This window comes from Candidatus Hydrogenedentota bacterium, assembly GCA_035450225.1.
In the GTDB taxonomy this organism is placed as follows: Bacteria; Hydrogenedentota; Hydrogenedentia; order Hydrogenedentales; family SLHB01; genus DSVR01.
In genome coordinates this window covers 185,484-300,826 of record DAOTMJ010000001.1, presented here as the reverse complement: position 1 = coordinate 300,826, position 115,343 = coordinate 185,484, and the positions used below count along the sequence as shown (strand labels likewise).

At 59.0% G+C, this 115,343-nt stretch carries 84 protein-coding genes (2 of these 84 cut by a window edge); 34 read left to right on the top strand and 50 right to left on the bottom strand.

The genetic code is table 11. The annotated features are described in order from the left end of the window. The 4 genes from thrC to lipA form a co-directional block, all read right to left on the bottom strand. Positions 1–869, bottom strand: the 5' portion of a protein-coding gene (gene thrC / locus P5540_01160) for a threonine synthase (GenBank protein HRT63408.1). The gene continues 235 nt to the left of window position 1, outside the view; the window shows 869 of its 1,104 coding nt (coding positions 1–869); it begins with the start codon at positions 867–869; the stop codon falls past the left edge of the window. 19 nt (positions 870–888) lie between these two features. After that, positions 889–2,166, bottom strand: coding sequence for a homoserine dehydrogenase (locus P5540_01155; protein ID HRT63407.1), 1,278 nt, complete (start codon positions 2,164–2,166; stop codon positions 889–891). A 93-nt stretch (positions 2,167–2,259) separates the two neighbouring features. Continuing rightward, positions 2,260–2,499 carry a hypothetical protein gene (locus P5540_01150; GenBank protein ID HRT63406.1) on the bottom strand — a complete coding sequence of 80 codons (240 nt, stop codon included), beginning with the start codon at positions 2,497–2,499 and terminating at the stop codon, positions 2,260–2,262. 4 nt (positions 2,500–2,503) lie between these two features. Next, on the bottom strand, positions 2,504–3,412 hold the full coding sequence (gene lipA / locus P5540_01145; GenBank protein ID HRT63405.1) for a lipoyl synthase: 909 nt from the start codon (positions 3,410–3,412) through the stop codon (positions 2,504–2,506). A gap of 573 nt (positions 3,413–3,985) precedes the next feature. Here lipA and P5540_01140 point away from each other — a divergent pair. Then, positions 3,986–5,524, top strand: a complete 1,539-nt coding sequence (locus P5540_01140) for an alginate export family protein (GenBank protein HRT63404.1) — start codon at positions 3,986–3,988, stop codon at positions 5,522–5,524. A gap of 62 nt (positions 5,525–5,586) precedes the next feature. Here the strand turns inward: P5540_01140 and P5540_01135 are convergent, their stop codons facing one another. After that, positions 5,587–7,104: a cellulase family glycosylhydrolase gene (locus tag P5540_01135; GenBank protein HRT63403.1), complete on the bottom strand. Its 1,518-nt coding sequence runs from the start codon at positions 7,102–7,104 to the stop codon at positions 5,587–5,589. Between the two features lie 135 nt (positions 7,105–7,239). Here P5540_01135 and trpS point away from each other — a divergent pair, with 135 nt between their 5' ends. Together trpS and P5540_01125 are read left to right on the top strand one after the other, a co-directional pair. Continuing rightward, a complete protein-coding gene (gene trpS, locus P5540_01130; GenBank protein HRT63402.1) occupies positions 7,240–8,298 on the top strand; it encodes a tryptophan--tRNA ligase in 1,059 nt (352 codons plus the stop codon). Between the two features lie 4 nt (positions 8,299–8,302). Continuing rightward, the gene (locus tag P5540_01125) at positions 8,303–9,142 is read left to right on the top strand and encodes an NAD(P)-dependent oxidoreductase (protein ID HRT63401.1); all 840 of its coding nucleotides are present in this window, start codon (positions 8,303–8,305) and stop codon (positions 9,140–9,142) included. A 24-nt stretch (positions 9,143–9,166) separates the two neighbouring features. Here P5540_01125 and purD read toward each other — a convergent pair whose 3' ends face one another. Both purD and P5540_01115 read right to left on the bottom strand, forming a co-directional pair. Next, positions 9,167–10,441, bottom strand: a complete 1,275-nt coding sequence (gene purD / locus P5540_01120) for a phosphoribosylamine--glycine ligase (GenBank protein ID HRT63400.1) — start codon at positions 10,439–10,441, stop codon at positions 9,167–9,169. Positions 10,442–10,530: 89 nt separating this feature from the next. Beyond that, the gene (locus tag P5540_01115) at positions 10,531–11,136 is read right to left on the bottom strand and encodes an IMP cyclohydrolase (GenBank protein HRT63399.1); all 606 of its coding nucleotides are present in this window, start codon (positions 11,134–11,136) and stop codon (positions 10,531–10,533) included. A gap of 129 nt (positions 11,137–11,265) precedes the next feature. Here P5540_01115 and P5540_01110 point away from each other — a divergent pair, with 129 nt between their 5' ends. The 3 genes from P5540_01110 (at position 11,266) to P5540_01100 (ending at position 18,509) form a co-directional block, all read left to right on the top strand. Then, positions 11,266–12,087 (top strand): hypothetical protein, encoded by an 822-nt coding sequence (locus P5540_01110; protein ID HRT63398.1) that lies wholly within the window; start codon positions 11,266–11,268, stop codon positions 12,085–12,087. A gap of 255 nt (positions 12,088–12,342) precedes the next feature. Beyond that, the gene (locus P5540_01105; protein ID HRT63397.1) at positions 12,343–17,052 is read left to right on the top strand and encodes a leucine-rich repeat domain-containing protein; all 4,710 of its coding nucleotides are present in this window, start codon (positions 12,343–12,345) and stop codon (positions 17,050–17,052) included. Positions 17,053–17,138: 86 nt separating this feature from the next. Further along, complete coding sequence (locus tag P5540_01100; protein ID HRT63396.1) at positions 17,139–18,509, top strand: NCS2 family permease; 1,371 nt, start codon at positions 17,139–17,141, stop codon at positions 18,507–18,509. Here P5540_01100 and P5540_01095 read toward each other — a convergent pair. Next, positions 18,491–20,479: a glycosyltransferase gene (locus tag P5540_01095; protein ID HRT63395.1), complete on the bottom strand. Its 1,989-nt coding sequence runs from the start codon at positions 20,477–20,479 to the stop codon at positions 18,491–18,493. The genes P5540_01100 and P5540_01095 overlap by 19 nt on opposite strands. A gap of 127 nt (positions 20,480–20,606) precedes the next feature. On the opposite strand from P5540_01095, the gene P5540_01090 reads away from it, so the two are divergent. The 4 genes from P5540_01090 to P5540_01075 all read left to right on the top strand — a co-directional run bounded on the left by P5540_01090 (position 20,607) and on the right by P5540_01075 (position 26,965). Next, a complete protein-coding gene (locus P5540_01090; protein HRT63394.1) occupies positions 20,607–21,020 on the top strand; it encodes a DUF2784 domain-containing protein in 414 nt (137 codons plus the stop codon). A gap of 47 nt (positions 21,021–21,067) precedes the next feature. Then, positions 21,068–22,339 carry a folylpolyglutamate synthase/dihydrofolate synthase family protein gene (locus P5540_01085; GenBank protein ID HRT63393.1) on the top strand — a complete coding sequence of 424 codons (1,272 nt, stop codon included), beginning with the start codon at positions 21,068–21,070 and terminating at the stop codon, positions 22,337–22,339. A gap of 75 nt (positions 22,340–22,414) precedes the next feature. Next, entirely contained in the window at positions 22,415–23,560 is a 1,146-nt protein-coding gene (locus P5540_01080; GenBank protein ID HRT63392.1) for a sugar phosphate nucleotidyltransferase, read from the top strand. Positions 23,561–23,593: 33 nt separating this feature from the next. Continuing rightward, positions 23,594–26,965, top strand: coding sequence for a PAS domain S-box protein (locus P5540_01075; protein HRT63391.1), 3,372 nt, complete (start codon positions 23,594–23,596; stop codon positions 26,963–26,965). A gap of 179 nt (positions 26,966–27,144) precedes the next feature. Here P5540_01075 and P5540_01070 read toward each other — a convergent pair whose 3' ends face one another. The 11 genes from P5540_01070 to P5540_01020 all read right to left on the bottom strand — a co-directional run bounded on the left by P5540_01070 (position 27,145) and on the right by P5540_01020 (position 38,150). After that, positions 27,145–28,512 (bottom strand): MBL fold metallo-hydrolase, encoded by a 1,368-nt coding sequence (locus P5540_01070; GenBank protein ID HRT63390.1) that lies wholly within the window; start codon positions 28,510–28,512, stop codon positions 27,145–27,147. Next, on the bottom strand, positions 28,512–29,099 hold the full coding sequence (locus P5540_01065; protein ID HRT63389.1) for a hypothetical protein: 588 nt from the start codon (positions 29,097–29,099) through the stop codon (positions 28,512–28,514). Before P5540_01065 ends, P5540_01070 begins: the two co-directional genes overlap by 1 nt. 2 nt (positions 29,100–29,101) lie before the next feature. Next, positions 29,102–30,784 (bottom strand): DNA repair protein RecN, encoded by a 1,683-nt coding sequence (gene recN, locus P5540_01060; protein ID HRT63388.1) that lies wholly within the window; start codon positions 30,782–30,784, stop codon positions 29,102–29,104. 11 nt (positions 30,785–30,795) lie between these two features. Next, positions 30,796–31,569: a TlyA family RNA methyltransferase gene (locus tag P5540_01055; protein ID HRT63387.1), complete on the bottom strand. Its 774-nt coding sequence runs from the start codon at positions 31,567–31,569 to the stop codon at positions 30,796–30,798. Beyond that, the gene (locus P5540_01050; protein ID HRT63386.1) at positions 31,566–34,142 is read right to left on the bottom strand and encodes a tetratricopeptide repeat protein; all 2,577 of its coding nucleotides are present in this window, start codon (positions 34,140–34,142) and stop codon (positions 31,566–31,568) included. Before P5540_01050 ends, P5540_01055 begins: the two co-directional genes overlap by 4 nt. A gap of 111 nt (positions 34,143–34,253) precedes the next feature. Further along, positions 34,254–34,727, bottom strand: a complete 474-nt coding sequence (gene ispF, locus P5540_01045) for a 2-C-methyl-D-erythritol 2,4-cyclodiphosphate synthase (GenBank protein ID HRT63385.1) — start codon at positions 34,725–34,727, stop codon at positions 34,254–34,256. Positions 34,728–34,737: 10 nt separating this feature from the next. Beyond that, a complete protein-coding gene (gene ispD, locus P5540_01040; GenBank protein ID HRT63384.1) occupies positions 34,738–35,424 on the bottom strand; it encodes a 2-C-methyl-D-erythritol 4-phosphate cytidylyltransferase in 687 nt (228 codons plus the stop codon). Further along, positions 35,421–36,413 carry a PIN domain-containing protein gene (locus P5540_01035; protein HRT63383.1) on the bottom strand — a complete coding sequence of 331 codons (993 nt, stop codon included), beginning with the start codon at positions 36,411–36,413 and terminating at the stop codon, positions 35,421–35,423. Before P5540_01035 ends, ispD begins: the two co-directional genes overlap by 4 nt. Before the next feature lie 202 nt (positions 36,414–36,615). Continuing rightward, positions 36,616–37,434, bottom strand: coding sequence for a purine-nucleoside phosphorylase (locus P5540_01030; GenBank protein HRT63382.1), 819 nt, complete (start codon positions 37,432–37,434; stop codon positions 36,616–36,618). A gap of 86 nt (positions 37,435–37,520) precedes the next feature. Then, positions 37,521–37,838, bottom strand: a complete 318-nt coding sequence (locus tag P5540_01025; protein HRT63381.1) for a DUF167 domain-containing protein — start codon at positions 37,836–37,838, stop codon at positions 37,521–37,523. A gap of 177 nt (positions 37,839–38,015) precedes the next feature. Next, positions 38,016–38,150 carry a hypothetical protein gene (locus P5540_01020; GenBank protein ID HRT63380.1) on the bottom strand — a complete coding sequence of 45 codons (135 nt, stop codon included), beginning with the start codon at positions 38,148–38,150 and terminating at the stop codon, positions 38,016–38,018. A gap of 247 nt (positions 38,151–38,397) precedes the next feature. On the opposite strand from P5540_01020, the gene P5540_01015 reads away from it, so the two are divergent. Genes P5540_01015 through P5540_01000 form a run of 4 tightly spaced genes read left to right on the top strand, consistent with a single transcriptional unit; the run spans position 38,398 to position 42,497 of the window. Next, entirely contained in the window at positions 38,398–39,096 is a 699-nt protein-coding gene (locus tag P5540_01015) for a class I SAM-dependent methyltransferase (GenBank protein HRT63379.1), read from the top strand. Beyond that, positions 39,093–40,739, top strand: coding sequence for a methyltransferase domain-containing protein (locus tag P5540_01010; protein ID HRT63378.1), 1,647 nt, complete (start codon positions 39,093–39,095; stop codon positions 40,737–40,739). The genes P5540_01015 and P5540_01010 overlap by 4 nt, the downstream gene beginning before the upstream one ends. A gap of 9 nt (positions 40,740–40,748) precedes the next feature. After that, complete coding sequence (locus P5540_01005) at positions 40,749–41,489, top strand: SDR family NAD(P)-dependent oxidoreductase (protein HRT63377.1); 741 nt, start codon at positions 40,749–40,751, stop codon at positions 41,487–41,489. A 12-nt stretch (positions 41,490–41,501) separates the two neighbouring features. Beyond that, positions 41,502–42,497 carry an aldo/keto reductase gene (locus P5540_01000; GenBank protein ID HRT63376.1) on the top strand — a complete coding sequence of 332 codons (996 nt, stop codon included), beginning with the start codon at positions 41,502–41,504 and terminating at the stop codon, positions 42,495–42,497. A gap of 13 nt (positions 42,498–42,510) precedes the next feature. Here the strand turns inward: P5540_01000 and P5540_00995 are convergent, their stop codons facing one another. The 3 genes from P5540_00995 to P5540_00985 form a co-directional block, all read right to left on the bottom strand. Then, a complete protein-coding gene (locus P5540_00995) occupies positions 42,511–44,013 on the bottom strand; it encodes a response regulator (protein ID HRT63375.1) in 1,503 nt (500 codons plus the stop codon). 6 nt (positions 44,014–44,019) lie between these two features. After that, entirely contained in the window at positions 44,020–45,444 is a 1,425-nt protein-coding gene (argH, locus tag P5540_00990; GenBank protein HRT63374.1) for an argininosuccinate lyase, read from the bottom strand. A gap of 107 nt (positions 45,445–45,551) precedes the next feature. Further along, positions 45,552–46,649 carry a mannose-6-phosphate isomerase gene (locus tag P5540_00985; protein ID HRT63373.1) on the bottom strand — a complete coding sequence of 366 codons (1,098 nt, stop codon included), beginning with the start codon at positions 46,647–46,649 and terminating at the stop codon, positions 45,552–45,554. 323 nt (positions 46,650–46,972) lie between these two features. Between P5540_00985 and P5540_00980 the strand changes: the two genes are divergently transcribed. The 8 genes from P5540_00980 to P5540_00945 all read left to right on the top strand — a co-directional run bounded on the left by P5540_00980 (position 46,973) and on the right by P5540_00945 (position 52,735). Continuing rightward, positions 46,973–47,713: a metallophosphoesterase family protein gene (locus tag P5540_00980; protein ID HRT63372.1), complete on the top strand. Its 741-nt coding sequence runs from the start codon at positions 46,973–46,975 to the stop codon at positions 47,711–47,713. Between the two features lie 43 nt (positions 47,714–47,756). Next, positions 47,757–48,371 (top strand): imidazoleglycerol-phosphate dehydratase HisB, encoded by a 615-nt coding sequence (gene hisB, locus P5540_00975; protein HRT63371.1) that lies wholly within the window; start codon positions 47,757–47,759, stop codon positions 48,369–48,371. Continuing rightward, on the top strand, positions 48,368–49,009 hold the full coding sequence (gene hisH, locus P5540_00970; GenBank protein ID HRT63370.1) for an imidazole glycerol phosphate synthase subunit HisH: 642 nt from the start codon (positions 48,368–48,370) through the stop codon (positions 49,007–49,009). Before hisB ends, hisH begins: the two co-directional genes overlap by 4 nt. Before the next feature lie 15 nt (positions 49,010–49,024). After that, entirely contained in the window at positions 49,025–49,855 is an 831-nt protein-coding gene (locus tag P5540_00965; GenBank protein HRT63369.1) for a universal stress protein, read from the top strand. A 12-nt stretch (positions 49,856–49,867) separates the two neighbouring features. Beyond that, positions 49,868–50,746: an HDOD domain-containing protein gene (locus P5540_00960; protein HRT63368.1), complete on the top strand. Its 879-nt coding sequence runs from the start codon at positions 49,868–49,870 to the stop codon at positions 50,744–50,746. Between the two features lie 5 nt (positions 50,747–50,751). Further along, complete coding sequence (locus P5540_00955) at positions 50,752–51,009, top strand: hypothetical protein (protein ID HRT63367.1); 258 nt, start codon at positions 50,752–50,754, stop codon at positions 51,007–51,009. A gap of 64 nt (positions 51,010–51,073) precedes the next feature. After that, positions 51,074–52,024, top strand: a complete 951-nt coding sequence (locus P5540_00950; GenBank protein ID HRT63366.1) for a hypothetical protein — start codon at positions 51,074–51,076, stop codon at positions 52,022–52,024. Positions 52,025–52,180: 156 nt separating this feature from the next. Then, positions 52,181–52,735, top strand: a complete 555-nt coding sequence (locus P5540_00945; protein HRT63365.1) for a hypothetical protein — start codon at positions 52,181–52,183, stop codon at positions 52,733–52,735. 146 nt (positions 52,736–52,881) lie between these two features. Here the strand turns inward: P5540_00945 and P5540_00940 are convergent, their stop codons facing one another. From P5540_00940 to recJ, 7 genes are all read right to left on the bottom strand, one after another. After that, the gene (locus P5540_00940) at positions 52,882–53,751 is read right to left on the bottom strand and encodes an HDOD domain-containing protein (GenBank protein HRT63364.1); all 870 of its coding nucleotides are present in this window, start codon (positions 53,749–53,751) and stop codon (positions 52,882–52,884) included. Positions 53,752–53,757: 6 nt separating this feature from the next. Beyond that, a complete protein-coding gene (locus tag P5540_00935; GenBank protein HRT63363.1) occupies positions 53,758–54,288 on the bottom strand; it encodes a hypothetical protein in 531 nt (176 codons plus the stop codon). Further along, a complete protein-coding gene (locus P5540_00930) occupies positions 54,285–55,910 on the bottom strand; it encodes a sensor domain-containing diguanylate cyclase (protein HRT63362.1) in 1,626 nt (541 codons plus the stop codon). Before P5540_00930 ends, P5540_00935 begins: the two co-directional genes overlap by 4 nt. A 31-nt stretch (positions 55,911–55,941) precedes the next feature. Continuing rightward, the gene (locus P5540_00925; protein HRT63361.1) at positions 55,942–57,198 is read right to left on the bottom strand and encodes a L,D-transpeptidase family protein; all 1,257 of its coding nucleotides are present in this window, start codon (positions 57,196–57,198) and stop codon (positions 55,942–55,944) included. A 28-nt stretch (positions 57,199–57,226) separates the two neighbouring features. Continuing rightward, positions 57,227–58,168 carry a serine/threonine-protein kinase gene (locus P5540_00920; GenBank protein HRT63360.1) on the bottom strand — a complete coding sequence of 314 codons (942 nt, stop codon included), beginning with the start codon at positions 58,166–58,168 and terminating at the stop codon, positions 57,227–57,229. 285 nt (positions 58,169–58,453) lie between these two features. Continuing rightward, positions 58,454–58,906, bottom strand: coding sequence for a hypothetical protein (locus P5540_00915; GenBank protein ID HRT63359.1), 453 nt, complete (start codon positions 58,904–58,906; stop codon positions 58,454–58,456). Then, entirely contained in the window at positions 58,903–61,347 is a 2,445-nt protein-coding gene (gene recJ / locus P5540_00910) for a single-stranded-DNA-specific exonuclease RecJ (GenBank protein HRT63358.1), read from the bottom strand. Before recJ ends, P5540_00915 begins: the two co-directional genes overlap by 4 nt. 304 nt (positions 61,348–61,651) lie before the next feature. On the opposite strand from recJ, the gene P5540_00905 reads away from it, so the two are divergent. The 5 genes from P5540_00905 (at position 61,652) to P5540_00885 (ending at position 74,262) form a co-directional block, all read left to right on the top strand. Continuing rightward, positions 61,652–68,698, top strand: coding sequence for an IPT/TIG domain-containing protein (locus tag P5540_00905; protein ID HRT63357.1), 7,047 nt, complete (start codon positions 61,652–61,654; stop codon positions 68,696–68,698). 82 nt (positions 68,699–68,780) lie between these two features. Next, on the top strand, positions 68,781–69,767 hold the full coding sequence (locus P5540_00900) for a substrate-binding domain-containing protein (GenBank protein HRT63356.1): 987 nt from the start codon (positions 68,781–68,783) through the stop codon (positions 69,765–69,767). A 37-nt stretch (positions 69,768–69,804) separates the two neighbouring features. Continuing rightward, positions 69,805–71,325 (top strand): hypothetical protein, encoded by a 1,521-nt coding sequence (locus tag P5540_00895; protein ID HRT63355.1) that lies wholly within the window; start codon positions 69,805–69,807, stop codon positions 71,323–71,325. Positions 71,326–71,578: 253 nt separating this feature from the next. Beyond that, positions 71,579–73,162, top strand: coding sequence for an alkaline phosphatase family protein (locus P5540_00890; GenBank protein ID HRT63354.1), 1,584 nt, complete (start codon positions 71,579–71,581; stop codon positions 73,160–73,162). Then, complete coding sequence (locus tag P5540_00885) at positions 73,159–74,262, top strand: glycosyltransferase family 4 protein (GenBank protein ID HRT63353.1); 1,104 nt, start codon at positions 73,159–73,161, stop codon at positions 74,260–74,262. Before P5540_00890 ends, P5540_00885 begins: the two co-directional genes overlap by 4 nt. A gap of 292 nt (positions 74,263–74,554) precedes the next feature. Here P5540_00885 and P5540_00880 read toward each other — a convergent pair whose 3' ends face one another. The 3 genes from P5540_00880 to P5540_00870 are packed head-to-tail and all read right to left on the bottom strand — an operon-like array spanning position 74,555 to position 76,965. Beyond that, positions 74,555–75,547, bottom strand: coding sequence for a carbohydrate ABC transporter permease (locus P5540_00880; protein HRT63352.1), 993 nt, complete (start codon positions 75,545–75,547; stop codon positions 74,555–74,557). An 8-nt stretch (positions 75,548–75,555) separates the two neighbouring features. Further along, a complete protein-coding gene (locus tag P5540_00875; protein HRT63351.1) occupies positions 75,556–76,248 on the bottom strand; it encodes a lipid-A-disaccharide synthase N-terminal domain-containing protein in 693 nt (230 codons plus the stop codon). After that, the gene (locus P5540_00870) at positions 76,249–76,965 is read right to left on the bottom strand and encodes a glycosyltransferase family 2 protein (GenBank protein ID HRT63350.1); all 717 of its coding nucleotides are present in this window, start codon (positions 76,963–76,965) and stop codon (positions 76,249–76,251) included. A 183-nt stretch (positions 76,966–77,148) separates the two neighbouring features. Between P5540_00870 and P5540_00865 the strand changes: the two genes are divergently transcribed. Next, on the top strand, positions 77,149–78,591 hold the full coding sequence (locus P5540_00865) for a radical SAM protein (GenBank protein HRT63349.1): 1,443 nt from the start codon (positions 77,149–77,151) through the stop codon (positions 78,589–78,591). 43 nt (positions 78,592–78,634) lie between these two features. Here P5540_00865 and P5540_00860 read toward each other — a convergent pair whose 3' ends face one another. From P5540_00860 to P5540_00840, 5 genes are all read right to left on the bottom strand, one after another. Then, positions 78,635–81,469, bottom strand: coding sequence for a hypothetical protein (locus P5540_00860; GenBank protein HRT63348.1), 2,835 nt, complete (start codon positions 81,467–81,469; stop codon positions 78,635–78,637). After that, positions 81,466–82,773, bottom strand: coding sequence for an MFS transporter (locus P5540_00855; GenBank protein HRT63347.1), 1,308 nt, complete (start codon positions 82,771–82,773; stop codon positions 81,466–81,468). The genes P5540_00860 and P5540_00855 overlap by 4 nt, the downstream gene beginning before the upstream one ends. Before the next feature lie 85 nt (positions 82,774–82,858). Then, positions 82,859–83,770, bottom strand: coding sequence for an SGNH/GDSL hydrolase family protein (locus P5540_00850; protein ID HRT63346.1), 912 nt, complete (start codon positions 83,768–83,770; stop codon positions 82,859–82,861). Positions 83,771–83,829: 59 nt separating this feature from the next. Further along, positions 83,830–84,705 carry a type 1 glutamine amidotransferase gene (locus P5540_00845; protein HRT63345.1) on the bottom strand — a complete coding sequence of 292 codons (876 nt, stop codon included), beginning with the start codon at positions 84,703–84,705 and terminating at the stop codon, positions 83,830–83,832. A gap of 26 nt (positions 84,706–84,731) precedes the next feature. Next, on the bottom strand, positions 84,732–85,493 hold the full coding sequence (locus P5540_00840) for an HAD family hydrolase (protein HRT63344.1): 762 nt from the start codon (positions 85,491–85,493) through the stop codon (positions 84,732–84,734). Between the two features lie 353 nt (positions 85,494–85,846). Here P5540_00840 and P5540_00835 point away from each other — a divergent pair, with 353 nt between their 5' ends. Then, positions 85,847–87,481 carry a hypothetical protein gene (locus P5540_00835; GenBank protein HRT63343.1) on the top strand — a complete coding sequence of 545 codons (1,635 nt, stop codon included), beginning with the start codon at positions 85,847–85,849 and terminating at the stop codon, positions 87,479–87,481. A gap of 15 nt (positions 87,482–87,496) precedes the next feature. After that, complete coding sequence (locus tag P5540_00830; GenBank protein HRT63342.1) at positions 87,497–88,285, top strand: nitroreductase family protein; 789 nt, start codon at positions 87,497–87,499, stop codon at positions 88,283–88,285. Positions 88,286–88,303: 18 nt separating this feature from the next. Here the strand turns inward: P5540_00830 and P5540_00825 are convergent, their stop codons facing one another. From P5540_00825 to gatA, 8 genes are all read right to left on the bottom strand, one after another. Further along, positions 88,304–90,145, bottom strand: coding sequence for a homoserine O-acetyltransferase (locus tag P5540_00825; protein HRT63341.1), 1,842 nt, complete (start codon positions 90,143–90,145; stop codon positions 88,304–88,306). A 113-nt stretch (positions 90,146–90,258) separates the two neighbouring features. Beyond that, positions 90,259–91,710 (bottom strand): PhoPQ-activated pathogenicity-related family protein, encoded by a 1,452-nt coding sequence (locus tag P5540_00820; protein HRT63340.1) that lies wholly within the window; start codon positions 91,708–91,710, stop codon positions 90,259–90,261. 69 nt (positions 91,711–91,779) lie between these two features. Further along, a complete protein-coding gene (locus P5540_00815; GenBank protein HRT63339.1) occupies positions 91,780–93,117 on the bottom strand; it encodes a hypothetical protein in 1,338 nt (445 codons plus the stop codon). 367 nt (positions 93,118–93,484) lie between these two features. Next, a complete protein-coding gene (locus P5540_00810) occupies positions 93,485–94,210 on the bottom strand; it encodes a hypothetical protein (GenBank protein ID HRT63338.1) in 726 nt (241 codons plus the stop codon). After that, a complete protein-coding gene (locus P5540_00805) occupies positions 94,207–95,283 on the bottom strand; it encodes a permease (protein HRT63337.1) in 1,077 nt (358 codons plus the stop codon). Before P5540_00805 ends, P5540_00810 begins: the two co-directional genes overlap by 4 nt. Before the next feature lie 92 nt (positions 95,284–95,375). Continuing rightward, positions 95,376–96,734, bottom strand: coding sequence for a PHP domain-containing protein (locus tag P5540_00800; GenBank protein HRT63336.1), 1,359 nt, complete (start codon positions 96,732–96,734; stop codon positions 95,376–95,378). A 237-nt stretch (positions 96,735–96,971) separates the two neighbouring features. After that, a complete protein-coding gene (locus P5540_00795) occupies positions 96,972–97,991 on the bottom strand; it encodes an asparaginase (protein ID HRT63335.1) in 1,020 nt (339 codons plus the stop codon). A gap of 9 nt (positions 97,992–98,000) precedes the next feature. Further along, on the bottom strand, positions 98,001–99,470 hold the full coding sequence (gatA, locus tag P5540_00790) for an Asp-tRNA(Asn)/Glu-tRNA(Gln) amidotransferase subunit GatA (protein HRT63334.1): 1,470 nt from the start codon (positions 99,468–99,470) through the stop codon (positions 98,001–98,003). A 379-nt stretch (positions 99,471–99,849) separates the two neighbouring features. Between gatA and P5540_00785 the strand changes: the two genes are divergently transcribed. Both P5540_00785 and P5540_00780 read left to right on the top strand, forming a co-directional pair. Next, on the top strand, positions 99,850–101,010 hold the full coding sequence (locus tag P5540_00785; protein ID HRT63333.1) for a hypothetical protein: 1,161 nt from the start codon (positions 99,850–99,852) through the stop codon (positions 101,008–101,010). A gap of 115 nt (positions 101,011–101,125) precedes the next feature. Beyond that, positions 101,126–102,898 carry an SUMF1/EgtB/PvdO family nonheme iron enzyme gene (locus P5540_00780; protein HRT63332.1) on the top strand — a complete coding sequence of 591 codons (1,773 nt, stop codon included), beginning with the start codon at positions 101,126–101,128 and terminating at the stop codon, positions 102,896–102,898. Between the two features lie 91 nt (positions 102,899–102,989). Here the strand turns inward: P5540_00780 and P5540_00775 are convergent, their stop codons facing one another. The 3 genes from P5540_00775 to P5540_00765 all read right to left on the bottom strand — a co-directional run bounded on the left by P5540_00775 (position 102,990) and on the right by P5540_00765 (position 108,097). Beyond that, the gene (locus P5540_00775; protein HRT63331.1) at positions 102,990–103,877 is read right to left on the bottom strand and encodes an HAD family hydrolase; all 888 of its coding nucleotides are present in this window, start codon (positions 103,875–103,877) and stop codon (positions 102,990–102,992) included. A gap of 82 nt (positions 103,878–103,959) precedes the next feature. Beyond that, positions 103,960–104,790 (bottom strand): SDR family oxidoreductase, encoded by an 831-nt coding sequence (locus P5540_00770; GenBank protein HRT63330.1) that lies wholly within the window; start codon positions 104,788–104,790, stop codon positions 103,960–103,962. 124 nt (positions 104,791–104,914) lie between these two features. Then, entirely contained in the window at positions 104,915–108,097 is a 3,183-nt protein-coding gene (locus P5540_00765) for an efflux RND transporter permease subunit (protein HRT63329.1), read from the bottom strand. A 335-nt stretch (positions 108,098–108,432) separates the two neighbouring features. Between P5540_00765 and P5540_00760 the strand changes: the two genes are divergently transcribed. Then, positions 108,433–109,878: an RtcB family protein gene (locus P5540_00760; GenBank protein ID HRT63328.1), complete on the top strand. Its 1,446-nt coding sequence runs from the start codon at positions 108,433–108,435 to the stop codon at positions 109,876–109,878. Positions 109,879–110,426: 548 nt separating this feature from the next. After that, positions 110,427–113,432, top strand: a complete 3,006-nt coding sequence (locus P5540_00755) for a hypothetical protein (GenBank protein ID HRT63327.1) — start codon at positions 110,427–110,429, stop codon at positions 113,430–113,432. 47 nt (positions 113,433–113,479) lie between these two features. Here P5540_00755 and purN read toward each other — a convergent pair whose 3' ends face one another. Both purN and P5540_00745 read right to left on the bottom strand, forming a co-directional pair. After that, the gene (gene purN / locus P5540_00750; GenBank protein HRT63326.1) at positions 113,480–114,094 is read right to left on the bottom strand and encodes a phosphoribosylglycinamide formyltransferase; all 615 of its coding nucleotides are present in this window, start codon (positions 114,092–114,094) and stop codon (positions 113,480–113,482) included. 197 nt (positions 114,095–114,291) lie between these two features. Further along, positions 114,292–115,343 carry the final stretch of an immunoglobulin domain-containing protein gene (locus tag P5540_00745; protein HRT63325.1) on the bottom strand. 1,507 nt of this gene lie beyond the right edge of the window, so 1,052 of the gene's 2,559 nt are visible here — the last part of the coding sequence; its start codon lies off the right edge, out of view — the gene reads right to left on this strand; its stop codon occupies positions 114,292–114,294.

Here is a 115,343-nt window from a genome sequence, read left to right as displayed (position 1 = left end):
GGTTCGGCGAAGACGCCTTCGGTCGCCGCGAGCATCTTGTAGGCTTCGCGGATCTGGTGGTCGGTGACCATGCCGATGACGCCGCCGGATTCGTCGCGGGCCTCAACGGCGGTTTTCCAACTCGCCGGATTTCCAATCCGGATCGCCGTTGCAAACGTTTGGGGATCCTCGACGGGCTTGCCCAGGACGATCGGCGCGGCGCCGGCGGCTTGGAACCCGAGCATTTTGGGCCTGTTCTTGGCCTTGCCCGCCGCGAAGTATTCCTTGTAGCCCTTCCAGTATGCCGAGATATTGCCGGCGTTGCCGACCGGGAGCGCATGGCAATCCGGCGCATAGCCGTCGAGGTCGTCCACAATCTCGAACGCGCCGGATTTCTGGCCTTCGATTCGAAACGGGTTGACGCTGTTTACGAGCGCGATGGCATGTGCCGACGCGATCGAACGAACCAACTGGAGCGCGTTGTCGAAATTGCCCTTGATCTGGACGACGCGCGCGCCGTGAATCATCGCCTGCGACAGTTTGCCCAGCGCGATTTTACCCTCCGGAATCAGCACGATGCACTTGATGCCCGCCCGTGCCGCGTACGCCGCCGCCGAGGCCGACGTGTTGCCGGTCGAGGCGCAGATGACGCCCTGGAAACCGTCCTCGACCGCCTTCGTGATGGCCATCGTCATGCCGCGATCCTTGAACGATCCGGTTGGGTTCAGTCCCTCGTATTTCAACAGGATCTCGAGCCGCGGGTGAATTGCCTTGGCAAGACCGGGCGCCGGGATGAGAGGCGTCGAACCTTCATTGAGCGTGATAATGCGCGTCGTTGCCCTGACGGGCATGTGTGCGCGATAACGTTCGATGACGCCCCTGTTCAGCATGCACGATAACCTCCCGGCCTTATTCCAGCACGCGCAACACGTGCGTGGATTCCTTGATGCAATCCAGTTTTTCGATTCGGCCGAGCGCGTTGCGCAACGCCGCCTCGGACGTCTCGTGCGTCATCATAACCACATGGACATGTTCTTGTCCATGCGGATCGCGCTGAAGGCACGAGGCAATGCTGACGCCGTGCTCGCCGAGGATCGTGCAGACCTTTCCCAGCACGCCGGCTTGATCGTTCGTGGTCAGGCGCAGATAGTATCGTCCCTGGATTTTGTTGATGTCGCGGATGGGTTTCGGTTGATCGTAGACGAACGGGGCCGGCGCTTTCGCATTGCCGCGGCGGGCGATGTCAATGATGTCCGCCACGACGGCGCTCGCCGTCGGCATGCGCCCCGCCCCGCGCCCGTAATACAGCGTCGCGTCCACCACGTCGCCCTTCACATAGACGGCGTTGAATTCGTTGCGTACCGATGCCAAGAGGTGCGTGTCCGGCACGAGCGTCGGATGCACCCGCGCCTCAATGCCGCCGTCCACGGAACGGATAATCGCGAGCAGTTTGATCAGGTAGCCCATCTCGCCCGCATAGGCCACGTCGTCGTGCGTGACCTTGGTGATCCCTTCCACATAAAGACTGTCGAGCGGCACCTCGGTTGAATAGCAGAGCGAGGCAAGGATCTGGCATTTATGCGCCGTGTCGTGCCCCTCGATATCCAAGTCCGGCGGCGTTTCCGCGAATCCGAGCGCCTGCGCCTGCGACAGCGCTTCCGCGAAATCGAGTCCGTCGTAGGTCATCCGGCTCAGAATGTAGTTGCATGTGCCGTTGAGAATGCCATAGATGAACTCGATGCGATTCGCGGCCAGCCCTTCACGCAGGGCCTTGATGATCGGGATGCCGCCCGCCACGGATGCCTCATAGCGCAATTCCACGCCGTTTTCGACGGCTGCCCGGCACAACTCCGTCCCTGCTTTCGCCAACAGCATCTTGTTTGCCGTCACGACGTGCTTGCGCGCATGGAGCGCATTGAGAATGAATGTTTTCGCCGCGCCTGTTCCGCCGATCAATTCGCACACGACATCCACGGCGGGATCGCCGACCAGTGTTGCCGCATCGCGGCTGACCGTCACCCCACTCAAGTCGAATTCGGACAAACATTCCTGTCTGAGTTCCGCCACGTGCACCAACGCAACGTCCACCCCCGCCTTGTGCGCGATCTGATCACGGTTGGTCTGCAACGCCTTGATGACGCCGCCGCCGACGGTCCCTGCCCCGATAACGCCAACTCCTATCCGCATGAAAATGCCTTTCAGTGGTCAGCAGACAGTAGTCAGTAGTTCGGTGGCATTTGCACCGAGCGATTTCGGCCTTGGACTACTGGCTGCCTTCATTCAAATTTCCAGAATACAGATCTCGTCGCCGACTTTGACTTCGTCTTCTTCATCAACGAGTTTTTCAATCAAGGTGCCCGATTTCGGACTGGGAATAGTAAACGCCGCCTTGTCCGTGACCATTTCGACGAGATCGTCGTTTTCGTTGACGATATCGCCTTCGTCGGCGAGCCACATGGAAACCCGCGCCACGTCCTCGAGATCATCGCCCAGACTGGGCAACGTCACTTCATATTGCATCGTCTTAGAACTTTCCTGCCGCCGCGGTGCTTTTTTCCGTCGAACCGTGGCTTGTCCAGACTTGGTCTGCATGATAGGAACTCCTTACAAAGGGGCCTGCCGCGACAAAGGAAAAACCCATGGCATAGGCCCATGTTTCATACCGTTTGAATGCCTCGAGGGGCACGAATTGTTCCACCGGGCGTTGGCGTGGCCCGGATTGCAGGTACTGGCCGATACAGACAGCCCCGCAACCCGCCACACGTAAGTCGCGCAATGTCTGCCGAATTTCCATGTCCGTTTCGCCCAGCCCGGCCATCAGGGACGATTTCACGATGATACCCGGCGCCTCGTCCGCCACAAGATGCAACACCGCCAGCGAACGCTCATACGAACACCGCGCATCCCGAACGGCGGGATGCAGCCGGGCCACGGTTTCGATATTGTGGCCGAAGACGTCCGGCCCAGACGCCAGCACGGTTCGAATCGCCTGTTCCCGACCCTGAAAATCCGGCGTCAACACTTCAATGCGAACACCGGGACAACCGCCCCGTATCGCTTCGACCGTCGCCGCGAAATGATATGCGCCACCATCCGGCAAATCGTCGCGCGTGACGGAGGTCACAACCACATGCCTCAATTCGAGGCGTTTTACCGCCTCGGCTATCCGGGCCGGTTCATCCTCTTCGACATTTTCCGGCCGCCCATGCGCCACCGCGCAAAACGAACAATTCCGCGTGCATTGCCCGCCCAAAATCATGAACGTGGCCGTGCGGCGCTGCCAGCACTCGGAACGATTCGGACAACGCGCGCTGCGGCACACCGTATGCAACCGCAAGTCTTCCAATACGCCGCGCGTGGCGATTACCCCGTCCGGGGCCGACCACGAACGCCGAATCCATTTTGGAAATCGAGAAACCATACTGTTTGACATTGAAACCGGCCTCATTGCCGGCATGCAAAGAGATTTTGCCTGTTGCATCCACGTGTTACGAACTCGGACTCGTCGCCCAGGATACGGGTTTCAACCCAAAAACGATTCATAGTATAACATGAATCCATCTTCAATAAAAGTTTACCGCAGACCGCCGTGTGCCGACCGCATTATTTGTATTTTTCATTATATTCGCTTATGATGATCGCATACAATGAAAATACCTCAAGGAATCGCTTTTTGTAGGAAAACAAATAATCTTCTTGAGTGTACCGTGTTCTCGGAATCGTGAAGGTCTCGGAATGCAACGCCGATTTCCAAATCGGCTTGTTGAAACACGACATGCCGATTGGGAAATCGGCGCTACCAAATGGCCATTTTCAATTTCAACACAAGATTTCGTTGCGTGATCCGACATGAAATTGCCCGGAAATGCCAATCTTCATGGAAATTCTCATCCTTCTGTCTTAAGAACTCGGTACTCTCAAAAAAAGTCTTGATACAAACCGTACCTTGTGGTAGGATTTGGGCGTTGTTGGGGAAAGGCTGAATATAGCGGAGGAGAAAAGTGCAATGAAGCGGACAATCATAGGTGTGTTGTTATTTCTTGTATTGACGATCCCGATGGCCGCGCAAGCGGACCTGCAAAACGTCCAGGTCGGCGGCGAAATCCGGCTGCGAGCGAATTTCGTGTCGAGCACGCTCGCGGGTCCCGGTCCCATTGAAGTCCGGTATACCCCGGCGGAATTGGCGGGACGCCCCATCGGCGGCCCGTTTGCCTATCCGAACAACGGATTGGGCGCAGTCAGTTATCTGAGTTGGAACCGGCGTTCCAACAACACGAATTTCGTCGAACAACGGACGCGTCTGCATGTCAGCGCAGATTTCACGGACAATGTGAACGCCTTCGTCGAATTCGACAGTTACGACGTGTGGGGCGAGGATTTCCGCAGCGATTACCTGACCGGCGTGGACAGCCGTTCCACGACGGGCCTCACGCCGACGCTGCTCGGTCCCGACGGCGACGTGAGTCTTTACCAAGCCTATATCGAGGCGCGTGAATTGTACGGCACGCCGCTTGCCCTCCGCATCGGACGGCAGGAATTGAGTTTCGGCAGCGAGTTCCTCGTCGGCAAAGGCGACAAGGCGCCTTTGTTCCGGGGGCTGTCCTTCGACGCCGTGCGGCTGACGTACGCCGGCCAGACGTTTACCGTGGACGCCTGGATGAGCAAGCTGGCTGAGGGAAGCCCCGCCGAGGAAGACGGCGACGTTGACTTTTACGGCATCTACGGGACCTGCAAGGCCATCGAGAATGTCGCCTTCGATCTGTACTGGCTTTATCTTCGCGACGCGCGGGCGTTGCCGTCCGACCCGGTGGGTCCGGCCGGATTCGATCCGACGTATGATCCGACCGAACTCCATACCGTTGGCGCGCGTTCGGCCGGCAAGGTCGGCGCATTCGATTTCGAGGCGGAAGTCGCCTATCAATTCGGCGACATGGATCAGGCCGGTTTCACGTTCAAGCCGGGACTGTACGGGGATCACGATGCGGATGCGGACGCCTGGGCGGCCAAACTGGAAGTGGGCTATAGTTTCGATTGCCCGTGGAAGCCGCGCCTGTTTGTCGGCGGCGTCTATTTCAGCGGCGAAGACAACCGCTCCGTGTCGGCCAATCCCCTGTATCCCCGCTCAAGCGTCAGTTTCAACCGCCTGTTTTCGAACCAGATTTACAGCGGATTCGTGGATCTGAACAACGACTTCTCCAATGGCTACGACGTGCGCATCGGCGTGCTGACCTTCCCGATGGAGAAACTGGTCATGCTGTTGTGCGTGTCCTATTTCGGCGCCGACGACACCTTCGACATGCCCGTCGCCGGCCAGCCCAGCCGCGTGACGAAATCCAGCGGCAGCCACATGGGCACGGAGTCCTATCTTGCGCTCTTCTACAATTACAGCAAGGATCTTCAATTCGACGCCGGCTGGGCGCACTGGTTCCGGGGCGAGGGCGCTTTCGACGGCAACTTCGTCGAATGGAACGGGTATATGCTCAACAAGGGCAGCGCACACAACGACGGCGATTATATCTACGTGGGCTCCACGCTGAAATTCTGATTCGTCAACCCCGCAATGCCACAGGGCAGGCCTTCGCGCCTGCCCTTTTTCTTTGCTTTCGATCACCTTACCGGTGCGGATAGACGGATGTCGCGCCTGCGCTTTTCGTTTCCGGCGGGAATCGTGAGGATCAGGTTCGATGTGCCGGGTGCGATGGGTTCGATGCGGGCATCCGGGAAAGGCGCCTCCGCGTTCGCAAACCGGCGTGCGGGCAGGAACACGATCGAGGATTGTCCCTGGGAGGGGTCTTCTTCCCAGGCGCACGTGAAAACACCGGTCTCATGATCGAAGGCATACTCGCGCAGGATGCCCGCGACCGCCATGGGGTACGGCCTTTCGAGGGTTTCAAAGTAGACCGTCTGATCAATCTTGTCGTGCGAATCCCAATAGGTGTCGCTGCAGAGTGTCCGCTCGATTTGACGCTGCACCGCGCGCGCCGCGGGTAGGACGCGCGACGAACCGTAAAATGCGCCCCATTCGCCGAGCAGCATCGGCATGTTGAGACGCCGGGCGGTTTCCATGTGCCTATCGAAGATGAAACGGAGACGCCCCTCGTCCGCCATCTCCGGTGTCGGCCCGTCCGTCACGATGTCGTACGCATGGGGCGCCAGCGCTTGTCGCGGATCGGGCGAACCATCCGGCAACAGCACCGGCGGCAACGCGCTTGGAACGCCTTGGTTCGAGGACGGCGACGGCTCGATAAACAGGATATGCCGCGAATCCACGCTCCGAATCGCATCGGCCATCCGTTGGTGGTACGGGCCGAGTTTTTCCCGTTCGAACTGTTGAAACACCGGCCCGGCTTCGTCCACAACCCTCCGAAACAAAGCGACATCCGAGAATTTTTCGAACAGCGTTTCGCGGTTCAGAGGCGATTCGCGTGCAACCTCGGCAAGCGGTTTCATAATGGACGCCACCGCTTCGAGAATCGGCGAGCCGATGAATGGTTCGTTGAGCAAATCGTAGCCCACAACGGCCGGTTCGTTGGCGTAGCGTTCCGCGACCAATTTCCACGCGCGCGCAAGATGATCCTGTAGCCCAATGCCATCCGGCGCGGGCGCGTTGGACCAGAAATTGTCGAAGGCGGATTGCACCGCGCCGCTGACGAGATAGGCGTCGCTCCAGACAAATCCCAGCGAGGCGTGCGGGCGCCCGTTGTCGAGCGTTGCCCACGCCGGCGCGCCGTCGCCCCGGCATTTTCCCTCGCCCCACAGATCCTGATGCAGATCGAGCAGCACCCACATGCCGTTGTCGCGCGCCCATGCGACGCGCGCATCCAGCGCGGCGAGGTATTTCTCGTCATACACGCCGCATTGCGGTTCGAGCGCCGCCCAGAAAATCAGGAGCCGGATGCAGTTGAATCCCCATGAACGCATCCGGGCATAGTCTTCCGGGCCATCCTTTGTGAAATAAGGCGCGCTTTTGTTTCCCACGTTGATGCCGTGCAGGATGACGTGCCGGCCCGATTCGTCGGTGAAACGCCCGTCTCGGACGGATATCCAGCCGAGCGCCGTTGCCTCGAAACAAATACCGATCAGCAATGTCCAGAGCAGGAATCCGGCCCCAATCTTCTTGTCCATTTTGCATCTCCTCGTCGCGTTTCCGGCCTGCGTTTGTAGACGTACCCTGTTCCCCTTCGGTGTCAAGACGTGGAAACATGCGTATGCGATGGAGTATTCTTGAGGCGTTTCCACAGGACCCGCGAGGAAAAATTCATGGCAAGCGAACGCGAGATTATTCTATCCGGCATCCGGCCTACCGGCCGGTTGCATTTTGGCAATTATTTCGGCGCCATCCAGCATTTCATCCGCCTGCAGGAACAGGGGCATTGCTGTTACTACTTCATCGCGGACTATCATGCGCTGACGACGATTTCGGAGCGGACGGACTTCTACCGTCAGACGATCGACATGCTGCGGACTTATGTGGCCTGCGGACTCGATCCGGAAAAATCGGTCATTTACCGCCAGAGCGACCTGCCATGTACCGCGGAACTGACGTTGTTGCTCGGCATGATTACGAACATCGGTTTCCTCGAACGCGGCACGACGTACAAGGACAAGATGGGAAAACTCGAGGAAACGCCCAATGTCGAAGGCAATCCGTTGTCGTACGGCTTGATGGGCTATCCAGTGCTGATGGCGGCGGACATCTTGATCGTGCGCGCGGATAAGGTGCCCGTCGGCGACGACCAACGGCAGCACGTCGAAATGGCCATGGACATCGCGCAACGGTTCAACCACCGTTTCGGCGAGACGCTCAAGGTGCCCGCGGCCGTGTCTCGGGAAGCGCTGCGTCTGCCCGGCCTCGACGGTTCGGCGAAGATGGGCAAGAGCGACAACAACACGCTCGACTTGCTCGACGATCCGGCGACGGTCTTGAAGAAAATCAAAGGCGTGCAGACCTCGACCGAGCCGCTGCCTCTCGACACGGACAGCGATGAACCGGATATTGTGATTCCGCGGATGCCGGCCAGCGTCGGCGTGCTGTACCGGTTGCTCAGCCTGCTGGCGCCGAACGAGGTTTTTCTGGATTTCCTGGGCAAGTATCGCCGCGGCGAACGCTTTTACGGCACGCTGAAAACCACGCTGGCCCAATACGTCTCCGCGTTCAATGCACCCATCATCGAGCGATTCAACGACCCGGCGAACAACGAGGAATCGGTACGGGCGTTCCTGTACGAGAACGCCAAGCGCGTGACGCCCGTCGCGCTCGAAACCGTCGAGGCGTGCCGCGAGGCGATGGGCATCGGCCATAGCCTCTACCGGTCTTGACGGCATGCGACGGCGCATATTCCTCACGGGCTCGAGCGGGCGCTTGGGCGCCGCCTGTTTGCGCGTTTGGCGTGACGCGCATGATGTCATTCCGTTTGATGTGCGCGCGCCCGATGTCGCTGGCGGAACATTCACTATCGGTTCAATAACCGATTCGGAGGCCGTCGAACGAGCCATGGCGGACGCCGACACGGTTGTCCATTGCGCGGCCATACCTGGAACACGGAAACCGTACCATGCCCTTGTTGAAACCAATGTCCTCGGCACGTTCAATGTGCTCGAAGCGGCGGGCCGCAATCCTCGTGTCGAGCGGTTTGTCTTCATTTCGTCGCTGATGTACCACGGACTGTCGGAACCGCCGTTTACAAACCGGCCACGTCGCCTGCCCGTTGACGAGGATCAGCCGTCCATGGCAACGGATTATTATGCATGCTCGAAAGTCGAGGCCGAGTACTGGTGCCGGGCGTATGTGCGGCGGTTTGGGAAGCCTGTCGTAACGATCCGCCCGCCCTATATTGTCAGCGTGGAATCGCTGGATTCGATGGCGGCACAACCGCCGCCCGACTATCCGCACCTTTGCGACTATATCGGCGTGATGGATCTGGTCGAGGCGATTGCGCGCGCGATCGAATACGATCCCCCTGAGGGCTACGAGGCGTTTCTTGTTCATGCCGAAGATCAGCGCAGCACAATCCCTTCGATGGATCTTGCCGGACGCCATTTTGCCGGCGTGCCCGTGGATCGTGCCTGGCTGGAGGCTTGCGGCGGTTATGGTTCGCTTGTCTGCTATGCCCGCGCAAGGGACAAACTCGGCTGGAACCCAAAATTCCGCTGTGCGCGTTGAGGTTCTGCCAACCGGAACGGCGCGCTACGTGCGCGCGAGGGCTTTCGCGCCGATATCGGTTCGGAAATGAGCGCCGTCGAAGTGGATACGGCGAACGGCCCCGTAGGCTTTTTCGATGGTGGAGGCGATATCGGATCCAAATGCCGTCACGTTCAGTACGCGCCCGCCGTTTGTCACAAGGCCGTCCGGTGTCTGTTTTGTGCCTGCATGAAAGACCTTGACGCCCGGTTCGCGCTCGGCCTCCTCGATTCCGGTAATCATTTTGCCCTTTGGATACGACTTCGGATAACCGCCGGACGCCATCACGACGGTCACACACGCGCCCGAATTCCACGAGATTTCCATGTTCTCCAGACTGCCTTCGCAACATGCCTGCATGACGGGCACAAGGTCCGACTGTAATTGCGGCAACACCACTTGCGTTTCCGGATCGCCGAAGCGGCAATTGAACTCGATCACGCGCGGTCCCGCGGTCGTAATCATGAGTCCGGCGTACAGCACGCCCTTGTAGGGCATGCCTTCGGCGGCCATGCCGGCCACGCACGGCTCCAGGATGCGCGACACAATCTCTTCCATTCGATCCGCCGTGACCACCGGCGCCGGCGAATACGCCCCCATGCCGCCGGTATTCGGACCGGCATCCCCGTCGAGCAGCGGCTTGTGATCTTGGCTGGCCATCATCGGAACGGCTGTTTTTCCATCGCAAAAGGCGAGTATGGACGCTTCTTCGCCCAATAGGCACTCCTCGATTACGATTCGCGATCCCGCCGCGCCAAAAGCGCCCTCCACCATCGCCTCCCGAATGGCCTTGACGGCCGAATCCATGTCGCGCGCAACGGTGACGCCTTTTCCCGCGGCCAATCCATCGGCCTTGACGACCAGGGGCGTTCCCTGTCGTTGCGCGTATGCGATGGCTTCTTCCGCATTGTCGAATTCGGCATGGGCCGCCGTGGGGATGCCGTGGCGCTGCATGAAGCGCTTGGCAAATATCTTGCTCGCTTCCAGTTGCGCCGCCGCGCCGGAAGGTCCAAACGCAACCAGGCCGGCTTTACCAAAACGATCCACGATGCCGTCCGCAAGCGGATCTTCCGGTCCCACAACCACCAGCCCAATTCCATGATCGCGGGCAAAATCCACCAAGGCCCCCGTCTCTGTTACTGGAATGGCGACACATTCGGCATGTTGCGCCATGCCGGGATTGCCCGGAGCGGCATATAGGGCCTCGACGAGGGGACTTTGGGCCAACTTCCATACAAGGGCATGTTCACGCCCGCCGCTGCCGATCACAAGGATTTTCATGCGTTCCTCCGGATTGGATGGGATTGGAAACAGTCGAAACAAACAATCTTCTATATGCACATTGTCTGAGACAGAACTTTTTCGACGTCCTATTCTTTGGGCGGTTCCGCGCTGCGGAGATAATCCGCGATGAACCGGTCGTATGCGGCGGTGCATGCGAAGGCTTCCTGTGCGAGACGGAACCGTGTGGCGAACGTGACCGCGCCCTCGTGCGCGCGCATTTCATGAAGGATTGTTTTGTACCTTGCCGGGTTTACCACCACCGTCACATAACGAAAATTTTTGGCCGCCGATCGAATCATGGCCGTTCCGCCGATATCGGTCTGCTCGATAAGTTCCTCGACCGTGATGCCCGGTTGCCGGGCCAGCAAATCCAGCGGATGCTGGTTTACGGCGACGAAATCAATCCATTTGTAATCCATGGCCTGCATCTGTTCGACGTGCAATTTATTGTCGCGAATGCCGAGCAGACCCGCGTGAACCTTCGGATGAAGCGATTTCACGCGGCCATCCAGCATTTCGGCCACTCCGGTGAAATCGGCAATGCTCATCGCGGCAATGCCCGCATCCCGCAATGTTTTCAGCGTGCCGGCCGTTGCGATAATCTCCACCCGAAACTCATTGAGCACCCCTGCCAATTCCACCAGGCCCGTCTTGTCGTAACAACTCAACAACGCGCGTGAAATCTTCACCATGGCGCATCCTTTCCGGCATTTTCGGCCCGTGTTCGCAATCCATTGTTCGCCTTGGGACCGATTTTGTCGTATCATACTGCATTATTGTTGCCAAAGCGAACCTGCGTTGCCGAACGGGAAAGAATGGCCATGAACCATCGCGCCGTGTGTCTTTGTGTATTTTGTTTCTTTTTTGCGTCATGCCTGGCCCCAGCCGGAGGCGCCTTTGCCGAAATCGTCTGTGAAGGCGCATACGAGGGACACCTTCAGGGAATCGCGATCGAACCCGGCAACGCCATTTACTGGTCGTTCACCCAGGCGGTTGTCAAGACGGATCTCGAGGGGCGTCGTTTGGCTTATGCCGCCGCGCCCTCCCATCACGGCGATCCCGCCTGGCATGACGGCAAGGTGTATGTGGCCGTAAACCTTGGATTGTTCAACGAAGAACCCGGCAAGGCCGATTCATGGGTCTATGTGTACGATGGAAACAGCCTCAACCTGCTTTCCAAACACGCCGTGCCCGAAGTGGTTCACGGGGCGGGCGGCATGGCGTGGCATCAGGGGCGGTTTTTCATCGTCGGCGGCCTCCCGAAAGGATACAAGGAAAATTACGTGTACGAATACGACGCCGGTTTCGCTTTCGTAAAGCGTCATGTTCTCGACAGTGGCTACACGTTTCTGGGCATACAAACGGTTTGCCGCTGGAATGACGGCTGGTGGTTCGGATGCTATGGCGAACCCAAAATCTTGATAAAAGCCGACAACGACTTCCACGTTGTGGAAAAATATCGTGAAGATTGGTCTGTCGGCATTGAGGGTTTTTCGGATACGCAATGCCTTCGGGGGAGGACCGGCAGGGCCGATGGCAAGGGCTTGTACTGGGGCAAATTGACGCTCGATATACCCGGAAATCAGGCCAATCGTATTGTCGAACCGGAACCGAAAGATTCCCAGGACCACAATGCGCCGTAACGGCACGCCGGATTGTCTTTGAGTTGGGCGTCCTTATAACATTTCTCAAAATGGGCTGGGGTAGAAAACACTTTACATTTTGTGTACGACACTGTAAACTTATGCGGGATATAATGCTTAGCCGGTCCATGACGCGGGAATTCCTCGCGAAGCGGCGGCATTTGTCCCGATGCCGGGCAAAAGCCCATTGGCGTCAGTGGCGGTAAGCGCGGAAACGCCGCGCCGGGCGGCGCTTCCAAGAATGAGGAGGCAGCAATGCGAACGAACGCGGTGCAATGGAAGGGATTGCCGGGTCTGCTCTTGGCGGTGGCGGCGCTCGCGCCGATCATGGCCTCGGCGCAGGTGGAAGTCACGTTTCCCGACAAGAACTTGGAGAAGGCCGTCCTTCAGGCGCTTGTCCAGGCCGCTCCGCCCATCCTGGATACCCAGTTGCGCGGGCTGAATGCCTTGAATGCGCCATATCGCGGTATTACAGACTTGACCGGAATCGAATATTGCACCCAGATTAAGTCGCTGCAGTTGCAGGGAAACGCCATTTCCGATATTTCGCCGCTGGCTTCGCTGACCAAACTTGAAGAAATCTACTTGCGCGGCAACCAGGTTGTGTCCCTTGTCCCGTTGGCCAATCTTCGTCAACTTCATTTTGTGTTTCTCGAAGACAACATGATTAAGGATATCGCCGCCCTTGCAAACAATGCCGGCATAGACATGGAAGACGTCGTCAACCTGACGGGGAATGAACTCAATCAGGAGGCGTACTGCACCCATATCCCGGCAATGGAAAGCCGTGGCGTAACGGTATACCGGTCCGGAGCGTGCGGCATCCGGGTGGTGGACATTCCCGACACAAACCTCAGCCGGAAAATCCGCTGGGCGCTGCTTCAGTTGCTGCAGCATTCGGCGAATTCCAACGAATTGGCGCGCATTCGGTCGGGCAGCCTGTACGAAACGGACTTGGCGCAACTCACCAAACTGGATGCCTCGAACGCGATGATTTCCGATCTGACCGGCATTCGCGCCTGCATCAATCTCGTGGAACTGAATTTGGGCGGCAATCGCATCGCGGATTTGTCGCCGATGAGCACGCTTTCCACGGTTCAACGCCTCAATCTGTCGAACAACGCGATAAGCGACCTGCATCCCTTGAGCCGTATGTTCGGTCTGGCGAAGTTGGAAATACAGAACCAGTTCGTCGAACAGACGGTCAATGGCGTACTTACAAAGACCCGTGTGTTATCGAGCCTTTATGGTATCGAGTCCCTGAGCGGACTTACCCAACTTTACGCCGCCAATAACGACATTTCCAATCTTGCCCCGGTTCGTTCCCTGGCGTTCATGCAAGTCCTTTCCGCGAGCGACAATAAAATTTCGGACCTGTCGCCACTGAGAGACATGACGTCCCTGCTCTCTCTCGATCTGGGAAGTAATCGAATTTCCGATGTGTCAGCCTTGTCCGAACTGACCGATCTTAAGCGTTTGGTGCTATCCAACAACGCCATCGAAGACTTGTCGCCCATTACACCGCTGGCCAATCTCATCATTCTCGACTTGTCGAACAACAAAATCTCCGATATCGGGCCGCTTGCCTCGCTGGTTTATCTCGAAGGCAACACGCTGATTTCGCCGTCCCAGATTTATCTGCATAACGATCTCGGCTATCCGAACCGGAACCGAATCCGGAGTGTAACGGCGCTTGCGGGCCTTCCGTCGCTGGCCGTGCTCACCTTGTACAACAACGACATCGGCGACATCAGCGCGCTGGTGGGCAACGCCGGGCTGGGCGCGCGCGCCCCGGGGCAATTGGTGCCGGATGTGTTCGACGTGCGCGGCAACCAACTCAGCCAGGAAAATCTCTGTACCGATATCCCTATTCTGCAGGCGCGTGACTTGAACGTTTATTTCGATGGCAAGTGCTGCGACGAGACGTTTCTGCTGTACACTAAAGTGCGTGATGCCGGCACCGGAACCGTCGATCCACCCGAAGGCGCCCGTTCGTATTGCAAGGGCGATCAGAAGCGGGTCACGGCCGTTCCGGCGCCGGGATTCCGGTTCGATCATTGGGAAGGCGACGCCAGCGGCACGGAGAATCCCATCACGGTCACGCTCAATGCCGACACGCATGTCATCGCCGTCTTCGGCAACGAAGCCCAGCGCTACACGCTCGGCATTGTCGTGGATCCGCCGGGAGCCGGGACGCTTACCCGGGATCCAGCGCCCGATGCCGACGGCAAATATCCCAGCAATCGGCAGGTTTCCGTGACCGCCACCGCCAACACGGGTTATGTGTTCAATTATTGGAACGACAATACGGCGGACAAGACCAATCCCAAGAAGGTCACGATGGACGGCGACAAGACCTTGACCGCCCATTTCAAGCAGCAGGGTAAACTCTACACACTGACCACGGCGGTTTCGGGAAGCGGAACCATCTCGCCCGAGCCGGGCGTGCATACCTACGAGGAAGGCACGTCGGTGCCGGCTGTCGCGGTGGCCGATCTCGGATGGCGGTTCGATCATTGGGAAGGCGCGCTTACCGGCGTTGCCGCCGGCGATACCGACACCGGCCAGGGCGTGGTGGAAATCACGAAGAATTTGACGCTCACCGCCGTTTTCGTCAGAGACGGCTACGACTACACCCTCGCGGCGGTGGTGGAAGGATCGGGCACGATCGCCATATCGCCCATGCTGCCGCCGGACGGATTTCAGCGGTCAAGCGATCAGCTGTACCGATTCAAGAAAAACACGAAACTCCAAGTAGGGGCCGTGCCGAATGCCGGCAGCGCATTCGACCGATGGACGGGGGATCTCTCCGGCGATCTCCATCAGGTTGAATTGATTATGAATGGCGACAAGAGCATTCGTGCCGTGTTTGTCGGTGGAACGATCCGCCGACTTGTCTTGTCGGTCGAGGGCGAGGGCCGCGTGTCGCCGCCGGAAGGCGAATACGCGTATGTGGACGGCAAGCAATTGACGCTGATAGCCACACCCGAGGCCGGCTGGCGGTTCGAGGAGTGGCGGGGCGACGTGGGCGGAACCGCGAACGTCGCCGCGCTGACCATGGACGCGGATAAGAACGTTACCGCGGTGTTTACCCCGCTCCCGGCCATTACATCCATAACGCCCAGCGCCGGCGCGGTGCGCGGCGGCGAAACGGTAATCATCAACGGACGGCGGCTTGATGGAGCTGGTTCCGTGTTGTTCAGCGGCACGCTGCTCGAAATTCTGGCGAAAACAACCGAATCTGTAACCGTCAGGACGCCCGTGTCAACGCCCGCCTCGCCGAATCCGGAAGGTCCCGTGGACGTTGTCGTGACCACCCCGCTCGGCGAAGCAACCCGGCTTCAAGGTTTTACCTATATGGGTCAACCGACCATCGGTTCCGTGCAGCCCGCTAGAGGTTCGGCGGCGGGTGGAACCCGCATCCTGATCAGGGGCAGGAATCTTGCCATCGCGCGTCAAGTCCTGTTTGGCGGCACAGCCGGCGTCATTGATGAGTCTTCGCGCGAGGACACGCGGCTGTATGTAACGACGCCCCCGCACGCGGTGGGAACGGTGGACATTGAAGTGCGCAGCGCGATGGATCCCGCCATTCGCGCCGACGCTTTCCTCTTTGTAAAGGTTCCGCGCATCTTTTCGATATTCCCGAACCAGGGATCCATCGCGGGAGGTGACGTGGTGCGGATAATCGGAGACGGGTTGGCCAATCCGCAAAGCGTGACCTTTGACGGATTGGCGGCGAGCGTGTCGGCTGCCGGCGATTCCGAATTGACTGTGGCCATCCCTGCGCATGCGCCCGGAACGGTTGACGTGTCCGTTACCAATGAGGGCGGAACGGCGACCTTGGCCAGCGGATTCAACTATTTCGCGAGCGCCGCGACGCTTACCTGCCGAGTGTCCGCCGTCGGTTCGATTACGCCCATCACCAACGCGACGGTGCGCCTCGACCCGGTCGGGCGCGTCATGACGCAAAACCAATACGGCGAGTATGTCTTTACCCATGTGCGCCCGGACAACTACACGGTTACGGTCTCGGCGCCTTCCTACAAACCCACGACGGTGGCCGTGACGGTTCATGTGAATGAAAACGCCTTGGTCGAAGTCCGATTGGAACTCGACAATAAGGACGAAACGGATTGTGGGGCGATTTTCAAGCGTCTGGATGACCGTATTGTTGAAACGACATTGCCGCGCAGCGTGGAAAATCAACCGGCTTCCAAAATTGCGGCGGACAGCCGCTTGGCGATTCGATTGGGTTCGGATGACGGCGTGGATCCGTCCACCGTGTGGGCAGCGCTTACCACGAGCGCCGGAACGGTTTCCGGGGGCGCATGGCGCGCCACGACACCCGGCGACAACCGGGATGGTTGGGTTGTATTTGCGCCCGATTCGCTTTTACCGGCCGGCGAAATGGTCACACTGGCCGTGGGCGGCGTAACGGTGAAAGGCGACATTCTCGGCCCTGTCTCCCAAACGTTCGTGGTGGCAGAGGACAAAACAGAGACCGGCGGCAGCCTGCGCATGCAGGAAGATTTCAACGTGCGGCCGATTCCGCCCGTGGCGGCCAATGCCCGATCGTCTGTTTATCGGATACTACCGGCCGGAGTCTACGATGCGCCCGTAACCATTCAAATCCCTGTGTCCGTGGATACGAATCCCGCCGCGATCGAAGTTTTTTACTACAGCGAATCCGCCGGTCATGAAGGCTGGTATCGCGGCGGCAACGTAACGGGCTGGCTTGTTCCGGACAGCGTCCGCTTGGTTCAGTCGAATGGACAAACCTATGCCGAGATTCAAATCAACCATTCCGGCGTGGTGCAGATTGGCCAGCGGATGGCGTTTGGCGCAGCGATTCCTTTCGATGTGCATGCGACCGGATCGCGCGCGGCATGGATCGTGCTGGCCGGTGTCGCGGCGGCGCTGGCCGCGCTGCTGGCGCAGCTCTTTCGGAGAGCGGCCCGATCATAGATTGCATTGAACGTGTTCGATAGGCGGCGTCCGTCATAGCGGGCGCCGCTTGCGACTTTGGGGCGATGTGAATGGGAGGACACATCATGGCAGGCATAGTGGATCGATACTTCGGTATTGCAGCGGCCGGATCGAGCGTCCGCCGCGAAGTGGTGGGCGGTTTGACCACGTTTGCCACGATGAGTTACATCGTATTCGTTCAACCGACCGTTCTCAGCATGGCCGGCATGGATTTTGGTTCGGTGCTGATGGCAACGTGCCTGTCGTCGGCCTTTGCCTGCGTGCTGATGGGCGTCTTGGCCAAATATCCGTTTGCGCTGGCGCCCGGCATGGGCGAGAATTTTCTTTTTGCTTTCACCGTCTGCTCGACGTTCCCGGGCGGGATGGGATTCTCCTGGCAGGCGGGGTTGACGATCGTGTTCATTTCCGGCATTTTGTTCATGTTGCTTTCGATCTTTCGCACGCGCGAAATGATCCTTGCCGTTCTGCCGCAATGCCTCACGAACAGCATCGGTCCCGCTATCGGTCTTTTTATTGGATTCATCGGCCTGCAATGGGGCGGCATCATTGTGCTCAGCCCGACCACGATGGTCCGGCTCGGCGGATTCCACACCGGTCCCGCGCTCTTGACCTTGTTCGGCGTTTTGCTGATTGCCGTCCTGCACGCGCGAGGCGTTCGCGGCGGGATTCTTCTCGGCGTGCTGGCCAGTTGCGGCATCGGCCTAGCGACCGGCATCATTCCCTGGACCCGTCCGGAGGTTGCCCTGAACTTTTCGACCTTCTTCCAACTCGATGTCTCGGAATTGATCACCCGTTGGCCTGACGCCCTTGTCGCCATCCTCCTCTTCTTTTTCCTCGTTCTATTCGACACGGTCGGCACGCTAATCGGCGTGGGTACACAGGCCGGCTTCGTTGACGAAAACGGCCGCCTGCCACGCGCCGGGCGAGCCTTTTTTGCCGACGCCATGGCGACCAGCGTCGGCGCGCTGTTCGGGACGTCTACCGTTACCAGTTACATTGAAAGCGCGGCAGGCGTGGCGGCCGGCGCCCGGACCGGCCTTGCCGCCATTGTGGCGGGCCTTTGTTTCATACTCGCCATCGCGTTCGCGCCCATCATTCATATCGCCGGCCAGGACATCGGCGCGGCTTTCTATCATCTGAAGTCCACCGAACTCCATGTCAGCATGTACCCCGCTGTCGCGCCCGCGCTGATCTTCGTCGGATTCATGATGATGGCGCCGCTGCGCCGCGTGCGCTGGGATGACGTCACGGAAAGCCTGCCCGCGTTTCTGACGATTGCGATCATGGTGTTCGGCTACGGAATCACGGAAGGCATTGCGGCAGGATGTGTCTCATTTGCCGCCATCAAGTGGCTGTCCGGCCGGGGCCGGGAAGTTCACGCGGTCATGTACGTCATCGCGCTGGCATTCATCGTGCGTTACGCGGTGCTCATGTAACAACGGTCGAAGGCCCCGCATTGGCGCATCCACGCGAGGGCCTGCCGCGCCCGGGCGCTGCCGGTATGATGCCGCAGGAAATGCGCGTGGCCCGCGCGGGCTATCGGGTCAATCTCGTTGCGATGGGCGATGTAATAGGCCAGTTTTTCTTCCAATTCCCGCATATCGTCGAAAAAGACCGCGTTGATGCCGTCGGTAAATCCGTGCGGGACGCGTATTGGCAGGCGTTCCGCGAGCAGCATACAGCCGTGGGCGGGCAGTTCCCAATAACGGACCGTGTCGAATCCCATCCCAAAAATATTCAAGCCGATCCGGGACGCCCGCATTACTTTCACATAATCTTCCTGTGGAAAAGCCAGACTGAACGATTGCCCGGTCAGCGATTCGAGGCGTTCAAGGTAGAGCCGGCGCAGGCCGAACTCGCGATGGCCCGCCCAAAACAGGTCGTAGGGGCGTTCGTCCGGCAAAAGGGTCGGCACGCGCCCATCCGGATAGGCAAACGGCAGCGGAAACACGTTGGGTCCATAATCGGCGCCAATCAGCATTTCCCGTTTGAAAACGCCCGCAAACGACGGGATGCGGAGGAATTCCGTCATGTCCGCGCGCCTGTCGTCGCACGTGTCCTGCGCATCGAACAGGAAAACCGGCGTGCCGGCGGCCGCCTGCACAATGCGCCGTGCGGTCGTGCGCCGCAGGGATTGCTCGAGGTCACCGTACAGCACGGCATCGAACGTTCCCTTGTCCAGTGCGTTCAATACCGCGTCAAGCGTCCACCGCGCGCCCGGCCTGTCAAATACGCAGGGATAGTTTGCCATCGTGGCGGGCGGTTGTCCGTGGAGCGACGGTTTCCATGGAAACTCAACGACGTTTTCATCGCCGAGGACCGCGCAGAGTCCGTCGTACAGGATATCCAGCCCGTAATGCGGACGTGGATGCGTAACAAACAACAGGCGCGGCGCATGCGCCGGCGGATTCCATGGGGGCGCCGTGTCGTCCGGCGCTTCGATGCGAGAAGGCGATCCATAGCCCGCCAATTGGGCCGCCACATCTTTGTCCGGCGCAACATGCTGAATGGAACGGAGCAGGCGGACGGCCATGTCGGCATGGCCGATGCGATGCCAGATTTCCGCCTGGGCGCGATAGGCGCTTTGCAAATGCGGAGAGAGGGCAATCGCGCTGTAAAACGACCATTGGGCCTTCATCAACCGATTCAGGTTCTTTGACGTGCTCGTATCCGGCGAAACCAGCGCCAACAGGCATAGGAGGATCGTTGAATGGATGGCCGTCGCCACTTCCGGGTTATCGAAACAGATCGGGGGGATCTGCGCGAGGATTTCATACGCCTCTTCCGGATGACCGGCATCAAAACGGGCACAGGCGTGTTCCATCGGATTGTATTCAGGACGAATCGCCGTGAACCGGTAAAAGGGAGTCAATAGCGACTGGCGCGCGGATTCGTCCGGGGCATGCAATCGCCGTCCTTCAATTACGAGACAGTCGCCATCCTGTTCGGCTTCGGGATCGTCTTCGGCGACACTATGGGACAAGCCGTACAGTTGAAGGCCGGCGGCTTCTAAAACGGCGCGTATTGATTCAATGTTCGTTCCACGGCCTAAATTACGCCAATAAGCGGCGTTGGCGGCTTCGCCCATTGCGTAACCGTTCTTGGCAAGAAAAGGGGCTAGCGCCATGATCGTTTTTTCGGTGTTTTCAGGGTCGGCATCCATCATCGGCAAAAGAATTGCATCGAAATACCGAGTCGGAAAAGGCAAATCGCCCCGCAGAGAAAGCGGCTGGACCGAATCAAATCCCGGCATTTCGCGCATAGGATCCGCCAGCGCATGCACTTCCGTCGCGCCACGTCCGCGCAGATTGGTGGCCAGTGTCTCATCGTACACGCCGGCCACGAGCACGCGACGCGCGCAGTGCGGCACAAGGTCCGCCAATGCCAATAGTTGATCCCGATTCATGATCGCCTTTTATTACAAGCCGACCCGACTATACCCCATCTATTGTCCATGCGCCAATGAGCGGCCACGGCTTTTTTGCTTGTGCAAGTTCAAGACGGTAGCATGAACAGAAAAGCGGAATAAGTTTATGTTGCTTTACCGGATGCTCGATATCGGTTTTTTCGTTTTTCATTCCGCGCTGATCGTGTTCATCCTGTTCGGTTGGGCATGGCGCAAGACCCGGCGATGGCACCTGATGGTTGTCGCGCTGACTGCGGCATCGTGGTTCGGCCTCGGCATCTGGCATGGATTCGGCTATTGTCCCTGCACCGACTGGCATTGGCGCGTGCGCTGGGCGCTCGGCGACACCGATCTACCCTTCTCCTATATCAAATTTCTGATCGATCGAACCTTCGGAGCAGATGTTTCCGCCTGGTGGGTGGATGTTGCCACGGTAACGGGATTTGCCCTTGCCGCACTGGCCGGCATCGCCACGAACGCCTTCGATTATTGCCGTTGGAGACGGAAAAACGATCCCTGCAACGTTGACTCGTCCCGATAGCACGGGTATTCTCGCTGCGCCACCCGTGTCGGTGAGGGAGATTGAACGTGCAAACACCTCGTGAATACCTGGCCGGTCTTGAATTTCACGGCATCAAACTGGGTCTCGAGAAGATTCGGGCGTTGCTGGACGCCGCCGGTAATCCGCATCGCGCCTATCCCGTCGTGCATATTGCGGGCACGAACGGCAAAGGGAGCGTGGCCGCTTTTTTGGATGCCATGTTCCGTGCAGCCGGATATCGCGTGGGACGCTTTACGAGTCCGCATATCAGGGCCGTCAATGAGCGCTTCACGATCAATGGGGAATGTATCGGCGACGAAGAACTCGACGATGGCATTTCCCGGTTTCGCGACGTTGCGGATCGAATGGATGCCCCGCCGACTTTTTTCGAGATGACCACGGCGGTCGCGTTCCGTTGGTTCGCGGATCGCCGTGTGGACGCGGCCCTTGTCGAGGTGGGCATGGGCGGGCGACTGGATTCGACCAATGTGGTCGAACCGGTCGCGACCGCCATCACGAATATCGGACTTGACCACACGCAGTATCTGGGTACGACCATCGAAGCCATTGCGGCCGAGAAGGCGGGGATTATCAAGCCGGAAACACCCCTCGTTTTAGGGATAATCGAACAAGGTCCGCGCGCGGTGATTCTGGCCCGCGCGACGGATGCACGTTGTAGCGTCCGCGAATGCGGGCGCGACTTCCACTACAGGGTCGAAGGGCCACCGCTCAATCAGACCTTTGCGTATCGAAGCGCCACGAGGAATATTCCGCCAACGCCGCTCGCGCTGGGCGGCCGTCATCAGGGCGCCAATGCCGCCGTGGCGACCGCGCTGGCCGAACAAATCGAACCGACATTTCCCAGGTTGGACCATAGCGCCACCGTTGCCGGGATCGCCTCGGCCCGCTGGCCGTGCCGTCTCGAACGCGTGCTCGACGATCCTCCGGTCATCATGGACATTGCGCACAATCCCGATGGCGCGCGCGCCGTGGCCGGCGCGATCGATCGGTGCATCGTCTTGTTGGCTGTTTCCGCCGACAAGGACGCCGCGTCCATGATCGAAGCATTGGCGCCCGTTGCAACCCGCTTTGTTTTTTCCTGTTTTACCGGCACGCGCGCCATGCCCCTTGAACGGCTTTGCCTTGCCGCCGGGGGGCGTCCACATGATGCGTTTGGCTCGATCGCGGAGGCTCTCCCCCACGCCATTCTCCTCGCCACGCGCGATCATCCCCTGCTCATTACCGGTTCGATCTTTACCTGCGGCGAAGCCCGAACGATCCTCATAAACAACTACGGCGCGCGTCCTCTTCTATTCTGAACATCGAAAGATCCTTGTTTGGGATCCCGGGGCAGGCTGTCATACAATGACGTTGCAATGGGAGGATTCAGGCAGATGCCGACAAAAAAGATGGTCAAACGCATCGCAGTGGTCATGGCCGGCGGTTCAGGTGAACGTTTCTGGCCGTTGTCGCGGCAGCTGCGTCCGAAACAACTCCTACGCCTGACGGGCAGCGGCCGGACCATGATTGAGGAATCGGTCGAACGACTTGCCCCGCTGATTTCGCCCCGCGACATCTATGTGGCGACTAGTCGTGTTCTTTTGGACCCCATTCGGGCTGCAAATCCGGGCGTGCCGGACGAAAACATCATTGCTGAACCCTGCAAACGAAATACGGCCGGTTGTCTGGCGTATGCCACGGCGCATATTTTGGCCAAAGAAGACGTCGAAGAAGGCGACGAATCGTTCGGCAATCTTTCGATGGCTGTTGTTACGGCGGATCAGAGCATCGGTGACGCGGAGGGATTCCGGGCGACGGTTTCGACGGTATTGGATGCGGCGGAGCGCGAAAAGGCGTTGGCGGTCATTGGCATCGTGCCCTCACGCGCGGAGACCGGTTACGGTTATGTCCAGACACCGGACGACGGCCGCCCTCTAGAGGGATTCACGGGCAGGATTCCGGTCTACCGCGTCGGCGGCTTTCACGAGAAACCCGATTCGGAACGCGCGCGCCATTTTGTGGCCTCGGGACGATATTTATGGAATGCGGGCATGTTTTTCTGGCGCATCGCGGATTTCATGAATGAACTGGACACGGCGTGTCCCGATCTGTCCGGGGCGATACGATCCATGACGCGGGCCATGCGATCGGGCAATGAACCCGAAGTCGTTCGCGTGTTCGAGCGCCTCGACAATGTCTCGATAGATATTGCGTTGATGGAACGGGCCCGGAATGTGCTGGTGGCTCGGGCGTCTTTTCCGTGGGACGACGTGGGCGCATGGCCGGCCCTCGAACGTACTCACGCGCCCGATTCCAGTCGAAATATTGTCGTCGGCGACCCCATTTTGATTGATTCACGAAACTGTATCGTTTATAACGATCATGATTCGCAGTCGGATCGCGTGCTGGCGCTTATCGGCGTGGAAGGTTTGGTCGTGGTGGCGACTCATGACGCAATCTTGGTGATGCCGAAGGAACGCGCACAAGACGTTCGCGAGGTGGTGGCCGAGTTGAAAAGACGTGGCGCGTCGCAAATCTAACGGTTCAGCGGATTAATACCGGATAGGGATGGTATGAAGACCTACGTTCGCAGCCGGTTCCTGAGACTTTTCGTGTGTGTTGCGGCGGGTCCCTTGATCCTGATTTTGGGCGCCACGGCTTGGCATGCCCACATGCAACTAACCCGGCGGGCGCTTGTCTTTTTGCGGCACGATCTTGAAGACACTGCCCATTTGCTCGAAGCAATCATGGAAGAAACCACCGCGTTCTTGATCGCCAGCGGCCGGGTTGCGGCAAACCTCGGCGACGACGCGGCACGGCGCGATTTCCTTGAAACCCTCCTTGCGTCCGCGAAGACGCCAACCGCCTTGCGACTGCTGGATCCCGGCGGCCGGGAAATGGCCCGCGTCGGCGATGCGCCCTTTTCTGATTTTACCCGTTCCGAACCATCGGACTCTTTGCCTGAACCGCGTCTTTTTCTTGCCGGATCACCTGAAAAAGGGCAAATGATTATTTTTATTCCAATCAGGGCGGATGGCGCGTCGGCAGGCTTTCTTCAAGCTGAAATAAATATGGAACAGATTTGGAAAAATCTGACCAAAGCGCATTTGGGGCGAAACCAGCATTTCTATTTATTGGATCCGGAAGGCCGTATATTGGCCAAAACCACAACTGAGGGCATATCCGAAACCGTGGCATGGCCGCGGGTTGACGGTTACGGAACCAGCATCCAAGGGAATCGTGCGTTGCGGGGCGCCCTGCCATGGGTGCTGTTGGGTCAGCCTTTAGTCATTCTGGCTGAACGCGACGCCCGCGATGTGCTCATGCCGTTTTTTTCAGCGGTCCATTATGCGATTGTATTGGCGGTGATGTTGCTCGGCTGTATCTTGGCGGTCGGTCTTTGGGTGGTTCGACACTTGACGAGGCCGGTGCTCGAATTACGCGACGCGGCTTGTGCGATCGAGGGCGGCGACCTGATGCGTCAGGCGCCGGTCCGGCACGCGGACGAAGTAGGCGAGTTGGCCGATGCTTTCAACCGAATGACGGCGCGGTTGCGCGATTCGCTGAAACGTCTTGAAGAGGAAGTGGCGTATAGGACCAAAACAGAGGAGGACCTAAAGCGTTCGATTTCCATGTTGCGCGCGATGTTCGACGCAACCGTGGACGCGGTCGTGGTGGTCTCGGACAAGGAAAGCGTCGTCAACTGGAGCACCCATTTCGCCAGAATGTGGCATTTGCCGGAAGACGGATACGCCAACCTTTCCTCAACGGAACTTTGGAAACACATTGCCGGCCATTTGGCCAATCCGGAACGTTTTCTGTCGTCGAGAGACACCGTGAATGACGGGGATACCTACGGAACCGTGCTCTTGAACACCCTGGACGGCCGGATCATCGAGGAATATGCCCGCCCGAACATGGTGGACGGCGTGGCCGCCGGGTGCGTCTGGTGTTTCCGCGACATCACGGAGCAGGCCCGGCGTGAACGCGAACTGCGCGAAAGCGAAGAACGATTTCGCGCCATCTTCGAATCGGCGCACGACGGGATCTACCTGAAAAACCGCGACCTGCGCTACACGCACGTAAATCCGGCCATGGAGCGGATGTTTGGCATTCCGGCCTCGACCCTCGTCGGCCATACGGGCGACTCGGTGTTTGGCGCCATGGGCGGCATCCGCATTGACGAGGTGGACCGGCGCGTACTGGCCGGCGAAATCGTCGAAATGGAAGATACGCGGGCCCTGCCCGAAGGCAACCGCACCTTCCACGTCGTCAAGGTGCCGATGCGCAACCAAGCCGGGGAAATTGTGGGACTGTGTGGCATCACGCGCGACGTAACGGCCCGGAAAGCCGTCGAGGATGCCTTGCGCGAGAGCGAAAACCGTTATCGCCTGCTGGCCGAAAATGTGACCGATGTAATCTGGACCATGAACTTCGATCTGCAGTTCACCTATATGAGCCCCTCCGTAACCCAAATGCAGGGATACACCGTCGAGGAAGCGCTGGCGCGCCGGCTTGAAGACTACTTGTCCGCCTCCTCGATGGCGGCCGTCCAAAAGGCATTCCAAGAGGAACTGGTCATCGAACGATCCGGCAATGCCGATCCGAAGCGCTCCCGTGTGCTCGAACTTCAGCAACGCTGCAAGGACGGGCGCATGATTTGGACCGAAGTGACAGTCTCTTTTCTGCGCGATCAGAATGGTTCGGCCACGGGCATTGTGGGCGTTACCCGCGACATCACGCAGCGCAAGAACGACGAACAGGAACGCAGCCGCCTGGAAGCCCAAATCCAGCACACCCAGAAACTCGAAAGTCTCGGCGTGCTGGCCGGCGGGATTGCGCACGATTTCAACAACCTCCTGATGGGCATTCTCGGTTATGCGGGGCTGGTCCTCCGTGAATTGCCGCCCGACACAAAAATGTACCAGCGCATCCAGCAAATCGAACAGGCCGGACAACGCGCCGCCGATCTCGCCAAGCAACTCCTCGCCTATTCCGGCCGCGGCAAATTCGTCATCGAATCCATTGACTTGGGCAAACTGGTCCAGGAAATGGCCCAGTTCATCGAGGCCGGCATATCGCGAAAAGCCGTGCTCCGATACAATTTTGCCCCCGACTTGCCCGCCATCGAGGGAGACGCCACCCAGATTCGGCAGGTCGTTATGAATCTTATCACCAATGCCTCAGACGCTATTGGGGACAATGTCGGTGTCATTTCGATTTCCACCGGCGTCATGGAAGTCACGCACGAATATCTCTCCCAGACTTACTTGGACGACTCGCTGGCAGGCGGCCTGTATATTTTCCTTGAAGTGTCGGATACCGGATGCGGCATGGACGAGGCAACCAAGGCCCGCATCTTCGACCCGTTTTTCACGACCAAATTTGTCGGCAGGGGCCTCGGCCTTGCCGCCACATTGGGCATTATCCGAAGCCATCACGGCGCCATCAAGGTTTACAGCGAACCGGGCGCCGGCGCAACGTTCAAGGTCCTCTTTCCGGCCGCAAAGCAAATGGCCGAAACCACCCCGTCCGTCGTGGACGTCACGGCATGGAAGGGATCGGGCGTCATTCTTGTCATTGATGACGAACCGATCGTTCGCGATGTCGCCGCGCACACGCTCGAACCACTTGGATTCAGTACAATCCTTGCATGCGACGGGCAGGAAGGCGCTGAAATGTTTGAGCGCCATTGCAGCGAAATCGTCCTTGTGCTTCTCGACATGACCATGCCCCGTCTGAGCGGGACGGAAACGTACGAGCGAATTCGCGCGATTCGCCCGGATGTGCCCGTGATTCTTTCCAGCGGATACAACGAACAGGATACGGTTGCGCGATTCTCGCGAGAAGGCCTGGCGGGGTTCATCCAAAAACCTTATCAACCCCGCGAACTCATCGTGAAAGTAAAACAAGTCCTTGCGGGACCCATGCCCACGGTCGCTTGACCCCGGAATCACCCGTCGCTCGCTATTGCCATGGGCGAGTCTTGGATGATGTGAACCTTATGGTCCCGATAGACTTCACCGGGCCAATCAAATGCTTTGCGGGATCATGTTGTCCAAAAAGTTTTTCCCGCCCCTTTTCGATAGGCAGGGATTTCTGTGTTCTGCCGCCGAATTTTGGGTTACGCCTCAATGGGTTCGGCTTCGCGCAGAATGGCCACGTCCGGAATACCAGCCTCGGCCAAGCCGGTCCGGAGCGCTGCGAGCGCTGTCTGTTCGCCATGAACCAGCCGGACCCTCTGAAAATGCTTGCCGAACGCAAGGAGTTCACTGCGTCCCGCATGGGCGCTGAAACCGTTCATGATGCGGACTTCGGCGTTCAGCGGATGCTCGACGCCGAAGATCTTGATGCGGGGCTGGCGTTCAACGATGCGGCGTCCAAGTGTGTTTTTGGCCTGGAATCCAACGATCAGAATGATATTTCGCGGGTCTTCGCAGTTGTTTTTGAGATGATGTAGGATGCGTCCGTGTTCACACATGCCGGCGGCAGCGATGATGATGGCGGGTTCGCGCAGGGTGTTGATGCGCATCGAATCCTCGGCGCGCGTCACATAATGAATCTGTTTCAGGCGGAACGGATCGCCGGCATGTTCCATGAAGCCACGGATCGTGGCGTCGAAACATTCGCCGTGTATCCTGAATACTTCCGTGATGTTCACAGTCAGCGGACTGTCCACATAAACTGGAATCGAGGGAATAGCGCCGTGCACTTCAAGGTTCTTCAATGCGTAGATGATTTCCTGCGCCCGTTCGAGCGCGAAACTCGGCACGATGATTTTGCCGCCGCGCTGAACGGCGCGGTGGACAATCTGGGCCAACTTGTCCTCCATGGCGGCGATGGGTTCGTGATCGCGGTCGCCGTAGGTGCTTTCCATGACGACCATGTCCGCCCCGTCCGGTTCCCACGGATCGTCGAGTATGGGCATGTTTTTACGGCCTAAATCGCCCGTGAACAACAGTCGTTTCGTCGCTCCGTTTTCCCGGCAGTCAAGGCACACCATGGCCGAACCCAGAACGTGCCCCGCATCCTGCAACGTAACCGAAACCCCGTTGGCCGCCTCGAACGGCTGTCCGTACGGCATGCACAAAAACTGCCGCATGATCGCATGCACATCGTCGTCCGCATAGAGCGGTGGAATGAATTCCCGGTTCTTTTTGGATAGCCATTCGGCGTCGCGCGCCTGGATATTCGCGCTGTCGAGCAGCATGATGCTGCACAGATCCCGCGTGGCGCAGGTGGCAAACACCCGCCCGCGAAACCCGTTTTTGGCCAGAATCGGCAACAGGCCGCTATGATCGATGTGCGCATGGCTCAACACGACACTGTCGAGGGATCGCGCGTCGAACGGGAAATGCCGGTTCTTGAAATCCGACTGCTTGCGCCGGCCTTGAAACATGCCGCAATCCAGCAAAACGCGTGATCCGTTGACTTCGACAAGATGTTTGGAGCCGGTAACGCCTTCCGCGGCCCCGAATGCCGTTATTTTCATCAGCCGCCCGCCTCCTTGTCGCGAATGATCGGTGGATTTTCGCGAAAATGGGCGACACACCGCTCGATGAGACGTCTCGGATTATCGTCGAAGGTAATGTGCGCGCCGGTTTTTTTCCGTATGACGGGCAGAAAATCGTCCACGTGATCCGCGATGCCCCCCGTGCCGGTCAACACGCCGATGGGGCGCCCTTCGTCGTAGGCGATGGCGAATTCGCCGAGCGTGCCCGATCGCCCGCCCACAATGATGATGATGTCGCTGCTCCGAACACCGACCACTTCGCGTCCCATCAGGCCGCTTCCCGTGTAGATCATGACATCTATATGGTCAATGGGGCTTCCGTATCGGGAAACATGTTCATCGAGGCTCAGGCCGGGCGAAACGCCGACGGTCAACCCGCCGCGCTCCTTGCAACCGATGACCGCATAATGCGGCAATCCGGGACATCCGCCCGTGAGAATCGCACAGCCTTCATCGGCGATGGCGCGCCCCAGTTCCTTGCATTTCTCGACAATATCCGCGGCCATTTCGCCGCCGGCCGATCCCATGACGCCAATCTTGATTCTGGGTCCTTCCGTGTGTTGCATGTTCAACTCCGTTTTCCTGTAGGTCCGATTTCCTTGATTAGTTCTTTCGCATGGCGGAGGCTGGCCTCCGACACGGAACCGTCCAGCAGCCTGGCCACTTCCTGAATGCGCGGCAAGTCTTCCACGCGCTGAAGAGATGTCACATTGCGATCCATGATCGTTTCCTTGCTGACGCAGAAATGATGATCGGCGGAGGCGGCAATCTGCGGCAGGTGCGTAATGCAGATCGTTTGATGGGAAGCGGCAAGGCCCCGGAGTTTCTCTGCCACATTTCGCGCAATCTTCCCTCCTACGCCGGCGTCAATTTCGTCGAAAACCAGGGTGGGGATCTGGTCCGCGTCGGCGAATACGGCCTTGAGCGCGAGCATGATTCGGCTGATCTCGCCGCCGGAGGCCACCTGTCGCAGCGGTTTTGGTTTCTCGCCCGGATTGGCCGCCAGCAGAAATTCAACCTGATCCATGCCGGAAAGCGTCAGCCCTCCAACCCGGATGCTCGTTTCGAAAAGGCCGCCTTTCATGCCGAGATCATGCAGGACCGATGTGACCTGTTTATCGAGTTTTTTCCCGGCCGCATGACGCTTTTGGGAAAGTTCAGCCGCCAAGTTTCGGACTTCGTTTTGGAGGACATCGCGTTGTTCCGAGAGTTCGGCCAGACGGTGATCGCGGGTGTCGAAGGCTTTCAATTCGGCGACGGCCTTGTCGTAATATGCGATTACCGCCTCGACGGACCCCCCGTATTTTCGTTTGAGATCGCTCAACAGCGACAGGCGCTCGTTGACCTGATCGAGTTCGGCCGGATCGAACTCCAGGCGATTCGAATAGGCGCGCAATTCCGCGGCGCATTCTTCAATTTCAGCGCGGACCCCCGCCAATCGGCCCGCCATGGCCTGAAAACGATCGTCAATCCGCGCCAGTTCCTGCAAGTCGGCGAGGGCGGCATCCACGGCTGTCACGGCGGGCATGTCCTCGGACTCATACAGCGTGGCAAGGGCGCCCGACGCCAGCGAATAAATCCGCTCAGCATTCGATATCAAATTGCGCCGGCTTCGCAGTTCTTCCTCTTCGCCGGGCTGGAGTCCCGCCGCATGAATTTCATGGATTTCATGCCGAAGATAGTCCATGCGCCGGGCGCGATCGCGATCTTCCTGCTCAAGTTCCGCGATCGTTTTTTCAATTTCACGACAACGCGCGACCTTTTCTCCGACATCACGCGCCGCTTCTTCCGTGCCGGCGAAGGCGTCCAGCAAATCGAGTTGGCGATCCGGCCTGAGCAGCGACTGGTGTTCATGTTGGCCGTGCAGATCTACCAATTCGTCGCCAATTTCGGCCAGGAGCGAAACAAGCACCAGACTGCCGGATACATAGGCCCGGCTGCGTCCCTCGGCCGTGATGACTCGCGACAAGACCAGTTCGTTGCCGTCCCATTCCAAGTCATGCTTTTTCAGTAGGGCGGAAAGACGCCGCGACGGCTTGGAAAGCCGGAAAACGGCGTCCACGCGGGCCTGTTTCGACCCGTCTCGGATCATTTCGGCGGATGCGCGCCCCCCTAACACCAATTCGAGCGCGCCGACTATAATGGATTTCCCCGCGCCCGTCTCCCCTGTCAACGCGTTCAATCCCTTGCCGAGTTCCACTTCCAACTCGTCAATGAGCGCATAATTTCGTATGCGTAAAGTTTCCAGCACAGCGCGGCGTCTTACTCCCCGGCTTCCAGAACCAAATGCGCGAGAAACTCCCGGTTTCCCGCCGGTCCCAACAACGATGAGGGTATCACACCCCGCGGCGCAAATCCCAACCGCCGCGCCGCTTCCAGGACGTTCTCGACGACTTCGGCGCGAACTGCTTCGTCACGCACGACGCCGCCTTTGCCGACATGTGCGCGGCCCGCCTCGAACTGGGGCTTGATTAGGACCACGCCTTGTGCTTTTTCGGCTAGCAACGCCTTCAGTGACGGCAAAACCAGTTGGAGTGAAATGAACGAGCAATCCGCCGTGAAAAAAGCAGGACGCTCCGGTAACCGGCAGGGATCGAGATGTCGGATATTCGTGCGCTCAAGAACCACGACGCGATCGTCTTGGCGTAACGACCACGCCAATTGGCCGTAGCCGACGTCCACGGCATATACACGCGCGGCCCCATGTTGAAGCAGGCAATCCGTGAATCCGCCCGTGCTCGCGCCGACATCAATCGCGATCCGGCCCCGCACATCCAATTGGAACCGGGAAAGCGCCTCTTCCAATTTGAAGCCGCCGCGGCTGACATAACGGGGGGATTCGCGGATGTCAAGACGTATGTCCGGGACGACCTGTAAGCCGGGCTTGTCCAGCACTTCGCCGTTCGGACCCAGCACGCTTCCCGCCCGGACAAGCGCCTGCGCCTTCGTGCGCGTTATGCCCGTACGCTGCTGAACAATCCAGTCCAGCCGTTCCTTCCTTCCTCGATCCGATCCATCCATGCTATCCCGCATCATTCGTTTGTTCCGTTCTGGCTCTTGATATGTTCCAGTCTTTCTCGCGCGTCCCTGTCGTTTGGATTGAGTTCGAGGGACTTTGAATAGGCGCGAAGGGCTTCCGTGTGATCCTGGACAGTCTCAAAGGCCTTGCCCAGCTTGGCATGCGCGCGCGCATTGTCCGGATGGGCCTGAACGAAGGCCTGCCATTGCCCGACACGTTCCGGGGGACTGAAATGCCGGATCAGCAGATCGTCAAGCCGTTCGTACGATGTGAAATTGGCCGGAGCCAGTTCAAGCGCCTTCCATGCGGCGGATAATGCCTCTTGGAAGCGGCCTTGCTTTTCGCGAATTTGGGCCATCGCAGTCTGGATTTCCGGGCTATCGGGGGCAAGTTGTTCCGCCTCACGATACAGTATGGCAGCCTCTTGCGCGGCCCCCCGCTTTTCAAGCGAGGCGGCAAGAAACAGTCGAGGCAATGGCCGTTGCGGAAATTGCCCGAAAACAGTCCGCCATGTGGTTTCCGCGACATCGGGAGAAAACTTTTCTTCTAGAAACGCATGGAGCGTCAAGTAGCGTTCGACCATTTGCGGCTTGGCGTGCAAGGCCTTTCGATACGCTTCGAGCGCCTGTTTCATGAAACCTTGTCGTTTCAGGATGTTGCCTTCATTCTCCAACGCCATGTCAAGGGTGGAATTGATCGCAAAAGCCTTGCGATAGGCCGCAAGCGCCTCGTCGAGACGTCCATCCGATTCAAGGAAGCCGGCATGATCCATCAGACCTTCCGGATCGTCGGGATACCATTTCAAAAAATCTTCCAGCGCGCGCCGCGCATCGTCTTTTCTCCCTATTCCCATGAGCAGGCGCACATAAAGGCCATTCAGGTACCGGCGCGGCCCCAAGGCGGCCAGCGCGTCTTCAACCTCCTTCATTGCGCCGGGGGAGTCACCTTTGGACAAAAGTAGTTGAATGCGACGATAGCGCAAATATTCGTCGTGCGGACGGCGCGATATGGCAGCCGCGAAAGTGGCAAGCGCATCGTTGATTCCATCCGGGCCGACGAGTTTCGCCAGCGCCTCGGACCGTTCCTTCAATGCCTGATTGCGCCGGGCTGTTGTGCGTGTCAAACCTTCCGGCTGCATGGCGTACGTGTTTACCGTGTGACTATGTTTTACCCAGGGCGACATTCCGATCCGGTTTTCGCATTCGGACTGGCTCAACGGCTTGGCGGCGGAAATGTCCAGATTGGGGAAGCGTCCCGGCAGGACTTTGAGTATTTGTTCGAACACGCAGCACGCCAGGCGGTAATGTCCGTCCGGGTTCAAATGAACGGCATCATAAAACCGGTCAACGCCCGGAATGCCGCAGGGACATCCCTCGGCGACGGCGCGTTCGGCATCCGCCAGATAAACACCTTTTCCTTCCCATGCCGCCGCCACCTTTCTGACGGCATCGTTGATGTATGAATTGGACCGAACGACACACCAATCCAAATCAAGGGCACGGCGCAATAGACGATTCGCCTCCTTGCAACGCCCCGTCACAAAATAGCAATATCCGAGCCGGTGGCAGAGGTCGGCCGACGTGTCGGAAAGGGCATAGGCTTTTTCGTAAAGCGCCGCCGCCTCCCCGAACAGACCCGCGTCATCCAGTTCGATTGCGCGACGATAATTGGAATGATAGGCTTCCGCGTCTGTGTTTGAGAGCGGCGGAGGATCACCCGCCTGGGCCGGCTCCCAGTAGATGAGATTGGAAGCCACGGTGCAGACAATGGCGGCGGCATTTGCCGAAACGGCCGCCTTGCACATATCGCCAAGATTGCTTTGATAATGGCGATACACGGTTTGTGCGCGGGAAGAGGCCGGATTGATGGAACAATACCATGATCCGAGATCGCTCAATTCGGAAATGGCGGATTTTGCGCGAAAAAGCGATGTGCCCCCGGCCAGTTGAACCAGGCGTAAGCCGGACGCCCACGTCTTTGCCCGAATGGCGGCGAGGCTGGACGTATAATCGTGCGTAAGCCAGCTCTGCGCGCCGAAAGGACCGCACATCTCATTGTTACCCATGTAAATGACGAAAGCATCCGGTTGCAATGCGGCGCAGGCTTTTGCAGCGGGATACATGACGTTCGAATTCATGCCGGACACCGCCGCGTTGTACACCTCGAAACGGATTCCCGGAAAGTTTTCGCAAAGCATGGCGTCCAACATCCGCCAGAAGGCATAGGCGCAATCCGGGGGCGCGCCGTTTGCCGCGGAACTGCCGAAGACGAAAATCCGAAAGGCGTCCGGCGACTTTGTGGCCGGTGTCTGAAACTCGTACTGATCCCACGCCACGACACTGTCCAGCGGCAGACTAAAGAACGGCCGCAGGTATTCGCGATTGGGGAGGAAGTAGTCCTTGCCGGCAATGGTCCGGCGCACAAGGAAATGGGTCGAAGTCCCGTATCCCGCTGCTCGTAACGCCGCTTCCAGCAGGATCAGCAGCGCAATGGCCGACAGGATCATTGCGGCGGCCGACATTGTCACACGAACAATGCGCCGGTAAAAAACAAGGTGATTATCGCCCGATCCATTTTGCGCGGAAACCATTGAATCGTCCTTGCCTGTGCTGAATATGCCGAATCGTGTTTTGGGGATTCCGTTGCCTTTGGACAGGATAACAGGATTGCGCAGGATAATGGGAATCGCCGGCGATGTCCCTCAAATCCTCTCCAGCAACGTCGTGGCCCATGCGGAGATGGCTTCGCCCTGCCCTTCGGGACCGACGCCTTCGTTGGTCTTGGGTTTGACGGACACGGCGGAGAGATCAATCCCCATCGTTTCGGCGAGATGCGCGTGGATGGCGGCGAGGTGCGGATTCAGACGCGGACGTTCGGCGACAACGACGGAATCAATGTTCGTGATCTTGTAACCGGCATCGCGAAGGTCTTCAACGGTCCGGCGCAAAAGCATCATGCTGTCGGCGTCCTTGAATTTCGGATCATTGTCGGGAAAGATCTGGCCGATGTTGCCGAGTCCGGCCGCGCCCAGTAACGCGTCAATGATGGCGTGCGCGAGCACGTCGGCGTCCGAATGGCCCAAAAGGCCGCGATCAAATGGAATCAAAACACCGCCGAGGATGAGCGGGCGTCCCTCGACCAGGCGGTGCAGATCGTATCCGATGCCGATGCGCATGACAAGAACCTCACATGCCTTCCCGAATGAATTGGGCGGCCCACGCCAAGTCGGCGGGAGTCGTAATCTTTATATTGGCCGGCGAACCCATCACAAGTTTGACGGGTGCGCCGGTGCGGCGGACCAGCGTGGCGTCGTCGGTGCCGACATATCCGTCCCGTCTCGCTTGCGCGTGCGCGGCGCGAATTACGGGCACGCGAAATGTTTGGGGCGTCTGGCACATCCATAGGTAACGGCGATCGGGCGTATCGACAAGAAAACCGTCCCGGTCGCCCTGCAATACGGTATCGGTTGTCGGAATGGCGACAGTTGCCGCGCCGCAGGCAAGGGCGGCGTCTATTGACGCCGTAACCGATTCAAGGGGAACAAACGGTCTTGCCGCGTCATGAATGACGACCATTTCCGTGTCCGGATCGAGCAATGCCAAACCGAGTTCAACCGAGTCCTGCCGCTGCGATCCGCCGTCCTCTATCGTCAACGCTATTTGGGGAAAAGCCCGGTGCAGAATCCCGGCAAACACCCCACGCCACGCCGGCGGCGTCATAATCACCGCGCGGTCCAACAGACCCAGCGGCGCGAGCCGCTCCAAGGTACGGACAATCATGGGCTTGCCGGCCAGTTCGACCAATGCCTTTGGGCCTTCGCATCCGAGACGCACGCCCATGCCCGCCGCCGGGATGAGCAACTGCGTCTTCACGCGACGATGCCGCTCAGTTTGCCGAAGATCATCCGGCCCGCGGCAGTTTGCAGAACACTCGTGACCACCACGGAGACGCTGCGCCCGATGTATTCCTTCCCGCCGTCAACGACCACCATCGTGCCGTCGTCGAGGTAGCCGACGCCCTGGAACGCTTCCTTGCCTTCCTTGAGGATTTTAACCTGCATCTGTTCGTCAGGCAGAACGGCCGGCTTGATGGCGTTGGCGAGGTCGTTGACATTCAGCACCGCGACGCCTTCGATTTGGGCCACTTTGTTCAAATTGTAATCGTTGGTCAAGACCTTCGCGCCGTAATCCTTGGCGAGACGAAGCAGTTTGCCGTCCACCTCACGGATGTCGGGGTAGTCATCCTCGACGACCATGATGAAAACCTTGTCGGAATTTTCCTGCATGGCCTTGAGGATATCGAGCCCGCGCCGCCCCTTGGCCCGTCGCAACACGTCCGCGGAATCGGCGATATTCTGCAACTCGCGCAAAACAAAGCGGGGAACGATCAGCGTGCCATCGAGAAAACCGGTCGCGCAGATATCCGCAATGCGCCCGTCAATGATGACACTCGTGTCAACAACTTTCGGCGTGCCGTATTGCACGGGGCGCTTATGGACGGCCTGAATAAGGGATTCCCAGTTTGATGCGCGGGTCAATCCCAGGGAAATGCCGCTGAATCCGAACAGCAATACAAGCGTGGCAATCAGAAAAACCCGCACATTGGGTTCGGCGCCCGGAAACCACATAAGAATGTACTGGCCCAGCGCATAGCCCATCAACATCGCCAGAACAATCGCGACAATCGCCGGTGAAATGCGCTCGAACAATTCCTGGGTGATGAGACTCAATAAAATCAGCACCAAAGCGCCGATGCTGCCGCCCACCAATCCCCCCACGAACAACCACGGCATGGGGTTGATAGGCTTCAAGGTGTATTCACTGATCTGATCCGTAACGTAGCGGGCCCAGATAACGCCCATGATGATACATGCCAATATGAATAAAGAACGTACGATTTTTACAGCCATATGCGTGCCTCCCTTGTCGGTTGCTGGAACATTTCCCGGCGTCTTCGCCACGCGCGGGGTCACTTCCTCCCCACCACCGATTATGGTGGATTCCCCAATGGGGGATCGTCCCTTGTTTCCTGTCGCCTCCTTTCTTTCTTGCGCCATGAAATTCCTATATCTCCATTCGTTCAATGCAGGCGGAAACCAGCGCCGCCAATTGCGGCTCGATGCGGTTGGCCACGGCAATAATCGCGTTGATATCGGCCGGCTTGAGCGCATCCGGCAGACATTCGTCGGTAATCGCCGAAAATCCAAGCACCTTGAGTCCCGCATGCACCGCCACAATGACTTCCGGAACGGTGCTCATGCCCACCGCGTCCGCGCCGATGGTTCGCATAAACCGATACTCGGCGCGAGTCTCCAAGGACGGCCCCGGACAAGCAAGATAGACGCCGTGCTGCAGACGCACGCCTTGTTCGATCGCAATGCGGTCGGCCAAGGTGGCCAATTCCTTTGAATACGGCTCGCTCATATCCGGAAAGCGCGGACCCAGTTCGTCGTCGATTGGTCCGATCAGGGGATTGTCGCCCATCATGTTGATATGATCGGTGATGAGCATCAAATCGCCGGCTTTGAATTGCGGGTTCAGCCCCCCCGCCGCATTGGAAACAATCAGCGCCCGAACACCCAAGGCCTTTGCCACTCGAATCGGATACGTCACCTGCTGGAGCGAGTATCCCTCGTATGCATGAAAACGCCCGGCCATGGCCATGACGATTTTCCCGGAAAGGGTTCCGAAAACCAGTTCGCCCGCATGTGAATCCACGGTCGAAGATGGAAAATGCGGAATGTCGGAATAACTGAGCCGGCAGGGATCCTCAATACGGTCGGCCAGAGAACCAAGGCCGGTGCCCAGCACAATGCCGACAACCGGTGATCCATCGTATGAAACACGAATCGCCTCGACCGATTCACGGATACAATCTCTCAATTCCACGCGCCTTGCCTGCCTTTCATTGTATAAATAATAAAATAAATACCGCGTCGTGCCCTGTAAGTTTCATTTTTCGTGCGTATTTACGCAATCCCTTTTGCGGGTCTGAGGCCGGACGTGCCGGTTTTTATTTGCAATCGCTCTTCGACCTCGTCTTTTGTAAGACCTTGTATTTCTATCCTTTTCTCGCGTGAGGCCTTGCCGCCCACCACTTTGATATCGCGCTTGGCCAAGCCAAGACGTTCCGCCAAATACTCCACCAAAGCCTTGTTCGCTTCACCGTCCACAGGCGGAGCCGTCAGCGAGACACGAATTCGGCCGTTTTCATCGAACGACAACGCGTTGCGGCTCGCTTTCGGCTGTACCCGGATTATTAGCCGTGCGTTATTTTTCGCGGTCATGGCGAAAACAATGTCCGAAAAACATGTCCTTTTCACTTCGTTGATTATCCATACTTTTCACCCTTGCGTCAACCTAAAAAACCTCTTGCTCAGCCGGCAAGCGATAAAAAGACGATTCAAAAAAAACTGGCGGCTCCAGCCCGCCAGATACCAAGTATGCTATCGCCAAATCCAATACTACGCCGAAAGAACTTCGTCGTAGTATTCCGCATAACATTCCACGTGCCAATACTCGCCATCGACTTCTATTACATCGCCGAACTGGAGTTCGACTTCCTCGAATGGCTCGTTGCACAACGTACAACTATGCACGACCAGTCACCTTCCTTTCCTGAGAATTCGCCCCTTGCCGGGAAACGTTTGCAACATAAACGGGGCGGTTTATATCACATCCCACACCAAATGTCAAGAAAAATTTTTCAGCAAAAATTTCCGATGCGTTGGATTCAATCGCTAAGATGATGCGGGCGTGGAACGGGATGGGGTTTCCCGGCCATACGGCGGCCCGGTTGAAATGGCCGGACAAAATGCGGAAGATGACGCCCAGGAGCGGTTATCCATGGATTATGCCCGTCATTACGAACGCTGTTGTCTCGATGCGACCACGCCCCTTCAGCGTTTCTTCATCCGGATCATGACGCGCAAGGCGCGCCAAATCGGCCAGACCAGCCATCGGATCTGGTCCATGAAGTACGCCCTTGACCACTATCTTTCGGGACGGGATCAATTGTGTGTATTGGACTGCGGCGCGTGGAACGGCTGGTTTCTCAGTTACGAGACGCCGGCCGTACGGCGGCGGATCGCCTTGGACTTTGATCCCTGCCATGCCGCCGACCTTCGTGGACAGGGCATTGATTTCGTCATGGCCGATATGGAAAAAGGCGCGTTGCCGTTTGCTTCCGAATCGGTGGATATGCTGGTTATGACAAGCACGCTTGAACACCTTTCCTGTCCCGAACGCATTGCCTCGGAAATCCACCGGTTGCTTCGTCCGGGCGGTATCGTGTTCGTCACGGTGCCGGACATTCTCAAGTATGGCTTCAAATTTTGGGACGACGTCACGCACAAGCGGCCTTTTACGGCTTCGGCGTTGAAGTTCCTCTTTGAAACACACCGGATCGAAACCGTCGAATGTTGCCCGTACAATCACAATCTTTTTATCGCCGGCCACCTGTTTCCCGCCCCGATTCACCGTTTTCTGATGCGTTTTCGCGGCAAGGCAATCCTATACGTTGGGAAGAAACGCGCCGCGCCATGACTTCGCATTCTTCATCCGGATCGCATCGTGCGCATCGCGGCGAGGGCTTCGTTTCGCGCACATCGGGCTGGCTTTGGATTATAGGCCTGTCGTTGTATGTCGCCTTTGTGAGTTACGTGGGCTGGCGGCACATGGGAGAAAAAATTTCCGGCCTCCATGTGCCGAGCCTGACGGCCATGGCTGCGGCATACCTGTTCGCTCTTTGGCTTCGCGCGGTAAAATGGCGCTTCGCGATCGGTCCCGGAAGACAATCCACGGGCCTGTATTTCGTGTCGAAAGCGGGTGGCGCGTTGTCGCCCGGACGCGTGGGCGAACTGGCGCCGTTGCTATTGCCCGGACACCGCGATGCCCGCCTTGCGGCGTGGATTATCCTCGACCGCTTTCTTGAGGGCGGGGCTACGATTCTGCTCGGCTTGGCCGGTCTTCTGGTTTTCAAAATCTCGAACGTTCGCATGACGTGGCTTTTTGGCGGTTCATTGATCGTTCTGGTTGTGGCCCCTATGATGATTTTGCGGCGCCGCGCTTTTTTTGCCTCCGCCGCGCAGCGTATCCGGCGTCCTGCCCTGGCGCACCGCGCCTTGTCCCTGGCGGAAACAGTCAGCCGCGAAATGGCCGGGCTGGATCGGGTCATTCCGTGGGCCGCCGCGATTTCACTGGCGGCGACCGGCATGGATCTCGTGGTTGGTAAACAACTCTACCGTTGTTTCGGACATGACGTGCCTTTCGCGCTGCTGGCGATCGCGCAATGTGCGCATGCCTTAGCCAGCGTCACGCCGTTTACACCCAATGCGACCGGCGTGCCGTATGTCGTCGCCGGCGGCATTTTATACGCGTGGGGCGGCCTTCCGCCCGAGACGATTGCCGCCGCGATCGGCGTCAATGCCGTGGTGGTCGGCGTCCTCTTTTGGAGTTCCTTCGGCATCGGCGCCACCGGCCTGCGATGGCGCCGGACGGGCCGCGTGCAAACGCAGGCGGACCTGTTCGATTTCCTGGCATCCGAAACGCCGCTTTACGCTTATGATTCTGAATCCCTCCGGCGGTTGAAGGGTTTGGTGGCGAACAAAGGCCGTGTGTTGGACGTGGGTTGCGGGGACGGCGCGATTGGGGAGGCGCTGGACGCGCCGGGCATCGTGGCGTTCGACATTTCCCCGCGATGCGCGCAGCACGCTCGTAACCGGGGGCTCGACTCGCTTGTCGCCGATGCCCGGCAGCCGTGGCCCTTTGCGGAAAACACCTTCGACACGGTCTACTGCGTGGATGTGCTCCACCACCTGCCCGGGGCATGGGAGGCTGTCTTGCAGGAGGCCCATCGTGTGCTGAAACCGGGCGGAACGCTGGCCATCGCCGAACCGGATGCGCGCTATGCATTTGTCCGATGGACCCAGGCGCCCCATTCGCCCATTCGCGTGGCCCCGTGGCCGAACGAGCCGGCAATCTATCCGGCGGACCTTGAGTCCATACTCAGCCGTTTGGGGTGTCCGTGGGACTGTCGTCCGCTTCGCCTCGATGGACATCAAATGCGGCGTTCCGTGTTTCCGTGGTGGCAACGGCTGCTCAAGGCGCCGTTCGTGCTGGCGTTGGCGGCATGGCACGGAAACCGTCCCAACAAGTTCGCGATCGTGGCCCGCAAGCCGAAGGCATAGGAGACTCTTGTGAACATCGAAGGAGCAGCCATCCTGATTACCGGCGCATCGCACGGCATCGGGCGCGCATTGGCGCTTCATTTTGCCGGACGCGGCGCACGTGTCCTGTTGACAGGACGCAGTGAGGAAGGATTGCGGGAAACCGCGCACCGCATCGAAGTCCACGGACGTCAAGCCTGGTGGAAAACCGCCGACTTGCAAAGGCCGGAAACCCTCGAAGTGCTCGTGCGCGCCATTGACGGCGCGGGTTTCAAAATAGATATTTTGATCAATAACGCCGCCGACGTCACGTCGAAACCGCTCCTTGACACTTCCCTTGAGGAAATCGAGGCGATTGTCCGGACAAATGTCACCGGATGCCTTCAGTTGTGCCGCCTGATTGCGCCGTCCATGGCCGCGCGCCGGAAAGGCCTGATCGTAAATATTTCCTCGCTGGCCGGATACAAGCCCAACCCGCGCCAGACTGTGTACAGCGCGTCGAAAGGCGCCGTCAACAGTATTTCCCGTGCGATCCTGTCCGAATTGGGATTATACGGTATTCATGTCATGAATGTGGCGCTTTCGTCGGTGGCCACCGAAGAAGAACCGCGCCCTACGGCGCTCCATGCGGACGATTTCGCCCATCGCCTCGAACGCGCCATCCGGCGCGAGCAGACCGAACTTTTTCTATCGCCGGTCAGTCAATGGCTCATGCGCCTCTACCAGGCATTCCCATCGCTTGCTCGATACGGATCGGCCCATTTTAAATAAAGGAAACGTTCCATGGATTATCGTGTGTTGGGTTCGTATTCATTGCGGGTTTCCTCCATGGCTTTCGGTGCATGGCAGATTGGCGACGAAAACTACTGGGGCGCTCCGCGCCAGAGGGATTACGACGCCGTTGTACAGGCCGCGATTGATTTGGGAATCACGTTGTTTGACACCGCCGAGATGTACGGCAATGGCGAATCGGAACGGGCGCTCGGCCGTGCCTTGCGTGGTCGCCGAAACCAAGTCGTCATTGCATCCAAGGTGAATTCAGATCATTGCGCGCCGGCGGCCGTTCGCGCCGCGTGCGAGGAGAGCCTGAAGCGCCTCGCAACGGATTACCTGGATTTGTATCAAGTCCATTGGCCCTGCCGCACAGTTCCCTTTGCGGACACCCATGGCGCATTGGAACGCCTCCGCGACGAAGGCAAGATACGGGCCATCGGGGTGTCGAATTTTGGACCGCAAGACCTCGATGCATGGATGGCCTGCGGTGATGCCGTGTCCAACCAGATCGGTTACAACCTGTTGTTTCGCGCGCCGGAATATGAAATCCTGCCGGCCTGTTTGCGGCATGGGACCGGTATTTTGGTCTATATGCCCCTATTGCAGGGCATTCTTTGTGGCCGATGGGCCCACATTGAAGACATTCCCCCCACCCGGCGCCGCACGCGGCATTTCTCATGCGAGCGCGCCGGCACGCGGCATGGCGAACCCGGTTGCGAGGCGCTGATGCTGAATGCCCTTGGCGCCTTGGCGGACCTTGCCCGTGAATTGGCGATGCCTCTCCCCCATCTTGCGATTGCCTGGCTACTGGCGCGACCCGGTATTTCTTCCGTCATTATCGGCGGACGCGATATTGCACAATTGCAGTCGAACGTTCTGGCGGCCGAATTGTCCCTTGCCCCGGCCATAGTGGAGCGAATCGAACAAATTACATCGCCGATTAAGGAGCGTATGGGTAAAAACGCGGATATGTGGCTGGGATCGGCGGAGAGCCGGATCCGGTAATCGAATGTAATTGCTACGGACGCAATGCGCCGCGTTCAACAAGATCCAGAAACACCGTGGCGACATGGGGATCGAACTGGCTGCCCGCAAACCGGCGAATTTGCTCGATAATCTTATCCTGTGTGAGGGCGGGACGATAGGCGCGGTCGCTTGCCATCGCGTCATAGGAATCGGCCACCACGATAATTTGCGTAACGACGGAAAGTTGATCGCCTTGAAGACCGTCGGGATATCCGGATCCGTCTATCCGTTCGTGATGACCGCGAACGACTTGCAGATGTTCTTTGGTTAAGTGCGGCACATGCGACAAGACATCATAGCCGAGTTTGGGATGTCGGCGAATCATGGCCCATTCTTCCGGGGTGGGCGGACCGCACTTGGTCAGGATCGCGTCCTTCACACCGATCTTGCCCACATCATGCAACGCCGCGGCCACGCGAAGAATCTCCGTTTGAGACTGCGAAAGGCCCATCTTCTGAGACGTTAGCACGGAATAATCCCGTACCCGCTCACTGTGACCGTGGGTATACGCATCCTTGGCCTCCAGCAAAAGGGCCATGGACTGAAGCGTGGCAAGGTGGGCATCCTGTACGTCGTTGAGGAGCCGCACGTTTTCGAGCGCCGCCGCGGCATGGTTTGCCACGATGCTGAGAATTTTGAGATCCCCCTCGGAAAATTGCGCGCCGCCCTTTTTTTCATTCACGTTGATTACACCCAGCACGCGCGGCATTTCAACCCCCGGCATACGCTCACCGAGACTGCTGGGATGTTTGTGTTCGAGCGGGACGGAAATGAACGATGGATCCCGCAACCGGCGGCTTACTTCGATAATGCCGGGATTCTGCCGGATATTTTCAATGAGCAACGGCCGGGCGTGCTGCGCCACCCACCCCGATATGCCCGTGCCCATTTCCACGACAGTCTTGGCGTCTTCTTCGGGAATTCCCACGCTTACGGCCACTTCAAGAGCGCGTCCGTCCTGCGTGGTGACCATGATGGAACCCCGGGATGCGCCGACCCTTTCCATCGCGGCGGACAAGACAAACCGGAGCAATTGCCGCTCGTTGTGAATTGAAGCAATGGCTTCGCTGATGTTGAACAGTTCCGTTATTTCAAGCAATCGCGCGTTTTCGTTGGCCAGCCGGTGACGTTCAAGCGCGTTGCTGACGGCTACCTTGATCTCGCTGATGCTGAACGGTTTCAACACATAATCGTACGCGCCCTCTTTGACCGCGGCCCGTGCGGTCTCCAGCGTGGCGAAACCAGTCATGACGATGGGAATAATGGCCGGGCAAATCTTGCGCGCTTCACGAATCAATTCAATGCCGTTCATTTCGGGCATCATGATATCAGTGAACAAAATGATAAAATTGTTTTGTGCCTGTAACAGGTCGAGGGCGGCTTTGGCATTTCCGGCAGTTTCAACGCTGTACCCCTCCTCCACCAAGACATCAACAAGCAAAGCGCGAATGACAATCTCGTCATCAACCACCAGAATACGCGTTTCTTCTGCCATGAACTGCTATCCCTTTTTCCTCCTTGGTAAGTGTAACACATTTTCGGTCGGTTGTTCACCAGCCAGTCGCGCCTTGGCGCGCCGTAAGGCCGCCATCACCCGGCGGGGCGCCGTTCCGCCCGGCAGATCGCGTTTTTTAACAATGGCGTGCATATCAAGCGCATACCGTATTTTTTCATTGAACAACGGGGAGAAGGTTTGTATTTCTGAAAGGGAGAGATCCGTCAACCGTTTTCCGTTGCGGACACAATGCAGCACGATCCGGCCCACCACGGCATGGGCGTCGCGGAATGGCATGCCGGCGTTTACAAGCGCATCGGCGAGATCCGTGGCCTCCATGAAGCCTTCGCGGGCCGCTTCGGCCATCCGCGCCGCATTTACACGAATGGCCGGAATCATTCGAGCGACAGCCGCAAGACACAGTTGAAGCGTGTCGGAGGCGTCGAACAACGGTTCCTTGTCTTCCTGCAGATCGCGGTTATAGGCGAGCGGCAGCCCTTTCATCAACGCAAGCAGCGCGATCAGGGAACCGTAAACCCGTCCCGTCTTGCCGCGCACCAATTCGGCCACGTCTGGGTTCTTCTTTTGCGGCATGATGCTCGAACCCGTTGTAAACGCATCGCCGATTTCGATAAAACCGAATTCTTGGCTCGACCATACGACGAGTTCCTCGCAGAGGCGGCTCAGATGCATCATTGCGATGGATGCGGCTGCGCAAAATTCGATGAGATGATCACGATCCGAGACGGCGTCCATGCTGTTTGCCGAGACGGCCGCAAAACCCAGTTCGCGCGCAACTTGTTCGCGGCGAATGGGATGTGGTGTTCCGGCCAACGCCGCCGATCCCAGCGGGAGCACATTCACGCGCGCCCGCAACTGGCCGAACCGTTCTCGGTCGCGATCAAACATCTCGTGGTAGGCTAGGACATGATGCGCCAGCAGGACCGGCTGGGCATGTTGCATGTGGGTAAAACCCGGCAAAATCACCCCGGCATGCTTTTCGGCGAATGCGATCAGCGCTGATTGCAGGTTGATCAACAATCCGCGAACAGCGTCTATCTGATCCCGCATCCAGAGGCGCACATCGGTGGCGATTTGATCGTTTCGGCTGCGGGCTGTATGCAGGCGTTTGCCCGGGTCGCCAATCCGGCGCACCAGTTCCGCTTCGATATTCGTATGAATATCCTCAAGCGTTATATCCCATGTAAACCGACCCGCCGCCACGTCCTTTGCGATTGATTCGAGTCCCCGGACAATTCGGTGGGCATCCTGCCTTGAAATGATTCCCGTGTCGCCGAGCATGCGTGCATGAGCTATGCTGGCTCGGATGTCCCACGGTGCCAATCGAGCATCGTAGGAGACCGATTCGCCCAGACGTTCAACAATCTCGTCGGTTTTCTTTTCGAAACGTCCACCCCATAACTTGGTCATCCGTTCGTTCCTTTTTCTTGCGATTCTTAAGGGAGAATACCCGATTGAATTCCTGGTTTACCACATCCGTCCACAGCCGCCGGATATCGTGATCCGCCCAATGTGCCCTATCGCTTTTCATGCAGGATGGTGTCTATCAGGGTGGCCGGATGCCCTGCCTGCATGAGTGGTCGCCGGATGTCGCGCTCGAAATCCGGAACGTAGTAGTCCAGAAAAAGACCTGTACCCGAAGCCGTGAAGGTTGGAAATTCCGCGGGTACGATGGCCGCTTCACCGGGGTGCAGGACTATGCCTTCCAAGGCAAGGAGGCCTTTCACGGCAAGAACGATATGAAAAGAGTCCCCATAGGTGCGACACTCCACCATTCCCTGTAATTCGACACGTTCCGCCGCGAAATACGGACATGCGGCCAGCACGGCGCGCCGAGCGTTTCCGTGTTCGTACAAGAGCGGGAGGACCGGCCCCGGGTGGATTTCGCCGAAATGAATGGCCTTCAAGGCCTTTTCAACGTGTAAGGCGCGGGGTTTTCCGTTGGATTCCATCCGGCCCCAGTCGTAAATGCGATAGGTGAGATCGCTGTTCTGTTGAATTTCCGCCAGCACAACCCCGGCGCCCAAGGCGTGAACGATGCCCGCCGGCACAAACAAAGCAGTTCCCCTTTCGACAGGATGCCGTTTCAAATAGTGCGCGATCGCGTTCCCCGCCACGGCGGCCGCGAACGCTTCCCGGCCCAGCCCGCCGTCAAGACCGCAGATCAGTTCACTCGCCGGTCCTGAATCAAGCACATACCACATTTCCGTCTTGCCGGTGTCCGGTTCAGCCAGAGACGCGGCGCATGCATCATCCGGATGGACTTGGACCGACAACGCTTCACGCGCATCAAGCAGTTTAAGCAGCAATGGAAAACGTCCAAAAGGCGTGGGTGTCGCCAATCGGCCGAACAACGCGGCCGGGAAATCATGCACAAGATGATGCAAGGTCCGGCCCGAATGCGGCCCATCCGCCACAATGCTTTCATGCACCGAATGGTCGGCGATCAACCACGCTTCGCCAATACGCCGATCCGGCGGTAGGGGCTTGCCAAAGAGATCCGCCAGTTTGCGTCCTCCCCAAATTCGGGGGAAAAAACCATCCTCAAACCGCAAAATGCCCAGTTTCATGCCGTCAACCGTCTCCGAATCCGTTGGAGCAAGTTTCAAAGCCATCCGAACGCCTTGCGCTGAACAGGCCGGATCGATTGTGCCGATGCCTTTCCGCGCAGGCCCTTACAGTACCGATTGTAGGCGGCCAAAACAAACATATTCTTGACTTGGCCTCGTGGATGCGGATATGTTCTTGTCATCGAAAGCGATACGGAGCCCGCACGGGTGCACATGATGCTTTTTTCCCAATTCCGCATCACGGGGCGCATGGCTTGATTCATGTCGGTTGTTGGATGCACAATAAGCGCGCCGATTGTGGCCGATGAGTCGGCAATGACAAATCTTTGGCGTTGGCAATGTGACAGCGGGGATGGAGGTAGACGGATTTGAGATACGCGATTATCTCGGACCTTCACGCGAACCTGGAAGCCCTTACGGTGGTTATGGAAACCATAGACACCATGAGCGTGGACCAGATTGTCTGCTTGGGCGACGTGGTCGGTTACAACGCGACGCCAAACGAGTGCTGCGATGTTATGCGCGAGCGCGAAATCCTCACGATCAGCGGCAACCATGACGCTGTGGCGTGCGGACTCGAAGAACCATGGGGTTTCAATGCCATTGCCTTGGCGGCGGCATTATGGACTCGCGAGAACCTTTCGGACGACAACCTTGCCTGGCTTCGCGGGTTGCCCGAATCGAAGCGTTTCAAGGAGTTCCTTGCCGTGCATGGGGCGCCGGGCGACCGGAACATGTACCTGTTCGGCTGGGAAGACGTGCTGCCCCATCTCGAATATCTTGAACAGGAAGGTTGTCTGTTGTGTTTTTTCGGGCATACCCACTCTCCCGGCATTTTTTCGACGGACGGCGTGTATACCGTTGACACGGATTCCAAGTTTGCGCTGACCGACCGGTCGGGCGGGCGCGAGAAGGCCTTTTTTGTGAATCCGGGCAGCGTGGGCCAGCCCCGCGATTCCGATCCGCGGGCGGCCTTCGGGATTTTGGACACGGACACCATGGAATTTGAACAGGTTCGGGTGCCGTATCCGGTAAAACAGGCCGCGGATCGAATCATCGCGGCGGGTTTGCCGCAGTTTCTGGCCGAACGTCTTTATCTTGGACGATAGGGTGGGCGCGGCGACACAGAGCAAAGCCCATCGCAACGGATAAATGGAGACCATCATGCGCCAGGCGGAAATTTCTCGTGAAACGAAGGAAACGCGTATTTCGCTGCGGTTAAACCTCGACGGGTCCGGAAAATCGGACGTGTCCACCGGGGTTGGATTTCTTGATCACATGTTGGCGCACATCGCCCGGCATGGATTGTTCGATCTGACAGTGTCGGCACAGGGCGACCTCCACATTGATGCGCATCATACGGTGGAAGATGTCGGCATTTGCCTGGGCAAGGCCTTTGCGCAGGCCTTGGCCGCCGGCCCCAAGGGCGGCGTGGGGCTGGCCCGGTTCGGCCATGCGGTTGCGCCCATGGACGAAGCCCTCGGCGAAGCCGCCGTTGATATCAGCGGGCGTCCGTTTCTCGTGTTTCTGGCGGATTTTCCCCAAGGGCGCGTGGGCGAATTCGACGCGGAACTGGTCGAGGAATTTTTCCGCGCCTTTGCGGTGAATGCACGCGTGACGTTGCATCTGACCGCGCGATACGGCAACAACGTGCATCACATGATTGAAGGGATGTTCAAGGCGTTTGCCCGTGCCATGCGCGAAGCCGTCCGGCTCGATCCGTGCGTGATGGATGTGCCTTCAACGAAAGGAATGCTTGAACAGTGATAGCGATAGTGGATTACGGCATGGGCAATTTGCGAAGCGCTCAAAAGGGCTTCGAAAAGGCCGGCCATGCTGCAACGATAACGGACGATCCGGCATTGGTCGCGAATGCGGATGCCGTGGTGCTGCCGGGGGTGGGCGCCTTTGGCGATTGTTACGAGGGGTTGCGATCGCGCGGATTTGTCGAGCCGATACTTGAAGCCGTCCGCAGCGGTCGCCCGTTTCTGGGCATTTGCGTTGGTTTGCAACTGCTGTTCGAGGAAAGCGAGGAAGGCGGTCTTCACAAAGGATTGGGTATACTGCCCGGCCGTGTCGTGCGTTTTCCCGACGCGAAAGAAACCGGATTGAAAGTGCCGCATATGGGCTGGAACCGGATTCGCGCGACGGGAACGCGTCCCTGTCCATTGCTTGCCGATGCCGCGCCGGACCCGTATATGTATTTTGTCCACAGTTACTATCCGGAACCGGGCGATCCGGATCTCGTGCTGGCCACCTGCGAATACGGTGTGGAGTTTGCGGCAATGGTGGGGCGCGGAAACGTGTTTGCCGTACAGTTTCATCCGGAAAAAAGCCAGCGGGAGGGGATCAAACTACTCAAGGCCTTCGGTGATTTGGCGCACGGGCACGAATTGCGCCGATAAGAGGAGGTACGGTTGATGATCAAACGCATTTTGGTTCCCACGGACGGCAGTGAATACGCATCGGTCGGCGTGCGATTTGCCGTGGCCTTGGCGCGGCGATACAAGGCGGCCTTGGTCGGGTTACATGTCGTGGATATCCGCCTGCTGGAAGGCCCCTTTCTGCGCGATATTTCCGCCAGTCTCGGCACGGCCCCCTATGTAAATTATCAAGGAAACATTTCACTCATTCTCGAGGAACGGGGGCGCGCGGCGCTTGAAGCGTTCCGCCGTATATGCGAGGACGAGGGCGTGGTCTGCGAAGCCGTGCAGACGACGGGGGTGGTTGTTCGGAGCATTCTTGAAAAGAGTGAACTGGCCGACCTGATCGTCATGGGACGCGGCGGTGAACATGGGCAATGGCTTGATGGGCTGGTCGGATCGACCACGGCCGGCGTGGTGCGTGGAGCGAAGCAACCGGTATTGATTACGGGCATAGACACACCCGGCACGAAACGCTGCGTGGCCGCCTATGATGGATCGCCCCATGCCAAACGGGCTTTGCAGGCCGCGGCCAATATCGCGGTGGACTGGCGCATGGCCTGCCATGTGCTCGTGGTCGGTGACGACAAGGCGTCCGCGTTGCTTGACGAGGCGCGTGCCTATCTCGACACACACGACGTAAAGGCCGAGTATGCGCTTCGTGAAGGCGATCCGAGCGAAACCATCGTGGCGTACGCCAAGGAATGCGCCGCGGATTTGTTGATCATGGGCGCCTACGGACACACCAAGGTCCGACAACTGGTTGTGGGCAGCACAACGGCCTACGCGCTGAATAATGCCCCGTGTCCACTGTTATTATCACGCTAAGGACGCCTTTTCATGCCGGCACGCCAAGAAAGACTCGAAGCAATTATCGAATCCGTGGGCGAACTCCCCGCGCTGCCGGGTATCGTCGCGGATGTGCTTGCCATCACAGAAGATCCCGCCGTGGCGGTATCACGGATCAGCGAATGTGTACAGCGGGATCCGGGGCTTGCGGCGAAAATTTTGAAGGTCGCCAATTCGCCTCACTACGGCATGAAGCAATACGTGAGCACGCTCAAACTGGCCATCGTTATCTTGGGCATCCGCGAGGTCCGCAACATCGTGCTCGGCATTTCGCTTTTTGAGACCTTGCAGGATGGGCGTGTCGAACGAACCCTTGCACGAGAGATCTGGGCGCACTCGCTGCAGGTTGCCGCGTGGTGCCGCATGATCGGCGCCTCCTTGAACCTGGGTTTGCAGGGAGAAGACTTCATCGGCGGTCTTCTGCACGATATTGGCAAGATCGTGTTGCTACGGCAAATTGGAGGCGATTATTTCGACCTGATCAAACGTTCGGGCGGCCACGGCGAAGTGTTTTGCCAGATGGAGACGAACATCTTCGGATTCGACCACGCCGGCGCGGCAGAAGCGCTTGCGACGCATTGGAATCTCCCGCAATCGCTATCGGATGCCTTGTGGATGCACCATGCGGCTCCGGAACGCCGCCTTGACGAGGCGGCCCATCCTAGCTTGGCGGCACTGGTCCGGGTAGCCAACGTGGCGGCCTGCGAGGATTTCAGCGAAACCGTTTTGGAACCTCCTCCCTCCTGCATGCTTGAAGAAGCATGGAGCGCCCTCGATTCGCCGAAGGCCCCAAAGGATCCCGTTGGACGTTATGTTTTGCTGTCCGGATTCGCCGCGGAAATCCAGGAAATGCCCCTGCTGTTTTTGTAGGAAAAGTGGAACATGCAAGATACGGAACGGCATTTTCAATAGCGCCAAAAATGGAGAAAACAGGGCAACCGATGTCGAATAAGCGAAAAGTAAAAATTCAACATTCCGACGATCTAGAATCAGTGGATGCCGCCTTGACCGAAGCCATGGCTGTTTTGGATGAAAAAAACGAAAATGTGGCGGGTCTCTTGCGAACCTTTGAGCCCCCCAAGCAGTCGGAAGCGGCGGATGTTTCTTTAGAAGAAAGCAAACCAGCGACCTGAGCCGGCGGGACTGTTCCGCCGGTTTTCGCGGAAAGACAAACGCCGACAACCGAGGAGAATAGCGATGGGATTTTGTAGCGACCGGCGCGGGTTTATCAAAAGCGCATTGTTGGCCCCCGTGGCGGCATCGGTTCTTTCATCGGGCGCAAGCACGGCCGAACCGGATCCAGAAACCACCCTTCCCCGCGGGATGATTGGCAACATGGCGGTCAGCCGTCTATTGCTGGGCGGCAATTTGCTGACGCATTACACGCACAGCCGAGATTTGCAGTACGTCTACAACCTCTGCGCGCACTACAACACGCAGGAGAAAATTCTTGAAACGCTGCAACTCGCCGAACGGCACGGTATCAATACGCTCGTGGTGCACACGGCGGGAAATATCCTCGAAACCCTCAAAAAACACCGCTACGATCGGGGCGGCAAGATGCAATGGATCATTTGCCCCACCGCCGAGATAAAAGACGACATGGCCGAGTACGCCCGAATGGTGCGCGATCTCGCCGCCGATGGAACCGACGCCATTTATCTGTGGGGCGTCAGGGCGGATAAACTTGCCGCGGAAGGCCGCATGGATCTGGTCGCCAAGGCCGTGGACCTTGCACGGGAAGAGGGCGTGCCGTCGGGCGTGGGCGCGCACGACCTGAACGTGATTGTCGAATGCGAGAAGGCGAAAATCAACGCGGATTTCTACATTAAGACCTTTCATCACCACAATTATCCCAGCGCGCCCAAGCCGGAACAGATTACCGGGGCGACCAGCGAATCGCCCGCCTATTGGTGCCGCGATCCACAAGCAACGATGGACGTCATGAAAGACGTCGAAAAACCGTGGATTGCCTTCAAGGTCATGGCGGCGGGCGCCATTCCGCCCAAGGACGCATTTGCATACGCTTTTGCGAAGGGCGCCGACCACGTCCTGGCGGGCATGTTCGATTTTGAAATCGCCGAGGACGCCGGCATTGCAAAAAGTGTATTGTCGGACCTCAAACGCGAACGTCCGTGGCGAAGTTAGGATCGGGAAGCGCCACCCCTACGGAAAACATCGTGTGATTCCCATCCCAATGCAGGGGAATGGAGGGTTCCCTGCAATCCAGACATGGGGCGTGGGAACGGGTTGAATATTCGCGATGGCGTCTTGTAGCCTGAGGACAAGGAGCAAGGAAAGAACATGCGACACCCGAAAAGCGTTCGACGGCGTTTTTTGCGGATCCTGTACGAGCATTATATGGCGAATCCGCTTGAAATCGTTCCGCCGGATGTCTTCATCGAGTCGGGGCTGGAACGCGCCGAGTTGGTTCCCAACGCGCATTACTTGGCCGATAGCGGTCTGATCGAACTCATGCATGGATATAATCCGTCGTCCTTCGCGGGCGTGCGGATGGCGCCACGGGGAATCGATTTGGTGGAAAATCATTACGCGTTCAATCGCGCGTTTCCCCCGGATTTGAGCGAGGCGGAAGACGAAACGGCGGCCATACCGATGTTGATGGAGAGGCTGGTTGAGGAGGCCGATCTGGCGCCGCTCGACGGGGAGAGACGGAAGAGTTTACAGAGCGACATTCTCTATTTGCGCGAAGAGGTGGCCCGGCCTGTCGAACGATGGCGGCAGCACGTCATCGCCTCCCTTCTTCAATGGATTGAAGATTACCTTCCTGACGAAGGGGAAAATTTTCTTCCTTCCCTGGCGGCAATCAAAGAAGCCTTATCGAGGAAAAAGCCGTGAATATGTCCAAAAGCCTAATGAAACCTGCATTTGCCGATCAAGGGCGGATCCTTGATAGAGCGAGTGCGTAAATCGCGGGGTGTTGCGAGCGATTACGAGTACCAGTACGCGCACGAAGAGAAACTTGGTTGTGAGTGAGACCTACGTCAGGGAAGTGTTCCGAGGAATCCATCAATGCGCGGGCGGATGTCGGCGAGTTCCTGGACAAGAGCATCCCACTGCCGGACAGTTAGGAGGGTCATGTCGCCGGGGGCGCCGGCGGGTTGACGCCCATTGGAATTTTCGCCCAAATTCGCCTGATAGACGGCGAAATCGGCTATGGCGACAATTTCGGGCAAGGCGGCGGATCGTGCGCCGGCCATCCTATCGGCGTGATGGCCGCCAATCGCGCTGGCGACGGTTTCGGGAAGATCCCAATGCCGGGCCAGTCGTTCGCCGGCAGCGGCATGATTCATGCCAAAATAGACAGGCTCGATTTCGCGGATAAACATTTCGCGCGCATGCGCCTCGCTTACTGCCTGCGCGAACCGCTCGGGATACAGCAAATCGAACACGACCTTGCCGATGTCGTGAAGCAGGCCCGCCTCAAAACAGCCTTCGCCGGACAGGTCGGCCATCCGGGCCACCCGTTCGGCCGCCATGGCCGTGGCCAGCGAATGGCGCCACAATTGGTTTCGGTCGTAGCCGGAACGACTGCGCGGAAAGACCTGGAAAGCCGTCGCGGCCAACGCGATGTTCCGCACTTCCTGAAAACCGAGCATGACTATTGCGGACGTGATGCTGGCAACACGGCGATAACGTCCGTAGTACGCGGAATTGACAATGCGCAGGAGAGTGGCCGCCAGGCTCTGGTCGGCGGAAATATACGGACTCAAATCCAAGGCCGAGGCGTCCGGGTCGGCGACGGTCGCCAAGATGCGCGTCATCACGGACGGCAACGCGGGAAGTCCTTCGAGGCCCATCAGGGCGTCTGCGACATTTGGCGTGTCCGGCGGCCTTTCCTTGGGCGCGCGCATGAACGGTTATTTCTCCGGCGAAGCGGAGGATGCGTTTCCGGAGCACTGCATCCGGGCCTCGTAGAAGGCCCGCTGAATGGCGTTCAGCGAGCCGGCCGGCAGTTTGTTCGCCTTGACAATACCCTCGTAAAGCGCCCAGCGATCGTTGTTTTCGCTCATAACGATGCCCGCGTTGCGATCGCGGTCGCGCGACGAGGTGGCCTGCTTGTATTTCTTGCTGCGCAGGATGTAGAGCATGCCGTTTTCCTTTTCACAAACAAATTCGGATGCGAGCATTTCCTTGACGAGGGCCGAACGAATAATGCGGGTGCGGATGGCCTGCTGGATGATTTCGTCGTTCAGGGTGATGGAACCGCGATCGGTAATCACCGCCCCGCGATCGCCCTTTTCGACCGCCTGTTCGATTTCAAGCGCAAGGGCCCTGAGATCGTCCGCGGGCAATCCGCTGTTTTCAGGCTTGTGATGGACAAAGGGGTTGGCGGCGGTAAGGCATCCGGCCAGTGTGACGAGCGAAAGCGACAACCATCGGATTTTCACGATTCGGCTCCTTCCAGGTTTCCAATGACAACGCGATTTTTTCCTTCACGCTTGGCGCGATACAGGGCGCTGTCCGCCACGCGAATCAGGGCCTCGCAATCGAGCATGGTGTCGGGATCATAGATGGCCACGCCGACACTGACGGTGACGGGATGGTCGGACGGCAGGCCTTCATGCCGTGTATCTTCAATCATTTTCCGAATGCGTTCGGCCTCGACGCGCGCGCCGTCGAGACCCGTCTGCGGCATGATGACGACGAATTCCTCCCCGCCGTAACGCGCGACGACATCGCTTTTACGCACCAGTTGGAGTGTGCAAGTGGCAATCGTGCGTAATATTTTGTCGCCCTGAAGATGTCCGAAGGTGTCATTCACCTTCTTGAAACCGTCAATGTCCATAATCAGGCACGACAGCGGCAGGTTATAGCGGCGGGCCCGTTCGAATTCATCCTCCAGCCGCTGGCGGAAATAGCGATGGTTGTAAATGCCCGTCAAACCGTCGGTGATGGCTAGATATTCGAGGCGTTCATTGGCTTTCTGGATGCCCTCGAAAAGATGGGCGCGTTCCAGGGCATTCGCGGCGGCTTCGGCGACGATTTCGCAGAAACTGATTTCGCGAAGGGAGAAAGGGTCCTTGGTTCTGGCGGCGCGCAAGAGAAACGAGCCGATGACCGGGTCGAACAGCAGCACGGGAATCACGATAAGCGAATGAACGCCCGCCTGGGCAATGTCGTCCGCGCAGGAACGCATGAGTGGATCGTGCCGCGTGTCGTTGACCACGACTTTCTGGCGGGTTTCGAGCGTGCGCCGGATTTCGGGGTATCGGGCCAGATCGATGGGCAGATTGGAGACGGTTTCATCTTCGTGCGACGCCAGCACGTGGGCCGTTGCGTTTCCGCCCCATACGCGCACAACGGAGCACCGGTCCATTTTCACGGCACGGGCGATCTGTTCGACGAAGACGTAGAGGATATCATGCGATCGGCGTTTGGCCGACACGGCCTTCAAAATTTCAAGCACGGAATGTAGGTCGTTTTTGTCGGCGGCAATATCCATTTGGCGCAAGGTCAATTGCCGGGTTGTCAATACCATCAGGCGAATGGCGCAGGCCATCGTTCGATCGTGTTGTCCCGCGATTGTACGGGTGGGCATTTCCCCCATTCCGCCCATCCTGTGTAATTCGGCCACGATCCGGAACACATGGTCCCTGTCGCCGGTCCATCCGCCGCGAAAAGGCCCATTTCCATTGGCGCAAACAAGCGCCATGCTGAAGGATTCTGAAACCGCCACAATGAACAAGTTATGTCCCAGGGATTCCGTCAGCCACGGGATTGTCCGCACGTTGCCGGCATCCGCCCATGGGACAGGGGGCTTCCCAAACACGACAATCTGCCGGGTTTCGAGCCGCGTACTGTCAACGGCATCCACCTGCATAGCCGTATGCTCGTCCAGATACAGAATCAAGGATTCCCCCAAGGGGCCGGGGGCCATCCGCGCAATCTCGCTGGCCAGCAGGTAATAAAGCGCAAAATCGTCCACAGGAACAAGCGTATCCGGACTTCCAAGAATCCGCGAAATCCGTTCGTAAACCGGCTCGTTTACACTTTCTTTTGCTGTACTCATGCCTTCCATTCTTTTTTGTTCCACAACGGGATCAAAGGGTTCCCGTAGAACTTTCCGGTGCGGACGGCTGCTGGATGTCGCTGTCCGGCGAAAAGGTTTCGACAATATCCACGGGCGTCGAACGGACGACCAGATCGTAGAGTTCCTCGATTTCATCGGGCAACAGGCGCGCACAACCATTCGAACTATACTGCCCCACAGTTTCCGGGCGGATGGTTCCATGAATGCCCAGATCCTTGGGCAGATTGTCGCGTTCAGGAATTAGGGGCATCCAGCGTGTGCCGAGTTCATTGGCGGGATCCCCGGCAGGAATGGGGCCGGCGCCGGGTTTGTGCCAGATGGGATTTTTTTCCTTGTTGCCCAACTTATACGATCCGAGCGTTGTTTCATGGCCCGGCTTGCCTAGTCCGACCTTGTAACGCTTGAAAATTCCGTCCTTGTCCACCAGAAAAAGGCGAAGTTTTGATCGCTCAATGACGATACGGAAGTCCTTGGGGGTATATTTGAGGAGTTTCCCGAGATTGAGCACCGTGTTTTCGTCAATTCCATTGGCGCGCATCAGCAAGCCTTGGGTGGTGTTCAGGGCATTTCCGATGCTGGTTATGCTGTCGCCGCGCTGGACGGCGTAGCGCTTGCTCTCCGGGGTTTCCTGCGGCGAAAAAATGAGCGTCACGTTGACTTTGCCCAATGCATCCAGCGCATCATTCCAGTCGGGGCTGTCCCATGCCGCCGCGGCCACGGCTTGGCGATAGAAATCCCGGGCCTTGAGGAGATCGTTGGCTCTTTCCGCCTGGCGTCCGAGGCCAATCAAGGCGCCGACGGCCATTTCCTTTGGCGCGCTTGCCAAGACTTCCTCGTAAATTTTTGTGGCCTCTTGCTGTTGGCCGCCATCATCAAGGGCGCGCGCATAGGCTGTGGCGGCTCGGGCATAATTCGGTGTCGAGGCAAAGTCGCGGTAAACGCGTTCAAGTGTTTTCAAGGATTCGGGGACGTGGCCGGATTCCTTTTCGACCCTCGCGAGTTCGATGGCGGCTTCGAGGGCTTCAGCGCTGCGTCCGGCGCCGGCAAGGGTTTTCAACATGGCGATGGCCTCGGCGGATTTTCCCTCGCCGGCCAGTTCCCGGGCCTTGTCAAGGTTTGGCTGAATCGTGCTGCGCACAGAGGGGACCGGCAGCCGGGACGGCATGATGCGCCGGCTCAACGCGATTCCCGCGCCCGCCAAGGCTGCCAGCAGGCATATTATCAGGACAATCCGCAACAGGGACCGTTCTTTGGGAGGTTTCAGCATGGGCCGGGCCTTTCTTTTCCGGTGGGCATCAGATGCGCGATTCTCCCATCCGCGACAGGTCGAGCAATAGTTCCGTCATGCTTTGGTAACGATTGTCCGGATTTCGGCGCAAGGCCTTGAGAATGACCTTGTCCACTTGCGGCGTGATTTCGCTGTTGTATTTCGAGGGCGGTTCAAAACAGTATTGGCTGCTGCGCAATTGCCGAAGCACCTCACGAATGTCTTGCCCATTGCACGGATGACGTCCGCTGAACATTTCGTACATGGTCACACCGAACGAAAAGATGTCCGATCGCGCATCAATTGTGCCCCTGGCCAATTGTTCGGGCGACATGTAGCGCCGCGTGCCGCCCGCGCCCTTGTCAAAAAACGCGCGCCAGCCCGTGGCCATTTTCGACAAGCCGAAATCCACTATTTTTACATGCCGCAAATCTCGGGTCAACAAAAAATTTTCCGGTTTGATGTCGCGGTGAATGACGTTGTGTTGATGCAGGAAGTCAAGTCCCATGCAGAGGTTTCGACAGATCTCCATCATTTGGCGGAATGTCAGCGAACGGTCCTGTATGTATTTGCGCAGATTCGGCCCGTCCACGAATTCCATGAGCAGACATCGCCGCATGTGCCCCTGACGGTCTTCCTGTACGATAATTTCCTTGTGGATCTTGACGATGGCCGGATGGTTGAGCGATGCCGCGATTTCGATTTCCCGTCCAAGATAATCGCGGCTGCGGCGGCGCTTGTCCAAATCGTAGCGGCGGTCCAGCACCTTGATCGCCACGGTCAAATCCCGTTCGCGATCGATGGCCTTGTATACGGTTCCCATTCCGCCGCTGCCGATGGGCGCCACGATTTCGTAGCGGCCGACATGCGTCAGCTCGAGTTCAAGTTCATCGAGATTGGCAATCGCCCCTTCTGGGATTTCGTCGGCGGCGATGCCCCTTTTTTTGCGTTTTGACAAAAACGATAACATGTCATCATGCCACTTTTGTTTTAGTTGAGCCAATAATAGGCAAAAGCGTTACGAGATTCAATACAAATCCGCAACGAAACTTCAACGGAAAGTCCAATCGTCGAGGCGTAGCAGGGATGATTGCCGCCGGCGCGGGTTTTGTGATCCACGCGATGGCTTGTGCCGCTGTCGAACGGCCATGGGACCTTTTTCCTCATATTTCCAGAGGCGTTTCCGTCGTGACCAGGCCGTCAGGATGCCGCCATTGCATGGCCAGACCGGCCGCGCACACGGCGATAGGCGTATTCACCGTCTTTCGTCCCTGTCGTCGTTGTGCAGATCGTCCAGCGAGAAATCCTGGAACCGGGGCCGCGTGGCCCAACGGAAGAACATTGTGAGCAGGGCCATGGCCGAACCCAGTATCGCGCAGACAAATCCTCCCACATACGCGCCCACGGCAAACGATCCCGATCGCAGTTCGAGGCCTAAACCAATGCCACAAAGCCCCATCAGGGCTAGAAGCAGTCCCGTTAACACAAGGTCCTGCCGCGAATAGGTCTTGTAACGCGCGGAGGCCTCCGACACGGCCGTTTCCATGCGCCGGGGCGACGCGAGCAGATCCGGTTCGCGTTCGAGACGTTTCAATACCGCCATCCGCACCCGGTACTTTATCCAGATGACGCCGATGGCCCGCGTGAGCGCATACAACGCCAAGGCGGCCACCAGTAACCATGGAAGCAGCAGCAATATCGGATTCATGCGCGCACCTCGCCCGATGGAATGCCGGAATCCCCGGCCACCCGCACGTCCTTGAGCGTCAGCTGAACGGTGGTTTCATCCCGGAAGGTATTGAATCCGGCGACAAAGGCGACATCCAGCAGTGGGGCGTTTGCGTACGCGCGCAACGATTCCGCCATGCCAAAACCGACTGCACGCAACATTGCCGGCCCTTGCTGGAGCATGATTCGGGCATGTCCATTGCGCATGACCGCATAGGAATTAGGCAAGGGCCGCACGCCGTATGTACAGAACAGCGGGGCGGGATTGCCGTGGCCGAACGGTTCAAGCCGGTTTAGTTCGGCGATGATCCGGGGGGTCAATTCGGAAAAGGAAACAATCGAGTCAATACCCAACGCCGGAACGCCGCCGTTCTCGTCTGTCGCAACTGGAGTCTGTGCGGCAAAGGCCTCACGAAAAGCCGGAAAAGAGGCCTCCTTGATCGTGAATCCGGCGGCTGCGGCATGTCCGCCGAACCGGACTATGTGATCCTTGCAGCCTTCCAGCGCCTTCATGAGATCCAGTCCCGGGATGCTTCGGGCCGAGGCGCGTCCGATCCCGTCCTCATCAATTGCGATCAGGGCTATCGGACGATGATACGCCGAAAGCAAGCGCGCGGCCACGACGCCGATTACGCCCTGGTGCCATCCGCGCCGGGCCAGCGCGATGCCGTGTCCAGGAACACCTTCGGCTTCGATGGCCGCGGCGGCCTCCTCGAACACGCACTGTTCGATGCGTTTCCGCTCGTTGTTGGCCGCGTCGAGATCGCGCGCAATCGTCAGGGCTTCCCGCGGATCGTCCGTCAATAGGAGCCGCAAGGGCAGATCCCCCGTACCGAGCCGACCCGCCGCATTGATGCGCGGCGCCAGTTGAAACGTGATCTTTTCCGCCACGATTTCGTTGAGGGACACTTTTGAAACGGCCGCCAGTTGCGCCAAGCCAGCGCGGGGCTTTCGTCCCATTCTTTTGAGGCCCACTGCGGCCAATATCCGGTTTTCGCCCACCAGCGGCATGATGTCCGCGATTGTGCCTAAAGCCGCGAGATCGATCTCGTGGTCTTCCCCTGTCAGCGCGCGGGCCAGATGGAACGCAACGGCCGCTCCACAGGCGCCGGACATGGGATGGCCCGGATCTTCGCGCTTGGGATTGACCACCGCGCAGGCATGTGGCGGTTCGCCTTCCGGTTGATGATGGTCCGTCACGATCAGGTCAATACCGGCCAGCCGCGCCGCTTCCGCTGCGTCGCGCGCGTTGATGCCGTTGTCTACGGTTACAATCAATCGCACCCCGTCCGCGCGCGCCGCCTCGACGTGTTCGGGGGCGATGCCGTAGCCTTCAATCAGGCGGCTGGGCAGCGCGTAGGAACAATTCGCAAGCCCGAAACGTTTCAGGGCAAGGTACAGCAGCGCCGTGCCGGCAATGCCGTCCACGTCATAGTCGCCGAACAGTAAAACGCGCTCGCCACGCGCCCGTGCCTGCCGTAGCCGATCGACCGCGCGATCCATGTCCGTCAGCGATAACGGATCGGACAGCCTGTCCATCGAAGGCGACAGAAAAGCCCGCGCGGCGTCCGGATCGCCAATCCCGCGCGAGGCAAGCAAATGCGCCACAATGCGCGGCACGCCGAGCGCCCTGCATAACGAGGAAACCGTCTTGGTGTCGGCTTCGAGCACTTTCCATGGACGCGCGGAGATTGGAGATTTGGAATCTGCGCAAAGGGCGCCGGAGTCTGGGGCATGGGCACTGCGATTCGTTCTTGATTTGACCAAAGCGACGATTTTTTCAACCACTTCGTCTATCGTCAAGTTCGTGGTGTCGAGATACACGGCGTCGTCCGCGCGACGCAGGGGGGATACCGCGCGGGTCATGGCCTGTTCGTCCCGAATCCGAATCTCCTCGCGAAGTTCGGCCTCATTGACCGGAAGGCCTTTCTGGCGCAATTCGGCGGCCCGGCGCCGCGTGCGCGCTTCGATCGAGGCATCCAGGTAGATCTTGCACCGGGCATCCGGAAACACGACAGTGCCCATGTCGCGCCCCTCGGCCACCGTCGGCTGTTTTGCGCCAAAAGCCCGCTGCAACGCGACCAACGGCGCGCGCACATCGGCGTTCTGGTCCAACTTGCAGACCATCCGCGTAATGTCCGGCGTCCGAATCGCCTCCGTCACGTCGCATCCGTCCACCCAAATACGTTGAATGCCCTCGACGACCGGCATTTCAAGCCGCATGGCCCGCGTTGAAGCGGCCGTGGCCGATGGATCGTCCAAATCCACGCCGTGATGAAGCGCGCGCCATGTCGCGGCCCGGTACATCGCGCCGGTATCGAGAAAGGCGTATCCCAACGCGGCGGCCGTCCGGCGGGCCACCGTGCTTTTCCCCGCTCCAGCGGGACCGTCTATCGCCACAATGTCGTGTATCGCCGCCATGAGTGAAAAACTTTCCTCTCCCGCCGGTCATCGTACCATGCGGACGGCCATGAACCCAAAAAAAATCGAAATAGATGTTGCACAATTTCGGATGCCTGAGTATACTTATGTGGGAAGTGTGGAGGAAATCTTCAATCGGTACAGTGCCGCTGGGTGTGGGGTTATTTTACGCTAATTCTTGTACAGGCGTTCTTATCGGTTTTTTTATTGTTATAGGCGGGTAATGCTGGGCAATCGGTCCCAAGGAGCGCATCCAAGGGACAGTCTGAACACGTTGAAGCGCATGGCTGCGAGGAGAACGCCAATGGTGCGTCAAGGTTTGTTGTTGTTGGTCATCGTTGCATCGGTATCGTTTCCCCTTACGGCGGCATCGCAGGTAACATTCCAGTACATCGAACCCGCGGCGGGTCCCGAAACAGGCGGCACGCCGGTCCGGGTATACGGCACGGGGTTGACTTCATCCAATGTACAACTGATCGCGTTTGGATCTTCCGACGCATTGTGTCTCTCGTCGTTCCTGCCGTTTACTGTCACCATAACGAATCCCGCGACAGGCGCGGGCTATATTTCGTGCACATCGCCGGCCAAACCGGGCTGCCTCGCCGGCAAGGTGGCATCCTTCGGAGCGATGATATCCGGAATCCCTGACCCCGTCGGTCTATATGATTGCTTCACCTATCTTGGACCCAATGAGCCCTTCATCCAATCCGTTTCCCCGGCGGAAGGCCATATCTCCGGCTGTCTGGGCGTAATCATCTATGGTCAAAACTTCAATACGGGCACCGTTCAGGTGAAGTTCGGCGAAACCTTTGCAGACGTTTTTACCTTATCTCAAACCCAATTGGGCTGCAGGACGCCCGCCGTTGCCACGGAAGGGTACTATGATGTCACCGTACTCAATTCCGAAGCCAATTCGGCCACGTTGGCCAGCGGGTTTCACTATATGGCGGGATTGTGGGTTTCCTCCGTCGAACCCGCCGTTTTTTCCGTGGATCGAACAACTACCATCCGTATTGAGGGGGGCGGTTTTACGGAAACCGGCACGACGCGCGTGCTATTCGGGACCCAGGAAGCCGCCAACGTCGTGGTTCACGTGGCCCCGTGTACGGTGGATTATATTGAATGCACGCTTCCGGCCTCGTCCATCGAGGAAACCGTGGACGTGACGGTCATCAATCCGGACAGTTCGCAAGCCACGCTCCCCGGCGCTTTTACCTACGACGCCGAGCCGCACCTCACCATTATAAGCCCCGTCGCGGGTTCCGCCTATTTCCCGCCCCTCGTGACGATTCAGGGAACGAACTTCGACGACACGGGCACGACGCGCGTGCTGTTCGGCGGGGAAGACGCCACGGAAGTGGTCGTTGTGAATGCCGGTTACGGGGGCCTGTCCGTTGTCTGTCGGCCGCCGGTGCGCCAGACTTCCGCCTATCTCGACGTGACGGTCATCAATCCCAACGGACATTCCGACACCCTTTCGGGGGTATATCATGTGGTGACCACGCCTGTTCTTTTGGGAGTCTCGCCGCAATTCGCCACCATGCAGGGTGGAAATGAAATGACTATCACCGGAACGAACTTCGCGCCAACGGGAACCGTCCAAGTCCTGTTCGGCGGCGTGCCGGGAACGGATGTCGCCGTAAATTCGACCGGCACGCAAATCACCTGCATCGTGCCTCCGAGCGGTGTCCCTTCCACTGTATCGGTACAAGTCGTCAATCCCGACGGAACGGGAAGTGTCGAATCGGTCAATCTCGTTTACGAAGATCTGCCAAAGCCCACCGGCATCAGCCGCGCGACGGGTTCCACGAAGGGCGGAACGCCCATCACGATAACCGGCACGGATTTTTGCACGGTAATCGGCAAGACAACGACCGTCCTTTTCGGCAACACGCCGGCCAACGACGTCATCGTCGCTCACTCCGCGCAAATCACCTGTTTCACGCCGCCGCACGAGCCGGGCACGGTGGATGTCGTCGTGCGGAGTCCTGGCGGAACGCGCGGCGTGCTGGCAAATGCGTACACCTATCGGGAACCAACGGGAGGCCAGTACGGCATGGGTGCACTGGGGCGTTTGGGACAGCAGTACACGACGATGGCCCTGAGCGGACATTATGCGCTGCTCGGCTGCGGTCCCGAAATGCTGATTGTGGACGTGGCCAATCCCGCCAATCCCGTTCTTGCCGGCCGCTGGACGTGCCCGTTCAGCCCCGACCCTCCGCGATCGGGAATCGTCTACGACATTTGGGTGGACGGCGCGACGGTCTATCTCGCGACCGGCCAGACCGGCTTGCAGATCCTCAATATCTCCGATCCGGCCCATCCGGAAAAAATCGGCGAATACCAGACGACACAGGAGTTGCGGACCTGCGCGCTCGTGGGAACCGCCCATGTTTATGTCGCCGACGAAACCACCGAAGAAGGCAATTTCCTGGACGTCGTTTCCGTTTCCAATCCGCTGAATCCCGTTCGGGCGACGCGTATTCCCATCACGCCGGCGAGCAGAAGCCTCCGATTTTTCCGTGGATTGGGAAATACCTATGCCGGACTCGGCCTGTTCTTTGAGACATCCTCGCCAACCGCGCCGAACATTCAGCCAGGCCTTCCCGTCGGCGCCGGCGCCGCGGATACTACCTACGTCTATATCGCCGCAAGTGGACAACCCCATGTAATGGCAATGGATAGCGGCATGAATATCGTCGGTGGGTTTTCGATGTCATATGAGGTCCGCGATCTGTCCGTGGACGGCAATCGCGTCGCCGCCGTCTCGCAGGGCGACGGATTCTGGCTGTTGGAAAATCCGCCGATCTTTACGCCGATAGGCTTGTATTCCGATTTGAAATATCCGCTGCGGGTTGCGTTGCAGGGGCGCTACGCCTATGTATTGGACACCTATCGCGGCCTGGTGGTCCTGGACCTCGAAGCCACGCCGGGCACGCCCGTCAAGATCGGCGGTTATGGTCTGGCCTTCGACGCCTTTGGATGCGCCGCCGCCGGCAACATCGTATACGTCGCCGACAATACCAGCGGCCTGCGCATCGTGGACATGACCGATCCGGCCAACCCCGCGGTTCTCTCCACGCTGCCCACCGCGCTGGGCAGTAGTCCGACATATAATGCATTAATGAATGATTCGATCCAGCTTGGCGCCCTCGGCGTTTGCGTATACGGCAAATATGTGCTGGTGGCCAACATCTCGGGCCTGCTCGTCGTGGATGTCGAAAATCCGGCCAATCCCGTTCTGGTGGGTGAGACCGGCTCTCTTGGTGAAGCGCCGGTCCGCGTGGCCGTTCAGGGAACCTACGCCTACGTCGCCGCGCTCAACGGTCTTCACGTCATTGACCTGTCGAATCCGGCGCAACCGGTCCGCGTGGGCGGAATAAGCGGCCTTTTCTTCGCGGATATCTGCCTGTCGGGAAACATTGCCTGCATATTTGAATTTAACAGAATAGGCATTTATGACATTTCGAATCCGCGAAGTCCGAATTTACTGGCCAGTTGGCCCGTTGTCAGTGCGCTTCCCGACGGCATCGCACTCAAAAGCCGCACGCTGTACGTCGTAGCCGACGATTTCTTCCAGGTCATAGACCTCACCAACCCGGCGGCGCCGGAATTGATGGGACGTTTTGCCTTCAACGGCAACATCGGCAGCCTGTGCATACTCGGCAATTACGTGTTTGCGCCGCAATCGCGCGGCGTTGCGCTGGTGGACGTGAGCGATCCGTCCGCCCCGTATGTCGCCGGAACCTATACGACCCAACGGGGCATCATCCAACTGGCCGCCGGGAAGCACGTGTACGCGGTCGAGGGAAACGGCGGCCTTTACGCGATCGCGTTGAGCCCTCCCGCGCCGACGTTGAACCCCGTGCCGCCCTTCATTCATTCATTCAGTTCAAGCCGTCCCACGCCCGGGATTCTGACCGTTGCGGGCACGACGGTGGCCGGTTCCTTCGTGACCATTGGCGGCGGCCGCTATCCGGTTTTCCAGCAACTCGACCCCGACAGCGGCCAATTCTCAATCCCCGTGCCGCTCAAGCGCGACGCGGCCAACGAGTTGAGCGTGACGACGATGGACGAAAACGGCCTTGTCAGCATGCCCGCGCGCCGGCGTGTGGTGGACGGGCCGGAGTATCCCGCCGTGTCGGCGCAGGTTTCTAGCCTTGCCGTGACGCCGGCGACGGCGGCGGTGCCCGTGAACGGCGTCGCCAATTTCGCCTGCACGGCGCGTTTCACGACCAACACGACGGCCACGGTGACGCAATTCGTGAACTGGAGCGCGAGCAACGGTGAATTGATCACGCCGGGCGGCCTCTATATCAACAGCGAACAGGGTCTTGCGCAGGTGTACGCGTCGCTGGGGAGCGTCATGAGCAACGTCGCGGCCGTGACGGACGCCGGCAAGATCGACAAGGCGCGGCAGGGGTTTCTCGTGGGACGCGTGTCGGACGTGTTTTCGGGGCTGGGACTAAAGCCGCCCAACACGAAAATACGCGCGTTTGTGCCGTATTCGCCGATTGCGTTGGCGGAGCGCGCGCCGTGGGACGATTCCGGCAACTATTCGTTCCTGTTGAACGAGGGCGATTACGACGAACAGGCGACCTCGCCGGGATACCGCGGCCTGACCATCCGCGCCGGCGATCTGACGCTGACGAACAAATGGGGCCTGCCGCCGGGCCACGTCAGCGCGTATCTGGCGCTCGAACAGAATTTCGCGCTGCGCCGGCAGGACGAAACCCCGCCGCTGGTGACGTTCATCGAACCGATCCACGGGATGATGCTGCATTCGCTCCGGGCGCCCGTCACGGCCATTGTGCAGGACGCCTATTCGCTGTTGTCCGAGGCGATCCTGACCGTCAACGGCATCGAAGTGAACATCAAGCCGTCCATTTCGGAACAGGGCTTCTATCGTGCCGTGTGGCCGGTGGTCGAGGGTGTGAATACGTTCACGCTTCGCGCGCGGGACACCGAGGGCAACCAAGCGCAGGCGTCCGCGACGATTACCGTCGAATGGATTCCGGTGCGAATTCTGTCCGCCGAAGCCCTGTCGCCCACGCGCGTCAAGGTAACTTTTTCGGGCGCGGTGGGCCAGGACGCGCTAAACGCCGGATCGTACCGGATTGCGGACGGATCGTTTCCCGTGACCGGTGTAACGCGGCTGGGCGACGCGCAGGTCCTGCTTGAAGTCGCCGGATTGCCAAGCGCCGTGGAACTGTTCGTCTATGCGAGCGGAATTTTGGATAGTTTCGGCAATCCCATACAGGTCGGCACGCAGAGTACGCCGAACATCGCCCCGTTTACCTCCTACGATCTTTCATACGACGGCGACGCGGATGGATTGGCCAATTCGGTTGAAACCAACACGGGGATTTATGTCGGGCCGTCGAACACGGGCACGAATCCGTCCAATCCGGACACCGACGGCGACGGCATGCCCGATGGATGGGAAGTGGCCAACAACCTGAATCCGTTGATTAGCAACGGCACGGCCGACGCGGACAACGACGGATTGACGAACGCGGCCGAAAACCTCCATCACACCAATCCAAACGTCAAAGACACGGACGGCGACGGCCTCGAGGACGGCGCGGAGATTTCCGCCGGCACGGATCCGAATAATCCAGACACCGATGGCGACGGCATGCCCGACGGGTATGAATCGGACCACGGCCTCAATCCGCTGGACCATGGATCGGGCAATTATGCCCACGGCGCCAAGGGCGATTTCGACGGCGACGGCCTTGCCAATCTGATCGAAATGATGCGCGGAACGAATCCGGCCAACAAGGACACCGACGGCGACGGATTGAGCGACGGCGACGAGCACAATGTCTTCGGCACGGACCCGCTTTCGGCCGACACCGACGGCGACAGTCTGCCGGACGGTTACGAAGTCGCGCAGGGAAGCGATCCGCTCGTGGACAGCCGCGCGCGGGTTCGCGTGGCGTATCCGCCGCAGGGTGCGATGGTGCGGGGCAATCACGTGAGCCTTGTCGCGGAAGTCTCGGCGGGCGATCCGGCCTCCATCGCAAGCACGCGATTCGAAGTCAAGCCGGTGTCCGGTTCGACATGGACCCTGCTGGAAACGGTGTCCGGGTGGCCGACCGTCGCGCATTGGAACGCCGACGCCGCCGGCTCGGGCGAATACCAACTGCGCGCCATCGCCACGACGAAACAAGGCTTGACGGACGTCTCCCCCGCCGTTGCGTCCGTGGCGGTATCTGAAACCGCGCCCTATGCCGAGTCGCAGGACGGCAACGTGCAAACCCTGGCCGCGCCGGTATATGCGGCGGTGGAGACGACCCTGTCGGCGTCGAGCGTGGACGGGATAATTTCGGTGATCGCAACACTTCCGGCGGGCGCTTTGTCGTCCGATACATCGCTTCAGATTCGCCTGTTGTCGCCGGACGCGTTTGCGCCGGTCTTGTCCGGACGCGAATTTGCGACGGGCATCTACATCGAACTGACGCTTCAAAACGGGCAGCATGCGCTGTTGAACGGCCAGGTCGCAACCCTTGTGATACGTTACCCCGACGCGGATCGCGACGGTATCGTGGACGGCACGACCGTTCGGGAAGAGGATCTTGTCCTGAAATGGCTGAATACGGCGGAAAATCGCTTCGAGGAAATACAGGATTCCACCCTCGATACGCGCGCCAACACCGTCACGGGCGTTACGGATCACCTGAGCGTGTTCGGGCCGGTCGGTGTCGTGCCGCTGGCGCCGGTATCGATCATGACGCCGCAAACCCTGCCTACGGCATGGGTCGGTTCGCCGTATTCCGTGAACCTCTCGGCCGTGGGCGGCGAGCCGCCTTACACATGGTCGCTGACGACGGGCGCGCTTCCGCCGGGACTGCAACTGCTGGACGGGATCATTTCCGGCATTCCGACGTCCGCCGGCAGTTTCGGATTCGGCCTGCGCGCCTCCGATTCGCAGGATCCCACGTGGTCCAGCACGCGAATGGCCTCGATTCAGGCCGTCGAAACGGACACGGACACGGACGGTGACGGCATTCCGAACGCGGTCGAGACCGAGGAAGACAGCGACGGCGACGGCATCCCGAATTACCTTGATCTCGACAGCGACGACGACGAAATACCGGACAGCGTCGAGGGGATCGCGGACGGGGACGGCGACGACATCCCGAATTACCTCGACCTCGACAGCGACGGGGACGGCTATCCCGACGCGGTCGAGTCGGCGGCGGGATCCGATCCCTATGACTCAGCCAGCGTCCCTATGGCAGCGCCGCTGCATTTCGCGGTATTATTGGCGCTCCTGTTGATGGTTGCCGGTGCGATCCTGAACCGGGCGGCCTCCATGGGAAAACGGTTCGGCGGCAATACGTAACGCCGATTTTCCAATCGGCATTTTCGTCGTCGTCGTTCATGTTCCTTTGGTCCCTTGAATATTCGAGAAGGAGCGATTCGCGATGAAAAAAGTGTGTGCGGCACTCTTGTTGGCCGGGTTGCTGGTCTGCGCGGCGGGCGCGCAGGACGCCAGAGGCAATCTCAAAATAGGCGTCATGCCGAAACTGATCGGCATAGATTTCTTCAATGCGTGCGAGGTCGGCGCGAGGAAGGCCGCCGGGGAACTGGGCGTGACGGTTGACTTTGACGGGCCGGTCACGAGCGACGTGACGCTCCAGGCGCAAATGCTCGAAACGTGGATCGCGAAGAAGTACGACGCCATCGCCATCGCGCCCAACGACAAGGCCGCCATCGCGCCCGTGCTGCAAAAGGCGCGCAAACGCGGCATCAAGGTTATTGCGTGGGACGCGGACGCGGCGGAAAGCGCGCGCGACTTTTTTGTGAACCAATGCTCGGCGGAGAGCGTCGCGAAGTCGCTGATGGATCTCATGGCGCAGGGGGCGGGATCAGACGCGAAGTACATCATCGTCACGGGTACGCTCACGGCGGACAATCAAAACCGGTGGATGGCCGAAATGGAGAAATACCGCCAAAAGGTTTACCCGAACATGAAAAACTTGTCTGAAACTCCAAAAGCGCCGGGCGAGGATCAGGCCATGGCCACGCAGGTCACGGCGGATTGTCTCAAGGCCTACCCGGACCTGAAGGGCATCTTCGCGATTACATCCGTGGCGCTGCCAGGCGCGGCGGAGGCGTTGCGCAAGTCCGGCATGGCCGACAAGGTCTTCCTGACGGGCCTGGCCACGCCGAAAATGATGCGGGACTACGTCAACGACGGCACGGTAAAACGCTTCGTCTTGTGGAATCCCGTGGACCTCGGTTATCTGGCCGTTTACGCCGCCGTGGCGACGGCCAAGGGCGAATTGAAGCCCGGCGCGACCACGTTCAACGCCGGGCATCTTGCCGATGTCAAGGTCAATGGAAGCGAAATTCTCCTTGGAGATCCCATCGTTTTCGACAAGGAAAACATCGCCCGTTTCGATTTCTGATTGCCGAACGGAAAAAATCAGCGTGGAGGACACGATCATGCTTTCGTTCATCCTGCTGGGACTTGCGTTGAACGCGGCGGAATCCCCCGGCCTCATCATCAACGAGGATGACAGCCATTTCTTCGGGAGCCGGACGGCGGACCAGATGACCCGCGAGGGACTGATCGCGTTCGTGGACCAATATGCCGGCACGAAAGTATCGCACTTGTTTCTGTGTCCCAATGCGATGAAGGCGAGTTTCGCGAGCAAGGTTTTCGACCCGATCTGGCATGTTGACGGACGGGAAATACCCGACAACGAGCCGTTCGCGCGCAGGTGGATCGAGAACGCGCGGCTGCTCGACGAGCGCGGACTCGACCCGTATGCCATTTGGATTGCCCGGTGCCGCGAGAAGGGCATCTCGCCATGGCTGTCCATGCGGATGAACGACGTCCACAACGTTGACAACGTCAACAGCTACATCCATGGTTCGTTTTGGGTGGAACATCCCGAGTATTGGCGCGTGCCCGGCAGCACGGGCAGTTGGGTGGATCGCGCGTTCGACTATGCAATACCCGAAGTCCGCGATCATCATATGCGATTCATCCGCGAATTGCTGGATCGCTACGATCCGGACGGGTTAGAACTCGACTGGATGCGTTTCGGTTATCACTTCAAGCCGGGGCATGAAGCGGAAGGCCGCGAAATTCTGAACCGGTTCATGCGCGATGTGCGCGATCTCACGATGCGGCGCGCGGCGGATCTCGGCCATCCCATACGGTTGGGCGCGCGCGTGCCGGCGCATCCCGACGCCGCGCGCGGACTCGGCATGGACGGCGAGACATGGGTCCGCGAGGGTTTGATTGACCTGCTCGTGCCCACACCGTTCTGGGCGACGACGGATTTCGACATTCCGGTTGAATTGTGGCGCGATCGGCTGGGCGGGGATGCGCGGAACATCGTGCTGGCGCCCGGCGGCGAGATCCTCGTGCGGCCGCATCCCGGCGGGAAGGCCATCGAGAACGACATCGAATCCGCGCGAGGTTTTGCGGCGGGCGCATGGCATCGCGGCGCGGATCAAATCTATCTCTTCAACTACATGGATCCCGCCCCGATGGTCGGCGGCCCGGAGGCGTACCGGACGTTGTTGAACGAGGGGCTTGGAAAAGAGGCCGTGGCGAAAAGGCCGCGGCGGCATGTCGTAACCTATCGCGACACCGTGCCGCCGGGTATGTCGAATGGCGCGCAACTGCCCCGCAAAGCGTCGGAGACGCCGTCATTCCGCATATATACCGGGCCGGTTCCCGAAAAAGGCCGCGTCACGTTCCTCGTGGGGCTTGCGCCGCTGGAAGGCGCAGCGGATATCCGGTTCGATGCGACGATCAACGATATTGCGTGTGCGGCCATGCCCGATCTTGAATCGCTCGATAAGTATCCCGGTGTTGTGCGCATGCTGCAATTCGATTGTCCGCTGTCGGCGATGAAACCGGGCTATAATACGGCCGCCGTGAAGTTGACGGCCGGTTCCGGCGGCGCGCAACTGGAATGGGCGGAGATCCGGATTGTGCCGGAAATGTGAGTCAAGACGGGTATCCGAATTTATCGGTCTCGTGCTCGTAATTGAAGTCTGTCGGTTGAATTACGAGTTGTCATGAGATCTCGTGTCTCCCCCGTGGGGGATGAAAACGAGTTCTCTAGAATAATCGAGCAAGCGATTGAAGATGTTCGTAAATCCATGTTTCGATTACGATTACGCGCACGAGCACGAGCACGAACAGAGTGGCGGCCAGATGCATTTTCGGGATAATACGAGCACGGATACGAAAGATGACGTGCGACGTTTTCTTCTCATCGGGTTGGACGGCATGGAACCCACGCTCGCCGAGCAGTGGATGACGGAGGGCCGTTTGCCGAACTTGGCCCGCCTGCGCGATCGCGGGACATATCTCCGCTTGGCCAGCACGATCCCCCCTGCCACGTTGCCGGCATGGACCTCATGCGTGACGGGCGTGAATCCTGGGCGGCACGGCATTTTCGATTTCACGGAGATGGTGCGCGGGCAATACGCCATCCGTTTCGTGAACGGCCGCGACCGCCGATCGCCCGCCCTGTGGAACATCCTGTCGGCGCTAGGCAAGCGCGTTGGCGTGCTCGGCGTGCCCGGCGCCTACCCGCCGGAGATTGTGAACGGTTTCATGGTATCCGGTTTCGATTCGCCCGTGTGCACCGGCATAGACCGTTCCTTCGTGTATCCGCCGGAATTATATCCCGAAGTGCGCGAATGGCCTTTCGCGGACATTCAGGAAACGGACATCCGCCCCGGATGGCACGACCGTGCGCTCCCGTGCCTGATGCGCGGCATTGAAACGAAGGAACGCATCGCGTGCAATCTGCTTTGCCGCGAACCGTGGGACTTTTTCATGGTCGTCTTCGGCGAATCGGACACCGTTGCGCACCACTTCTGGATGTTTCACGACGAACAATCGCCCCGGCATCGGACTGGGCACGAAGACGCCATTCGACGCGTCTACGAACGCCTCGACGCCGCCGTCGGCGCATTGATGGACGCGGCGGACGGGATGGCCGTCGGCGTCGTGTCCGATCACGGTTTCGGCGGCGCAGGAACCGGCGTGGCGCATCTCAACAACTGGCTCGCCGAACAAGGTTATCTCGCATTGGCCGGTTCGGATCGGGCCTTGATGAAAAAAGCCGCATTGTCCTTTGTGCCGGATCGCTGGCGTGGCGCGCTGTTTCGACGCTTTCCGGCGATGAGCGCGAAAGCCGAAAGCCGCTCCCGGTTCGCGGGGATAGATTGGAACCGCACGCGTGCATGGTCCGAGGAACTGAACTATTTTCCGTCGATCCGCGTCAACCTGCAGGGCCGAGAACCGGCGGGACAAGTGCCCGCTGAGGGTTATGACGCCTTCCTCGATGAACTGTGCGCACGACTGGAAACGTGGCCGGTCGTGAAGAAGGCGTGGCGGCGCGAAGCGGTCTACCACGGGCCGCATCTCGACCACGCGCCCGATATTCTCCTCGAATTGAATCTCGAAAACGGTTACTCGCACTCGTGCCTGCGCGCTCGGGGAGGTCCATCCTTCCGGCGATTGGCGCCCGGCGAGTACCTCGGCGGCAAGGAACGCGGCATGAACGGAAACCACCGTCCGGAAGGCGTGTTTTTCCTTTCAATTCCGGCAAACGCTGGAGCCGCCCAGATACTGGATGTTGCGCCCACGGTGCTGGCCCTGATGGGCGTGCCGCGCCCCGATATGGACGGCGTGTCGTTGATTGAAGCGGAAGAAACCATTCAACCGATTGCGCCGGCGGGAACAGACGGCGTTGCGTCCGGGGCCTATTCGCCCGAACAGGCGCGGCAGGTCGAGGATCGCCTGCGCGCGCTGGGGTACTTCGAGTGAGCCTGCGCATTGCCATGCTCGGCGCGTGCCCGTATCCGGCGCCGCAGGGATCCCAAGTCTTGCTCAAAAATACAGCCCTCGTCGCCGAATCGCTCGGCCACGAAGTCCATGTCGTGGTTTATGGCTATGGCATTGGCCCCGACGAGAGCGGGTTGACGATCCATCGCGCGGCGCCGATACCGGGCGCTCGACGCATCGCGGCGGGGCCGTCCCCGATGAAGCCGCTTCTTGATCTTGCCTTGCTGCTGAAATTGCGCGAGGTCATTCGCCGCCATCGGATTGATTTCATCCATGCGCACAATTACGAGGCGTTGATCGTCGCGCTTGCGGCGCACGCCTGTCCGGTCGTCTATCATGCGCATAACGTCATGCAGGATGAATTGCCGCATTTTCTATACGGCGGCCGAGTCGTTGGCGCATGGTTGGACCGTACATTCCCGCTGCGGGCCGACCGCGTCATCGCATTGCACGAACGCCTTGCGCAATGCCTGATTGCCAACGGCTGCGCGCCGGAACGCGTTGCTGTGATTCCGCCTTCAATCGAACCGGACGCCTTTCTTGCGGATGCGCCTCAGGAGACGCGGCCGCTTGTACTGTATGCCGGCAATCTCGACCGGTACCAGAATCTCCCGCTTCTTCTGCGCGCCATGTCTCTCGTCAGGCAAACGATGCCGGACGCACGGCTTGTGATTGCGTCCGCGCAGCGCGGTCGTCGTCCCGGCGCCGAAATGCTTCACACGCCCGATTTTGCCTCGCTGAAAAGCATCCTTGCGCGCGATTGCGTTGTGGCGTGTCCGCGCGTCTCATGGAGCGGCTACCCCATCAAACTGCTCAATTGCATGGCCGCCGGCAAGGCCGTCGTCGCGTGCCGGAGCGCCGCGCCGCCTGTCGTGCACGAGGAAAACGGACTCCTCGTGCCCGACAACGACGTCGGCGCGTTCGCCGAAGCGCTGCTTCGTCTGCTTCGGGATGCGGATTTGCGCGCGCGGCTAGGCGGCAACGCCCGCGAAACGATCCGGCTCCATCACGAGCCGCGACTCATCGCCTCTCAAATCGAAACCGTGTACCAGATGGTCTCAACAAAAGGCCTTCCAAGATAAATTCATGCGGAGAAACTTCTACTCACGATGAACGAAAGTTTCCCCGAATCCCTTCAAGATAAGCGTATTTTTTAGTCCGGTTGCAAATTCACCGGGTTCCCCCATTCGCGTGAAAGAGGATGCCGGTTGCATTGTGGCGAAAGATGTGGACGCAATTCCGAAAAGACGTCTTAAACCTTCTATTTTCTGGAGGTTGAAGACAAATTTCGATTGATACCGTCTTGCGTGTAAAAATGAACGGTCTGGCGCGGAAAGAATGGACAAGGGCGTCCCCTCTCCCCCATTCCGCGCGTCAGCCCTTCAATCCCGTCAGCGTTATTCCCTGGATAAACGTCTTCTGCGTCAGAAAGAAGATAATCACGATGGGGATGGTAATGACGGTTGACATGGCCATGAGGGGGCCCCAGAGGCTCGCGTGCTGGCTTTGGAACTGCTGGAGCGCGATGGCCAGCGTATATTGCCGGTCGTCTTGCAAGTAGACGAGCGGGTTCAGGAAATCGCCCCACTCGAACAGGAACGTGAACAGGGCGGTCGTGGCAAGCGCGGGTTTGGACAAGGGCAGGATGATGCGCCAGAAAATCCCGAATTCGTTGCAACCGTCAATGCGCGCCGCCGCGCTCAAATCCTGCGGGATGCCCATGAAGAACTGCCGCAAGAGGAATATGTAGAACGGCACGCCGAAAAACGCCGGCACGATCAGCGGCGCGAAAGTGCCGACCCAGCCGAGTTTGCCGTATACGACGAACAGCGGGATCAGCGTCACCTGGTACGGCAGCATCATCGTGGCGAGGACGCCCACAAAGGCGATCTCGCGGCCTTTCCAGGGAATCCGCGCGAAACTGTACGCGACAAGCGAGCACGACAACACAATGCCGATCATGCAGAAAACGCAGATGAACAGCGTGTTGCGCAGGTTGAGGAAAAAGTCCATTTTCCGGAACGCATCCGCGTAGTTTTGCCAATGAAGTCCCACCTGCTGGCGCACTTCGAATTCTTCCGGCCACAGGGCCTGCTGCCGCCCCCCGATTTCGATACGATGGCGTCCGGACTCGTCGCGCCCCAGATCCACGCCGGGCGCGCCGTTCACCATGACCAGCGGACGTCCCTGCGCGTCCTGCATATCCGTGGTGGGAATCCATTGCGGCGGCTGCCCCGGTTTCGGAAAGATGCGGCTCTCGGCCTTGAGCGAGGTGGACACCATCCACGCGAACGGCGCGATAAACAGGATGGAGGCCGTTATCAGCGCCGCATGGGCTTTCCAATGAATCGCGCGCCTGTGTGCCATGGCCGGGGTTACTCGCCGGCGCTTGCCGCCGCTTCCGGATGCCGGTGGATAAACCACAAATTTCGCGCATAGATAAAGATGGAGGCCATCATCCCGAAACCATTGACCCAGTCGCCGCGTTGCGCGAACGCGCTCGACTGCAACAGGGCCGCGGCGAGGCTGAGATGCCAGAACACGGGGGGCACGGTGCTCTTGCGCTTGTATTCGGTGACGGCCCATTGGACCAGGAAACGCGAAAAGAAAAGCGCCTGCCCGACACCCCACACGCCCAGCCAGAACCAGTTTCGTGCGGCCTGCGCCGGTTCGATGCTCTGGTTGACATGGTATTCCTTGAGCCACGTCCATGCCATGAAACCCGTCGTCACGACCACGATGCTCCCGGCCGCCGCGTGTGTCGCGAAGTTCAACGCGGCCGTCAGCCGGCCCTTCTCGCGCCAGATATGCACGAGGTTGCGCGCGTACACGACGATGTTGAAACATTGTCCGAAAGCCGCGCCGGGACTTCGGATCACGACGCTGTAAATGAAAATCATGACCGATCCGACGCTGCTCATGTACCAGAACGCGATCGGAATCACACTGCGTTTCTTCATCTCGGACGCGAGCCACTGCACGTAGAAGCGCCCGTAAAAAACGACCGCCCCGGCCGTCCCGAACACCGTCCAGAACAGACCGGGCGTCACTGTGTGCTCGGCGGCCATCTACTCCTCCCCCTCGACTCGGAACGCCACATACCGCCGCTTGAGCCATGCCACGCCGATTAGATCGTAGATCCCGCGCCACAGCCGGTTGCCGATACCGTATTTCGACACACCGTGAATGCGCGGATGATGCGTGACTTCGCATTCTACAATCGAAAAGCCCGCCGTGCGCATCAGCACCGCGAAGAAGCGGTGGATGCCGTTGAACGGAACGACATGTTCGACGCATTTCCGCCGAAATCCCTTCGATCCGCAGCCCGCGTCGCGAACGCCATCCTTGAGCAGGCCGTCCCGTACCTTGTTGGCCACGCGGCTCGACAACTTGCGCACCCAAGTGTCGTTGCGCTTGGCGCGATAGCCGAAGACGCAGTCGTGCGTCTTCAGCAATTCGAGCATCTTCGGGAAATCACACGGGTCGTTCTGCAAATCGCCGTCGAGGATGAACACATATTCGCCCTTGGCGCGGCGCATCCCGGCCACGAGCGCCGCCGATTGCCCGCTGTTGCGGACCAGATGGACCGGGCGAATTCGCGGATCCGCCGCATGCTGCCGGTCTATTTCCGCTCGCGTTCCGTCATTGCTGCCGTCATTGACGAACAGGCACTCGTAGTCGTACTCCGCCGATCCGGCAAACACCGCGGCAATCCGCTCCGCCAACGGCGCCACGTTCTCTTCCTCGTTGTAAAAAGGAACCACTACCGACACCAGTGTCTTCATGGAAAAGCCCTCGGTTTTTGCTTTTGGCAAATAGTATAAAGCATCCATGGCACGAAATGCCTAACTTGCACGGCGCCTCTCCGAAAATTCGCTTTGCCGGCATTGCGTGGGGTATAAACCGGGCAAAGCCGTCCGGTATTGAATTAGGAGCCGCAACGCCGCCGGCAATGACGCAGGATTGCCATGACTGGACGTCGAATCGCATTTGTCGTGGGCCGGATCGGCGCGGTGGAAACGCAGGCCATCCCCCTGTTGTCGGCGATTGTGCGCCGGCGCGGCCACGAGGCCATTCTGGTTGCCTGGCACGGCCGCCGGCGCCGCGCCATCGGGGAATTGCGGCGCTTTGCCCCCGATGTAATCGCCTATTCCATCGCATCGAACCAGACCGGCGAGTACTTGGCCATCAACCGGGAACTCAAGCGGCGCCTGTCGTTCTTCGCGCTGTTTGGCGGCCCGCATGTGACCTTTGGCAAGGGAATCCTTGAGGACGGCGGCGTGGACGGCGCCTGCCGCGGCGAAGGCGACACGGCGCTGCCGGATTTTCTGGACCGTTTCGGCACGGATGCCATGTACGAGACCAGCAACTTTGCGTTCCATACGCCGGATGGCTTTCGGTGCAATCCACCGGCCCATCTGGTGGAAGATCTCGACACGCTCCCCTTTCCCGACCGGGATCTGGTATTCGGTCGCAGCCCGTTTCTCGCCCAAAATCCCGTAAAAGGATTTATGGCGGGACGCGGCTGCCCCTACAACTGCGCGTATTGCTTCAATCACGCGTTCCACGCCTTATACAAGGGCAAGGGCCGGATTTTACGCACAAAAAGCGTTTCGTATCTCATCGAGGAAATTCAAGGCGTTCGCAATCGTTATCCGATGGCTTTTATTCGGTTCTACGACGATCTTTTTGGAGCCGATCCGGAATGGCTCGAAGAATTCGCGCAGCGTTTCCCGAAAGAAATCGGATTGCCGTTTTCCGCCAATGCGCGCCCGAATATCGTTACCGGCGAGTACGCCCAACGCCTCAAGCGCGCCGGTTGTTTCTCGGTGTTCACGGCCGTCGAATGCGGAAATGAACGCCTGCGCAACGACGTTCTGGATCGCCATATTTCCAACCAGGAAATCCTCGATTCCTGCGACCGTTTCAGGCAGGCCGGCATCCGGATTGTTTCCCTCAACATGCTCGGTGTGCCCGGCGAAACGGAAGACGACATCCGGGAAACCATGGCGCTCAATCGCACAATGGGCGCGGATTTCGCCGATGCCAGCATTTTTCAGCCGTACCCCGGCACGCGCGCGGAACGCTATTGCCGCGAAAGGGGACTGCTCGACGAAAACCACCGCCAATTCGAAAGCACCTATGTGGCGTCGGCGCTGAACATTTCTCCCGAAATGCGCCAGCGGATCTTCATGCTGCACAAATTTTTCGGAATGACGGTCCGCCGGCCCTGGTTGTGGCCGGTCGTGAACCGCCTGCCGAAGAACCCTTTGTTCAATCCCCTGTGGACCGTTTTGTACCGCCTCCACTACGCATTTTCACTGCATCGCAACGCCTACAATTCGGTCATCCCCTTCCGTGTTCGCCTGCGGGGCGCCTATGACATCATCTTTTCACGGAACAGAATATAGCGGCCAAAACAAAAGTAGAAAAACCGGTTTCGCCAGCATGAAATCAACATCCCATGCAAAACGACGCCAAGCGCCAGCCGTCCCGTGTGCGGCAAAAGGCGGCGGTGAAGGGGTAGGCCGCGATGCCGAATGGAAGCGCAACAATGTCCCAGCGGCCCGAAAGAACGGCCATGCCGTCTGAAATCGCGGGCTCTTGAAATGTCATTTTCGACACAGGCGCTTTTCCCAGCAAAACGGCGGTGTCGAGCATCGTAATCAGGTATTCGGGATTGTCGAAAACAAAGTACTCACCGTTGAGCGTGGCGGCGGCGACGCATTTCGGTCCCTCGTGAAAAAGTCCATGAAGATTTGCAGTGGAAGCATCACGCAGGGCCGCGGCCCAGCGTTCGGCGATCGCTTTCAATTGTTGGGCATCGTCCGAAGTGCCGCCGGAATCCGCAGGCATCAGCGCAAGCGTCAGAAAACGCCATGAGCTTCCGGGACCGTCCGGTGTGGCGGTGAAGAACAGGGTGTAAATGGGCTTCCCTTCGGACGCCAGTTTGGCGGTTCCGATGCGGAAAGGCCCCGCGGGGTCGTCGTGCAGGTCCGTTGGTTCAATTGCGGGCGGGCCTTGAATCCGCGGGATGCAAGACGCATCCCGCCGCATCATGGCGCGCGTAACGACGATGGGCGCATCCTTGCCGGGCGCGAGCAGCAATGATCCCTGCGCGCTGAACAACCGCCCTAATTCCGGGGACACCCTGCTCAATTCCTGTTCGGAACCGAGCGATTGCGCCGTTGTTTGCAACAATTCCGCGATGGACTGCGGCCCGCCTTCGGTCTCGGTTCCCCGCAACACATCGAGCAGCGCATCGGTATTGGCCGTGTCCGTGACCAAGTAGGTTATCGCTCGCGTGGCCGATGAGGGCGGTTCTACCGGGTTGCCCCACCGATCGTAACAGCGAATGCCGGCGGGCAAGGGTTTCGGCAGGGGTTCTTCCTCAGCGCCGTCCGCAATCAAGGCGACGACCGTGCAAGGCCCCTCCGCGAAGGATCGGGGATGGGGTTGCCCAAAAACGTGCGCGCTGATGTCGTGCGCGGGAATCAGCCGTTCGCGATACGTTGCGCCTTCGACGAAATGCGCCAGCGCCGCCAGCGCCGCGTGCAGCGGACGCGCGAGCGGCTCCGGTTCCGACATCATATGCGTCGGCTTGCCGTGTCGCGGCGGATTGTGAACCGAATAGGCGATGAACCGGCGATGTCCCGCCGCGATCGCGCCCAGAAACAGGCGCACGTAGCGATCCGCGCCTTCGGACCAATCCCCCACGATGGCCGGATCGGCAAAGGAGAAAAAAGATCCCTGGAACAGGGCGACATCAATGCCGCCTTCGGTCGCAATCGTCGGCTTAGGCGTTCCGTACCATGCCTGCACCGCCTTGAGCCGTTTTGCCACGCGAGCAGGCGCGTCGTTCGGACGCCCTTGCAGGCTGGGATCGTAGCGATGCCACGAAAGCAGGTCGTAATGGGGATAGGCGCCCGCCGCCAGCACGGCAGCGTCCCAGAACGGCGGGTAGGTGTCCACTCCAATGATGGTACAGGCCGGATTCGCGGCTTTGGCTTCTTCATGTGCGGCTTTCAACAATTCCACATAGCGGCCCGGCGTACCGCCTTGGAAAAAGCGGTTCATGTCCCACGGTTCGTTCCAGACTTCCCATTCATCTATCCGGCCCGCGTAATGACCGGCCACCGTTCGGACGTAGTTTCGCCAGCGATCAAGGCTTTTCGGCGCGTGGTAAATCCCAAAATAGCCGTCCTCGTCGGCGCCGGTTTCCCAAGGCGGCGCGCTGTCGAACATTCCGAGGATGGACAAGCCGTGCCTGCGGGCCATGTCCACTTCCGCGTCGTGCCAAGCCCATTCTCCCGGTGCGGTTTCGATGAGGCCCCATTTCGTGAGGCCGGAAGCGTCGTGGATACGGCACCACTTGTAGCCGAACGCCGCCATTGCCGCGAGATCCGGCTCGCGCAAGGCCACATGGATTCCGAACGGCGAATCGGGACACGGCCCAGGCACAGGTTCCGGCACACGCGCCAGCAGCGTCTCCGCCATCGGCGAGCATGGCGCGCCGTCCGTGGCCGTAACTGTTCCTTCAAGGCGGATCATGCCGAATCGCGCCGCCGCCTCGCAGGAAAGTGTCAGCCTGCTCTCCCAAAAATCGCCATTGGTCGAGATCGGCTCGGTCCATTCGGAGACGGTCCCGCCGGTATGAATGGCGCAAAGCCGGAGCAGGCAGCCTTCGCCTATTGCGCCTGACGCGCGCGCCCGAACGCGCAACGGCGCATTGCCGGCCACGACGCCCCACGGGGCTTCGGGCGACAGCGTCAGACCCACCGCGCGATAGGCCGGACGCCAATCGGGACTGAAGGTTTTCGGGCGTTCCCCGAACCACAGGTCGTCAATCCAAAACGAGGCGTTGTTGCCCTGGATGGCGATTCCCAAATAATAGTGGTCTTTGGCGCTGTTTGCAGGCACGCACTCCATGACGACGGTTTGCCACAACGCTCCGGCCTCCGCTGAGGCGTCCAGTCCCGCTGGTTTTTCGGAATGGTTGTCGCGCAAGGTGGCGGACACGCTCACCCCGGCGGGTTCCGATTTCATGCGAAACATCAGCACATGGGGACAGCCCCTGCGCAAGGTCCGGGCCGGCGATGTCAGTTCGATGCGCCCCCCTTCTCCCAGCAGCATGCGGGCCGCGCCGGACTCCGCCTGCCAGTCCGCGTTGCATTGCTCGACCTTCCAGCCGGCCGGCACTCCCGCGCCCATCCGCTCAAAGTTCAGGAGGTTGCCGTTGTCCGGCCCATGCGCCAACACGGCAAGAACACATAGGGCGAGAACCGTCACGGCCGCATCGTCTCCCGTATCGAAACCACGGTTCCTTCTCGTTCGCGAAGCGGATATCCGATAAAAATGACGATGCCGATGACGCTGATGCCCGCGGCCAGCAGGGCAACCGATCGCAGGCCTTGCACTGAAACCGCCCCATCGGGACCGTAGGCCAGCACGCCGAACAACAGACTTGAAATGCCTAGGCTCAGTTTCTGGAACGACCCTTGGAATCCGAAATAGATCGCTTCGCGGCGGCGGCCCGTCAGTTTCTCGTCGTAGTCAATCACATCGGACAACACCGCGAACGGAAGGACCATGAACCCGGCGATGGCCATACCCGCGAAGGCAATGACAAAAACCGTCTGCACAAACGGACTGCCCAACGGAAGCAGGCCCGTCACGCCGAACATCGCGAAGGCCAACGTGGTCGCGCCGAAGGTCAGCATCATGACAGCGTACTTCCCGTGGCGCTTGGCCAGCACGTTCACCACGAAAAAGAAAGCCACGTTCATGACGAGGAACGGGACCATGAGCAGCGATACCGTGTCCTCGCCGCGTCCGAGATACCCCGTCGTCCACAGCGGCAACAGTTTCATGACGCTGTCGAGACCATACCAGTAGCACGATGTGGATAATACGACATACAGAAATGCGCGATTGCCCAGCGTGAGGCGAAGACCCTCGATGAAACCAAGGCGATCCCCGGCGGGCGTTGCGCCCGCGTTGCGCTCGCGCAGGCGCACTGCCACCGGCAACATGAACAGGACGGTCAATCCGGCCACGACGACGCCCAACACCCGCCAGCCGCCCCAATGCACGACGAATCCGACCCCTGCAAACAACAAGGCGCCCAACATGATGAAGACGGCCTGCATCGTTGTCAAATTGACACGCTGCCGAAAATCGGACGTCAGTTCGGGCATCAGGCTGAGATAAGGCGTCACGACGCTGTCGTAACAGATGAGATACACTTCGATCATCACGAACAGATATAGCGCGTTCAGCCAATGCGCATGAGGAATCGGCGGCATCCACATCAGGAAGATCGCCGCAGCCAGGCAGGGCAAGCCCCGCCGGATAAACGGCAAGCGTCGCCCGGACGACGACCGGAATCCGTCGCTCCAGTGCCCGACAAACGGTCCGTAGACCGCTTCCGTGATCCGGCCCAGCAAAATGAACAAGCCAATCAACGCGGGCGGGACCAGATGCGGCTGATCGTGCGGAGCATACCGGACATATAGCCATTGAAGAAACACCATGTCGCAGAAATTCATGGACAAACCGCCCATCCCGTACGACAACGTGTCCTTGAAACGCATCGCTATCCTTTCCATTGGCCCCATTGGACGAAACGCATTATCGGAAGCCGCCGCCCACATTGCAACCACGGAAGATCGGAACCGTCTATTGTTCGGCTATCTTTCCCTTTGTGAAGTTTTGGGCATTCTCGCCCTCGAGCCATGTCCTGTAGAACTGGTCCACACAGCGTTGGAGGAGTTTGCGGTGGGCGGGATCGGTGGGATGGATGCCGTCGCCGACATGGGCTTCAGCGGGCATGGGCTTGTCCGGATCGCCGCCGGCGTAGGGCATGTAGTCCGGCGGGCCGCCCGGCGCAGGCAGTCCGGACGGCGGGGAATCGTAGGCGCATTGCAGCGCGCCCCAATTCGAGACGTAATAGCAGCCTTCGGTCCGCTGCGCGATGGTCAGTTTGCGGCGGCCCAATTCGATGAAGGCGTCATTGAGTTCGCGGGGCGTGGCGCCGCCGAAACTGAATTGCGGATAGGCCGCCTGCGCCTTTGCGGCGTCCAAATAGTCATAGTCGCTGATTAAGACTTTCATGCCGGGCCGTTGGGCCAAACAGTGGTTCACGATGGTTTGGATGTCGGCTTCGATGGCGTCCCAAAAGGCCGCGCGTTCCTCGGCGGTATACGCGGCGATACTCTTGCCCTTTGTCGCGACAGCGAGAAAATCATTGCCGCCGATGATGAGGTGGACGATGTCTATGGACGGGTACCGTTTGAGTTCGTCCGTGATTTTCCGGAGGTTCTCCGGTTTTACCCAATCGCTCGCCTTGCGTCCGCCCCATGCGGTAACTTCGCCTTGTGTGGCATAAGGAATGCCGTTCTGCGCGAGGATACTGTCGAACGATCCAAATCCGTTCATTCCAACGGCGCGCGTGGCAATGCTCGCGGCCCAACTATCGCCGACGATGAGAATGCGCTTGGTCTGCCCGCAGGCGATGCAGGAAGCGGCAAGCAGGGCGGCAACAAGGAGAAATACCGGGTGAAGATTATTCTTGGTAAAACTTCTTTTCACGTGACAAGAACTTTTTCCAAACTTTTTCAAGAAAAGCGGGATCTTGTCCGCTACCGGCTTCATATTTTCCGCGGCGGTAGGCCGGCGCACGGCAGGACGAGTTTGTCGAGCCAATTGATGAATTCCCGCTGGCGAACCGGCGCGGACAGGATGGTATCATCAATCCCGAGTTGCCAGCGCAGGCTCTTCAAGTCCGGCTGCGCGTGAAGCGCTTCGAGTTTGTCCACATACGCGGTCATGTCGTCGTGATCGCGGAAGAATCCCTGCTGGGTCAGCCGTTCCTCGCGTGCGACGATCAGCCGGGCCATTTCGTGCACGTCGTATTCGGGATGGTATTGGATTCCCCAAAAGGTTCCGCGTTTGTATGTGACCGAGACCGCTTGAACCTCGCTGAAATCGTTGCCGGCCAGCAGCGTCGCGCACGGCGGCAGCTTAGTGACTTCGTCGTCATGGCTGACGAATCCGTCGAAGACCGCCGGTTTGCCTTCGTACATCGGGTGGACCCGTCCCGCTTCGGTCAGGCGGATCTTGCGCCCGATGCCCATTTCGCGTCCCTTGGGATTGGCCTTGACTTCCCCGCCCGCAGCCACGACCGCCAACTGGATGCCCCAGCAGGTGCCGAACTGCGGCACACCAACTTCGTAAGCGCGTTGGGCGAGATCGAGGTGCGCGATGACGCGCGGGTCGTCATGATGGTAAATGGTGATGTTGCAGCCGGGCCACAGCACGCCCGCGTATTTTTCCAATTCGTTGCTCGCGGGAGAAACCGTGCCGGGATCGCTCGAAAGCCACACGTCGTATTCGGCGTCCGGCAGGTAGGTGAGGAGCATGTCGCTGTAGAGTTCCCAGGCGAGCCGCATACCGACATGATTGAACTCGTCGCGGCTGGCCTTGGGATATCCGTCAACGATGAGAAAACGCGGGACTGCTGCCATGTACGGCCTTTCCTTTCTAAAAATTTCTACGAATTCATTTTCTGTAAAAGGGCGGGGAGTTTGCTGTAATCGTCGCAGATGGCGTCGGGCACGTGGCCGTCGAGCGGACGGTTCTTGACGACGGTGAGCAATACGCCGCGCGCGCCGACGGCATGCGGCCCGCCGATGTCGTTGTGGGGGCGGTCGCCGATGTGTACGATGCTCGTGATGTCGCAGCCGGCGGCCTTGGCGGCTTCCTGGAACATTTCCGGCGCGGGCTTCGACTTGCCGATTTCATCCGAGAACACGAACCCGTCGAAACATTCGAGCATGCCGTTCTTGCGCAACAGTTCGCGCAGGGCGCGTCCCGGCGAAAAGATGGCGTCCGACACGACGATCAGCGGATACACGCCGTGCAACGCCTTGAGTGCTTCGAGCGCGCCGGGGGCCGGATCGGGGCTGAATTCGAGTTCCATGTCTTCATGCAAACGGATGAGTTCGGCGAATTCGTCTTCCGGGAGCGTCCGCTTGAGACCCGCCAGCAGGACGCCCAACCGTTCGCGCACCGACCATGTCACATGCTGGTCGTGCCAGACCTTGCGAAAAGCCGCATCGGTCAGGTCATAGGCCAAATCAACGGCTTCGCGGGCGATGGGGGCGTGTCGTCCAAGATACTGATGAACCAATTCCCGGCGCGCGACGGGTTTCGGCGGCTTCCCCGCCGCCGCCCGTTTGGGTTCGTCGGTATCATCGGCAAACAGACAGTCCCACAGGTCGAAGGTGACCGCCCCGATGCGTCTTTTTTCCATGAATGTTTCCTTGCGCGGCCAACCCGCGCCCATGCCCATAATTATCGCAAATCGTCCGGCAAGCGGGCAAACGGCGGTTTACTGTCTGTACGGGGCAGCTCATTCAAGGCGATTTTGAACAACTGAGAGGATGGGAAATCGGCAAGAGTCCGTTTCAATCGTGGACATGGCATCCTTGCCGCACTCCTTGCATACTGACTGGGGGATTCTTGTAATATTGGGAGAAAGGTGTTATTTTACTGTTGCGTTAGGTTTTGTGCCGATTCACGGAACTGCGCGCAAACAAACAGGACTGTGCCTTGCGGAAAGGGCGACGCCAATGACGGCGAGCCAAAATTTCGTGTGAGGGGACCATGGGACGACGAGTTATTATATCGGCGATATTGCTGGGAATCGTGACGGCGCTGGCGGCGCAGGAAGCCGTGGCCTGGGGATCCCGCGCCCGGCGCGCGATCTGCGCCACGGCCGTGCCCGTGGAAAGAAAGGCTATTTCCAATGCCTTTCGGACCGAAGACACATCGTATGAAGAAGATCTGTTCCGTGGCGCGGTGGCCGGTGCGTCCGTGCTCAATCGCGGCAAACCTTTTGCGAGCGAGGCGGAAGCCATCGCGGCGATAGACAACGAAATCCGTTTGCTGCGTGATGTGCGCAAGTTCGGCCTCGGCAGTTATTTCGCCTTTCGCATGGGCGCCGTTGCCGCGACCGTGTCCGATCTGCTGCTGCCGTTTTCGATGGATACTTCCCCGCAAGGACAAGCCCTGAAGCAGCGAATCGAGGCCGATATCGAGGCGCGGGTGGATTCGTTCGCCTATTTGTCGCGCCAAAAGGATCGCGAATATGTCCGCAATGCGCCCCTTTTCATCGAAAATCGCCGGAGTTTTTACGCGAATGCCGGGGCGATGATTGCCGATGATTACCGGCGTGGCTCCGGGTATGAAGGCTATCTGAAGGAGGGCGCGCAGAGCCTCTTTGCCCAATGCGTGGACACCACCGCGGACGTTTGGTATACGATCCTGCGCCCCGATGCCGACCCCGGCATGGTGGCGCCCTCGCCCGAAGCCGTATGCTGGTATCTCGTACGGGAAGTTCAGTATCTCCTGGGTGAGAAGAAAAACTTTTATCAGGCCACCAAAGCCTATGACAATTTCGTTTCTTTGGGCGTACATGATGCCGTGGCGATTGACACCATGGGCGATTTGTTCTATGCGTTCGGATCGGAAGATGCAGTCGAACGCGGCGTCAGGGAATGGCAAACGGCCTACGAGATGGCCGGCGCCGATCGCCGGTCCATCGGAAAGAAACTTTCGGCGCACTATGCCAAAATCGGTGACGCGGCCCTGGAGGCGGCGGCGCGTCCGGGCGCATCCGAACAGGAACTTCCCAACGCGCTCAACGCGTTCACCCGCGCGCTCGAATACGAACAAACCAATGACGCCATCGCGGACAAGATTACCGAAACCAACGCCGCCATAGCCGATCGAAAGGCGCGTCGTGAACTCAATGTCAGCATTATCGCCTCCGCGGAAAAGGTGAAGGCCCAAGCCGAGAAAAGCCGCTTGGCGTCCGATTACGGCAACGCCATCGCCACCTATAACCAGGCCATGGGCCTATACGAGGCGGTCGATCAGGATTTTGCCGATCAGGCCAACACCGCGAAAGAATCCATCAAGCAGATCAAAAAGAACATTACCGATATCATCAACCAGGTTCTGGACGCCGCAAGCGACACGATTGACAAGGGCAACAAGGCCGTGGACGAGCACCGCTTCGAGGATGCCAACGCCGAATACGAGCGCGTGCCCAATATCCTGACAGTCATTCCCGGCGACGAAACCACCACCCAGGGCAAGGAAAAGCGCACGCTCATCGAAATGGCCAAGAAAAAAATAGACGAGTGCAAAGTGGCCAAACAACGATGGGAAGAACTGCAACGCCAGCGCGAGGAAGCCGCCAAAGCCGCCGCCGCCAAAGCCGGCGTGAAACAATAGCGGCCGGATATCGAAATGCTTGTTTCCGCCGATGCCGACCGATGCGCCCGCGACGGATGGTGCATCCGGGATTGCCCGGTGCAGATTCTGGGGTGGGGCGCGAACGGTTTGCCCGAAGCGCTTCCGGAACTGGAGCCGCTGTGCCTGAATTGCGGCCATTGCATCGCGATATGCCCTCACGCGGCGCTGACCCTGCGCGGAATGCGCCCGGAGGAACTGGAATCCGCGCCCGCGGCGATGGACCGCTTCGCGGATCCCGTGATGCAGGTTCTCAAGACGCGGCGATCGGTTCGCCTTTTTTTGCCGAAACCGGCGCCGCGCGAACTGTTGATGCGCTTGCTCGACGCGACACGCTGGGCGCCGTCGGCCACCAATCGCCAACCGGTGCACTGGTTGATTATTGAATCGCCCGAAACCATGCGTGAACTTTCACGATTGATCGCCGACGGATTGCGATCCATTCCTTATTTTGCCCGCATGGTCGAGAGTTTTGAAAATGGAGAAGACCGCATGCTGCGCGGCGCGCCGCAACTGGTCGTCGCCCACGCCTCGAAGGAAGGCTTCGATCCCCTCGGCGATTGCACCATTGCGCTCGAATACCTTGATTTGGCCGCGCAGGCGCATGGCCTTGGCACGTGCTGGGCGGGCGTGCTCGTCGCGGCAATCGGATTCAAGCCCGAAATCCGATCCCTGCTCGGCATCCCGGATGATCACCGGGTCTGCGGCGCCATGATGATCGGCTATCCGCGTCAAGCCTACGCACGTATTCCCCCGCGCAATCCCTTGCGCGTGACGTGGGCGTGAAAAGGGCCGCGTGTTCCTCTACGATTGGGACGCGGCGCGTCCTTCCGCCGCGGTAATGACAAACACAGCCTCGTCCGCAAACAGGTTCGGCCAGAAACCGGCGGTGTGCACGGTTCGTCCGTGGCTTGAAATCGGAATTTCGCGCAGGATGCGCGCGCCATTGGCCGCGCAGAATGTTCGAAAATCCTTGATGGACAACACATGGCGGTTTGGGGACTCATGCCACGGATAGGGCAGGTTGCGCGTGACCGGCGCCTGGCCCCAGAACATCGTCATGGCGCGGACCTTCCAGAACCCGAAATTCGGGAAACTGATGATGCACTTCCGCCCGATGCGCAACATCTCGCGGATGGCGATATCGGGCCGCTTGATGACCTGTAACGTCATGCTCAGGATGACATAGTCGCGGCTTTGATCGGGCAAGCCCGCCAGCCCTTTGTCTATGTCGGCTTGGACCACCGGAATTCCGCATTGCACACAACTGATGATGCTGTCTTGATCCAGTTCGATGCCCATCCCTCTTGCATTTTTTTCGCGCATCAACTGGCACAGGAGCACGCCGTCGCCACAGCCGATGTCGAGCACCCGGCTGCCATCCTCGATCAAATCAACGATGCGCTCATAATCTATCCGGCGGCCATCATAGATGCTGTTTCCGCGATGGGGCGGCTGTCCGGTATTGCGCGTAACGCAGGCGCACCCCGGCTTTTTCGCGCAATAGCGGCCCTTTTCGCTCGCGTTGCGCAGGAACCCGCTGATGATCTTTTCCATAACTTCGACTTCCAGCAGAAAGGCATCATGTCCGTAATCTGACTGGATGCAGCAATAGGTGACGTCTTTATCGAGCCGGGTCATCGCATGAACAATTTCTTCCGATTCCGCCGGGGGGTACAGCCAGTCGCTCGAATACGACAGCACCAGCATGGATGCCTCGACACGCGCCAGCGCCTTCTCGAGTGAGCCATACGTCGCCGACAAATCGAAGTAATCCAGCGCCTTGGTGATGTAAAGATAACTGTTGGCGTCGAACCGGTTGACGAACTGCTCGCCTTGGTAATCAAGGTAGGTTTCCACCGCGAATTCGCTATCGAAATCGTAACTATAACGATCGGCCCAGCGGAGCGCGCGACCGAATTTGCTGTGCATGGACTGTTGCGAAAGGTAGGTGATATGCGCAAGCATCCGTGCGATGGACAAGCCCTTGGCCGGGCCTTCCTCCTCGTAGTAATTACCGCCGCGAAACCGCGGATCGGCCAACACGGCGTGACGTCCGACCGCGTTGAACGCGATGGCTTGGGCGGCGCTCATGTGCGACGACGCAATCACAATCGCCGATTTGATGCGTTCAGGATAGCGCGTGGCCCATTCAAGCACCTGCATGCCGCCCATCGAGCCGCCCGCCACCGAGAGCAGTTGCCCGATGCCGAGATGATCTATCAGATGCGTCTGTGCGCGGACCATGTCCGCGATGGTGATAATCGGAAATGACAAACCATAGGGTTTCCCTGTCCGAGGATTGATGGACGAGGGACCCGTGGAACCACGGCAACCGCCGATGACATTTGAACAGATGACAAAATAACGATCCGTGTCAAATCCCTTGCCCGGGCCGACCATCGCGTCCCACCATCCCGGTTTTGGGTCGTCCGGCGAATGGCGACCGGCAACATGCGCGTCGCCCGACAGGGCATGCACGATCAGTACGGCATTCGATCGATCCTCGTTCAGTTTGCCGTAGGTTTCGTAGGCCAGTGTAATCGGTCCCAACCGTTCGCCGCAGTCGAGCGGCATCTCGTTCGGCGGCTCGGCGAACGTGAAATACTGTGTCTGGACCAATCCAACGGTACCCGTTTCCGGCATGGCGTTGCTTTCCAATCAACCTCCTGTCTCTTGTCCAAAACAAACAACCGTACTCGTAAGTTTATTTTACCATGCGCATCCGGCCGCAGGGCGATTGGATTGGTCTTGGAAAGTCATTTCGTCAAGAATCCCTTCGGCGGATTCGGCACGGGCACATACTCATGCTCGTAGGTATCGGGCAGGATGCGAATGGGTGTCGTGAAGGTGAACGGCGCGCCCGATTTGCCGGGAAATTGCAACTCGATCAAATAGGCCGTCCATCCCTGCGCGGACTTCTCGACCTTGCCGATATATGATCCGTCCGCTTCCGGCGCAAGATCCGTGGCCTTGTAGATTTCCCCGGCCACATCCACGCGGAAATCGCGGTGTTCGGGATTTGTGCCCTGCCACAATTTCACCGACGAAGGCTTCGCATTGGCCTGAACGCGGACCGTTGCATCGTCCACGAAGGTCCATGTGATTTCGGGGATCGGTTCGTTGTGCGCAATCGCTCCAAAAAACGCTTGCAGGCTTTCGTAGGCGGTGGCGTTGAGGCCATGGCCGGTATTGGGCACATAGCGAATCCATTTCGGACCTTTCAGATCATCCCAGTAAAACTTCCAGGAATCCGGAAGGAAAAACTGATCGCCGCCGGAGGCCATGATGAATTTCGGCATCGTCAATCGATCAAGGTAACTGTACGGTTCCACGATCTTCATCATGGCCGCGTATTCGGGCGTCTCCATCCATTCCATGATGCCCATCTGCTCATAGTCGTCGATGGCCGGGGCCCAGCGGCCGTATACGGCCTTGTGGTGCCTGAACGACGGAATGATATTGAGCAGATCGATAACGGCGGGCGCGATCGCGACCACGCGCTTGTCAACGACACCGACGGTCCACGTGGTCCAGCCCCGCTTCGATCCGCCTGCCGGAACAAAGGTCTCGATCGTGTTCTTGCCGCCCCGGGAACTTGCGCAAAATTCCTGGATTGCATCCATCGCGCGCACGACGGCTTTCGTCATCGGGAGGCGCAGGGGCCATTCCTCATCGCCGGTGCGCAAGTACTTGTCCCATGTGTACGCGATAATCGAATCCTCCGAACGGCGCTTCTGATCGTCGGAAAACACCAGCGGTTCATTTGGGATATTCGATATTTCGGCGGTGATGGCGTTTGTGGCTTTCGCGATGACGTGCAATTTGACATCGCCGCCTTTCGGGGCCTGATCCTTGTTGCTGCCGCCGCCGATGACCATCAACGCCGTCGTGCTCTTGACCTTCTTCGGCACGGCAATCGTTACCCAATGCGTCCAGACCGGCCTGTCCACTTCCGTCGCCGTGCGCCACTGCTGCGAGGTGAGGCCAAGCACATATCCGGTCGTCCCGTCCCCTTCGAAGGTGTTCACGAGTTCGTATTTGTAATTCGGATCGGGCTTGGCGATGTATCGGTCCAGCGCGGTCATCTTCGCCGGATCGCTCTCGCGCAGATTGGTTGCCTGACCGGTCTCCTTCGGCGCCGCAAACGCCATCCCGGCTGCCGACAATACCAAAAGCCCTATCAACACCCAACGCAGTTGTTTCTTCATAATCCTGCTCTCCACTTCATTGTCCACGGCTCAATTTCGCGATCGCGCCCGATTTCGTGCGCGAACACGTTACTTCAGTCCCAACGCCCGTTCCGCCTCATCACGGTTCATCGCGGCGTTCAAGGCCGCCGGCACCGCGTCAGACGGCGCCAACTTCTCGCCCACGCGCCTGAAAAACGCGTTTTTGTCCGAAACATTGGCGAAGGCGCCCCGCGCCCATACGCTCAGATAGCCCATGCCCGCATGCGCCTGCAACCGTGTGTGGGCATACAGGATGTGGGCCCCGTCCAAAAACGCCGGTATCACCGGCTCGAGTTCAGGTGCGGTAAAATCGTCCACGAACCGGTTTCCATGGGCGTTCATTTCGGTTCCGGCCAAGACCGGCATCCCGCGATCCCGCGCCATGGCGACGAACTCATGAAGTTTGGCCAGTTTGATTGCCTTGATGGCGGGATCCTTGATGTTCCAGTTTCGATCGGGGATGACGTTGACCGCTGCCGCGCCGCCCGCCACCATCACGTCGAACAATTCCTCTATGGCCTGTTCGCCGTCGGTTGTGCCGTCGAGCCACGCGAAGGTCGGAATCGCGCCGTTTTCCAACGTGAAGGCGTTGACCTCGTCCAATCCGGGGAAATCCGGCCCGTTGGCAGGCACATACCCCACGCCGCCCGCTTTCATCGTTTTGGCCCGGATCAGCGCCTGAAGCGATGGCGGGTCGTCAATTACACGGCGCACCGATTCGCGATCGCTGTTCAATTTTTCCGTCCAGAACGCCGTGCGGGCGTCCGCTTCCGGAAACAGCGCGCGCGCCTTGATGTCATACGCCGCGCACAAATGGCGCTCCGTCGCATTGCCCTTCGGCGTCAACGACAGCACATCCGTGTCGAAATCCACGGTTGCGGGCGCGAGATACGGGTTCACGCGATTTGCAATCCCGCGCGTGCGATCCTGCGCCAGCGTCTTCAGCCTCGACAGCAGCGCCGGATCTTTGGGCGTGCTCGATACAAAACCGGCGCCCATGTGATACGCCACGCCCGGCTCGCCCGGCGAATTGATCTCGCGCGTCTGGAACGGCGGCACAAACACCCGCGTTTCGATGCCCGCGCATCCCCGCAGACCTATCAGTCTGCACGCGGCCAGGAACTCGTCCACCGCATCGAGCACATCAAAGTCCACAATGCCCGCGGCATACAGTCCCTCCCGTTTCGCCCGCCATGCAAAATACGACGGCGAATACCCGTACCCATTGAAAGAATAGAAGGTGTGGCAATGCAGATTGACCGCGCGGGAAAAGGGAGGCTCCGCCAAGTCCTCTTCCAACGAAGCCAGTTCTTCCAGCGCCGCGCGCCGAACGCGCGCATCGAAATCGTTCAACCGGCGCTCCAAGGCTGCGATTGAATGTTCCATAACGTCTCCATCGTAGGCCGTCGCACTTCAAGAATTCCCGGGGGGAATCGTCCCATCGCGAATCCAGCCAAAAGATCCCTTGGGCGGCAGCCGGACTCGCGCGGAAAAGTATTATCCTACACGCAACACAAATCGCAATCAAAGGACTTAGTATTATAGTAATATAAACGTAATATACTATTTATTCTAATTATAATATGCTAACAATTTTAATAATCCGGACTCATCCAAAGCGTTCGAATCATATTGTTTCAACATGGCAGTCCAAAATAAGACGGATAGGGGAAGCTTCTTTTGGTGAATCGGTCTCATTTGCGAATCTTGGATGCGGCAGACGGTACGTATTTCACGGCAGGGGCATGATCCGTCACCGAAATACCTCCTCGGATCCGGTCAAGTAGGGCGACATTGGCTGCGGTATGGGTTCCAACGATTCAACGGCAACGAAGGGAATGTTGAGTCCTTCGGCGACATATCGGGAACGGCCCCGGACCCGGTACCATTGATCTTCTTGGATTGCCTTCGGATCAATGTCGTTCAGGACGGCCGATACCGTTGTGGCATCCGCCGCGCAGCAGGTGATTATATACCGGTAAAGAATCGCGCGGATGTCGCGCCCTTCGGCGCTGGCCGGCAGGTTTTTCCGTTCGGATTCGGACAGCAGGTGGCCGGTTCCGATGACCTCGACGAGGTGTCCTTCGAGCCGTTCGTGCTGGGCGTGGAGATCGAGCAGCGAAACCGACAACGGCCCGCCATCCATCCGCGGCGCAATGTCGGACGCCTTGCGGCCGGTATAGTCGAAATTCGAGAGGCGTTTCATGGCGGGCAGGGTCGGCCCGACCGCCAGGAACAGGATCAAAGGCAGATAATGGGCCAAGGTCTCGGACCATGCGCCGAGGCCGCGATCCTCCCGCATTCCGCGCGGCTTTTCAAGCAATCCCGCCGTGAACAACAGGGCCAATCCCGCGCATGTAACGGCCAGCATGGGTTGATTCCATCCGGTCAGGTAATACCGTTGAAAACCGCCGAAGATCATCGCCAGCAGCAGGATCAGCCATGCCGCGAGCCGCAGAAGGGCGTGGAGGTTGCTCACAGAAACACCTCCAGCAGCATCAGATACGCCGTGACGCCCATAACAATCGCCCCGGCCAGCGCCGCAATGAACCAGCCGCGGAACATGCTCCGGTACATAATCAGAAGTTTGATGTCGAGCATCGGGCCCAGGACGAGATACCCGGTGTGCGCCACGATTGAAAACGAGGTAAAACTCGCCGCGGGAAAGGCGTCGGCTTCCGAGCACAGGCTGAGCACGAACGCGAGCGCCATCATGAATGCCGGACCGAAGATTGGATATCGCTCCGCAAGCGCCATCAGGCTGTCGCCGAAGAAAGTCTTCATGACGCTGGCGATGAACACGCCCATCAAGAAATAAGGAATCATTTCGAGAAAGTCCATGCGCGTGTGGCGCGCAACGGCCTGAAGGCGCCCTTCGGCCCTTCCCGTTTGTTCCGGCGAGGAAGAGGAAGAAAAACTTCCCCCCTTGTCCATCCGGTTCGACGAACATTCGCTCGCACAACCGCAGCCGTTGCCATTGGCGTCCGTCAAAAAGCCGGGAACAAGGGCGTTCTCCAGTTTGATGCGCGAAAAGAGATACCCGATGCCCACGGCGACCACGAATCCGCCAAGCGTCCGAAGCAATGGGTGGACGAAATCCTGAAATGCCACATAGGTCGAGGCGAACACAATCGGGTTGATAATGGGCGCGGCGAGCAAATAGGTCAATGCGTGGCTAAGCGGAAGCCCCTTGCGGACCAATCGGCGCACGACAGCCACGATGCCGCATTCGCAAATCGGAAACAGCGGAACGGCGATCGCCGTCACAACGATGCCCCATGGACCGACCCGGCGCGTAATCGCCGACAGGGCCGTCGGCGGAAGAAACACCTCCATCAGGCCGCTCAGCAACGCGCCCATCAGCATGTACGGCAACGCGCTCAGCGTGATGGCGATGAAAAAGGCCGCGAATGAATCCACCCATCGCTGTCCCGCCAGCGCCGCGATCAAGGCAAGGCCGATGCCCGCCGCCAACAGCGGCGCCACCACGCGCACGCCGCCCGGCGCTTCCGGGATGATCGGCGTGTCGTTCGGTGCGACGGTCTGCTGCATGGACAATCGTTTCCTCTATACTGGCGCAACACGGCAAACGGCCTGCCGTATTCCGCCCGAAAGGAATGGCCGACGCTCCACGGTACGGTCCGTTACACGCCCGGGGCTGGAAGCACTTCGACGGGATTGGCATAGATCCAGGGCGTCCATTCGCCTACGATATTCAATTCGGCCTCGACACGGTATTTGCCCGGGCCGGTGACGTCGTAAACGAGCACCGCTCCCTCCGATTGCGCGGCCTTCACGCCGTCCTTGACGACGGTGAACCGGCACCGGTTTGGCGCGGCGGCCTTGAGTTTCAAATCGGGTTCCATCGCGATGCTTTCCCCCATCACGGCCTTGCCCGAACGGCCTTCGATAAAACAGACGAACCCCTTTGCGTCGGCAAGCATGTTGAAGGCCACGAAGGCCCGTCCGGCCCGCAGGGAATCGAGGATGTCCTTTTCGGTACAGTTTCGTGCAAGGACATGGGTGTTCACATAACGGCTGGATCGTTCATAGGGATCCAATTCGAATCGCAGGATTTCACGTCCGGGTTCGAGAGGGCCGAAAAAGGCCCGCAGCGCAAGTTTCGTGAAAAAATTGAGTGGATATTCGCCGATGATCTCGTGTTTTTCACCGGTGCCCTTGATCACAAGGGTGTTTTTCGCCGTGTAAAATCCGCGGATACCGACGTTCTGGTGCGAATCGTTCGCACCGATGCCCGTGATATGCCGTGTCTTGTTCAGATCGTCCCAGCGGGCGAGGAATTCCGCGGGCCGGTCGAAGATAATGCGCATGGCCTGGTCCGGATACGCCCGCAAACACAACAAAATCCGGGGCGCCAGTTCGGCAAGGTTTTCATCAGTAAAATCCGGATGAATATTGTAGATTTCCATGCCTTCGAGTTCCGGCAAATCCCACATACGCTCTTTTTCGCAATGCGAAAAAAACAGGACCGCGCCCAGTTCCCGAATCCGCTTGGCAAGCGCACGCGGTTCGTCCGACTCCAGAAAAACCGTTCCCTCCGGAATGCCCCACGGCATCAGGCCATGGTCAAGTTCATACCCGCGAATGAACAAAATGCCGTCATGCAGGCCATTCCATCCCAGCGAATAATCCGCCTTTCCCTCGTCGTAATGATCCGTCATGCAGATGAAATCCACATGGGCTTTTTTCAGTGCCTTGACGATGTCCGGAAAGGGGATGGCCGAATCATGTGACAATTCCGAATGGGCATGTAGGCATCCGCGATATTCGCTCCAGCCGTCGTCCAGCGGCGGTTCGGCGCGTTCGGCGCGCAATTGCGCCCATGCCTTGGCTTGCTTCGGGAACAGGTAATAGCGTTCGTACAGCGCCGTTCGAAAGACGACGCCCAGAATCACGGCCAACAACAACACGACCGCCGCAGCAACGCACAACGCCCATTTCAGGCCGGCGCGAAAACATCCCCGCGCTTCATGATTGCCCATGTGAATCCTCGCTTTCCGTGGGTCAAGTAATCCATCAAAACCGGTCCAAACTCCTAAGGGCGCAGCCGGTCCCGATAAAGAACAACGACCGGTATTTTCGCCTGTCGGGAGAGTCGTTTCAAGAAAACCGGCGAGCCGCTTCTGCCGGACGTTCATCCGCACGCCGAAAATAGCGGAACATTTTTGTCTGTCCTGCCTGATTTCATTGCTTTTTCAGGACAAGTCCCATGGGCCACGCTAAATATTCCGCGTTCTTTCACCGGCACAGTCCGTTTGCATGAGCCGGCGTATCTCGTCCATGTCCGACGTCATGCCGAGCACGACTTGCAACTTGGTGATGGCGGCTTCAGGGGTCATGTCGCCGCCGTGGACAAGGCCCACTTCGCGGAGTTGCGCGCCGGTGTCGTAGAGGCCCATGTCCACGCGTCCGCCGTAGCATTGCGTCACATTGACGATGGCGATTCCCTTGGCGACCGCCTCGGCAAGGGCGCGCCGGATGCCCGGGTGGGTCGGGGCGTTGCCCGCGCCGAACGTGAGCAGCGCCACGCCGCGCAGGCCTTTCGCCCGCAATGCGTGTCGCAGGAATGCGGGAGTGATCCCCGGATGCAGGTGTATCATCAATACGTTTCGTTCGATCCGGCTGTGGACCTTCAGGCGTCCGCGCGGCGCCGGACGAATGCTCTCCTCGTCAATTCTCAGGAGAGGAACGATCCGCCCAAGCACGGGGAAGCGCGGCGAGGTGAAGACCGAGGTGGAAAATGCCTTGCGCGCGCGGTTGCCACGCACGAGCGTCTCGCCGGCCACGATACAGACTTCGGGAATGTGGGGTTGCCATGCCGCCACGCGCAAGGCGGCCAAGAAGTTGCGCTCGGCATCGCCGCCCGGCGTGCGGAGGGGATGGCGGGCGCCGCACAGCACGATCGCTTTTCCCAAGTTCTCAAGCATGAACGACAATGCGGATGCCGTATACGCCATCGTGTCGGTGCCATGCAGAACGACGAAGCCGTCGTATTTGCGATAGGCGATCTCAATCCGTTGGGCCAATTCGATCCAATAATCCGGATCCATGTCGGAGGAATCAATCAGGCGCAGCGCTGCATAATCCACGGCGAACGGCAAGCGTTCCAGTGCGGGCAGCATTTCGCATAACTTTTCCCAGGGCGCGGCAACGAGCGGACTGTTTGGATCGCGCGGATCCTTCGGTATCATCCCTATCGTTCCGCCGGTGCAGAAGACCAATACCCGGTTTCGCGCCATGACGCCGGCCTATGCGCAACAGGCAAGACGCCACGCGCCGGATTCGTGCATGAGGGTTTCGAGGCGCTGGGCGGCGGCAAAGATCGTCGGTTCGGCGAGCGGCTTGGCGGCAAGTTGGACGCCGATGGGCAGGCCGTTCTTCGTCCAGCCGCACGGAACGCTGACGGCCGGGATACCCACGAGGTTCGCGATGACGCTGTAGATGTCGCCGAGATACATCGCGAGCGGGTCGTCGGTGTGTTCGCCGATTTTGAATGCCGGCGTTGGCGCCTCCGGGTGCATGATGATGTCGCACGTCTCGAATGCCTTCTCGAAATCGCGGCGGAGCAACGTGCGGACTTTCTGCGCCTTGAGGTAATAGGCGTCGTAATACCCCGCGCTCAGCACGTAGGTGCCGAGCATGATGCGGCGGCTGACTTCCGCGCCGAACCCTTTCGTGCGCGAGAGATGGTACATCTCTTTTACATCTTTGCACCCGTCCGCGCGGTAGCCATAGCGCACGCCATCGTATCGGGCGAGATTCGCGCTGGCTTCGGCACAGGCGATGATGTAATACGTCGGTACGGCATATTCGGTGTGAGGCAGGTGGATCGGAACGACTTCATAACCGTCTTGTCGAAGCGACTCGATAGCGTTCTCGACGCGTGCGCGAACCTCCGCATCCAACCCCTCGGCGAAATATTCATGCGGTACGCCGATGCGGCACTTCGTCCCGTCGGCGGTTGCCGCAAGGTAGTCCGGCACGTCCACGGGCAGACTCGTCGAATCCTTCGGATCGTGCCCCGCGATAACCGACATCAACAGGGCCGCGTCGTGGATGTTCTTCGTGAGCACGCCGACCTGGTCGAGCGAGGAACCGTAGGCGACCAGCCCGTAGCGCGACACGCGGCCATAGGTCGGCTTCATGCCCACCACGCCGCAGAACGATCCCGGCTGCCGGACCGATCCGCCCGTGTCGGTGCCCAGCGCCATGACGCACTCGTGCGCCGCGACCGCCGCAGCCGAACCGCCGCTCGTCCCCCCCGGCACGCGTTCGAGATCATGCGGATTGTGCGTGACCTTGTACGCGGAATTCTCTGTGCTCGAACCCATCGCGAACTCGTCCATGTTCGTCTTGCCGACGATGATCCCGTCCGCCTCGCGGATTTTGCGCACGACCGTCGCGTCGTACGGCGGCTCGAAATGTTCGAGAATGCGCGATGCGCATGTCGTCGCCAGACCTTCCGTGCAAAGGCAATCCTTGACGCCGATCGGCAGCCCGGCCAGCGGGCCTACCGGCTCGCCGCGTTTTCGGCGAACATCCACCGCCTCCGCTTCGGCCAACAATTCGTTCCGGTCGCGAATGGTGATATACGCCTGAACGTCCGGTTCGCGGCGGTCAATTTCGTCCAACACCGCCGTCATTATTTCCCGGCAAGAGGTCTGTTCCATCGCAAGCAGACTCTTCAACTGCCCGGCGCTCATCTCTGCAAGTTTCATGTAATTCTCCATCCAAATTCTATTCAAACGACCGTTCCACAATACATAAACCGGCAAAAACAAAACATTTACAAGCACATGAAAAGACAGAACCCGATGCTTTTTGTTCCTCAAATGCCAGAATAGCATAAGCCTATGAAAACCTGCAACACGCGGCGCGAAATCAAATAAAAATCATCGGTTCAATGGATGGGAGAAGTTTCGGGAATGCTGGCTGGTGGTGCGGCGGCGAGTCACTTTTTTAATCAACCAAAAATGCAAAAAATGGTTATACCAATTATCGCGCAAGATGTAAAAAACTTCTTGACATCCAAGCGGAAACGTGCTAAAAGCAAAACAAGAAGTATTGGAGTGTGTAAACAGTTTTGGAGGAGGAAACATGTCAAAGTCAGTGTGGTTGAAACTCGTGTTGAGCGTCGCCGTAGTTGTCTGTTCGCTTTCGCTGACAGGCTGCCCGTCAAAGGAAGTCATCGTCCTCGACAACTTCCCCACGCTTTCGCTTGAAAGCCTATGGGACGATTGTGTGTCTTTCTTTACGGGCAATGTGAAGGCGCCATTTGAAGTGGGCGACATCATCGTGGGCACGGGAGGCGGAGGATTCCTGCGCCGCGTGGTGGCTATCAACCAACGCAGCGGTAAAGTGACGGCCGACACCGAGTTTGTTTCGCTTGCGGAAGCCGTTGCGGCCGGCACGCTGGATGCCAAGGTCGAATTTACACACGACGATTTCGTGAAAAGCGGCGTGCCGCTGTCCAAGGCGAGCGACATGACGATCGATCTCAGCGGGATCGTCTTGTACAGCAAAGACGGTGTCACGGTCAGTATCAGCAGTGGTTCGTTGACCATTCGTCCGACACTGACGTTGAATGCGGTTTTCAACAACAATCAGTTGTCCAGCCTCAAAGCGCTCACCGAGGGCGACGTTGCGCTTGATCTGAATCTTCGCGTGCAGGCGACCGGGCAACTCGACGACGAGATTTCGTGGGAAACCAATGTGATCCCGCCGATTACCAAGCCGTTCGTCTTCTACATCGGCCCGGTGCCGGTCGTCGGCACGGCCTCGCTGAGCATTCCGTTCGGCATTGCCGGCCGTTTGACGGGCACGGCTTCCGTGGAGAGCGGTTTCGACACGACGACCCATATCAAGTTGGGCGCCCAGCTAGAAGCCAAGAAATGGACGAATCTGTCGTCGTTTGGCGCGCCCGAAACCAATGCCCATCCGATCGTGGTCAGTTTCTCGTCGAGTGCGGGCGTGGACGTGTACTGCAAGGTCAAGGCCGGCTTGAATCTCTACGGCGCCAGCGACCTGACGGGCTATGTCCAGCCTTATCTGGCTGCCGATGCCAACTTTGTGCCGTCCCCGTTTACGTTTGTATTGGGCGCCGGCATCAATGGCGGCTTGGTCTACCAACTTGGCATATTCGACATCAACCTGATTGACAAGAACTGGTTCTTCCCGGGTCCGTATTGGGAACTGTATCGCTACACCCTTCCGTACGATGTCCCGACCACGTTCACGTTCGCGTGGCCGGAACTCTAAGCCATGTCGAGCGCGCCGCGTAACAGAAGACGCGGCGTGCGATAGGATGTAATGCAAGGCCGCCAGACGGGTAAAGTTTGGCGGCCTTTTGTATATCCAGGAGGTTGTTGATTTCATGCGTAACCCGCGTTTTCAAATCTTGGCTTCCTTCACGCTTCTTCTGCTGACATTGCCGGGATGCCCATTCCTGCGTGTCTCCTTTACCGCTTCTCCCCGCTCCGGCCTCGCGCCGCTAAGCGTGCAATTTCGCCAGACCGAGCCCTTTGCGCCGTTGGCCACGCGCGTCTGGGATTTCGGCGACGGCGCGACAAGCCACGACGTGGCGCCTGTCCATGTCTACACGCAACCGGGTGACTATACCGTTTCGCTGCGGATCTACGCCGCCTCCGGATTCGGTTCCACCGTTTCCCGCAACCTGATCCATGTGGAGGCGAGCGAAGGGGAAGGTGAGGGCGAAGGAGAAGGAGAAGGAGAAGGGGAAGGTGAGGGAGAAGGGGAATGCTTGGCCGATGATTTCGAAGATGGCATCATTGATCCCGAAAAATGGATAATCGGCGGATGGGCGTTTGGCATAGGCGGCATAGGCAGTGGCGGATACTCATGGTCGCATCAGGAAGTGATGGATGCGGATGGCTATCTCCGAGTCGGGATTCAGGGGCCGATGTCGGCCAATTCCTATGGCGCGAACGCTTTTGTGCAAACCGCGCATGATTTCAACGACGGGAACAACCACGTTATCCGCTTTGTCTGGAGCGCGCAGATCAACGATTACCACGTGGACCTGTTCGCCATCCAGATTGTGGATAGCTATATTCCCCAAGACAACAACAACTGGTTCTTATGGTGCAACGACAGCACAAAAGCGGTCACGCTGTGGTCTTCCGATTCCAACAATGACTGTTTGGGCGACATGACACAAGACATGGCTCCGTCCGCGTGGTCCATTCGGATTGACGCCGAAACGAAAAGGGCGGAACTTTATCACGAGGCGAATCCCACCGGTCAGCCCTTTTCGGCGAAAGATCTCGATCCCGGCATGCCATGGCATGTGGCGTTTGGATTGGGCGATGCGACAAGCGCCGGGTTTCCCCCAACCAATAATTCGTTGTCCCTTTACTCATTTCATGCGATATGCACCGAAGTCGCGGAAGAACCGCCTCCGGGAACCGTCCGGACGTTTGCCGGCATGCCCTTTGTCTGGATACCGGCCGGCCGTTTCGACATGGGAAGCGCCAAAACGGCCGCGGAACTATCCGCGATTTACGGTGACCGCGAGTACTATTATTCGTCCGAACAGCCGCTGCACAGGGTCACCATCACCAAGGGCTTTTGGATGGGCGCCCACGAAGTAACGCAGGCCGAATGGACGACATGGATGGGATACAACCCGTCGGAATTCGCGGGCGACAATCATCCGGTTGAAAGTATCTCATGGGATGAATGCCAACTCTTCATCGAGCGCCTGAATGCTTCGGGCGAAGGCGTATTCCGTCTACCGACCGAGGCCGAACGGGAGTATGCCTGCCGGGCCGGCACAACGACCGAGTTTTATTTCGGCGACAGTTCAAGCGCGTTTAGCGAATACGAGTGGGGCTTCAATCTGACCGACTACACGACCCATCCCGTCGCCCGAAAAAAGCCCAATCCATGGGGCCTTTACGACATGCACGGCAATGTGACGGAATGGTGCGCCGACTGGTACGGAAAAACCTATTACAGCGTCAGTCCCGAATTCGACCCGCAAGGCCCTGAAACCGGCACGTTTCGAGTCCGCCGCGGAGGCAGTTTCCGCAGCGCCGTGGGATTCTGCCGGTCGGCGTTCCGCACATGGAACCGACCCGATTACGTCTATTCAAACACCGGTGTGCGCCTCTGCAGAAACAAGTAAACCCGCATCCAGCCGTATCCCGGCGCATCCCCAGGACGTGCCCGCAACCCAAGCGTGGGGCCGGCTTGATTAGGCACACCCGGACGCGCAACTACTTTTTCCATGGGGGCGTTTCCGGAAGATAGGTTTTGAATTCAGCGATGAGGGCGGCTTCATAAGTTCCCGCATAGGCGCCCGAGATAAATTTATCCATCGCTTCCTCGCGGAAACGCCTCCAAGACTCTTCCTCGTTCCCGGGATTGATGGGAAAGAACAAGGCGCCGTTGGCCTTGGCGGCCTTGAGGTCGCCCTCGGCATCGCCGATCATTAGCATGTGCGACGGATCGTACTTACCGCCGGCCGCCATGGCAATATGTTCGCTCTTCTTGCCGAGTTCCTGTCCCGCAATGGCAAAGGGATACCCATCCACCCCATGCTCGGCCCATTCGCGCACCAGCGCCTCGCCGGGCGTCGCCGAACAAACAAGGATATCGGCCACTTCGCGTCCTTTTTCCAGCGATTCGCGCACATGCGGGAACGGCGGCACGCCACGGACGATTTCCGCCACGCTGGCATTAACCGCTTTGCTCCATTTCAACGCGCGGTGCATGTCGGGTTCATCGTGGCTGTCGCAATAGGCCTGCAACGCGGGATTGCCCAATTTCGACTCGGTTTCAATCCATCGGCGCAGGTTCGGCACGTTGGGCATTTCGACGCCGCGATCCCGCACCTTGTCCCACTCCCCCAGCAGATCGAAGACCATCGTCAAGGCTGGAAAACGGTTGATACCGCGCCATTTTGAGTAGAGGTTCACGAACTCCGCCGCCGCGCGCGCATACTTCGAAACGGCCTGCAAATCCCAGTGATTGATGATATTCGGAATGAAACATTCCTTGTGCTTGATTTCCATCGTGTCAAAGGCGCACCCGTCTGAATCGATGGCAATGAAAAAATCTTTCGTGGGTTTATGATTGGTTAGTACCGATACGTCGAACATCATTGAATCCCTTCCGTATTCGAGGTCCAAGGCGACAATTCCCTAAAATCCCGAGGTCTTGAACCTGTTGCTTGTTGCCTCTTGCTCATACTCCAGAAAAAGCCGAAAAACCACCGTCAACCGGCACCACGATTCCCGTAACGAATTGCGAGGCGTCCGAGGCCAGCCAAATGGCGACACCAACCAAATCCGCCGGATCGCCGAAGTGGCCCATCGGCGTATGGCTGACGATCGTTTGGCCCCGCGGCGTCAACGCCCCCGTTTTCTCATCCGTCACAAGAAAACGGTTCTGATCGGTCAAGAAGAAACCGGGCGCGATGGCGTTGACGCGCAGTTTCGGATTGTATTCCTGCGCGAGATGGACCGCGAGCCATTGCGTGAAATTGCTGACGGCGGCTTTTGCGGCGCTGTAACCGGGGATGCGCGTCAGCGGACGGTATGCGTTCATGGACGAAATATTGATAATCGAAGCGCCGTTCGGATTGTCTTTCATCCGCTTGACAAAGACTTGACATGGCGCAATCGCGCCCGCCACAAGGTTCAAATCCAGCACACGCTGGACCGCGTCCAACGGCAAATCGAAAAAACTCTGCTCCGCCGAGGTTGTCGCGCCCTTCATATTCCCCCCCACACCGTTTACAAGGATGTCGGCTTGGCCGAAATTCTCATAGACTGCGTTGCAACAGGCCTCGATAGATTCTTTTTTGAATGCGTCGAGTTCGCAGGCCATGGCCGTTCCGCCGCCTTCGACAATGTCATCGGCCACCTTGCGCGCCACATCCACACGCAGGTCGGCCACGGCCACTTTCGCGCCCGCCGCCGCAAATCCGCGCGCAATCGCACCGCAAAGCACCCCGCCGCCGGCTGTTATGACGGCGACCCTGCCCTCCAGCGAAAACAATGTCCTAATGTCCATCAACTCCGTTCCTTTCGCAATCATCGGATGCATCCCCAGGGGGATGTGGGAGCCATTCGTTGAAGCGCAAGATTAGCATGAGAAGGCCGCCGCCGCCAAATGCACGCCAATCACGCATTCGTTTTCAGCCCGCCGGATGGGTTACGTCGGATGCCATGCGCCACCGCAAAATCCGAGCCATGCCCTGCGCGTATTGACTCAGCCAAACCCGGGCATCGTCTATCAGCGTATAGAAAAGCGGCACCACGAGCAGCGTCAGCAATGTACCAAATCCCATTCCTCCCACAAGGGTGCGGCCCAGGCTGTCCAGTACGTCCGTCATGATGTCTTTTCGCTGCGCTTGGCCGATGGCGATTGGCAGGGCGCCGGCCATGGTGGTCAGCGCGGTCATGACGACCGGGCGCAGGCGGTCTCGGCCGGCTTGGACAACCGCATCGAAGCGCGGCATACCCCCGCGATCGAGTTGGGCTATCCGGTGAACGATAACGATGGCGTTGTTGACGATGATCCCGCACATGAGGATTGTGCCGACCAGGCTGATCGTGTCCATTGTGGTGCCCGTCAGATACATGGTCCAGTAAATTCCGATGAAACTCAGGGGAATCGTCGTGATGACCGACATCGGCAGCAAGCACGACTCGAACAGCGCGGCCATGATCATGTATATGAGCGCGATCGCCATGAAGAGCGTCGTGCTGAAATTGCGCAGGATGCTGTCCATCTCGGTCATCTCATATCCCTTGTCCACGCTATAGCCCCGCGGCATTTCAAACGAGTTGATGAGCCGCACGAGGTTCGCATTGAAACGGTTGAGATCCCGGCTGTTCACCTCCGCCGTCATGCGCACCACGCTCTTGCCGTTATAGCGTTCGAGAACGCGCGGTGTCGTACCTTTCGAGGTGGATGAAATGGTGTTCAGGGCGGCCAGTTTGCCGGTGGCGCCCATGACCAGCATGTTTTCTACATTTTCGATCGTCCGGGCGTTTTCGGAAAACTGTCCGCGTACGGGCACTTCGTATTCGCTGCCCTTCATGAACGGCAATTGGATGCCCCGCAAGGCCACGTCAACGGTCCGGCTGACCGCCAACGGCGTAATGCCCGCCTGATTCGCCAACGAGGTATCCACCTGAAGCCGGAGTTCCTGTTCGCGCCGTTCCTGTTCGACATGGGCCTCCCGCACATCGGGTTGCGCAGCCAGCAATTCGCAAAAGCGTTCGGCCAAATCCGAAAGGACCTGGGTGTCGTCGCCCAGCGCCAGCAGCGAGACGGTTTGCGTGTCGCGCGAGGCGTGCTGCGTGGTCCCGAACCGGAGTTGGCCGCCCGGCACGTTCTCCGGGAGAATCCGCCAGAAAATGTCCCTGATTTCCTCGGTCGAATAGCGAATGTGTTCCCCCGGCGCCAGATCGGGCGGATGTTTCAGGTATGCCCGGATTGTTCCGCCCATTGCGCTGTAATCCATAAAAATGTTTTTAATCTGAAGTTCGTCGCGTCGTTCGTCCATGATTGCGTACAACCGATCGAATACATCCTTGGCCATGTCGAAATTGACACTCTGTTCAAATTGCACCGTGATCGAAGCGATGCGGTCGTCCGCGGAGGGTGTTTGCAGCCGAAGTCCCACTTGCCGGTACGGAATCAGCGCGGTCATCCCAATAATCAACAGAAGAATAAAGACGGCGGACAGGCGGTTGCGCAATACCCATTCGAGCGCGAACACGTATGCCCGCACTGGCCCGGGATCCGCCGCGCCCGGCTTCTTGCCGGAGACATCCGGCGCCTTCCGGCTGAAGTGGCGGAAAAGCCCCCGGATTTTCAGGCGCCACCCGGAGTCATGATGGTCCCGCAACAACAACATGCCCATCGGCATCAGGGTCATCGCCAGAAAGAGGCTGGCCAGCAGGGACACGGTCACAGGCACCGAAAATTCTTTCATGTGCGCCTGCAGATCACCTTCCTCCAGATAATATACCGGCAGAAACACGATGATGGATGTAAGCGTTGCAGCGGCAATGGCCACCCCCACCTCGTTGGCCCCGGTAATGGCATTCTGCACCGGCGCGCCGGGCTCGATCCGGTTTCTTCGATGGATGTTTTCCATCACCACGATCGCATTGTCCACCAGCAAGCCGATTACCGTGATCATGCCCGCCATCGTAATCATGTTGAAGGACATGTCCCGCGCGTACAGATAAATGAATACGACCAAGAGCGAAAGGGGAATATTCAGCGCGATCAACCCCGTGGCGCGCAACCGGCGGATAAACAGGAAAACGATCAGCAGCGAGAACGCCCCGCCGATTTTCGCCGCATTGCCCAGCGTGTTCATCGCCAGTTCAACCCGTGCGGAGCGATCCTCGAAAACGTAGGTCTCCACATCCTGAAATTGCGGCTCGGTCCGGATTTGCTCGATTTCCTCACGTACGCGCCGGCATGTTTCAATCAGACTGGCCTCGGCCGCCTTGCGGACGTCTATGAACACGCCGTGTTTGCCGTCTATGGTGAAGTTGCCGGCGCCGGACGCTGTTTCGCGCCGGACAGCGGCTATGTCCTTGAGTCGGAGGTTTCGTCCGATGACCAGATTCTCCAACTGATCGGTGTTCGTGAGTTCATCCAGTGCGCGCACGTAACAGCGCACCTCGCTGTTGAGAACCTGTCCAACCGACACATTGATGTTGCTGGACTGAAGAATCGGGATGATGGCATGCAACGGCAGGTTGTAGCGCTTGAGGGCCTCCTGATCGAAATCCACATAGATTTCCTCATTGGGCCGCCCGGACACGGTGACACTGGCCACGCCCGGTATGCGCATCAGGCGGTTGCGGATTTGCGATCGCGCCAGCCGCGCCAGTTCGTCCTCGTTCTCCGCCCGAAACAGGGCGATGCGGAAACAGGACCATTCAATCGTGCGGTGCCGCCGGATGAACACCCGGCGCACCTCCTGCGGCAATTTCAACTTGGCCCGTTCAATGCGCCCGCGAAACTCCGCCACCGCATCGCTCATATCGGCCTCCGTGTCGAACTGAACCGAAATCGAGCAGCCGCCTTCGCCTGATCGCGATCGGATCGCCTTGACGTGCGGCATCGTTAATAGTTCCCCTTCGACTATCGTCGTCACTTCACGCTCGACGGTTTCCGGAGCCGCGCCGGGATAGGGGATGTAACAACTCGCGTCGCGGTAGTCGAACTTCATGCGCTCGTCTTCCGGGACGCGGCGATAGCAGATGAGGCTGACGGCTATCATGCTCGCGATGAACATGACGGTTGCGATGGGATGGCGGATCGCAATGGCCGGAAGTGATCCACTCATGCCGCCCGATCCTCAAACCGCAAACAAGACGGCAGGCCCAACAAGACGTGAAATAATATTTTACGGATTTGATACTTCACATGGGATCCCATCTGCTATGGGCACACTATAACTGACCATATTGTATTTCTATGAGAAGGCATGTATCTTAAAAACACCCCTCCCATACGGCATTGATGTCCGAACCCTTCGTTTTCCCAACGCGACCCCTCGAATCGGACAATCCGCCGGTCAAATCGAGACTAGCGTAGCGACTGCGTCAAGGTCATGTCAAACCGTCCCATGCGCGGACAAGTTGTATGCCGCTCCTCCCAGAATGCAAAATGGAGGCCGTGATGGATATACGACTCGAACAGATAAACGACACCACTTGGGAGATTCCACGAACAGGCTCGATGCGCGTTGCGGGGCGCATCATCGCGAGCGAGCCGATGCTTGTGCCGATTGTGCGCGACAAGGCGGCGGAACAGATCGCCAACGTGGCGTGCCTGCCCGGCATCACCGGTTATGCGATAGCCCTGCCCGACGCGCATTGGGGCTATGGTTTCCCGATTGGCGGCGTTGCCGCGACCGATCCGGACGAAGGCGGCGTCATATCGCCCGGCGGTGTCGGATACGACATCAATTGTGGCATCCGCCTCATGACGACGCATTTGTCGTTTGCGGACATCAAACCCCGCCTACGCGAGGCCGTCAACGGCCTTTATCGCGATATCCCCTGCGGCATCGGTTCGGAGGGCGCCATCCCAAGGCTGGGCGGCTCGGAGATGAAACGGGTGCTCGAAACGGGATCCCGCTGGGCCGTCAATGAAGGGTTCGGCACGGAATCGGATCTCGAAACCACCGAGGACGGCGGCTGCATGGCTGTCGCGGACGCGGGTGTGGTATCGGAACGCGCCGTCCAACGGGGCGCCAACCAACTCGGAACACTCGGTTCAGGCAATCATTTCGTCGAACTTGGCGTCGTCGAGCGTATCTTTGATGAAACGGCGGCGAGGGTGTACGGCCTCGCCGAAGGCGGCGTCACGCTGATGATCCACAGCGGAAGCCGTGGGCTGGGTTACCAAGTCTGCGACGATTTCATCCAAATCATGCTGCGCGCTTCCGAACGCCACGGCATCGCGCTGCCCGACAAGCAACTATGCTGCGCGCCCGTCGAATCCGAACCGGGCCGGCATTATTTTGCCGCGATGGCGGCGGCGGCGAACTATGCATGGGCCAACCGGCAAATCATGATGGAACTGGCCCGCCGATCGCTGTGCCATTCGCTGCGGCTGTCTCCACGCGACCTCGGCGGACGCCTCCTCTACGATATCTGCCACAACATCGCCAAATTCGAGGAACATGAAGTGGCCGGAACCCGCAAGCGCCTGTGCGTTCATCGAAAAGGGGCGACCCGCGCCTTTCCCGGTTCGCGACGCGAAGTCCCCGCGCCCTACCGTTCGGTGGGACAGCCCGTCTTGATCCCCGGCGACATGGGCACCGGTTCGTTCGTGTGCACAGGCACGGATGGCGCGCTCGATCAGAGTTTCGGCAGTTGCTGCCACGGGGCGGGACGCATATTGAGCCGCGGCGCCGCACTCAAACAACGAAACGCCGGCGACCTGCTTGCCGAACTCGAATCGCGCGAAATCATCGTTATGGCACGTAGCAAGAAGACGCTCGCCGAGGAATCGCCCGAAGCCTACAAGGATATTGACGCGGTTGTGGCGGTTGTCGCGCGGGCCGGATTGGGCCGTCCCGTCGCCCGCATCCGCCCCGTCGGCGTCATCAAGGGTTGATAATCCGACGGATCAGACGGATCCGACCGATCTGACCGAGCATTCTTCAAAGCGCCGTCCTATGCGCGGCGCATAATTAGACCATCCAAAAAATACGATTTGAGGATTGTACGAATTTCCTTATTTTTCTCTTGCTAATCAGCGAATAATGTGGTAAACTATATCCAGCAGATTGTGCGTGCGGTGGGGTGGAAATACTTCCGGCCCATGGACGCACAAATAAGCCGGGGCGCAGTTCGCACGGCGCGGGAAGCGCGTGAGGGTTGGGCATGGGCCTCGTGGCGTTGTGGAAGTCGAACGTTCAAGGGGGAGATTCTGTTTATCACGGCGACCGGAATCCTTGGGCTATGGTTTATCGGAGGATGCCCAAAAACAGGCGATCCGTTCCCGTGCCGCGAAGGCCATCCTTGGCGAAGCCGAGGCTTTATCCGCATACCGGAAGGAAGTAAATAAACGCAGGCATATCGTATGGCATAACGAATGTTTTGCCGGGGCGATCCCGGCGCAATTCCGGGCGCAGCGCCGGTGTCAACAGGGAGGGACAGGCGATGAAATGCGGTGGAAATTATCAAACGTTGAAGTATTCATGGCTGATGTTGCCGACGATTCTGTTGTTGTTCCTGATTTCGACGCCCGCAGGGGCCGGTTCGGGATCGGACGGGGTTGATCCGTGCGAACCGCCGAACGTGTCCGTCCGCGGGACGATGAACGTCACGAACAACACCGGGCGAGACGCGAACGACATGCACTTCTACATGTATCAAAACGATCAGCCGAGCGTTCATGTCGTGGGAGCCAGCGTCAGTTGTCCTGCGTTCGGCAATGTGAACGTGGGATTGGATTCCAACGACAACCGGGGTATACCGGGAGGCCAAGGCGCGCCATATCATGGCGCGTCGGCGGATCTATCCGGCGGCACGGTACCGGCGGGCGCGACTGTGCAGGTCGAGGTCGAATTGTGCATGAACGAGAAGAACTGCCTGAAGATCAAGGGGCCTGAATGGACCAGCGACGGCGCTCCCCTTCCACAGCAAACGCCGGGCGGATGGGTAAACGGCGGCTGGCGGGTTGGGCAACCGTTTCCGGGTGGCAACGGCGGGTCTTCCCAGGATCCGGGCGGCGGCGGACGCGGCGCACAGGAAGGCTTCGGCGGCAGTGACGGCAACCACGTCCACATGATTTGCATCGAAAACGATGACGATACGCTCTGTATGCAGTTGCAGGAATTGAAAGTTCTTGCGTCGCCCATCAATTATCCGGATATCAATGCCATAGACTGGAGCCGGGTGGATCCGGTGAAGAACGACAAGGGCGAACCGTCCGTGGTCATTCAGCCGCGTGGTTCATGGTGTTTTCCCTTTGAAACGGCGGGATCCTATCTCAACGGGCATGTCTATTTGCGGATGATTACCTTCATGGTTCCATGCGGCAAGAGCGCCAAGGAGGGCGGCGAAGGCGGCGAACCGGTCGTTATCGGCGATCATCCCAACCCGGACATGAGCGGGGACGCGGATCTCGATACCCTGTGGGACGCATGGGAATACAGTTACGGGCTGGATCCCACGGACGACGGATCAATCGATCCCAACAACGGGCCATCCGGCGATCCGGACGGTGACGGCGTCACGAACTCCAAGGAACAACAATTGCTGACCCATCCTCTCGATGCGGCCAGTCCGCCCACCATCAAGTCCGGTTACGATCTGCTGCGCACGGTCGAACCGATGGTCTGGACCTTCGGCGAAGGCGCCCTGCCCCCCCTGCCATCCGGTTTCTTCGGCCCCGGTTCCGATCCGTTCACCGGATCGATCGTACTGCATGGCCTTCCCTTGGGGCAATCCGTGGTATGTCCTGGCGACATTGGCGCAGCGGATACCATCATCCGGCGCGGTTCAGTCGCGGCCTTTCCGGCAGTGCCGTCGTCCGACATGGTGCAAACCGAGATCGTGGCGCTTTCCCTGAAGACCATCGAACCGATACGCGTGACGTCCAACGGCGGCATGGCCGAGTCGTTTTTCGATGTGTTCATGACCATCGATCCGGGCATCCCCGCGCCCGGGGGCATGAAGATGAACAAAAATCACGGGAACGGCGGGGACTGCATGATCAACGTGATGCTGATGCCGTTGTTCGTGTTTACCGAGGTCGGCAATCCGTCCAATCGTTTTGAACGGTTCGGCCCCGAATTCGGCGCGATGGACGTCCTAGGCGCGTCGAATGTCCCGTGGCAGCAACTGATGCCCGAAGCGCGCCTGCCGGAATGCTGCTCCGAATTCGTTCCGGGCGCCGAACGCGGAAACCTTCTGCCCTTCACAATGACCGGCAACCATGTCCACCATACTCTTGAAGCCGCCTACGTTGCCGCGATACCGGGAACAAACGATGTGTTGGCGGGCCATGATCTCCTGGTTGCGCTCGATGGAACCGCGTGTACCTTTGGCTTCGGCCTCCCCCCCATTCCGGCGGATTTCTTCGGGCCCGGATCCGACCCTTTCGAGGGACAGGTTTTGCTCGAGGGACAGCCCTTGCCCGGCGGTCCACCATGTAACGAGGATCTGGGCGGAACCAGCATTCTTCTACAACGAGGCGGACCGGCAACGTTGCCTTTACCCGGTTCACAGGACACGATTCCCATCGAAATCGTCGCCCTTTCGCTCAGGAGCACGGCGCCCATTCAGGTAGACTTGCCCCCGCCTGAATCGTTTTTCGACGTATTCTTGAGCATTTCCGCCCGGATACCTTCTACCGGCGCCATGCAGATCACGCGCAACCATCCCTTGGGCGGCACATGCAATCTCGACCTGTGGCTCTATCCGAAATTCACCTTTGTGCAAGTGGGCAATCCGGCCAACATCAAGGAATATGATGGTCCGGCCTATGGGTTCATTCTCCACCTATGCGCCGAGGATGTGCCGTGGATGAATGAAAGCAAAGGACTGGGCTGGCCGGCTTCGTGCGCCAGCAACTTCGCCGAAGGCGTATTGCCATACCTGAAGAACATCGTGGGAGCCTCGGTCCCCTTCCCGATCGAAGGGACGGGCGCCTCGTTCTCATTCCAACCGTCGGACCTGAGCGACGACACCGACGGCGACGGTCTGACGGACTTCGAGGAAGGATCGCTGGGGACCAATCCCAACAATCCCGACACGGATGGCGACGGACTGCCCGATGGATGGGAACACGACAACGGTCTCAATCCGCTGGTCAATTCCGGCAACGACGGCGCCGCGGGCGATCCAGACGACGACGGGTTGTCGAATCTCCTCGAATACCAGACCACGGGCACCGATCCCGGCAACCCCGATACGGACGGCGACGGCCTGCCCGACGGCTGGGAACACCAGTACGGCCTTAGTCCGCTGAACAACACCGGCAACGACGGCGCCGGCGGCGATCCGGACAACGACGGATATACGAATCTCGAGGAATATCAGATCGGATCGGACCCCATGGATCCGAACGATCCGCCGCAGATTCCAATCCATGCGTATCCGGCGGCCCTTGTGCTGGCCGTTGTCGGACTCTTGCTGTTGCGCCGGAACAAACGTTCCTGACGACATTCGCCTTTCGGAAAAATCCGGAAGAGAACAAGGAGGGATTTTCAGGCGATCTTCACGCGGCGTCCCTCGACCCGGACGCGGCCTTCGGCGAACCATTGGATGGCGCGCGGGTAGATCTCGCGCTCTTTCGCTTGGACGCGCTCGGCAAGGGAGTCGGGCGTGTCGTCGTCGAACACAGGCACGGCCTCCTGGATGATGATGGGACCGTGGTCGTACTCCGTGTCCACGATATGGACCGTCGCGCCGGAAATTTTTGCGCCATAGGCGATGACGGCCTCATGAACATGGTGGCCGTACATCCCCTTGCCGCAAAACGCGGGGATCAGCGCCGGATGGACGTTGATAATCCGGTTGGCGAAGTCCGGCGGAACATCGAGCAAACACATGTATCCCGCCAGCGCGACAAGGTCCACGGGATAGCGCCGGATCTCCGCCCACGTTGCCGCGCGAAACGCTGCCGCGTCGGGGAAATCCCCGCGCACGATGGCCGTATGCGGGATGTTGTGATTGCGCGCGCGGACCAGGCCGTAGGCATCGCGACGCGACGCGACGACGCAATGGATCTTGGCGTCGAGTTCGCCCCGTTCGATGTGGTCAATAATGTTTTGCAGCGTCGTTCCGCCGCCCGACAACAGCACGGCCAATCCCAATGGCATGGATACCTCCCGTGACGATGAGCGGCGCCGATCGAAGCGCTTGCCTGCGATGGACGTTTCCAACGCGTGCCTCTCCGAAGAATAAGAAAAGGACTTACGGGAGAAAAACAATTCCCTCTTCCGATTCACGTTTCTCGGATCGGTTGCATTCCGTATGTCCCATGGCCAATCCGGCCGCGCGTTTCGTCTTACGCCGCTTACCGTCGCATTCTACGTACCGCCGCAAGGATACACGCGGCGGCGGCGAGGCTCAAGCCGGCGAACCCGGCCAACGGCAACGGGAACGTTTCCGTGAGGACGGTCAGGGTGGCCGGCGTGGTGGTCAGCGTCATTGGACTTTCGTCCGACACTTCGCAGACATACTCGCCGGCGTCTGCGGGCGTAACCGAGGCAATCTCATATCGGCTTGCCGTGCCGTTGCCCGGCGCAGGTTGATTGTCTTTCAGCCAGTGGTATTCGACCGTGCCCGTGGCGCCCGCGACGGCGACTTCAAACGCGCAGGATTCGCCTTCATGCCGGGTAACGCTTTGCGGCTGCGACACGATCGTGAGCATGTTTTCCATGCCGACAAAGGCCCCGTCCGATTCCACGCCGGTTCCCTTGGCGTCCGTTACGGCGCAGCGGTACGTGCCGATGTGCTGCGGGTTCATCGAGGCAATCGCATAGGAGGCCCCCGTCGCGCCGGACAAGGGCGAACCGTTGCGGGACCATAGGTAGCCCAACGGCGCAAATCCGCCGTCCGCGGAGACCGTAAGCGTATAAGGCTGGCCGGCGGGCAGGATGGCGCCTTCGGGATGTCCGGTAATCACCAGTGGATTTGCCACCTCCAGCGTCGCGGGCAACGACTCGATGCTGCCCTGCGCATCCGTCACCCGGCATACATACATGCCCGCGTCGCCAAGGGCCGCCGACGGAAAACTCAACGTGGCCGTGGTGGCGTTGGCCACGTCCGCTTCGTCATGGATCCATTGGTAGGCGACCGGCCCGTAACCGCCCGAAACCGTCACGGACATGGAATACGATCCGCCCGCATACACATGCCCGCTTTGGGGCTGCTGCGTGATGCCCAGAGGCGATCCAACCCACAAGGTCGCGACATCGCTCAATATGGGCTCCAGGAGAAAATCGTCGCTGATCGCGCACCGATACGCGCCCGTGTCCCCCGGAGCGAGATCCGTCAGGGCAAGCGTGGATGTCGTCGCGTCCAAAAGGTCCGCGCCGTCCTTCCGCCATTGGTAATGCAGCGCAC

Bases quoted from the DNA above. Each gene is read 5' to 3' on its own strand.
- P5540_00940 (HRT63364.1), bottom strand. From the start codon at position 53,751: ATGCGCGCGCCCAAGGAAAGGCCGCCGGACACGCCAAATGTCGCAGAC.
- P5540_00880 (HRT63352.1), bottom strand. From the start codon at position 75,547: ATGGCACACAGGCGCGCGATTCATTGGAAAGCCCATGCGGCGCTGATA.
- P5540_01055 (HRT63387.1), bottom strand. From the start codon at position 31,569: ATGATGCGGGATAGCATGGATGGATCGGATCGAGGAAGGAAGGAACGG.
- P5540_01000 (HRT63376.1), top strand. From the start codon at position 41,502: ATGGATTATCGTGTGTTGGGTTCGTATTCATTGCGGGTTTCCTCCATG.
- P5540_01105 (HRT63397.1), top strand. From the start codon at position 12,343: ATGCGAACGAACGCGGTGCAATGGAAGGGATTGCCGGGTCTGCTCTTG.
- P5540_00900 (HRT63356.1), top strand. From the start codon at position 68,781: ATGAAAAAAGTGTGTGCGGCACTCTTGTTGGCCGGGTTGCTGGTCTGC.
- P5540_00815 (HRT63339.1), bottom strand. From the start codon at position 93,117: ATGGAACATTCAATCGCAGCCTTGGAGCGCCGGTTGAACGATTTCGAT.
- P5540_01135 (HRT63403.1), bottom strand. From the start codon at position 7,104: ATGGACAAGAAGATTGGGGCCGGATTCCTGCTCTGGACATTGCTGATC.
- P5540_00845 (HRT63345.1), bottom strand. From the start codon at position 84,705: ATGGCAGCAGTCCCGCGTTTTCTCATCGTTGACGGATATCCCAAGGCC.
- P5540_00820 (HRT63340.1), bottom strand. From the start codon at position 91,710: ATGAAGAAACAACTGCGTTGGGTGTTGATAGGGCTTTTGGTATTGTCG.
- P5540_00780 (HRT63332.1), top strand. From the start codon at position 101,126: ATGCGTAACCCGCGTTTTCAAATCTTGGCTTCCTTCACGCTTCTTCTG.
- P5540_01075 (HRT63391.1), top strand. From the start codon at position 23,594: ATGAAGACCTACGTTCGCAGCCGGTTCCTGAGACTTTTCGTGTGTGTT.
- P5540_00830 (HRT63342.1), top strand. From the start codon at position 87,497: ATGCTTGTTTCCGCCGATGCCGACCGATGCGCCCGCGACGGATGGTGC.
- P5540_01010 (HRT63378.1), top strand. From the start codon at position 39,093: ATGACTTCGCATTCTTCATCCGGATCGCATCGTGCGCATCGCGGCGAG.
- P5540_00870 (HRT63350.1), bottom strand. From the start codon at position 76,965: ATGAAGACACTGGTGTCGGTAGTGGTTCCTTTTTACAACGAGGAAGAG.
- P5540_00965 (HRT63369.1), top strand. From the start codon at position 49,025: ATGATCAAACGCATTTTGGTTCCCACGGACGGCAGTGAATACGCATCG.
- P5540_01015 (HRT63379.1), top strand. From the start codon at position 38,398: ATGGATTATGCCCGTCATTACGAACGCTGTTGTCTCGATGCGACCACG.
- P5540_00840 (HRT63344.1), bottom strand. From the start codon at position 85,493: ATGGAAAAAAGACGCATCGGGGCGGTCACCTTCGACCTGTGGGACTGT.
- recJ (HRT63358.1), bottom strand. From the start codon at position 61,347: ATGGCGGCGATACACGACATTGTGGCGATAGACGGTCCCGCTGGAGCG.
- P5540_00865 (HRT63349.1), top strand. From the start codon at position 77,149: ATGACTGGACGTCGAATCGCATTTGTCGTGGGCCGGATCGGCGCGGTG.
- P5540_01110 (HRT63398.1), top strand. From the start codon at position 11,266: ATGAACCATCGCGCCGTGTGTCTTTGTGTATTTTGTTTCTTTTTTGCG.
- P5540_00930 (HRT63362.1), bottom strand. From the start codon at position 55,910: ATGAGTACAGCAAAAGAAAGTGTAAACGAGCCGGTTTACGAACGGATT.
- trpS (HRT63402.1), top strand. From the start codon at position 7,240: ATGGCAAGCGAACGCGAGATTATTCTATCCGGCATCCGGCCTACCGGC.
- P5540_00985 (HRT63373.1), bottom strand. From the start codon at position 46,649: ATGGCTTTGAAACTTGCTCCAACGGATTCGGAGACGGTTGACGGCATG.
- P5540_00765 (HRT63329.1), bottom strand. From the start codon at position 108,097: ATGAGTGGATCACTTCCGGCCATTGCGATCCGCCATCCCATCGCAACC.
- argH (HRT63374.1), bottom strand. From the start codon at position 45,444: ATGACCAAGTTATGGGGTGGACGTTTCGAAAAGAAAACCGACGAGATT.
- P5540_01100 (HRT63396.1), top strand. From the start codon at position 17,139: ATGGCAGGCATAGTGGATCGATACTTCGGTATTGCAGCGGCCGGATCG.
- P5540_01070 (HRT63390.1), bottom strand. From the start codon at position 28,512: ATGAAAATAACGGCATTCGGGGCCGCGGAAGGCGTTACCGGCTCCAAA.
- P5540_01025 (HRT63381.1), bottom strand. From the start codon at position 37,838: ATGACCGCGAAAAATAACGCACGGCTAATAATCCGGGTACAGCCGAAA.
- P5540_01035 (HRT63383.1), bottom strand. From the start codon at position 36,413: ATGGGCGTTATCTGGGCCCGCTACGTTACGGATCAGATCAGTGAATAC.
- P5540_01140 (HRT63404.1), top strand. From the start codon at position 3,986: ATGAAGCGGACAATCATAGGTGTGTTGTTATTTCTTGTATTGACGATC.
- P5540_00795 (HRT63335.1), bottom strand. From the start codon at position 97,991: ATGGCGCGAAACCGGGTATTGGTCTTCTGCACCGGCGGAACGATAGGG.
- P5540_00825 (HRT63341.1), bottom strand. From the start codon at position 90,145: ATGCCGGAAACGGGTACCGTTGGATTGGTCCAGACACAGTATTTCACG.
- P5540_00775 (HRT63331.1), bottom strand. From the start codon at position 103,877: ATGATGTTCGACGTATCGGTACTAACCAATCATAAACCCACGAAAGAT.
- P5540_01090 (HRT63394.1), top strand. From the start codon at position 20,607: ATGTTGCTTTACCGGATGCTCGATATCGGTTTTTTCGTTTTTCATTCC.
- P5540_00755 (HRT63327.1), top strand. From the start codon at position 110,427: ATGAAATGCGGTGGAAATTATCAAACGTTGAAGTATTCATGGCTGATG.
- P5540_01080 (HRT63392.1), top strand. From the start codon at position 22,415: ATGCCGACAAAAAAGATGGTCAAACGCATCGCAGTGGTCATGGCCGGC.
- P5540_00905 (HRT63357.1), top strand. From the start codon at position 61,652: ATGGTGCGTCAAGGTTTGTTGTTGTTGGTCATCGTTGCATCGGTATCG.
- P5540_00915 (HRT63359.1), bottom strand. From the start codon at position 58,906: ATGAATCCGATATTGCTGCTGCTTCCATGGTTACTGGTGGCCGCCTTG.
- P5540_00995 (HRT63375.1), bottom strand. From the start codon at position 44,013: ATGGCAGAAGAAACGCGTATTCTGGTGGTTGATGACGAGATTGTCATT.
- gatA (HRT63334.1), bottom strand. From the start codon at position 99,470: ATGAAACTTGCAGAGATGAGCGCCGGGCAGTTGAAGAGTCTGCTTGCG.
- P5540_00835 (HRT63343.1), top strand. From the start codon at position 85,847: ATGGGACGACGAGTTATTATATCGGCGATATTGCTGGGAATCGTGACG.
- P5540_00925 (HRT63361.1), bottom strand. From the start codon at position 57,198: ATGCTGAAACCTCCCAAAGAACGGTCCCTGTTGCGGATTGTCCTGATA.
- P5540_00760 (HRT63328.1), top strand. From the start codon at position 108,433: ATGGATATACGACTCGAACAGATAAACGACACCACTTGGGAGATTCCA.
- P5540_00960 (HRT63368.1), top strand. From the start codon at position 49,868: ATGCCGGCACGCCAAGAAAGACTCGAAGCAATTATCGAATCCGTGGGC.
- P5540_00805 (HRT63337.1), bottom strand. From the start codon at position 95,283: ATGCAGCAGACCGTCGCACCGAACGACACGCCGATCATCCCGGAAGCG.
- P5540_01065 (HRT63389.1), bottom strand. From the start codon at position 29,099: ATGCAACACACGGAAGGACCCAGAATCAAGATTGGCGTCATGGGATCG.
- P5540_00785 (HRT63333.1), top strand. From the start codon at position 99,850: ATGTCAAAGTCAGTGTGGTTGAAACTCGTGTTGAGCGTCGCCGTAGTT.
- P5540_00875 (HRT63351.1), bottom strand. From the start codon at position 76,248: ATGGCCGCCGAGCACACAGTGACGCCCGGTCTGTTCTGGACGGTGTTC.
- P5540_01125 (HRT63401.1), top strand. From the start codon at position 8,303: ATGCGACGGCGCATATTCCTCACGGGCTCGAGCGGGCGCTTGGGCGCC.
- P5540_01115 (HRT63399.1), bottom strand. From the start codon at position 11,136: ATGGTGAAGATTTCACGCGCGTTGTTGAGTTGTTACGACAAGACGGGC.
- P5540_00945 (HRT63365.1), top strand. From the start codon at position 52,181: ATGCGACACCCGAAAAGCGTTCGACGGCGTTTTTTGCGGATCCTGTAC.
- P5540_00920 (HRT63360.1), bottom strand. From the start codon at position 58,168: ATGTTATCGTTTTTGTCAAAACGCAAAAAAAGGGGCATCGCCGCCGAC.
- P5540_00800 (HRT63336.1), bottom strand. From the start codon at position 96,734: ATGGGCAATCATGAAGCGCGGGGATGTTTTCGCGCCGGCCTGAAATGG.
- lipA (HRT63405.1), bottom strand. From the start codon at position 3,412: ATGTCAAACAGTATGGTTTCTCGATTTCCAAAATGGATTCGGCGTTCG.
- P5540_01150 (HRT63406.1), bottom strand. From the start codon at position 2,499: ATGCAATATGAAGTGACGTTGCCCAGTCTGGGCGATGATCTCGAGGAC.
- P5540_00770 (HRT63330.1), bottom strand. From the start codon at position 104,790: ATGGACATTAGGACATTGTTTTCGCTGGAGGGCAGGGTCGCCGTCATA.
- P5540_00950 (HRT63366.1), top strand. From the start codon at position 51,074: ATGGGATTTTGTAGCGACCGGCGCGGGTTTATCAAAAGCGCATTGTTG.
- P5540_01050 (HRT63386.1), bottom strand. From the start codon at position 34,142: ATGGTTTCCGCGCAAAATGGATCGGGCGATAATCACCTTGTTTTTTAC.
- P5540_00855 (HRT63347.1), bottom strand. From the start codon at position 82,773: ATGCGTTTCAAGGACACGTTGTCGTACGGGATGGGCGGTTTGTCCATG.
- P5540_01095 (HRT63395.1), bottom strand. From the start codon at position 20,479: ATGAATCGGGATCAACTATTGGCATTGGCGGACCTTGTGCCGCACTGC.
- P5540_01155 (HRT63407.1), bottom strand. From the start codon at position 2,166: ATGCGGATAGGAGTTGGCGTTATCGGGGCAGGGACCGTCGGCGGCGGC.
- P5540_00895 (HRT63355.1), top strand. From the start codon at position 69,805: ATGCTTTCGTTCATCCTGCTGGGACTTGCGTTGAACGCGGCGGAATCC.
- hisB (HRT63371.1), top strand. From the start codon at position 47,757: ATGGAGACCATCATGCGCCAGGCGGAAATTTCTCGTGAAACGAAGGAA.
- ispF (HRT63385.1), bottom strand. From the start codon at position 34,727: ATGCGCATCGGCATCGGATACGATCTGCACCGCCTGGTCGAGGGACGC.
- purN (HRT63326.1), bottom strand. From the start codon at position 114,094: ATGCCATTGGGATTGGCCGTGCTGTTGTCGGGCGGCGGAACGACGCTG.
- purD (HRT63400.1), bottom strand. From the start codon at position 10,441: ATGAAAATCCTTGTGATCGGCAGCGGCGGGCGTGAACATGCCCTTGTA.